The sequence below is a fragment of the Cyanobium sp. LEGE 06113 genome (assembly GCF_015207615.1).
The window spans coordinates 1-112761 of sequence record NZ_JADEWM010000008.1 but is presented as its reverse complement, the minus strand read 5'-3'; the positions used below and the strand labels follow the sequence as shown (position 1 = coordinate 112761).

The 112761-nt window shown below is 69.1% G+C and carries 96 protein-coding genes, 1 tRNA gene and 12 pseudogenes (1 of these 109 only partly in view); 62 read left to right on the top strand and 47 right to left on the bottom strand.

All coding sequences use genetic code 11. The annotated features are described in order from the left end of the window. Positions 1-720: the 3' portion of an anthranilate phosphoribosyltransferase family protein gene (locus IQ220_RS13155; protein ID WP_193915539.1), read on the top strand. The gene continues 399 nt to the left of window position 1, outside the view; only the last 720 of its 1119 coding nucleotides appear in the window; the start codon falls outside the window, past its left edge; it ends in the stop codon at positions 718-720. After that, the gene (locus IQ220_RS13150; protein ID WP_193915536.1) at positions 710-1198 is read left to right on the top strand and encodes a nitrate reductase associated protein; all 489 of its coding nucleotides are present in this window, start codon (positions 710-712) and stop codon (positions 1196-1198) included. The genes IQ220_RS13155 and IQ220_RS13150 overlap by 11 nt, the downstream gene beginning before the upstream one ends. Here IQ220_RS13150 and IQ220_RS13145 read toward each other — a convergent pair. Further along, positions 1141-3347, bottom strand: a pseudogene (locus tag IQ220_RS13145) (molybdopterin oxidoreductase family protein). The gene IQ220_RS13150 and the pseudogene IQ220_RS13145 overlap by 58 nt on opposite strands. Before the next feature lie 79 nt (positions 3348-3426). Continuing rightward, positions 3427-4992, bottom strand: a complete 1566-nt coding sequence (locus IQ220_RS13140) for a NarK family nitrate/nitrite MFS transporter (RefSeq protein ID WP_193915533.1) — start codon at positions 4990-4992, stop codon at positions 3427-3429. Between the two features lie 149 nt (positions 4993-5141). Here IQ220_RS13140 and IQ220_RS13135 point away from each other — a divergent pair, with 149 nt between their 5' ends. Together IQ220_RS13135 and IQ220_RS13130 are read left to right on the top strand one after the other, a co-directional pair. Beyond that, complete coding sequence (locus tag IQ220_RS13135) at positions 5142-5768, top strand: molybdenum cofactor guanylyltransferase (RefSeq protein ID WP_228009213.1); 627 nt, start codon at positions 5142-5144, stop codon at positions 5766-5768. A gap of 89 nt (positions 5769-5857) precedes the next feature. Beyond that, positions 5858-6892 (top strand): GTP 3',8-cyclase MoaA, encoded by a 1035-nt coding sequence (locus IQ220_RS13130; protein WP_370566476.1) that lies wholly within the window; start codon positions 5858-5860, stop codon positions 6890-6892. Here the strand turns inward: IQ220_RS13130 and moaB are convergent. Continuing rightward, entirely contained in the window at positions 6889-7398 is a 510-nt protein-coding gene (gene moaB / locus IQ220_RS13125) for a molybdenum cofactor biosynthesis protein B (protein ID WP_193915531.1), read from the bottom strand. The two genes, IQ220_RS13130 and moaB, sit on opposite strands and share 4 nt — an antisense overlap. A gap of 82 nt (positions 7399-7480) precedes the next feature. Here moaB and IQ220_RS13120 point away from each other — a divergent pair, with 82 nt between their 5' ends. After that, positions 7481-7798 carry a MoaD/ThiS family protein gene (locus IQ220_RS13120; RefSeq protein ID WP_193915528.1) on the top strand — a complete coding sequence of 106 codons (318 nt, stop codon included), beginning with the start codon at positions 7481-7483 and terminating at the stop codon, positions 7796-7798. A 2-nt stretch (positions 7799-7800) separates the two neighbouring features. Next, on the top strand, positions 7801-8253 hold the full coding sequence (locus IQ220_RS13115; RefSeq protein ID WP_193915526.1) for a molybdenum cofactor biosynthesis protein MoaE: 453 nt from the start codon (positions 7801-7803) through the stop codon (positions 8251-8253). Positions 8254-8273: 20 nt separating this feature from the next. On the opposite strand, the pseudogene IQ220_RS13110 reads toward IQ220_RS13115, so the two are convergent. The 4 genes and pseudogenes from IQ220_RS13110 to IQ220_RS13100 form a co-directional block, all read right to left on the bottom strand. Further along, positions 8274-9517 (bottom strand): annotated as a pseudogene (locus IQ220_RS13110) (molybdopterin molybdotransferase MoeA). Between the two features lie 6 nt (positions 9518-9523). Next, positions 9524-10018 (bottom strand): cyclic pyranopterin monophosphate synthase MoaC, encoded by a 495-nt coding sequence (moaC, locus tag IQ220_RS15860; protein ID WP_225875964.1) that lies wholly within the window; start codon positions 10016-10018, stop codon positions 9524-9526. A 36-nt stretch (positions 10019-10054) separates the two neighbouring features. Next, positions 10055-10900: pseudogene (locus tag IQ220_RS13105) on the bottom strand (HAD family hydrolase); the annotation flags it as partial. A gap of 69 nt (positions 10901-10969) precedes the next feature. Beyond that, entirely contained in the window at positions 10970-13150 is a 2181-nt protein-coding gene (locus IQ220_RS13100) for an HAD-IIB family hydrolase (RefSeq protein ID WP_225875703.1), read from the bottom strand. Between the two features lie 139 nt (positions 13151-13289). Between IQ220_RS13100 and IQ220_RS13095 the strand changes: the two genes are divergently transcribed. From IQ220_RS13095 to IQ220_RS13080, 4 genes are all read left to right on the top strand, one after another. Next, entirely contained in the window at positions 13290-14543 is a 1254-nt protein-coding gene (locus tag IQ220_RS13095) for an MFS transporter (RefSeq protein ID WP_370566475.1), read from the top strand. Between the two features lie 38 nt (positions 14544-14581). After that, positions 14582-16738 (top strand): polyphosphate kinase 1, encoded by a 2157-nt coding sequence (ppk1, locus tag IQ220_RS13090; protein ID WP_193915521.1) that lies wholly within the window; start codon positions 14582-14584, stop codon positions 16736-16738. 221 nt (positions 16739-16959) lie between these two features. After that, positions 16960-17949: a sigma-70 family RNA polymerase sigma factor gene (locus IQ220_RS13085; RefSeq protein WP_370566474.1), complete on the top strand. Its 990-nt coding sequence runs from the start codon at positions 16960-16962 to the stop codon at positions 17947-17949. 22 nt (positions 17950-17971) lie between these two features. Beyond that, positions 17972-18649 carry a dolichol kinase gene (locus IQ220_RS13080; protein WP_193915516.1) on the top strand — a complete coding sequence of 226 codons (678 nt, stop codon included), beginning with the start codon at positions 17972-17974 and terminating at the stop codon, positions 18647-18649. A gap of 17 nt (positions 18650-18666) precedes the next feature. Here the strand turns inward: IQ220_RS13080 and IQ220_RS13075 are convergent, their stop codons facing one another. Together IQ220_RS13075 and IQ220_RS13070 are read right to left on the bottom strand one after the other, a co-directional pair. Continuing rightward, the gene (locus IQ220_RS13075; protein ID WP_193814705.1) at positions 18667-18990 is read right to left on the bottom strand and encodes a hypothetical protein; all 324 of its coding nucleotides are present in this window, start codon (positions 18988-18990) and stop codon (positions 18667-18669) included. Positions 18991-19150: 160 nt separating this feature from the next. Beyond that, the gene (locus IQ220_RS13070; RefSeq protein ID WP_193915513.1) at positions 19151-20233 is read right to left on the bottom strand and encodes a 3-deoxy-7-phosphoheptulonate synthase; all 1083 of its coding nucleotides are present in this window, start codon (positions 20231-20233) and stop codon (positions 19151-19153) included. Positions 20234-20359: 126 nt separating this feature from the next. Between IQ220_RS13070 and acnB the strand changes: the two genes are divergently transcribed. From acnB to IQ220_RS13050, 4 genes are all read left to right on the top strand, one after another. Then, positions 20360-22975 (top strand): bifunctional aconitate hydratase 2/2-methylisocitrate dehydratase, encoded by a 2616-nt coding sequence (gene acnB, locus IQ220_RS13065; protein ID WP_193915510.1) that lies wholly within the window; start codon positions 20360-20362, stop codon positions 22973-22975. Between the two features lie 14 nt (positions 22976-22989). Then, the gene (locus IQ220_RS13060) at positions 22990-24489 is read left to right on the top strand and encodes a ClC family H(+)/Cl(-) exchange transporter (protein WP_186697804.1); all 1500 of its coding nucleotides are present in this window, start codon (positions 22990-22992) and stop codon (positions 24487-24489) included. 55 nt (positions 24490-24544) lie between these two features. Next, positions 24545-24967, top strand: a complete 423-nt coding sequence (locus IQ220_RS13055) for a hypothetical protein (protein WP_193915507.1) — start codon at positions 24545-24547, stop codon at positions 24965-24967. A 126-nt stretch (positions 24968-25093) separates the two neighbouring features. Further along, positions 25094-26731 carry a radical SAM protein gene (locus IQ220_RS13050; protein ID WP_193915504.1) on the top strand — a complete coding sequence of 546 codons (1638 nt, stop codon included), beginning with the start codon at positions 25094-25096 and terminating at the stop codon, positions 26729-26731. Here the strand turns inward: IQ220_RS13050 and purU are convergent. Next, positions 26701-27567 carry a formyltetrahydrofolate deformylase gene (gene purU / locus IQ220_RS13045; protein WP_193915501.1) on the bottom strand — a complete coding sequence of 289 codons (867 nt, stop codon included), beginning with the start codon at positions 27565-27567 and terminating at the stop codon, positions 26701-26703. The two genes, IQ220_RS13050 and purU, sit on opposite strands and share 31 nt — an antisense overlap. 128 nt (positions 27568-27695) lie before the next feature. Here purU and psbQ point away from each other — a divergent pair, with 128 nt between their 5' ends. The 3 genes from psbQ (at position 27696) to pstS (ending at position 30434) form a co-directional block, all read left to right on the top strand. Next, positions 27696-28178, top strand: a complete 483-nt coding sequence (psbQ, locus tag IQ220_RS13040) for a photosystem II protein PsbQ (protein ID WP_228009210.1) — start codon at positions 27696-27698, stop codon at positions 28176-28178. Positions 28179-28231: 53 nt separating this feature from the next. Then, positions 28232-29341 (top strand): FAD-dependent oxidoreductase, encoded by a 1110-nt coding sequence (locus IQ220_RS13035; RefSeq protein ID WP_193915498.1) that lies wholly within the window; start codon positions 28232-28234, stop codon positions 29339-29341. A gap of 82 nt (positions 29342-29423) precedes the next feature. After that, positions 29424-30434 carry a phosphate ABC transporter substrate-binding protein PstS gene (gene pstS, locus IQ220_RS13030; RefSeq protein WP_193915495.1) on the top strand — a complete coding sequence of 337 codons (1011 nt, stop codon included), beginning with the start codon at positions 29424-29426 and terminating at the stop codon, positions 30432-30434. Between the two features lie 160 nt (positions 30435-30594). Here pstS and dnaK read toward each other — a convergent pair whose 3' ends face one another. After that, positions 30595-32508: a molecular chaperone DnaK gene (gene dnaK / locus IQ220_RS13025; protein WP_193915492.1), complete on the bottom strand. Its 1914-nt coding sequence runs from the start codon at positions 32506-32508 to the stop codon at positions 30595-30597. Positions 32509-32637: 129 nt separating this feature from the next. Here dnaK and IQ220_RS13020 point away from each other — a divergent pair, with 129 nt between their 5' ends. From IQ220_RS13020 to IQ220_RS13005, 4 genes are all read left to right on the top strand, one after another. Further along, positions 32638-33525, top strand: coding sequence for a shikimate dehydrogenase (locus IQ220_RS13020; RefSeq protein WP_193915470.1), 888 nt, complete (start codon positions 32638-32640; stop codon positions 33523-33525). A gap of 28 nt (positions 33526-33553) precedes the next feature. Beyond that, positions 33554-34021, top strand: coding sequence for a Tic20 family protein (locus tag IQ220_RS13015; protein ID WP_186697821.1), 468 nt, complete (start codon positions 33554-33556; stop codon positions 34019-34021). A gap of 110 nt (positions 34022-34131) precedes the next feature. Beyond that, positions 34132-34491: a 30S ribosomal protein S6 gene (gene rpsF, locus IQ220_RS13010; protein ID WP_186697823.1), complete on the top strand. Its 360-nt coding sequence runs from the start codon at positions 34132-34134 to the stop codon at positions 34489-34491. A 127-nt stretch (positions 34492-34618) separates the two neighbouring features. After that, positions 34619-34918: a hypothetical protein gene (locus IQ220_RS13005; protein WP_193915467.1), complete on the top strand. Its 300-nt coding sequence runs from the start codon at positions 34619-34621 to the stop codon at positions 34916-34918. A 37-nt stretch (positions 34919-34955) separates the two neighbouring features. Here IQ220_RS13005 and IQ220_RS13000 read toward each other — a convergent pair whose 3' ends face one another. Together IQ220_RS13000 and IQ220_RS12995 are read right to left on the bottom strand one after the other, a co-directional pair. Beyond that, a complete protein-coding gene (locus tag IQ220_RS13000) occupies positions 34956-36167 on the bottom strand; it encodes an argininosuccinate synthase (RefSeq protein ID WP_193915464.1) in 1212 nt (403 codons plus the stop codon). 18 nt (positions 36168-36185) lie between these two features. Next, on the bottom strand, positions 36186-36446 hold the full coding sequence (locus tag IQ220_RS12995) for a hypothetical protein (protein ID WP_186697830.1): 261 nt from the start codon (positions 36444-36446) through the stop codon (positions 36186-36188). A 100-nt stretch (positions 36447-36546) separates the two neighbouring features. Here IQ220_RS12995 and IQ220_RS12990 point away from each other — a divergent pair, with 100 nt between their 5' ends. From IQ220_RS12990 to IQ220_RS12980, 3 genes and pseudogenes are all read left to right on the top strand, one after another. Beyond that, a complete protein-coding gene (locus IQ220_RS12990; protein ID WP_186697832.1) occupies positions 36547-36822 on the top strand; it encodes a DUF3134 domain-containing protein in 276 nt (91 codons plus the stop codon). Between the two features lie 43 nt (positions 36823-36865). Then, a pseudogene (gene mraY, locus IQ220_RS12985) lies at positions 36866-37959 on the top strand (phospho-N-acetylmuramoyl-pentapeptide-transferase). A gap of 37 nt (positions 37960-37996) precedes the next feature. Next, positions 37997-38260, top strand: a complete 264-nt coding sequence (locus tag IQ220_RS12980; RefSeq protein WP_193814551.1) for a hypothetical protein — start codon at positions 37997-37999, stop codon at positions 38258-38260. A gap of 11 nt (positions 38261-38271) precedes the next feature. On the opposite strand, the gene IQ220_RS12975 is transcribed toward IQ220_RS12980, so the two are convergent. Then, entirely contained in the window at positions 38272-38433 is a 162-nt protein-coding gene (locus IQ220_RS12975) for a cytochrome B6 (protein ID WP_193915460.1), read from the bottom strand. 89 nt (positions 38434-38522) lie between these two features. Between IQ220_RS12975 and purT the strand changes: the two genes are divergently transcribed. Both purT and IQ220_RS12965 read left to right on the top strand, forming a co-directional pair. Next, positions 38523-39719, top strand: a complete 1197-nt coding sequence (purT, locus tag IQ220_RS12970; protein WP_193915456.1) for a formate-dependent phosphoribosylglycinamide formyltransferase — start codon at positions 38523-38525, stop codon at positions 39717-39719. Positions 39720-39769: 50 nt separating this feature from the next. Continuing rightward, positions 39770-40837 (top strand): LCP family protein, encoded by a 1068-nt coding sequence (locus IQ220_RS12965; protein WP_193915454.1) that lies wholly within the window; start codon positions 39770-39772, stop codon positions 40835-40837. Between the two features lie 30 nt (positions 40838-40867). Here IQ220_RS12965 and IQ220_RS12960 read toward each other — a convergent pair whose 3' ends face one another. The 6 genes from IQ220_RS12960 to recN form a co-directional block, all read right to left on the bottom strand. Next, positions 40868-42340, bottom strand: a complete 1473-nt coding sequence (locus IQ220_RS12960; protein WP_193915451.1) for an alpha/beta fold hydrolase — start codon at positions 42338-42340, stop codon at positions 40868-40870. Positions 42341-42457: 117 nt separating this feature from the next. Then, positions 42458-42817: a hypothetical protein gene (locus IQ220_RS12955; protein WP_186697843.1), complete on the bottom strand. Its 360-nt coding sequence runs from the start codon at positions 42815-42817 to the stop codon at positions 42458-42460. Between the two features lie 121 nt (positions 42818-42938). Beyond that, complete coding sequence (gene uvrA / locus IQ220_RS12950; RefSeq protein WP_225875705.1) at positions 42939-45935, bottom strand: excinuclease ABC subunit UvrA; 2997 nt, start codon at positions 45933-45935, stop codon at positions 42939-42941. A 60-nt stretch (positions 45936-45995) separates the two neighbouring features. Beyond that, positions 45996-46517: a rhodanese-like domain-containing protein gene (locus IQ220_RS12945; RefSeq protein WP_193915448.1), complete on the bottom strand. Its 522-nt coding sequence runs from the start codon at positions 46515-46517 to the stop codon at positions 45996-45998. Between the two features lie 14 nt (positions 46518-46531). Continuing rightward, positions 46532-47476, bottom strand: a complete 945-nt coding sequence (locus IQ220_RS12940) for an oxidoreductase (RefSeq protein ID WP_193915445.1) — start codon at positions 47474-47476, stop codon at positions 46532-46534. A gap of 62 nt (positions 47477-47538) precedes the next feature. Continuing rightward, positions 47539-49251 carry a DNA repair protein RecN gene (gene recN, locus IQ220_RS12935; protein ID WP_193915442.1) on the bottom strand — a complete coding sequence of 571 codons (1713 nt, stop codon included), beginning with the start codon at positions 49249-49251 and terminating at the stop codon, positions 47539-47541. 234 nt (positions 49252-49485) lie between these two features. Between recN and IQ220_RS12930 the strand changes: the two genes are divergently transcribed. The 7 genes from IQ220_RS12930 (at position 49486) to purF (ending at position 59773) form a co-directional block, all read left to right on the top strand. Further along, positions 49486-51447: an AarF/ABC1/UbiB kinase family protein gene (locus IQ220_RS12930; RefSeq protein WP_186700880.1), complete on the top strand. Its 1962-nt coding sequence runs from the start codon at positions 49486-49488 to the stop codon at positions 51445-51447. Between the two features lie 36 nt (positions 51448-51483). Further along, positions 51484-52092, top strand: a complete 609-nt coding sequence (locus tag IQ220_RS12925; RefSeq protein WP_186697850.1) for an alpha/beta hydrolase — start codon at positions 51484-51486, stop codon at positions 52090-52092. Between the two features lie 86 nt (positions 52093-52178). Further along, positions 52179-53237, top strand: coding sequence for a threonine synthase (thrC, locus tag IQ220_RS12920; protein ID WP_193915630.1), 1059 nt, complete (start codon positions 52179-52181; stop codon positions 53235-53237). 470 nt (positions 53238-53707) lie between these two features. Continuing rightward, positions 53708-54835, top strand: a complete 1128-nt coding sequence (gene dnaN, locus IQ220_RS12915) for a DNA polymerase III subunit beta (RefSeq protein ID WP_186697852.1) — start codon at positions 53708-53710, stop codon at positions 54833-54835. A gap of 5 nt (positions 54836-54840) precedes the next feature. Then, complete coding sequence (locus IQ220_RS12910) at positions 54841-55767, top strand: RNA methyltransferase (RefSeq protein ID WP_186697854.1); 927 nt, start codon at positions 54841-54843, stop codon at positions 55765-55767. Between the two features lie 54 nt (positions 55768-55821). Then, the gene (gene purL / locus IQ220_RS12905; protein WP_186697856.1) at positions 55822-58224 is read left to right on the top strand and encodes a phosphoribosylformylglycinamidine synthase subunit PurL; all 2403 of its coding nucleotides are present in this window, start codon (positions 55822-55824) and stop codon (positions 58222-58224) included. Positions 58225-58279: 55 nt separating this feature from the next. Further along, complete coding sequence (purF, locus tag IQ220_RS12900; RefSeq protein ID WP_225875707.1) at positions 58280-59773, top strand: amidophosphoribosyltransferase; 1494 nt, start codon at positions 58280-58282, stop codon at positions 59771-59773. A 10-nt stretch (positions 59774-59783) separates the two neighbouring features. Here purF and IQ220_RS12895 read toward each other — a convergent pair. From IQ220_RS12895 to queG, 3 genes and pseudogenes are all read right to left on the bottom strand, one after another. After that, positions 59784-62290 (bottom strand): annotated as a pseudogene (locus tag IQ220_RS12895) (DNA topoisomerase (ATP-hydrolyzing) subunit A). Positions 62291-62402: 112 nt separating this feature from the next. Then, a complete protein-coding gene (locus IQ220_RS12890; protein ID WP_193915439.1) occupies positions 62403-63290 on the bottom strand; it encodes a tetratricopeptide repeat protein in 888 nt (295 codons plus the stop codon). A gap of 9 nt (positions 63291-63299) precedes the next feature. Then, complete coding sequence (queG, locus tag IQ220_RS12885; RefSeq protein ID WP_193915436.1) at positions 63300-64334, bottom strand: tRNA epoxyqueuosine(34) reductase QueG; 1035 nt, start codon at positions 64332-64334, stop codon at positions 63300-63302. 45 nt (positions 64335-64379) lie between these two features. On the opposite strand from queG, the gene IQ220_RS12880 reads away from it, so the two are divergent. The 7 genes and pseudogenes from IQ220_RS12880 (at position 64380) to IQ220_RS12850 (ending at position 71491) form a co-directional block, all read left to right on the top strand. Further along, positions 64380-65048 (top strand): HpsJ family protein, encoded by a 669-nt coding sequence (locus tag IQ220_RS12880; protein WP_193915433.1) that lies wholly within the window; start codon positions 64380-64382, stop codon positions 65046-65048. A gap of 69 nt (positions 65049-65117) precedes the next feature. Then, positions 65118-65843 (top strand): DUF502 domain-containing protein, encoded by a 726-nt coding sequence (locus tag IQ220_RS12875; RefSeq protein ID WP_186697866.1) that lies wholly within the window; start codon positions 65118-65120, stop codon positions 65841-65843. Beyond that, positions 65843-66501 (top strand): annotated as a pseudogene (nusB, locus tag IQ220_RS12870) (transcription antitermination factor NusB). Before IQ220_RS12875 ends, nusB begins: the two are co-directional and overlap by 1 nt. After that, on the top strand, positions 66501-68060 hold the full coding sequence (ftsY, locus tag IQ220_RS12865) for a signal recognition particle-docking protein FtsY (protein ID WP_193915431.1): 1560 nt from the start codon (positions 66501-66503) through the stop codon (positions 68058-68060). Before nusB ends, ftsY begins: the two are co-directional and overlap by 1 nt. A 35-nt stretch (positions 68061-68095) precedes the next feature. Beyond that, positions 68096-69508: a PP2C family protein-serine/threonine phosphatase gene (locus IQ220_RS12860; protein WP_370566473.1), complete on the top strand. Its 1413-nt coding sequence runs from the start codon at positions 68096-68098 to the stop codon at positions 69506-69508. 35 nt (positions 69509-69543) lie between these two features. Then, the gene (gene argH / locus IQ220_RS12855) at positions 69544-70971 is read left to right on the top strand and encodes an argininosuccinate lyase (RefSeq protein WP_186697872.1); all 1428 of its coding nucleotides are present in this window, start codon (positions 69544-69546) and stop codon (positions 70969-70971) included. Positions 70972-71035: 64 nt separating this feature from the next. Next, complete coding sequence (locus IQ220_RS12850) at positions 71036-71491, top strand: RNA-binding protein (RefSeq protein ID WP_193915428.1); 456 nt, start codon at positions 71036-71038, stop codon at positions 71489-71491. A gap of 31 nt (positions 71492-71522) precedes the next feature. Here the strand turns inward: IQ220_RS12850 and dusA are convergent, their stop codons facing one another. Continuing rightward, entirely contained in the window at positions 71523-72548 is a 1026-nt protein-coding gene (dusA, locus tag IQ220_RS12845; protein WP_186697876.1) for a tRNA dihydrouridine(20/20a) synthase DusA, read from the bottom strand. A 130-nt stretch (positions 72549-72678) separates the two neighbouring features. Between dusA and IQ220_RS12840 the strand changes: the two are divergent. Continuing rightward, a pseudogene (locus IQ220_RS12840) lies at positions 72679-73901 on the top strand (aminoacetone oxidase family FAD-binding enzyme). A gap of 10 nt (positions 73902-73911) precedes the next feature. On the opposite strand, the gene IQ220_RS12835 reads toward IQ220_RS12840, so the two are convergent. The 3 genes from IQ220_RS12835 to IQ220_RS12825 form a co-directional block, all read right to left on the bottom strand. Beyond that, positions 73912-75168: a type II secretion system F family protein gene (locus IQ220_RS12835; protein WP_186697880.1), complete on the bottom strand. Its 1257-nt coding sequence runs from the start codon at positions 75166-75168 to the stop codon at positions 73912-73914. 14 nt (positions 75169-75182) lie between these two features. Beyond that, positions 75183-76262 (bottom strand): type IV pilus twitching motility protein PilT, encoded by a 1080-nt coding sequence (locus IQ220_RS12830; protein ID WP_193915425.1) that lies wholly within the window; start codon positions 76260-76262, stop codon positions 75183-75185. Positions 76263-76338: 76 nt separating this feature from the next. After that, entirely contained in the window at positions 76339-78189 is a 1851-nt protein-coding gene (locus IQ220_RS12825) for a GspE/PulE family protein (protein WP_193915422.1), read from the bottom strand. A gap of 98 nt (positions 78190-78287) precedes the next feature. On the opposite strand from IQ220_RS12825, the gene grpE reads away from it, so the two are divergent. The 4 genes and pseudogenes from grpE to rsgA all read left to right on the top strand — a co-directional run bounded on the left by grpE (position 78288) and on the right by rsgA (position 81493). Beyond that, positions 78288-79058, top strand: coding sequence for a nucleotide exchange factor GrpE (gene grpE / locus IQ220_RS12820; protein WP_228009208.1), 771 nt, complete (start codon positions 78288-78290; stop codon positions 79056-79058). A 2-nt stretch (positions 79059-79060) separates the two neighbouring features. Next, positions 79061-80184, top strand: a pseudogene (dnaJ, locus tag IQ220_RS12815) (molecular chaperone DnaJ). A gap of 3 nt (positions 80185-80187) precedes the next feature. Continuing rightward, a complete protein-coding gene (locus IQ220_RS12810) occupies positions 80188-80442 on the top strand; it encodes a sulfurtransferase TusA family protein (RefSeq protein WP_193915419.1) in 255 nt (84 codons plus the stop codon). Then, entirely contained in the window at positions 80432-81493 is a 1062-nt protein-coding gene (gene rsgA / locus IQ220_RS12805) for a ribosome small subunit-dependent GTPase A (RefSeq protein ID WP_193915415.1), read from the top strand. Before IQ220_RS12810 ends, rsgA begins: the two co-directional genes overlap by 11 nt. Positions 81494-81498: 5 nt before the next feature. Here rsgA and IQ220_RS12800 read toward each other — a convergent pair whose 3' ends face one another. From IQ220_RS12800 to murC, 3 genes and pseudogenes are all read right to left on the bottom strand, one after another. Further along, positions 81499-81840 carry a YbaB/EbfC family nucleoid-associated protein gene (locus IQ220_RS12800; RefSeq protein ID WP_193915412.1) on the bottom strand — a complete coding sequence of 114 codons (342 nt, stop codon included), beginning with the start codon at positions 81838-81840 and terminating at the stop codon, positions 81499-81501. A gap of 45 nt (positions 81841-81885) precedes the next feature. Next, positions 81886-82791 carry a UDP-N-acetylmuramate dehydrogenase gene (murB, locus tag IQ220_RS12795; protein WP_193915409.1) on the bottom strand — a complete coding sequence of 302 codons (906 nt, stop codon included), beginning with the start codon at positions 82789-82791 and terminating at the stop codon, positions 81886-81888. Between the two features lie 4 nt (positions 82792-82795). Beyond that, positions 82796-84171: pseudogene (murC, locus tag IQ220_RS12790) on the bottom strand (UDP-N-acetylmuramate--L-alanine ligase). Positions 84172-84422: 251 nt separating this feature from the next. Here murC and IQ220_RS12785 point away from each other — a divergent pair. Further along, a complete protein-coding gene (locus IQ220_RS12785; RefSeq protein WP_193915406.1) occupies positions 84423-85445 on the top strand; it encodes a type I glyceraldehyde-3-phosphate dehydrogenase in 1023 nt (340 codons plus the stop codon). A 47-nt stretch (positions 85446-85492) separates the two neighbouring features. Here IQ220_RS12785 and IQ220_RS12780 read toward each other — a convergent pair whose 3' ends face one another. Continuing rightward, complete coding sequence (locus tag IQ220_RS12780) at positions 85493-86527, bottom strand: thiamine-phosphate kinase (RefSeq protein WP_193915403.1); 1035 nt, start codon at positions 86525-86527, stop codon at positions 85493-85495. 12 nt (positions 86528-86539) lie between these two features. Further along, positions 86540-87615: pseudogene (locus IQ220_RS12775) on the bottom strand (peptidylprolyl isomerase). Positions 87616-87752: 137 nt separating this feature from the next. On the opposite strand from IQ220_RS12775, the gene efp reads away from it, so the two are divergent. Beyond that, positions 87753-88313: an elongation factor P gene (efp, locus tag IQ220_RS12770; protein ID WP_186697898.1), complete on the top strand. Its 561-nt coding sequence runs from the start codon at positions 87753-87755 to the stop codon at positions 88311-88313. Between the two features lie 5 nt (positions 88314-88318). Then, positions 88319-88807, top strand: coding sequence for an acetyl-CoA carboxylase biotin carboxyl carrier protein (gene accB, locus IQ220_RS12765; protein ID WP_193915400.1), 489 nt, complete (start codon positions 88319-88321; stop codon positions 88805-88807). Positions 88808-88809: 2 nt separating this feature from the next. Here the strand turns inward: accB and pdxA are convergent, their stop codons facing one another. Next, positions 88810-89820, bottom strand: coding sequence for a 4-hydroxythreonine-4-phosphate dehydrogenase PdxA (gene pdxA / locus IQ220_RS12760; RefSeq protein ID WP_370566472.1), 1011 nt, complete (start codon positions 89818-89820; stop codon positions 88810-88812). Between the two features lie 13 nt (positions 89821-89833). Between pdxA and IQ220_RS12755 the strand changes: the two genes are divergently transcribed. Beyond that, positions 89834-90031, top strand: coding sequence for a hypothetical protein (locus IQ220_RS12755; protein ID WP_193915395.1), 198 nt, complete (start codon positions 89834-89836; stop codon positions 90029-90031). On the opposite strand, the gene IQ220_RS12750 is transcribed toward IQ220_RS12755, so the two are convergent. Together IQ220_RS12750 and IQ220_RS12745 are read right to left on the bottom strand one after the other, a co-directional pair. Next, positions 89995-90870: an SDR family oxidoreductase gene (locus IQ220_RS12750; RefSeq protein WP_370566471.1), complete on the bottom strand. Its 876-nt coding sequence runs from the start codon at positions 90868-90870 to the stop codon at positions 89995-89997. The genes IQ220_RS12755 and IQ220_RS12750 overlap by 37 nt on opposite strands. Positions 90871-91236: 366 nt before the next feature. After that, positions 91237-91620: pseudogene (locus IQ220_RS12745) on the bottom strand (HNH endonuclease); the annotation flags it as partial. 74 nt (positions 91621-91694) lie between these two features. Here IQ220_RS12745 and IQ220_RS12740 point away from each other — a divergent pair. Next, positions 91695-93281, top strand: coding sequence for a DEAD/DEAH box helicase (locus tag IQ220_RS12740; protein WP_193915391.1), 1587 nt, complete (start codon positions 91695-91697; stop codon positions 93279-93281). Positions 93282-93283: 2 nt separating this feature from the next. Here the strand turns inward: IQ220_RS12740 and IQ220_RS12735 are convergent, their stop codons facing one another. The 3 genes from IQ220_RS12735 to IQ220_RS12725 all read right to left on the bottom strand — a co-directional run bounded on the left by IQ220_RS12735 (position 93284) and on the right by IQ220_RS12725 (position 94679). Beyond that, complete coding sequence (locus IQ220_RS12735; RefSeq protein WP_193915389.1) at positions 93284-93643, bottom strand: hypothetical protein; 360 nt, start codon at positions 93641-93643, stop codon at positions 93284-93286. 19 nt (positions 93644-93662) lie between these two features. Then, on the bottom strand, positions 93663-94094 hold the full coding sequence (locus IQ220_RS15855; RefSeq protein ID WP_228009207.1) for a DUF6554 family protein: 432 nt from the start codon (positions 94092-94094) through the stop codon (positions 93663-93665). Positions 94095-94163: 69 nt separating this feature from the next. Next, entirely contained in the window at positions 94164-94679 is a 516-nt protein-coding gene (locus tag IQ220_RS12725; RefSeq protein ID WP_186697911.1) for an AbrB family transcriptional regulator, read from the bottom strand. Between the two features lie 66 nt (positions 94680-94745). Between IQ220_RS12725 and IQ220_RS12720 the strand changes: the two genes are divergently transcribed. The 4 genes from IQ220_RS12720 (at position 94746) to IQ220_RS15850 (ending at position 96297) form a co-directional block, all read left to right on the top strand. Beyond that, the gene (locus IQ220_RS12720; protein WP_193915387.1) at positions 94746-95102 is read left to right on the top strand and encodes a hypothetical protein; all 357 of its coding nucleotides are present in this window, start codon (positions 94746-94748) and stop codon (positions 95100-95102) included. A 165-nt stretch (positions 95103-95267) separates the two neighbouring features. After that, positions 95268-95414, top strand: coding sequence for a hypothetical protein (locus tag IQ220_RS12715; RefSeq protein WP_186697915.1), 147 nt, complete (start codon positions 95268-95270; stop codon positions 95412-95414). 350 nt (positions 95415-95764) lie between these two features. After that, entirely contained in the window at positions 95765-95962 is a 198-nt protein-coding gene (locus IQ220_RS12710) for a hypothetical protein (RefSeq protein WP_193915671.1), read from the top strand. A gap of 53 nt (positions 95963-96015) precedes the next feature. Beyond that, positions 96016-96297, top strand: a complete 282-nt coding sequence (locus IQ220_RS15850) for an AbrB/MazE/SpoVT family DNA-binding domain-containing protein (protein ID WP_370566479.1) — start codon at positions 96016-96018, stop codon at positions 96295-96297. 389 nt (positions 96298-96686) lie between these two features. Here IQ220_RS15850 and IQ220_RS12700 read toward each other — a convergent pair. Both IQ220_RS12700 and IQ220_RS12695 read right to left on the bottom strand, forming a co-directional pair. Next, positions 96687-96758: transfer RNA gene (locus tag IQ220_RS12700), tRNA-Gly, on the bottom strand. A 108-nt stretch (positions 96759-96866) separates the two neighbouring features. Continuing rightward, the gene (locus IQ220_RS12695) at positions 96867-98018 is read right to left on the bottom strand and encodes an alanine--glyoxylate aminotransferase family protein (RefSeq protein ID WP_186697936.1); all 1152 of its coding nucleotides are present in this window, start codon (positions 98016-98018) and stop codon (positions 96867-96869) included. A 121-nt stretch (positions 98019-98139) separates the two neighbouring features. On the opposite strand from IQ220_RS12695, the gene cbiD reads away from it, so the two are divergent. From cbiD to mrdA, 5 genes are all read left to right on the top strand, one after another. Then, positions 98140-99303, top strand: coding sequence for a cobalt-precorrin-5B (C(1))-methyltransferase CbiD (gene cbiD / locus IQ220_RS12690; RefSeq protein ID WP_193915385.1), 1164 nt, complete (start codon positions 98140-98142; stop codon positions 99301-99303). 117 nt (positions 99304-99420) lie between these two features. After that, positions 99421-100992: a glutamine-hydrolyzing GMP synthase gene (guaA, locus tag IQ220_RS12685; protein ID WP_186699984.1), complete on the top strand. Its 1572-nt coding sequence runs from the start codon at positions 99421-99423 to the stop codon at positions 100990-100992. An 81-nt stretch (positions 100993-101073) separates the two neighbouring features. Beyond that, positions 101074-101703: a hypothetical protein gene (locus IQ220_RS12680; protein ID WP_186697940.1), complete on the top strand. Its 630-nt coding sequence runs from the start codon at positions 101074-101076 to the stop codon at positions 101701-101703. An 84-nt stretch (positions 101704-101787) separates the two neighbouring features. Continuing rightward, on the top strand, positions 101788-102183 hold the full coding sequence (locus IQ220_RS12675) for a hypothetical protein (RefSeq protein ID WP_186697942.1): 396 nt from the start codon (positions 101788-101790) through the stop codon (positions 102181-102183). 2 nt (positions 102184-102185) lie between these two features. Continuing rightward, positions 102186-103928, top strand: a complete 1743-nt coding sequence (gene mrdA, locus IQ220_RS12670; RefSeq protein WP_193915383.1) for a penicillin-binding protein 2 — start codon at positions 102186-102188, stop codon at positions 103926-103928. Between the two features lie 29 nt (positions 103929-103957). Here the strand turns inward: mrdA and IQ220_RS12665 are convergent, their stop codons facing one another. The 4 genes and pseudogenes from IQ220_RS12665 to IQ220_RS12650 all read right to left on the bottom strand — a co-directional run bounded on the left by IQ220_RS12665 (position 103958) and on the right by IQ220_RS12650 (position 107471). Then, positions 103958-105106 carry a glycosyltransferase family 1 protein gene (locus tag IQ220_RS12665; protein ID WP_193915382.1) on the bottom strand — a complete coding sequence of 383 codons (1149 nt, stop codon included), beginning with the start codon at positions 105104-105106 and terminating at the stop codon, positions 103958-103960. 60 nt (positions 105107-105166) lie between these two features. Then, on the bottom strand, positions 105167-106360 hold the full coding sequence (locus IQ220_RS12660; protein WP_186697947.1) for an NAD-dependent epimerase/dehydratase family protein: 1194 nt from the start codon (positions 106358-106360) through the stop codon (positions 105167-105169). Positions 106361-106447: 87 nt separating this feature from the next. Continuing rightward, complete coding sequence (gene psb34 / locus IQ220_RS12655; RefSeq protein ID WP_186697949.1) at positions 106448-106618, bottom strand: photosystem II assembly protein Psb34; 171 nt, start codon at positions 106616-106618, stop codon at positions 106448-106450. A 107-nt stretch (positions 106619-106725) separates the two neighbouring features. Then, positions 106726-107471: pseudogene (locus tag IQ220_RS12650) on the bottom strand (thiazole synthase). A 173-nt stretch (positions 107472-107644) separates the two neighbouring features. On the opposite strand from IQ220_RS12650, the gene IQ220_RS12645 reads away from it, so the two are divergent. Continuing rightward, positions 107645-108247, top strand: a complete 603-nt coding sequence (locus tag IQ220_RS12645; protein ID WP_225875712.1) for a hypothetical protein — start codon at positions 107645-107647, stop codon at positions 108245-108247. A 12-nt stretch (positions 108248-108259) separates the two neighbouring features. Here IQ220_RS12645 and IQ220_RS12640 read toward each other — a convergent pair whose 3' ends face one another. Genes IQ220_RS12640 through rpmI form a run of 3 tightly spaced genes read right to left on the bottom strand, consistent with a single transcriptional unit; the run spans position 108260 to position 109445 of the window. Continuing rightward, a complete protein-coding gene (locus IQ220_RS12640; protein WP_186697951.1) occupies positions 108260-108808 on the bottom strand; it encodes a tetratricopeptide repeat protein in 549 nt (182 codons plus the stop codon). Between the two features lie 40 nt (positions 108809-108848). Continuing rightward, positions 108849-109196, bottom strand: a complete 348-nt coding sequence (gene rplT, locus IQ220_RS12635; RefSeq protein ID WP_186697953.1) for a 50S ribosomal protein L20 — start codon at positions 109194-109196, stop codon at positions 108849-108851. Positions 109197-109247: 51 nt separating this feature from the next. Further along, entirely contained in the window at positions 109248-109445 is a 198-nt protein-coding gene (gene rpmI, locus IQ220_RS12630; RefSeq protein WP_186697954.1) for a 50S ribosomal protein L35, read from the bottom strand. An 84-nt stretch (positions 109446-109529) separates the two neighbouring features. Here rpmI and IQ220_RS12625 point away from each other — a divergent pair, with 84 nt between their 5' ends. Together IQ220_RS12625 and IQ220_RS12620 are read left to right on the top strand one after the other, a co-directional pair. Next, positions 109530-111080, top strand: coding sequence for a SpoIID/LytB domain-containing protein (locus IQ220_RS12625; RefSeq protein WP_193915380.1), 1551 nt, complete (start codon positions 109530-109532; stop codon positions 111078-111080). A 24-nt stretch (positions 111081-111104) separates the two neighbouring features. Further along, positions 111105-112526 (top strand): glycosyltransferase family 2 protein, encoded by a 1422-nt coding sequence (locus IQ220_RS12620; protein ID WP_193915378.1) that lies wholly within the window; start codon positions 111105-111107, stop codon positions 112524-112526. The last annotated feature ends 235 nt before the right edge of the window (positions 112527-112761 follow it).

The window sequence follows — 112761 nt, the reverse complement described above, 5'->3', positions numbered from 1 at the left end:
AGTGCGGCCGGGCTGCCCGTGGTACTGCAGGGGGGGGGCCGCATGCCGGTGAAATATGGCGTGCCGGCCATCGAGCTGTTCGCCGCCCTGGGGCTGGAGCTGCAGGGGCTGAACCTGACCACGGTGCAGGCAGGGCTGACGCAGCACCGCCTGGCCCTGGTGCACCAACCGGACCACTTCCCGCTGGCGGAGAGCCTCACGCCGATCCGCGACGACCTGGGCAAGCGCCCCCCCGTGGCCAGCCTCGAGTTGCTCTGGACCGCCCATCAGGGCCCCCACCTGCTGGTGAGCGGCTTCGTGCATCCCCCCACCGAAAGCCGGGCCTGGAAGGCCCTGGAACTGGCCGGCGAGGCGATGGCCATCACGGTGAAAGGCCTCGAGGGCAGCACCGACCTGCCGATCAGCCGCGCCTGCATCACGGCCCGGGCCCAGGGTGGTGATGGGGAGCGCCTGATCCTTCACCCGCGCGACCACGGCTGTTACGACAACGATGCCCTCTGGCAGGATCTCGAGAGCTGGCGCGAGCAGGCCCTGGCCGCTCTCGGTGGCCAGGGGCCCCTGGCCACCGCCCTGATCTGGAATGCCGGGGCCTATCTCTGGTATGGCGGTGTCTGCCAGGATCTGGCTGCAGGCGTGGCCCGCGCCACAGATCTGGTCCAGAGCGGAGCGCTGCTGGATCAGCTGCGTGCCCTGATCCAGTGGAGACACGATGCTTCCTGAAGGCTCCCATCCTTGCTCCCACTGCTTCGGCTTCGAGCGCGACTTCGTCGGGAACTGGCGCTGCATTCCCCTCTGCCTGCGCCGCAAGCTCGATCTCTGCGGTGTGAAACTGCGGCTCAACCACTGGCTGGCCCTCACGGAAAGCCAGCGGGATCAGCTCGTGCTCTGGCCTGACGGCCCCGACGACCTGGCGGCCCTGGCGGCCGAGCTGCGCCAGAGCACGGCGGCCATGGCGGACGGCGGGGTCACCTCCCTGCCCATCCCCCGCGAAGCCCCCTGGCAACACCCTGGAGCGCCCCCCGCTGAGGTGAGCAGCTCAGCCGCAGAGCTGGGCTATGGGCTGGGGCCTGACCAGTGGAATGGTCTCTCGGAGCTGGAGCGGTTTGCTCTCTGCAAGCTGGCCCGCCCCGGCCACGACCATCACAACCTGCCAGCGGCGCTGGTGGAGCTGTTTGCCCCGACCGGGGCCACCTCCTGAACCCTGGCGACGGCCACGGCGGCGGCCTTGAGTTCGGGCTGCCTGGAGATCGGGCAGGCCTGCTCGTGCAGCAGGGCGTTGGCCTCACAGGCCTGCTCCTGCATGAAGCCCCAGTGCATCGGCAGAAACACGGTGCCCGGTCGGATGCGCTCGGTCACCGTCGCCCGGGCCGTGATCGTGCCACGCAGGGAGCGGATCTCGGCCATGGCGCCATCCTCCAGGCCGAGGGGGCCGGCATCCTCGGGGTGAATCTCGAGCAAGGGCTCAGGATGCAGGGCGTTGAGGCGAGGCACCTTGGCGGTGCGCGTCATGGTGTGCCACTGGCCCAGGTAACGGCCCACCGTGAGCACCAGGGGATACCCGTCGCTGGGAGCTCCGCCAGGCCCATGGGCTGCTCGGCGATGAAGCGGGCCCGACCACTGGCGGTGGGGAAGTGGTGGTCGGTGTACAGGCGCCGGGACTCTTGGCTGGGAGCTGAGCCGCAGGGGAAGGGCCACTGCTGGGGACCCTCGCTGGCCAGCAGGGCGTGGCTGAGGCCGGAGTGATCGCAGAGACGGCTGGCGGTGAGGGCGGCCAGCTCGGCGTAGACCTCCGCCGCGGAGCCGTAGCTGAAGGCCTCAACGAAGCCCAGCCTGCGGCCCACCTCCGCGAACACCTGCCAATCGGGGCGCGCCTCGCCGGGGGGCGGCCGAAAGGCCGGACACAGGGTGACCCGCCGCTCTGAATTCACCATCACCCCGGGCTTTTCACTCCACTGGGCCGCAGGCAGCAGCAGGTGGGCGTACTGGGCGGTCTCGGTGTCGGCATAGGCATCGCTGAGCACCACCAACGGGCAGCGGCTCACGGCGGCCTTGACCCGCTCCAGGTTCGGCATGCTCACCAGGGGATTGGTGGCCGCCACCCACCAGAGATCAAGGGCACCAGACTCCATTGCCTCCACCTGCCGCCAGGCATCGAGGCCAGGCGCGGGATCGATCGCGCCGGCCCCGAACCGCCAGGCCGCCTCCACCACGGCCCGGTGGGAGGGATCCACCACCGTGCGATAGCCCGGCAGCAGGTGGGCCAGCCCACCGGCTTCGCGGCCGCCCATCGCATTGGGCTGGCCGGTGAGGGAAAAGGGCCCCGCTCCCACCTTGCCGATCTGGCCGGTGAGCAGGTGCAGGTTGATCAGGCCCGCCACCTTGGCGGTGCCCTCCACGCTCTGGTTGAGGCCCATCGACCAGAGGCTGAGCACGCTGGGGGCCTGGCCCCAGAGCCGGGCCAGCTGCCGCAGGGCCGCCTCAGAGATGCCGCACAGCCGGCTGACCCGCTCGGGGGTCCAGGCCTGCAGGAGTTCGGCATAGGCGGCGAAACCTTCGGTGGCCTCCTCGATGAACTCCACGTCGATCGTGAGCGCCTGCACCATCAGATGGGCCAGGCCGTGCATCAGCACCAGGTCGGTGCCGGGGCGAATCGCCAGGTGCAGGTCGGCCGCGTCGCTGGTGGCCGTCTGCCTGGGATCCACCACCACGATGGTGACGCTGCCGGGCTGGCGCCGTTTGCGCTTCAGCAGCCGCTGAAACAGCACCGGATGGCACTCCGCCGTGTTGGTGCCGATCAGGAAGGCCACGGCGCAGTGGTCGAGATCCTCGTAGCAGCAGGGGGGGCCATCGGAGCCGAGGCTGCGGGCATAGCCCGCCACGGCCGAACTCATGCACAGGCGCGAGTTGGCATCGAAGTTGTTGGTGCCGATCGCCCCCTTGAGCAACTTCTGGGCGACGTAGTAGTCCTCGATGTGAAACTGGCCGGAGCCATACATGGCGATCGCACCGGGGCCCTTGCTGGCCAGGGAGCTGCGGATCCTGGCCACGATGCGATCGATGGCCTGATCCCAGCTGATCGGCTGGAAGGGCTCGTCCAGGCTGGCGCGAGCCAGCGGCTGGCTGAGCCGTCCGTGGCGCAGGGTGTCGCACACCGTGGCCCCCTTGATGCACACCTGCCCAAGGCTGGAGGGATGGCGCCGATCCCCCCGGGTGCCCCAGAGGGGAAGGCCGTCGGCGTCGCGCCGGGTGGGCTGATTTTTGGCAGCAGGGGGAAGCAACTCCAGGCCACAGCCCACGCCGCAGTAGGGGCACTGGGAGCGCACCGAGCCTGGTGGGGAAGCAGCCATGGGGCTCAGAGAACAGGCGGATAAAAAAGGGGCCGACCCAGGGCCGGCCCCTCAGCAGCGATGCGGTTGAGGACCCGGATCAGACCAGCGGCGCGGAAGCCACAGCCGTTTCTCCTTCGTGGAGCTCATCGAAGGATCCCTTGGGCTCCTTCAGCACGAAGTAGCAGAGGAAACCAACGATCAGACCAGCCACACCCAGAACCTGGAAGAAGGCACTGTTGGAGGCAGCCACCACGGCGGGGGTGGGTTCGGCATCGGCGGCACCGGACAACCACAGCGGCAGCAGGCTGTAGATGGTGAGGTAGGCCACGGCACCCACGTTGCCGTAGGCGCCCACCATGCCGGCAATCTGGCCTGTGACCCGACGCTTCACCAACGGCACCATGGCGAAGGTGGATCCTTCCCCTGCCTGCACAAAGAAGGAACACAGCATGGTGATCACCAGGGCCAGCAGGATGCCGGCGGAACCGACGAACGTTCCGGGCTTGATCATGCTCATCAGCAGATAGCCGAAACCAAGACCAACCGTGAGGAAGCCCATCGTCGACTTGCGCGACCCGAGCTTGTCCGAGAGCAGGCCGCCGCCGGGACGTGCCACCAGGTTCACAAACGCGAAGGCCGAGGCCAGGATTCCCGCTGTGGCCTTGGGCAGGTCAAAGGTGGTTTCGAAGAAGGTGGGGAGCATGGACACCACGGCCAGCTCCGAGCCGAAGTTCACGATGTAGGTGAGCTCGAGAATGGCCACCTGCTTGAACTCATAGCGATCCTCCTTGGGATACACCTTGGTTCCGGCGATCAACTCCCTGTTGGTGCGGATGATGCCCCAGGTCTGGAACCCGAAGAACAGCAGCACCAGCACGATGGCGATGGCAAAGCCGGTGTCATCGAGAAACTTCACCTTCTGAAGGCGCCAGGCCAGCACGGCCAGGATCACGCCGAAGGGCACGTTCATGCCGATCAGGCCCCAGAAGTCCCGCATGGAGGTCACCTCCAGGCCAGCCGTCCTGGCGGGGCGCTGGTAGGTGCGGCCAGGCGGGGTGTCTTCAACGTTGAGGTAGTAGAAGACGCCGTAGATGGCGGCGATGATGCCGGATAGGGCAATGGCGCCGCGCCAGTTGAGCACCACGCCATCGACCGCGAAACCACCTCCGAAGGAGAGCCAGCCGGCCAGGGTGACCATGGTGAGGGCCGAGAAAGCGGAACCGAAGTTGCCCCAGCCGCCGTAGATGCCTTCAGCCAGGCCGATCTCCTTGGGCGGGAACCATTCAGCCACCATGCGAATGCCGATCACAAAGCCGGCGCCCACGATCGAAAGCAGCAGGCGGGCCACCACCAGCTGGTTGAAATCCTGAGCGAAGGCGAACAACAGGCAGGGAAAAGCCGAAAAAACCAGCAGCGCCGAGTAGGTGAGGCGGGGCCCGTACTTGTCGAGCAGCATTCCAATCAGGATGCGGGCCGGCACAGTGAGGGCCACGTTGCAGATTGCAACGGTGCGAATCTGGGGCACCGTGAGGCCCAGATCAGCCTTGACGGTGGTCGCCAGCGGCGCCAGGTTGAACCAGACAACAAAAGTGAGAAAGAACGCAAACCAGGTGAGATGCAGCGTCTTGTATCTCCCCTGGAGAGACCAGAGTTCACCGAGCATGTCGAGGTGGAATTATGATCGAAGCTTCCGAACGCTGAGCCAGACCTGATGGGCGGCGCTTCATGCAAGCCGCGTGGCAACTACACCAGAGCGTCTGATTCTTTTCTGTGGTTGACGCTACCGGGATCAGCCGATGCTGTTCCACGCCATTGGAACTGATCCCGCCCCAGGCCCCCCTGCGCTGCTGCCTGCTGAGTGGCGGCAGCAGCCGGCGCATGGGCCGGGACAAGGCCCTGCTGGACCATCCCGCCGGGGGGAGCTGGCTCAGCCACACCCTGGGGCTGCTGGCTGAGCTGGGGGCCCCGATCAGCCTCTGCAGCAATCACCCGAGCCATCGCCAGCTGGCAGAGCAGCTGCGCGGGTCCAGCCGGCTGGGCCAGGGCCTGCCCCTGGCTGCCTCCCTGCAGCTGATCGAGGAACCCATCCCCCCCCAGGGCCCCCTGCAGGCCCTGGGCCATCTGATGCACTGCCACCCCGGCGAGCGCCTTTTGCTCTGCCCGGTGGACATGCCCTGGCTGGATCGGCCCAGCCTCGACCAGCTGCAGCGCAGCGCCGAGGAACGGCCCCGGCAACTATGTGTGGCCTGCGATGGAGCGCGCCTGCACCCCCTGCTGGGGATCTACCCCGCCAGTGAGGCCATGCGCCGCGATCTGCACAGCTGGCTGGCCCAGGGGCACCGCAGCATGCACAGCTGGCTGGCCCGCCACACCATCCACCCCGTGCTGCTGCCCGCCAGCGCCCTGCACAACTGCAACCGCCCCGAAGACTGGCCCTAAGACTGGCCGGGGCCCCGGCCCGCCGGGCTCGTCAGTCCGGCGCCCCGGGCGACAGGCTGACGGCATCGTTCTCTGCGCGCTAAGCCGCCGTGGTTGCTGCCGTTCTCGACCAGCTGGGCCGGCGCCCCGGCGTGCTGCGCCTCTCCCTGACGGCCCGGTGCAATCTGGCCTGCCCCTACTGCTGCCCGGATGACCACGACCCACCGGAGCTGCTGAGCCCTGGCGAGCGGCGCACGCTGATCGCCGTGGCCACCGGCCTGGGCTTCTCGAGCCTGCGGCTCACCGGCGGCGAACCGCTGCTGCACCAGGGGCTGGAGGCCCTGATCGAGGCGGTGCAGGACCTGCGTCAACCTGCCGGCCTGCGCGAGGTCGCCCTCACCACCAACGGGGTGCTGCTCACGGCCGCGCGGGCCAGGGCCCTGCGGCAGGCGGGCCTCGATCGGATCACCATCAGCCTCGATGGCGCCGATGGCGCCAGCGTGGCGCTCATGAGCGGCCGGGCCCACCAGGGCGAGCTGTTGCTGGCCCGGGTGCTGGAAGGCGTCCGCCATGCCCGCGAGGCGGGCTTCGATCCCGGGCGCGGGCAACTCAAACTCAACGCGGTGATCGACCGGCGCCGCAACGCTGACCAGCTGTTGCCCCTGGCGCGCCTGGCCAGAGAGCTGGGGGTGGAGCTGCGCCTGATCGAGTTCATGGATGTGGGCAACCGCAACGGCTGGAGCCCAGACCAGGTGCTCACCGCCGCCGAGATGGTTGAGCGGATCGGGAGCCGCTGGCCCCTGCAGCCCCAGGGCCGGGCCCACCACGGCACCGCCAGCCGCTGGCGCTACCTGGATCGCGACGACGACCTGCACCTGGCCGTGGTGGCATCGATCTCGGCACCGTTCTGCGGCGACTGCAACCGGCTGCGGGTGACGGCCGATGGCCAGGCCTACACCTGTCTGTTCGGCACCGCCGGCACCGACCTCAAGCCCTGGCTGCGGCCGCGGCCCGATGCGGCCGGTCTGCGCGCCCGGCTGCAGGCGCTGTGGGGCCAGCGCCACGATCGCTACAGCGAAGAGCGGGCCCACCTGGAGCCGGGAGCCACCCTTCCCCACGCCGAGATGGCCTACCTGGGCGGCTAGTCGCCGCTGGGTTCCCCCAGGCGGGGCAGCAGCTGCACCAGGTTGCAGGGACGGGTCTCGGCGCTGAGCTGGGCCTGGATCAGCCGGTCCCAGGCGGTCTGCACCGCATCGAGCGAGCCTGGCAACACGAACACCACGGTGCCGTTGGCCACCCCCGCCAGGCAGCGGCTCTGCAGGGAGCTGGTGCCGATGGTCTCAAAGGACAGCACCCGGAACAGTTCACCGAAGCCGTCGATCGTCTTGTCCAGCAGCGGCGCCACGGCCTCGGGCGTGCCGTCGCGGCCGGTGAGCCCGGTGCCGCCTGAGCTGATCACCACCTGCACGGCGGGGTCGGCGATCCAGCTGCTCAGAACCGCGCGGATGCGGTAGCGGTTGTCGGGCACCAGCTGCCGATCCGCCAGCCGGTGGCCCGCGGCCTGCAGGCGCTCCAGCAGGGCAGCACCGGAGTGGTCGTTCGCCAGGGTGCGCGTGTCCGACACGGTGAGCAAGGCAACGGCAAGACCCACCCGAATCGGCTCCAAAGCGCCATTGTGGGTCCATTGAACCCGGCTTCAGGCCCCTGCGCTGCAGGGCCCTCAGCCGCCAGCCATGCCGAAGCCAGCCCTGGGTCAGAGCAACGCGGAGCAACCGCTGCGGGTGCTGCTGTTCGCCTCACTGCGGGAGCGGGCCGGCTGGAGCGAACGGCAACTGGCCCTGCCGGCACGGGAGCCGGTCACGGCCCTGGAGATCTGGGAGCAGCTGGGACTCGCTGAGCCGGAACAACCAGCCTCCAGCACCTCCACCCCTCTCCGCCGGGGCTGGCCGGCCGGTCTGCGCGTGGCCATCAACCAGCGCTTCGCCGCGGCGGAGCAGCCCCTGCAGGCGGGCGACGAGCTGGCCTTCCTGCCGCCGATCAGCGGAGGTTGAGCGTGGAGCTGTCCCTCGCGCTCAGGCCCCAGCCATTCGATCCGCTGCATCACCTGGAGGGCTGGCAGCGGGCGCAGGCCGATGGGCCACGCGGAGCCAGCGCCGCTGAAGCCTGGTTCATCGGCCGGGTGCGGGGCCACGACGGCCGGGGGGAGCCCCTGGAGGCCCTGGAGCTGGAGCACTATCCCGGCATGACGGAGCACTGCCTGCGCAGCCAGGCCGAGCAGCTGGGCCGGCACCATGGCGCCAACGCCCTGCTGGTGCAGCACCGGGTGGGGCGGGTGCGGCCGGGCGAGGCGATCGTGCTGGTGGCCGTGGCCGCTGACCGGCGCGGGCCCGCCCAGCGCTGCTGCCAGGCCCTGCTGGAGGCCCTCAAGCACGACGCGCCGTTCTGGAAACGGGAGTGGCTGCGCAGTGGCGAGAGCCGCTGGGTGGAGGGCAACACCGCCTTCTGAGGCCCCAAGGGGCCGCCGCCCTAGAAGATCGGCAGCCGCAGCAGCTGGGCCCAGACGCTGGCCCCCGCCTCGAGGCCAGCGCAGTCGGCGGGGAGTTCCAGCAACAGGTCTGCCCCCTGCAACGAGCCGATCCGGGAGGAGGCCTGGCTGCCTTCCAACCGGGCCAGGAGCTGGCCCGCAGGCCCCACCTCCAGGCGGGCCCGGGCCAGCTCAGGCCGGCCCGGGGAACGCCGCAGGGGCGTGGCCAGCTGCACCTGCAGGCGAGGCAGCAGGGTCACCTCGCGCCCTCCAGCCGCTGCAGAGCCGGCCAGAGCAGCTGCAGCGCCGTGATCGCCGCCGCCACCGGATTGCCCGGCAGCCCGAAGAACGGCCGGCCCAGCACCGCCCCGAAGGCAAAGGGGCGGCCCGGCCTGAGGAACAGCTTCCAGAACGCCACGGCGCCCAGCTCCTCCACCAGGGGACGGATCCAGTCGCTGTCGCCCGCCGACACCCCACCGGTGCTCACCACCACATCGCAGCTGGCCGCGAGCTGCTCAAGGGACCGCCGCAGACTCTGCGGGTCATCGGCCACCACCAGGCGGGCCTGCACGCCGTAGCCCAGCCGCGCCAGCAGAGCCTCCAGCAGGGTGCCGTTGCTCTCCCAGATCGCCCCCGCTGGCCGCGGCTGGCCCACCGGCGTGAGCTCATCGCCGCTGATCAGCAGGCCCAGCCGCGGCTGCGGCCGCAGCGGCAGGCAGGCCACGCCGCAGCTGGCCAGCCGGGCCAGGTCGGCGGGCCCCAGGCGCTGGCCGGCCCCGATCAGCACCTGGCCGGGGGCAGCCTCCTCGTCGGCCGTCCGGATCCAGGGGTTGGCTCCAGCCTCGCGCTGCAACACCAGCTCGGTGCCGGCTGGATCGACCCCCACCAGCTCCTGGGGCAGCACCCGCTGCGAGCCCTCAGGCAGCGGCGCCCCCGTGAGAATGCGCAGGGCCTCGCCGGCCTGGAGCGGGCGCTCGAACGGGGTGCCGGGGGCGGAGCGTCCCACCAGCCGCCAGCGGCTGCCGAGGGGCGGCGGCGGCGCCGAGCCAGCCAGGGCGTAGCCATCCATGATCGAGGCACGGAACCCCGGCACCGCCTGGGCCGCCACCACCGCCGCGGCCGTGACCCGGCCCAGCGCCGCGGCCAGGGGCAGCTCTACCGAGCCGGGGAGGGGGTGGAGAGCCTCCAGCACCTGGCGGCGGGCGACGTCCAGCGGCAGGCCCTCAGCGGGGAACGGTTCTGTCATGGCGGCTCAGACCTCCGCTTCGGGGCGGACCCAGGCCCCATTCCGCCCACCGTCCTTGCGCACCAGCCGCACCGGCCCGATGGTCATGGCGGGATCCCGGGACTTCACCATGTCGTACAGGGTGAGCAGACCCACCTGCACGGCCGTGAGCGCTTCCATCTCCACCCCGGTGGGGCCGGTGGTGCGGGCTGCCACCTCCACCCTGAGACCGGAGCGCTGCTGCGCCGGCTCGATCGTCACGTCCAGACCGGTCAGGGCCAGGGGGTGGCAGAGGGGAATCAGCTCCGAGGTGCGCTTGGCCGCCTGGATCGCCGCCACCCGGGCCACGGCCAGCACATCCCCCTTGGCGGTGCGGCCCTCCAGCACCGCCGCCAGCAGCGCCGGGTCCATGCTGATGAAGCCCTCCGCCACGGCGCTGCGCAGGCTGGGGGGCCGCTCCCCCACCTCCACCATGCGGGCCTCGCCGCGGCTGTTCAGGTGGGTGAGCGCCGGTGCCTCCAACCAGGCCGCGGCGCCGGGGCAGTGGTGCACCACCCCCTCCACCACCCCGGCGGCGTAGTTGCCGTTCATGCCCATGAACTCCCCCTGGGCCAGATAGAGCTGCTGCCGGGCGGCAGCGGGCAGGCCCAGGGCCTGCTTCAACGCGGGATCGGCGTTGGCCACCAGGATCGAGCGCAGCTCGCTCTGGAGCACCGGCAGGTCGTTGCCGCTGTCACCGGCGAACAGGGTGTCGTCGCGGCCGAAGCCCAGCTGGGCCATCAGGAAGCGCACGGCGTGCAGCTTCGTGGCTGAAGCGGGCAGCACATCCAGCAGGCCCACGCCGGCGGACTCATCCAGGCTGTGGATCACGCTGGCCGCCACCCCCTCCTGCGCCAGCCGCGCCTCGATGCGGGCCCGCAGCGGTGCCACCTCCAGGGCCGGGTCCACATAGAAGCTCAGCTTGTGGAGGCTCTGGCGGCTGGGCTCCTGCAGCCGCAGCTCCGGCAGGTGCTCCAGCAGCGGCCACAGCGCCTCGCCGCTGCGGCCGCCCCAGTCGGCGGCGATCGCCCCATCCCAGCCCCGCTGCCGGATCCAGCCGGACGGCCCTACCTCCAGGATGGTGGTGCCCACATCGGCGACCACCCAGGCCGGCCGGGGCAGGGAGTAGCGCTCGATCGCCTCGGCCACCAGGGCCGGATCCCGGCCCGACACATAGGCCAGGGTGACCTGGGGCCGCTGCACCAGGCGGGCGAACAGGTCCCGGGCTGCGCTGGATTCGCTCTGGTGGCCGTTCGGCACCAGGGTGCGGTCGAGATCACTGCAGAGCAGCAGCCGTGAGGGGGGCAGCGGCCGTTGGCCAGCCTGAGCTGGCGGTTGCAAAGCCGAGCGGGGATCGGAGGCCATCAGCCGAGGGGGCCCTCCCCACACGTCTACGCCCGAGAAGTCTGGCGCGGGGGGGCGCTGGTCCAGGGGCTAGAGGCTGAGGAAGTCGTAGTGGTCGATCGCCTCGAGAATGCCCCGGGCATGGGACTGGGAGGCCAGGTAGATGTGTTCCGTCTCGCCCAGGTTGGAGAGTTCCTCGCAATGGCGGTTGGCCACCACCACGCCGAGGGTGTTGCCGCGCAGCATGTCTTCATCGCCCCCGGAACCGCCGGTGACCAGGATTCGCTCCAGGGGGATCCGCCAGCGCTGGGCCGCGAAGCGCAGCGCCTGGCCCTTGGAGGCGCGGGCCGGCACCAGATCCAGATACTGGCCGAAGGACAGGGTGAGATTCACCGACAGCTCGTGCTGCCGCAGCAGAGCCCGCACCTCCTCCACCGCGGGAGCCAGAGCGCCGTCGTAGTGATACGACAACTTGAAGGTGCTCTGTTCGTTGCGCGCCTGGAGGTGCAGCCCAGGCAGTTCCCGCAGCAGCCGCCGGATCACCCACGGGGTCCACAGGTGGTTGATGTGGGAGGCCCAGGCCAGATCGGGCAACCAGTTCGGCGAGTAGTAGATCTCCGTACCCAGGCTGGTGATCAGGATGTCCGGCAGGGGAATGGCGTACTCGCGGATGATTCCCAGCACCGAATCGAGGCGGCGGCCGCTGGCGATGCCGAACAGCCAGTCGTTGCCGCGCTCCCTGAGCACGGCGCTGAGCTGGTCGAGGCCGGCCCGGTCGCCCAGCAGGGTGTTGTCCACCGCCGAGAACAGAGCCTTGCTGTGGCCGCGGGTGCTGCGCACCATCGGTGGTGCCGGCACGTCGAGACTGCCCTCCACCAGATGGCGCAGTTTGCACAGGTAGGTCTCGGCATGGGCGTCCCAGGAGTAGTGGCGGGCCACCAGCCGGGCACCGTTACTGGAGAAGCTCTGCCAGCGGCGGGAGTCGGCCAGGATCGCCAGCAGAGCCTCGGCCATGGCCCCGGTGTTGAGGGGGTCCACCAGCAGGCCATTGCGGCAGTTGGCGATGATGTCCACCGGTCCACCGTTTTCGGTGGCCACCACGGGCAAGCCACTGGCGGCCGCCTCCAGCAGCGTGAGCCCGAACGGCTCGGTGAGGGCCGGATTGATGAACACCCCCCGCGAGGCCGCGGCCAGGCGGTAGATCATCGGCACCTGCTCGGCGCTGTGGTGCTTGGGCAGCGCCACCCGGCCATGCAGCCCATGGCTGTCGATCGCCACCAACAGCTCGATGAACACGGCCTGCGGACCCTCATCGAGATCGCGGATGTCATCGCGGTTGCCGGCCACGATCACCAGGTTGGCCTGTTCCTGCAGGGGCAGGCTGGCGCCGTAGGCCTCCACCAGCGTGATCAGGTTCTTGCGCAGATCGGGCCGTGACAGGGCCAGGATGATCGGCTTCTGCGGCTGCTTCAGAAACCACGCCAGGCTGGCCTTGAACGACTCGGCAGCGGCGATGTCGTGATCAGACGAGCCGTTCGGGGCGGCCTCAGGCAGGTGGAACTGCTCGAGATCGGTGCCCGGCGGTATCACCACCATCTTGGCGGGGATGGAACCGTCATAGAGCCCGTATTGATCTTCGATCTCATTGCGGGTGCTGGTGATCACCAGGGAGGCCTGGGTGATCACCTCTTCCTCGGCATCGATGCGGCGCGAGATGTTGTATCGGCTCTCGATCTGCTCCAACGACAGCCCCATCGAGAGCAGCCGCCGGTACTTGTCCCGCCCCAGGGAGTGGCCGGTGTGCACCAGGGGCAGTCCAGTGCGGTGGGCCAGCCTCACTCCCACATAGCCGGCATCGGCGTAGTGGCTGTGCAGCACATCGGGCCGCTGGGGCTGGGCCTGGATCCAGGCCAGCAGGTTGTCGGTGAAGCTGTCGAGGTGGTCCCAGAGCTCCTCCTTGCGCAGGTACTCCGCCGGACCGGCCTCGATGCGCACGATCCGGGCCCCGGGCCCGAGCGGCTCCAGCGGCACGGCGTAGTCGGCGCTCACAGCCGGATCGGCCACCAGCCGGGTCACCAGATCCACCCCCGCCACCTGGGGGTGGCGAGCCAGCGCCCGGGAGAGCTCCACCACATATTTGCTCTGGCCGCCCGTGTCGGCGTCGCGGCCCAGTTCCAGATCGTGGCCGCGGATGAGGCCATGCAGGCTGATCAGCAGCAGGCGCAGCGGCGCTGCGGAACCGCCGGGCTCAGACTCGGACTGGGCTGGCAACGGGATGGCAACAGGCAGCGGGGAGCCCCTCAAGCCTGATCGAAGACGACCCAGGGAGCAAGAAGGCGTCTGGCCACGGGGGGAGACAGGAGCAGCGGCAGCGGGCCATGGGAGGGTGAGATCACGTTTCTCCGTGCCCGTGGCCCCTCCGCAGCGTTCGCGCACCTCCACCCTGGCCTGCGCCTTCCTCACGCTGCTCAACGACCGCCTCAGCGAGTCGCTGATCTTTCCGCTGCTGCCCTTTCTGCTGGCCGGGTTCAGCAGTGATGGCCGCATTCTCGGACTGCTGGCCGGCAGCTATGCCCTGGCCCAGTTCAGCTTCACGCCGCTGATCGGCGCCCTCAGCGACCATCTCGGCCGCCGCCCCGTGATCGCGGGTTGCGTGGGCGGATCGGTGCTCGGCCTGGGCCTGTTCGCCCTCACCCTCTCGATCGACTGGAGCTCGATTCCCTGGGCGGCCGGCAGTGCCCTGCCCCTGGGCCTGCTCTTCCTGGGACGGCTGGTGGACGGCGTCAGCGGCGGCACCGCCGCCACCGCCAGCGCCGCCCTGGCGGACATCACCCCGCCGGAGAAGCGGGCCAAGGCCTTCGGCCTGATCGGGGTGGCCTTCGGGCTCGGCTTCATCCTGGGGCCTGCCATGGGCGGACTGCTGGGCCGCATCAACGTGATCCTGCCGCTGATGATCGCCGTGGGCATCGCGGTGCTCAATCTGGTGCTGGTGCTGGCGGTGCTGCCGGAGACCCATCCCCCCGAGGCGCGCCTGCCCCTGCCGCGGCGCCGCGACCTGCAACCCTTCAGCCAGCTGGCAAGGGTGTTCAGCAATCCCCAGGTGCGCCGGCTGTGCGCCGCCTTCTTTCTGTTCTTTCTCGGCTTCAGCGGCTTCACCGCCGTGCTGGTGCTCTATTTCAAGCAGGCCTTCGACTGGGGCCCGGGCCTGGCCGGTGCCGCCTTCCTGGTGGTGGGCCTGGTCGCCACCGTGGTGCAGGGGGGGCTGATCGGTCCGCTGGTGAAGCGCTTCGGTGAGTGGCGGCTCAGCCTGGCCGGCCTCGGTTTCGTGATCGCAGGCTGCCTGCTGGTGGCCCTGGCAGACCGCGGCAACGCCACGACGCTGGTGTTCAACGGCGTGGGCCTGCTGGCCCTGGGCACCGGGTTGGTGACCCCCTGCCTGCGCTCCCTGGTGTCGCGCCGGCTCGACGATTCCGGCCAGGGGGCCGCCCTGGGCAGCCTGCAGGGACTGCAGAGTCTGGCGGGCTTCATCGGCCCGCCGCTGGGGGGCCTGGCCTTCGAGACGATCAGCTGGAGGAGCCCGCTGTGGCTCGGCATCGCCCTGATGCTGGGGGTCGTGGCGCTGGTGGCTGGAGGACTGCCGAACCGCTCCGTCAAGTCAGGCTGATACCCGAGCCGGCCCGACCCGATTGCTACCTTTCAGCCATGCCTCCAGCCCAGACAACACCGCTCGTCGTTCCCGAGCTCTACATCAACCGGGAGTTGAGCTGGATCGAGTTCAACTACAGGGTGCTGGCTCAGGCCCTCGATGAACGCACGCCGCTGCTGGAGCAGGCCAAGTTCAGCGCGATCTTCAGCAACAACCTCGACGAGTTCTTCATGGTGCGGGTGGCTTCGCTGAAGTCACAGGTGGATGCCGGACTGACCACCCTCAGCGATGACGGCCTCACGCCCCAGCAGCAGCTCGAAGCGATCCAGGCCAAATTGCGGCCCCTGCTGGAGCTGCAGCAGCAGCACTACCGCCACTCGCTCAAGAGCCATCTGGCGGAGTACGGCCTGCTGATGATCGACTACGCCAATCTCAATGAGGCGCAGCGCCACTGGGTGGACGACTACTTCCGCTCCGCCATCTTCCCGGTGCTCACGCCCCTGGCGGTGGACCCCTCCCACCCCTTTCCGTTCATCAGCAACCTCAGCCTCAACGTGGCGGTGCTGGTGCGTGACCCCGACACCGGTCAGCAGGAGTTCGCCCGGGTGAAGGTGCCCCAGAAGAACCTGCCCCGCTTCGTGCAGATCCCCACCGAGCTGAGTGGGCGCCATCCCGCCCCGGTGTTCAGCGCCGTGCCGCTGGAGCAGGTGGTGGCCTTCAACCTGGAACTCCTCTTCCCGGGCATGAGCGTGGAGGGCCACTACTTCTTCCGCGTCACCCGCGATGCGGATCTGGAGCTGCGCGATCTCGAAGCCGACGACCTGATGGAGGCCCTGGAGGAGGGCCTGCGCAAGCGTCGGCGCGGTGGCGAGGTGGTGCGTCTGGAGGTGGCCGACGAGGTGCCGGAGTCGGTGCTGCAGCTGCTGATGCAGGGCACCGCCGTGGAAGAGGAGGATGTCTACCGGGTCAGCGGCCCCCTCGGGCTCGACGATCTGATGAGCCTCCTGGCCGTGCCGCTGCCCCAGCTCAAGGACCGGCCCCACAAGGGCCGCACCAGCCCGCTGCTGGCCCGCGCCCAGAAGGGCCTGCTGGAGGACGGTTCCCTCAAGGCGGAGGAGTTCGAGAGCATCTTCTCGGTGATTCGCAGGGGTGATGTGCTGCTGCAGCACCCCTACGACCTGTTCTCCACCTCCGTGGAGGAGTTTCTGAATCAGGCGGCCGACGATCCGCTGGTGCTGGCGATCAAGATGACGCTGTACCGCACCTCGAAGGACTCGGCCGTGATCGCCGCCCTGATCCGGGCGGCCGAGAACGGCAAGCAGGTGATGGCCCTGGTGGAACTCAAGGCCCGCTTCGATGAGGACAACAACATTCAGTGGGCCAAGCGCCTGGAGAGCTCCGGCGTGCATGTGGTGTACGGGGTGCTGGGCCTGAAGACCCACACCAAGATCCTGCTGGTGGTGCGCAAGGAGAAGGAGCGGCTCAACAGCTACGTGCACATCGGCACCGGCAACTACAACGCCAGAACCTCAAGCCTCTACACCGACTTCGGACTGCTCACGGCCAGGCCGGAATTCGGTGCCGATCTCGTGGAGCTGTTCAACTACCTCACCGGCTTCTCCAAGCAGCAGAGCTTCCGCCGCTTGTTGGTGGCTCCAGTGACACTGCGCAAGCGCAAGCTGGGGCTGATCCAGCGGGAGATCGACCACGCCAGGGCGGGTCGAGGTGGCCACGTCAGGGCGAAGATGAATTCCCTGGTGGATCCGGGCATCATTGCCCTTCTCTATGAGGCCTCCCAGGCCGGCGTGACGATCGAGCTGGTGATCCGGGGCATGTGCAGCCTGCGGCCGGGTCTGGAAGGAATCAGCGACAACATCCGGGTGGTGAGTGTGATCGGCAGGTTCCTCGAACACTCCCGGGTGTTCTGGTTTGCCAACGCTGGCGAGCCTGAGGTGTACTTAGGCAGTGCCGACTGGATGAGTCGCAACCTCGACCGCCGCGTGGAGGCCGTGGCCCCGATCGAGGATCCGGCCCTGCGCCACCAGCTGGAAGCGGTGCTGGACCTCTACCTCAACGACGCCGGCGGCTGGCACATGCGCGGCGATGGCAGCTTTGAGCAGCTGCCCAGCGATGGCGACGGCCAGCGGGCCCAGGCCACCCTGATGGAACGCTGGCGCGGCGGCCTCAGCCCGGCCCGCAAGGCCGTGGCCTGAAGGCTCCAGGCTTGACCTGAACGGGCCAGGCGGTAACCTCCCACCGAGAACAACACAGGCAGCGAGGCAGGGCGGAGCACCCGGTTGAGACAAAGAAATGCATCGGTAGACACCAAAGCATGCATTGGTGGGTCGCATTTCCGAAAGTCTTCGCAATTTACCCCTTGCCTTCAGGTCAGTAGTGCTACATTCCGCCCACATTCAATTTCGGAGGCATGGGTGTGGGGACGCCTTTGCAATCCGGTTCGGACGTCAACTTGATTGACGTCAATAAGCCGGCCGCATCAGCTTCAAAATCACGCACGCCAAGTGCACGGGCTTCGGGCCGCCTGAGTGCCGATTCCATCGGCTGGTATCTCAGCAACATTGGCCGTGTGCCACTTCTCACGCCGGCCGAAGAAATTGAGCTGGCCCATCACGTTCAGGCCGGCAAGCGTCTGCAGGTTGTTCCTCTCGAGGAGCTCACGCCCAAGCAGAAGCGCCAGATCCGCATGGCCCAGAGGGCGCGGGATCGCATGATGGCGGCCAACCTGCGCCTGGTGGTGAGCGTGGCCAAGAAGTACCAGAATCAGGGCCTGGAGCTGCTGGATCTGGTCCAGGAAGGGGCCATCGGCCTGGAGCGCGCCGTGGACAAGTTCGATCCGGCCATGGGCTACAAGTTCTCCACCTACGCCTACTGGTGGATTCGTCAGGGCATGACCCGGGCGATCGACAACAGCGCCCGCACGATCCGCCTGCCGATCCACATCAGCGAGAAGCTCTCCAAGATGCGCCGCATCACCCGGGAGCTCTCCCATCGGCTCGGGCGGCAACCCAACCGCCTGGAACTGGCCCATGCCATGGACATGCGGCCCCAGGATCTCGAGGAGCTGATGGCCCAGAGCGCCCCCTGCGCCTCCCTCGATGCCCACGCCCGCGGCGAAGAGGATCGCAGCACCCTGGGGGAGCTGATCGCCGATCCGGCCAGCAACGAACACTTCGACTCGATGGATCGCCACATCCAGAAGGAGCACCTCGGCGCCTGGCTCTCCCAGCTCAACGAACGGGAGCAGAAGATCATCCGCTTGCGCTTCGGCCTGGAGGGCTCCGAGCCTCTCACCCTGGCCGAGATCGGGCGTCTGATCAACGTGTCCCGCGAGCGGGTGCGGCAGCTGGAGGCCAAGGCGATCATGAAGCTGCGGCTGATGAGCAACTACCAGCAGGCGGCCTGAACGCGATGGGGCGGCACTGAGCGTGCAGGGCTGGCAGCAGCAGCTGGTGGGGGTGCTGGCCGTGCTCTCCTGGCTGGCTGTGCTGGCCGCCGGGGCCACCCTGCTGCGGCGCCGCTGGGGCCAGGAGGCGGGCGAGGGCCCACGGGAATGGAGCCGCAAGCTGGTGCACATCGGCACGGGCGCGGTCGTGCCGATCGCCTGGGGGCTGGGGATCGCGCGCGAGATCGCTGTGCCAGCAGCGGTCCTGGTGACTCTGCTGGCCGCCCTGAATCACCGCCTGCGCCTGCTGCCGGCGGTGGAGGATGTGGGCCGCCGCAGCTACGGCACGGTGGCCTACGGCGCCTCCATTGCCCTGCTGCTCTGGTGCTGTTGGCCCCAGCAACCGGCCACAGTGGCGGCGGGGGTGCTGGTGATGGCCGTCGGGGACGGCCTGGCCGGATTGATCGGGCCGCTGCGCCCGTCGCCGAGCTGGCAGGTGCTGGGCCAGCGACGCTCCCTGCTGGGCACGGCGGTGATGGCCCTGGCCAGCGCTGTCGTGCTGGTCCTGCTGGCCAGCGTCGCTACGGGTCCCTCTCTTCTCTGGGTGCTGCCGATCGCCCTGGCCGCCACCGCCCTGGAACAGGTGGGGGTGGCAGGGATCGACAACCTCACCGTGCCGCTGGGGGTGGCCTGGCTGTGGCAAGCCCTGGGCCCCAGCTGAGTCGGGCTGGCTGGGCGTCAGGCCCGAAACAGATCCTCGCAGCGCCGCTCCCAGTCGACGGAGGTGCCCAGAGCCGCCACCACCAGCCGGTCGCCTGACTCCTCCTTCAGCCGCAGCTGCCACTGGCGGATCAGGTCGGCCCGCTCCATCCAGGCCTGCATCACGGTGCGGTGAATCAGCGCGGCATCCCAGTGGCGCTGCTGACCGATGCCCTGGGCCCAGCCGAGCAGCTCATCGAGCTGGAACGGCCGGAAGCCGGCCACAGCCGGGCCGCTCGATTGCTCCAGGTAGAACACCTGCAGTGGATCGCTGAGGCCACAGAACTGGAGAAGGTAAGTCATGACGGCTCCAACAAGAGCCAGACAACCCTATGGAGAGCTCAATGGCAAGCTGTCCAGCGCGAACATTTCATTGCAATAGCAACAGTTAGCAGTCTCAAGTGTTGAGTGCTAAATCACTGCAACCTGGATGACTGCAGCCTCAATGGCTAAGCGTGGGAACTCAGGCGATGGCCAGGGGCCGCCGCTCTGAGGCCGCCGCGCGCACGGCGGCGGCCAGCTGATCCAGCACCTGTTCGGTGGTGTTGAGATCAATGCAGGCATCGGTGATGCTCTGGCCGTAGGTGAGCTGGCTCAGGTCGGCGGGGATCTTCTGCTGGCCCGGCACCAGGTGGCTCTCCAGCATCACGCCCATCAGGTGACGGCTGCCGCGCGCCACCTGCTCGGCCAGCTCGGCGGCCACATCGGCCTGGCGGCGGTAGTCCTTGTTGGAGTTGCCATGGCTGCAGTCCACCAGCAGCCGCGACGGCAGGCCGACCGCCTCCAGGGCCCCGGCCGCCGCCTCGATCGCCTCGGGGTGGTAGTTGCTGCCGCCCTTGCCCCCCCGCAGCACCAGGTGACCATCGGGATTGCCCGTGGTGGTGACGATCGAGGCGCACCCCTCCTGATTGATGCCCAGGAAATGGTGCGGGCGGGCGGCGGCCTCCACGGCGTTGATGGCCGTGGCGATGGTGCCGTCCGTGCCGTTCTTGAAGCCGATCGGCATCGACAGCCCCGATGCCATCTCCCGGTGGGTCTGGCTCTCGGTGGTGCGGGCGCCGATGGCGGTCCAGCTGATCAGGTCGGCGATGTACTGGGGCACCACCGGATCCAGCAGCTCCGTGGCGGCCGGAAGGCCCAGCTCGGTGACATGCAGCAGCAGCTCGCGGGCCAGGCGCAGGCCGGTGTTGATGTCGTAACTGCCGTCCAGATGGGGGTCGTTGATCAGACCCTTCCAGCCCACGGTGGTGCGTGGCTTCTCGAAGTACACCCGCATCACCACCTCCAGCTCGGCGGCGTGGCGCTGGCGGGCCTCCGCAATCAACCCTGCGTACTCCTTGGCGGCCGTGATGTCGTGCACGGAGCAGGGGCCCACGATCACCAGCAGGCGGCTGTCACGGCCTTGCAGGATCGCCTGGATCCGCTGCCGGGCCCCCTGCACGGTGGCCGCCGCGGCCTCCCCCATGGGCAGCTCGCGGTGCAGCAGGGCGGGAGCCACCAGGGGGCGGGTCTCCACCACATGGAGATCACTGGTGGTGGCGTGCATGGGACGAAGCTGCAGCGGTGGGCTCTTGACCACCCCACACCCTAGTCAGCGCCCATTTGCAGCAGCGCACACCAACAACTGGCGGCGCCGCGCTGAACAATGGAGGTCTGATCGACCGTTCCGGGCATGGCTGCAGACACCTTCCTCACGCGTTATCGCGCAGCCGCCGCTGAGCGGCAGGCCTTGGGCGTGCCGGCCCTGCCGCTGACGGCGGAACAGGTTCAGGCCCTCACCGAATGGCTGCAGGCCCCTCCCCAGGGGGAGGAGGAGATGCTGCTGCACCTGCTCACGGAACGCATTCCGCCGGGAGTGGATGAGGCGGCCTACGTGAAGGCCAGCTGGCTCACGGCTGTGGCCAAGGGCACGGCCAGCAGCCCCCTGGTGACCCCGGTGCGGGCAGTGGAGCTGCTGGCCACCATGATCGGCGGCTACAACGTGGGTTCCCTGATCGAGCTGCTCAGCAGCAGCGATGGGGCGATCGCCGAGGCCGCGGCCACGGGCCTCAGCCGCACTCTGCTCGTCTACGACTCCTTCCACGACGTGCTGGAGCTCGCCGAGACCAACCCCCAGGCCCGCCGGGTGGTGGAGAGCTGGGCCGCCGGAGAGTGGTTCACCGCCAAGCCCCCCCTGCCGGAGGCGATCACGGTGACGGTGTTCAAGGTGGAGGGTGAGACCAACACCGACGACCTCTCCCCCGCCACCCACGCCACCACCCGTCCCGACATCCCTCTGCACGCCATGGCGATGCTGGAGACGCGCATGCCGGACGGCCTTGCCCTGATCGAACAGCTCAAGGCCAAGGGCCACCCCGTGGCCTACGTGGGCGACGTGGTGGGTACGGGCAGCTCCCGCAAGTCGGCGATCAACTCGGTGCTCTGGCACACGGGCTCCGCCATCCCCCACGTGCCGAACAAGCGCGGCGGCGCCGTGCTGCTGGGCGGCAAGATCGCACCGATCTTCTTCAACACCGCCGAGGATTCCGGCGCCCTGCCGATCGAGTGCGACGTCAGCGCCCTGGCCTCCGGGGACGTGATCACGATCCGTCCCTTCAAAGGCACGATCGAGCGTGCCGCCGGTGAAGCCGACGCCGGCACGATCGTGGCCCGCTTCGAGCTCAAGCCCAGCACGATCACCGACGAAGTGCGCGCCGGCGGCCGCATCCCCCTGATGATCGGCCGCTCACTCACCGACAAGGTGCGCGCCCAGCTGGGGCGGCCCCCCTCCGACCTGTTCATCCGCCCCAGTGCTCCCGCCGATACCGGCAAGGGCTTCACCCTGGCCCAGAAGATGGTGGGCAAGGCCTGCGGCCTCAGCGGCCTGCGACCCGGCACCGCCTGCGAGCCGCTGATGACCACCGTGGGCAGTCAGGACACCACCGGGCCGATGACCCGCGATGAGATGAAGGAGCTGGCCTGCCTGGGCTTCAGCGCCGATCTGGTGATGCAGAGCTTCTGCCACACCGCCGCCTATCCCAAGCCGGTGGACCTCCAGACCCACGCCGAGCTGCCCGACTTCATGGCCTCCCGCGGTGGCGTGGCCCTGCAGCCGGGCGACGGCATCATCCACAGCTGGCTGAACCGCATGCTCCTGCCCGACACCGTGGGCACCGGCGGTGACAGCCACACCCGCTTCCCCCTCGGCATCTCCTTCCCGGCCGGCTCGGGCCTGGTGGCCTTCGCCGCCGCCATCGGCGCCATGCCGCTCGACATGCCTGAATCGGTGCTGGTGCGCTTCTCCGGCTCACTCCAGCCCGGGGTGACCCTGCGCGATGTGGTGAACGCGATCCCCTACGTGGCCATCCAGCAGGGGCTGCTCACCGTGGCCAAGGAGGGCAAGCAGAACGTGTTCAACGGCCGCATCATGGAGATCGAGGGGCTGCCGGATCTGAAGCTGGAGCAGGCCTTCGAGCTCACCGATGCCACCGCGGAGCGCTCCTGCGCCGGCAGCACCATCAAGCTCTCGGTGGACACCGTGAGTGAGTATCTGCGCAGCAACGTGGCGCTGCTCAAGAACATGATCGCCCGGGGCTACGGCGATGCCCGCACCCTGGCGCGGCGGATCAAGGCGATGGAGGCCTGGCTGGCCGATCCGGTGCTGATGGAGGCCGACGCCGACGCCGAGTACGCCGCCGTGATCGAGATCGATCTCGACGCCATCACCGAGCCGATCCTGGCCTGCCCCAACGACCCCGACAACGTCAAACCGCTCTCGGAGGTGGCCGGCGCCGCTGTGGACGAGGTGTTCATCGGCTCCTGCATGACCAACATCGGCCACTACCGCGCCGCCGCCAACGTGCTGGAGGGCCAGGGCCAGAACACCGCCCGCCTCTGGGTCTGCCCCCCCACCCGCATGGACGAGGAGAAGCTCAAGGAGGAGGGCTACTACGCCACCTTCGAGGCGGCCGGCTCGCGCATGGAGATGCCGGGCTGCTCCCTGTGCATGGGCAACCAGGCGCGGGTGGAGGACAACACCACCGTGTTCTCGACCAGCACCCGCAACTTCAACAACCGCCTCGGCAACGGCGCCCAGGTGTATCTGGGCAGCGCCGAGCTGGCGGCGGTGTGTGCCCAGCTGGGCCGCATCCCCAGCAAGCAGGAGTATCTGGCCATCGCCGCCGAGAAGATCGATCCCTACGGCGCCGAGCTCTACCGCTACCTCAACTTCGATCAGATCGAGGGCTTCGGCGACTCCGGCCGGGTGGTGAGCGCCGAGCGGGAGGCCCAGGTGCTGGCAGGGGTGTAGGGGAGGGCGACCCGATGCTGGGTCGCCTCTGGCGCAGGCCGAAGAAGCAGAGAGGTCTGGGCCTGCCGCATCTGCAGCCGGTTCCCAGCTCCTCGATCCTGCGGCTGCTGCAGCACCGCTGGTTCGTGGTGGTGCTGGCCCTGATCATCACGGGCCTGGGGGCCACCACGGCGGCGGTGCTGTTTCGCAGCGGCCTGGAAGGCCTGGGGCGCTGGCGCATCCAGATGCAGGAGCTCGGACCGAACTGGCTGGTGCTGCCCGCCATCGGCGGCGGCGGTGGCCTGCTGGCCGGGCTGCTGGTGCAGACCCTGGCCCCGGCGGCCCAGGGCTCGGGCATCCCCCAGGTGATGCAGTTCCTGCGCCGCCAGTCGGTGCCGATGGGATTCCAGGTGGCGGCGGTGAAGCTGGTGGCCGGGATCGTGGCGATCGGCTGCGGCTTTCCCCTCGGCCCTTCGGGACCCTCGGTGCAGATGGGCAGCTCGGTGGGCTGGGAGATGGCCCGGCTGCTGCGGGCCCCCAACGCCTTCCGGCGCATGATCGTGGCCGCCGGCGGCGGCGCTGGGGTGGCCGCGGTGTTCCGGGCTCCGATCGGGGGCTTTCTCTATGCCATCGAGGAACTGCTGCAGGGCGCCAGACCGGTGGTGATGCTGCTGGTGCTGGTCACCACCTTCTGGGCCGACACCTGGGCCGACCTGCTCGGCCTGGCCCGCCTGGTGAACCTCGATCCGGACTCCACCGCCAGCCCATCCAACGCGATCTTCCAGCTGTCCCGCCAGGTGAACACCTTCGTGGTGGTGCGGCCGATCGACCTGCTGTGGCTGTTCGCCCTGGGGGCCGTGGTGGCCCTGGCGGCGGAGCTCTACTGCCGCTACGTGGTGGGGCTGCAGCGGTTGCGGCTGCGCTGGCAGGTTCCCCTGCCGGCCGCCATGGGCGTCACCGGCTGCCTACTGGGGGTGGCCGATGCCTGGCTGCCAGCCGACTTCATCAACCGCGCCGGGATCCGCCAGGCGATCGCCGAGGGCGACGTGGATCTCACCAAGGCTCTGGCGATCTTCCTGGTGGTGTTTCTCACCACCGGCATCGCCGCCGCCGCCGGCACCCCGGGCGGCCTGTTCGCGCCGATGCTCACCCTGGGCGGAGCGCTGGGGCTGGCGGGGGCGGCGCTGGTGGAACAGCTGGGCCCGGACGCGCCCAGCACCGCCGTGTTCGCCGGCATGGGGGCCTTCATGGCCGCCTGCGCCCGGGCGCCGATCAGCGCCACCTTTCTCACCTTCGCCGTGACCAAGAATCTGCTGATCCTGCGGCCAGTGCTGATCGCCTGCCTGGGCAGCCTGGTGATGGCCCAGATGCTCCATCCCCAGTCGCTGTTCAAGCGGCTGATGGTGCCGGTGCAAACCAGCGGAGGGGAGGGGAGTTCCGGCTCGGAGAGCCTGCGGCTCAACACGGTGCCGCTGCGCCCCCGCCCCGTGCCCAGGACCAAGGGAGATCAAGACGTGCAAACGAAGCCGGAGTGATGTGGCCAGGCCGTTCCATCGCCAATACGTTCATAGAGAACGTTGCGATGCCCCCATGGTCCGCCAGCCAGCCCTGCCGAAACTCGCCGCCGCAGCCCTGGCCGGGGGTTTGCTGCTGAGCGGCTGCCAGCAGGTGAGCCAGACCATGCCGGATGCCGTCAAGGACGCCGCAACCGCCACCGGGCAGGCCGCCCTGACCCCCGCCGTGACCCCGGTGCTGGATCTGCTCGGCAAGGGCAAGACCGAGCTCAACAGCGGCAACCTCCAGTCGGCCCTGGCCACCCTGGGCGGTTTTTCAGCCCTGTGGCAGAAGGCCGCCCCGGTGATCCAGCCCCTGGCCGGGGACAAGTGGCCCATGATTGATCAGGGTGCCCAGCAATTGATCAGCACGGTGGACCAAGGCAACCCGACCGAGGGCGAAACCTCCTCAGCCATCTCCGGGCTGATGGGTCCGCTCTCAGCCCTGATCGGCAAGTGAGGCAGGCGGGGGCAGCGCCCCCCTGCTCAGGGTGAGACGCTAGGGAGACCAAGGTCTCGCTTTCCCCTGCACCAGGAAACCCTGCTGTTTGAGCCGGCCCAGCCCGAGGCTGGCGCCCTGCGGGCCGTGCTGGCCTTCCCCAGCAGCTACAGCGTGGGGATCACCAGCCTCGGCTACCAGGTGGTGTGGGCCAGTCTGGCCCGCCGCATCGACGTGGACGTGCGCCGCCTGTTCACCGACCAGGGCGATCCGCCCCATGGCCGCAGCCGCGGCCGCGGGGCGGCCCTCGACCTGTTCGGCCTGTCGCTCAGCTGGGAGCTGGACGGGCCGGTGTTGCTGGATCTGCTGGAGCAGGAGCGGATTCCGATCTGGGCCAGCGAGCGGGGCGACACCGATCCGATCGTGTTCGGCGGCGGGCCGGTGCTCACAGCCAACCCCGAGCCCCTCGCCCCCTTCTTCGATGCCGTGCTGCTGGGCGACGGCGAACTGCTGCTGCCGGCGTTCATCGAGGCCCTGCAGGCCTGCCGACAGGCTCCCCGAGCCGAACGGCTGGCCCGGCTGGCCCAGGTGCCCGGGATCTATGTGCCGTCGCTCTACCGGCCGGAGTACGCCCCCGACGGCACGTTGCTGGGGGTGAGGCCGCTGGCACCGGGCCTGCCTGAGCGGGTGGCCAAACAGACCTGGCAGGGGAACACCCTGAGCCATTCGATGGTGGTCACCCCCGAGGCGGCCTGGCCCTCGATCCACATGGTGGAAGTGGTGCGCAGCTGCCCGGAGCTGTGCCGCTTCTGCCTGGCGAGCTACCTCACCCTTCCCTTCCGCACCCCCTCCCTGGACGACGGCCTGATCCCGGCGGTGGAGGCCGGCCTGGCCGTGACCCAGCGACTCGGGCTGCTGGGGGCCTCGGTGACCCAGCACCCCCAGTTCGCCGAGCTGCTGCAGTGGCTGGATGGCGATCGCTTCGAGGGCACCCGCGTCAGCGTGAGCTCGGTGCGGGCCGCCACGGTGACGCCGGAACTGGGCCGGATCCTGGCCAAGCGGGGCAGCAAATCGCTCACGATCGCCATCGAGAGCGGCAGCGAGCGCATGCGCGAGCTGGTGAACAAGAAACTCGCCACCGAGGAGATCTTCGCCGCGGCCCGCTATGCCCGCGAGGGAGGTCTCAGCGGCCTGAAGCTCTACGGCATGGCGGGCCTGCCCACGGAAACGGAAGCCGACATCGAGGCCACCGCCGATCTGCTGCTCCAGCTCAAGAAGGCCACCCCAGGCCTGAGGCTCAGCCTGGGCGTGAGCACCTTCGTGCCCAAGGCCCACACCCCCTTCCAGTGGCAGGGGGTGAGGCCTGAGGCCGAACAGCACCTCAAGCGGCTGGCCAAGCGGCTGCGGCCCAAGGGCGTCGAGCTGCGCCCCGAGAGCTACGGCTGGAGTGTGATCCAGGCCCTGCTCTCCCGCAGCGACCGACGCCTGGCACCGGTGATCGCGGCGGCCCGGGGCAGCCACGAGAGCCTCGGGGGTTGGAAACGGGCCTACCGGGCCGTGCTGGCAGACACGGTGCAACGGCCCGCCGGCCTGCCGCTGCCACCCGCCTGGGACGCGGTGGTCCACGCCACCTGGGAGCCAGGGCGGGTGCTGCCCTGGGACCACCTCGATGGCCCCCTGAGCCAGGCGGTGCTGGCGGAGCATGCCCGCCGCAGCCTGCCGCAGCCGGCAGCAGCTGAGCCGCTGAAGCCCGCTCAGTCGAACACCGCCGTCCTGCCGCGGTAGACCATCACCTGGCGGCGCAGATGCAGACGCACAGCCCTGGCCAGGGCGAGGCGCTCCGTATCGCGCCCCTTGCGGATCAGATCCTCCACCTCATCGCGGTGGCTCACGTGCACGGTGGCCTGCTCGATGATCGGACCGCCGTCCAGCTCCTCGGTCACGTAGTGGGCCGTGGCACCGATCAGCTTCACCCCCCGCTGCCAGGCGCGCTGGTAGGGCTGGGCCCCCTGGAAGGCGGGCAGAAAGGAGTGGTGGATGTTGATCACCTGGGCGGGCTCGCGGCCCAGGGCTTCCAGGAAGTCGGAGCTGAGCACCTGCATGTACTTGGCCAGCACCACCAGCTCGATGCCGTGCTGGCGCAGCAGGGCCAGCTGGGCCGCTTCCGCCTCCTCCTTGTCCGCGGCGGCCACCGGCACGTGCACGTAGGTCGCCCCGAAGCCCTCCGCCAGCTCCCGCAGGTCCGGATGGTTGGACACCACCAGGGGAACCTGCATGGGCAGCTCACCAGCGCGCACGCGCCAGAGCAGGTCCACCAGGCAGTGCTCCTGACGGCTCACGAAGATGGCCGCCCTGGGGATGGCATCGGAGAAGTGCAGCAGGCCCTCCCCGTCGAGTCGCCGGGCCAGGGCTGCCACGGCCGGGGCGATGCTCTGCCGCGGCAGGCCGAAGCCCTCCAGGGCCCACTCGATCCGGCTCAGGAACAGTCCGGCGCCGAGATCGGTGTGGTGATCGGCATGACGAATATTGCCGCCATTGGCGGCCACCCAGCCGGAGAGTTCGCTCACCAGCCCCGGCCGGTCGGGGCAGATCAGCTGCAGGATCGCGCTCGGCACGCTCATCGGCCCTGGGCCCGGCACAGGGGGCATTGTGACGCCAGACCCCGCCGGTTCCGCCGCGGCCCCGGGTCTGCGTGGGGGGACCGACGTACAGTCAGCCCTGCCCAAGCTGCTCGCCCATGGCCGCCCAGATGGTCTCCTCGCTTCGTGCCCTGCTGAAGCGTCTTGCCCTGGTGGCCCTGGTGGGAGTGCTCACCTTCGGTCTCAGCGCCTGCAGCGGCAGCCAGGCCAAGCCCCCCAGCCTCAGCGCCGAGGACATCGCCGTGATCGAGCGCCAGGCCGAGGGCTTCCTGGCCGCCAGGGATCGCCTGCCCGAACTGGCCACGTTGGTGGGGGATCGCGACTGGACCTTCACCCGCAATCTGCTGCGCGGACCCATGCAGGAGGTGGGGCGGCAGATGAGCTACATCAACCAGCGTCTGCTGCCGGCCGATCGTCCTGAGGCCGAGAAGCTGGCCGCCCAGCTCAAGCAGTCCATGGCCCAGCTCGATGAGGCCGCCCGGCTCCAGGACGGCGAACAGCTGCGCAAGTCCTACATCAAGGTGGCCAGTGGCTTCGGCCGCTACGCCCAGATCCTCCCCGAGCAGGTGCAGGCCGACCTCAAGCAGACCTGACGGCCCCCCTGGCTGACGCCGCCTCGCCAGCTTCCAGCAGGCCCACGCCGTCCGTGGCGGTGGTGGGGGCAGGCGTGGTGGGCCTGTGCTGCGCCTGGCTGCTGCAGCGCAAGGGCCACCGGGTGCTGCTGATCGACCCGTCGCTTGCTGCCCCCGGCCTCACCCAGAAGCACGCCTTGGCCGGCGGCAGCCAGCGCAGTGGCAGCGGCGCGGCCCTCGGGGTGCTGATGGCGCAGGTGTTCCACCGCAGCCGCGGCCGCGCCTGGAATCTGCGTCAGCAGAGCCTGGCCCTCTGGCACAGCTGGCTGCAGGAGCTGGCGGAGCGCGGTCAGCCGGTGCCCCGGCGCCAGGGGCTGCTGTGGCTGGCCGCCGAGCCTGAGGAATGGCAGCGGCAACAGGCGCTGGTGGCCGAGCGGCAGCAGCTGGGCCTGGCGCTGGAGCTGTGGGATCGCGAGCGGCTGTCCACGCTGCAGCCGGCCCTGCCCGCGGGGGCGATCGGGGCACTCCATTCGCCCTTGGATGGCCAGATCGATCCCCCTGCCGCCATGGCCGCCCTGCTGGCCGACGGCCGTGACAGCGGCTTGACCACGGCGGGTCAGAGGGTGGGCGCCATTGAGCGCGACGGTCCGGGGCGCTGGCGGCTGCTGCTGGAGGGCGGCGAGGTGGTGGCTGGGCTGGCCCACGTGGTGCTGGCCGCCGGTCTGGCCAGCCCTGCTCTGCTGCAGTCGCTGGGATCCAGCCCCGCGATGGAGCCGGTGCTCGGCCAGGCCCTCGCCCTGCGGCGCTCCGCCCCAGGCCCCTGGACCTGGCCCGGGGTGGCCGTGTGGCGCGGCCTCAACCTGGTGCCCCGGCCCGACCTGGGGGCTGAAGCGACCTTCTGGCTGGGCGCCACCCTGGACGCAGGCAGCCGGGCCGATCCCGACCAGCAGGCGCGGCTGCGCCACTGGGGCGACGCCGGCCTCGACTGGTTGGAGCAGGCCAGCGTGGTGGAGGCATGGCAGGGCTGCCGGGCCAGGCCCGTGGGCCGGCCAGCCCCGCTGCACGAGCAGCTGCAACCGGGCCTGTGGCTGGTGAGCGGCCACTACCGCAACGGGGTGCTGCTGGCCCCGGCCTCGGCCGCCTGGGTGCTGGAGCAGATCGAGCAGACGACGCCTCGCCCTTAAGAAGGCGTTAATCCCAGCGGGGCCAGACTTGCGTACGGTCAAAACGGTGACGTCGTTCCCTCTCTTCACCGCCACCGCAGTCATGACCATGCTTCCCGGCCTGTTGCGCCGCTCCACCGCCGCTCTTGCCCTCTCGGGCCTCACCCTCTCGGTCGCTGCCTGCGGCGGCACCGGCGGAGGCGGGGGCGACATCACCGGTACCCTCAACGGAGCCGGGGCCTCCTTCCCCTCGGCCATCTACCAGCGCTGGTTCAAGGACATGAGCGCCGATGGCGTCAACGTCAACTACCAGTCCGTGGGTTCCGGGGCCGGGGTGCGTCAGTTCCTGGCTGAAACCGTGGATTTCGGCGCCTCCGATGCGCCGATGGATGAGGAAGAGATCGCCAAGATGCCCCGCGGCGTGCTCCAGATCCCGATGACCGCCGGAGCCATTGCCGTGGCCTACAACAACCCCGGCTGCGAGCTCAAGCTCACCCAGAAACAGCTCGGCGACATCTTCCTCGGCAAGATCACCAACTTCAACGAGCTGGGCTGCGACGACAAGAAGATCACCATCGTGCACCGCTCCGACGGCTCGGGCACCACGTTCAACTTCACCAACCACCTGGCTGCCGTGAGCCCGGAATGGAAGGCCGGCCCCGGCGCCGACAAGGCCGTGAACTGGCCCACCGGCGTGGGTGCCAAGGGCAATGAGGGCGTGTCCGCCCAGCTCACCCAGCTCGACGGGGGCATCGGCTACGTGGAAGTGGCCTTCGTCAAGGATCCCCTCCAGGCGGCGGCGCTGGAAAACGGCTCCGGCGAGATTGTGATGCCCACCAATGCCACCGAGAGCGAAGCCCTCGCCTCGATCGACCTGGGTGAGGATCTCACCGGCAGCAACCCCAATCCTGCCAAGGGTTACCCGATCGTCACCTTCACCTGGATCCTGGCCTACAAGAGCGGCAACGGCGACAAGACCCCCCTGCTGCAGAAGGTGTTCAACACCACGCTCTCCGAGCCGTTCCAGTCCCTGGCACCGGAGCTGGGCTATGTGACCCTGCCCCCCTCGGTTGTGGAGAAAGCCAAGGCGGCGGTGGCCATGATCTCGGAGTGAGCCCCTCGACCAGGTGAACCGGCGGGTGAGCCTGGTCCTCTCGCTCACCCCTGGTCTTCTCTCTCATAGGTGCATCCACAAAAAACTCCCCCATCTGGGGGAGTTTTTTCATGGGGCGTTGGGAGAGGAGTCTCGGGGAGGGAGCACCTCCCCGGCCAGCTCACTTGCTCTCGGTGAATTCGGCGTCGATCACGTCGTCGCTGGAGGCAGCGGCAGCGGCATCGGCGGACGTGCCATTGCCATTGGCGCCAGCCGCAGCCGCCTCAGCTCCTGCGGCCTGCTGATACACAGCGGCACCGGCCGCATAGAGCGCCTGCTGCAGCACCTCAAGTTCAGACTTGATGGTGTCGAAGTCTTCCTTCTCCAGGGCCTCCTTGAGCTTGGCGGAGGAGGTCTCCACCTTGCTCTTGTCCTCGGCGCCCACCTTGTCGCCGAGTTCGCCGAGCTGCTTCTCGGCCTGATACACCAGGGTTTCGGCCTGGTTCTTGAGGTCGATGCGCTCGCGCTTCTCCTTGTCGGCGGCGGCATTGGATTCGGCATCCTTCACCATCTTCTCCACCTCGTTGTCACTGAGGGTGGAGGCACCGGTGATCGAGATGCTCTGCTCCTTGCCGCTGCCCTTGTCCTTGGCGGTCACGCTGAGGATGCCGTTGGCGTCGATGTCGAAGGTCACTTCGATCTGGGGCACGCCGCGGGGGGCGGGGGGGATGCCGTCGAGACGGAAGGTGCCGAGCGACTTGTTGTCGCTGGCCATCTCGCGCTCACCCTGCAGCACGTGGATCTCCACGTTGGTCTGGCCGTCCACCGCGGTGGAGTACACCTCCGACTTCTTGGTGGGAACGGTGGTGTTGCGGGTGATCATCTTGGTCATCACCCCGCCGAGGGTCTCCACCCCGAGGGAGAGCGGGGTGACATCCAGCAGCAGGATGTCCTTCACCTCACCGGCGAGCACACCGCCCTGGATCGCAGCACCCACGGCCACCACCTCATCCGGGTTCACCGTCTGGTTGGGGGCCTTGCCGGTAACGCGCTTGACCAGCTCAAGCACGGCGGGGATGCGGGTGGACCCTCCCACCATCACCACCTCGTCGAGCTCGCTGCTGGAGAGCTTGGCGTCCTTGAGGGCCTGCTCCACCGGCACGCGGCAACGGTCGATCAGCTTGGAGGCCAGCTCCTCGAACTTGGCCCGGGTGAGGGTGAGATCGAGGTGCTTGGGGCCCTCCGGCGTGGCCGTGATGAAGGGCAGGTTGATCTCGCTCTGGGTGGCGCTGGAGAGCTCGATCTTGGCCTTCTCTGCCGCTTCGGTGAGACGCTGCAGCGCCTGTTTGTCCTGGCGCAGGTCGATGCCTTCGTTGCTCTTGAAGCTGGAAGCCAGGTAATCGACGATCACCTTGTCGAAGTCATCGCCGCCCAGGTGGGTGTCACCGCTGGTGGAGAGCACCTCAAACACGCCATCACCCACCTCCAGCACCGACACGTCGAAGGTGCCGCCACCGAGGTCGAACACCAGGATGCGCTCATTGCTCTTCTTGTCGAGGCCGTAGGCCAGCGCCGCCGCCGTGGGCTCGTTGATGATCCGCAGCACTTCCAGGCCGGCGATCTTGCCGGCGTCCTTGGTGGCCTGGCGCTGGGAATCGTTGAAGTAGGCGGGCACGGTGATCACCGCCTGGGTGACCGTTTCACCGAGGTACTTGCCGGCGTCTTCTGCCAGCTTGCGCAGCACCTGGGCGCTCACCTCCTCCGGGGCGAACTGCTTGTTGAGCACCGGGCACTTCACCTTCACGTTGGAGCCGGCCTTCTCCACGCCATAGCTCACTTCCTTCGACTCTTCATTCACCTCATCCACCCGGCGGCCGATGAAGCGCTTCACCGAATAGAAGGTGTTTTCAGGGTTCATCACCGCCTGGCGCTTGGCGATCTGCCCCACCAGCTGGTCCTGGTTCTTGGTGTACGCCACCACCGAAGGGGTGGTGCGGAAGCCCTCCGCATTGGCGATCACCGTGGGCTTGCCGCCCTCCATCACGGCGACGCAGCTGTTTGTGGTGCCGAGGTCAATACCAACAACCTTTCCCATGAATGTCCACCTCCTCAGTGGTTCGTTGTGCGTTCATCCATCCTCATCAGAGGGGACGGTGACAGGCGAGGTGTGGTTCCCGAACAGGCGCTTACGGTTTTGGGGCCGCCCCTGCCGCCCAAGCCCGTGATGGCCCCGCCGATCTCCGCGTCCACGGCCCTGGTGGGGGTGCTGGGCGATCCGGTGCGGCACTCGCTCTCGCCGGCGATGCACAACGCCGCCCTGGCCGCCCTGGGGCTCGACTGGATCTACCTGGCCCTGCCCACGCCGGCCGAGAGCCTGGCCGCCGTGGTCGGCGCCCTGGAGGCCCTCGACTGCCGCGGCCTCAACGTGACCCTGCCCCACAAGCAGGCCGTGGCGCCGCTCTGCGCCGAACTCAGCCCCCTGGCCGCCAGGGTGGGGGCCGTGAACACCCTGGTGCGCCGCAGCCAGGGGGGCTGGCTGGGCACCAACACCGATGTGGAGGGCTTCCTGGCGCCGCTGCGGCCGGCCGGCAGCTGGCAGGGCAGCGGGGCGCTGGTGCTGGGCTGCGGCGGCAGCGCCCGGGCCGTGGTGGCGGGCCTGGTGGAGCTCGGCTGCGCCTCGATCCAGGTGGTGGGCCGCCGTGCCGCGGGGCGGCAGGCCTTGCTGGAGGCCTGCCGCAGCTGGGCACCCCAGCTCGGAGGGAGCAGCTGGGAGGAGCTGCCGGCCCTGCTGCCGGCCAGCCAGCTGGTGGTGAACACCACGCCGGTGGGCATGGCCTCGCCCGGCCAGCCAGCCGCCGCCCTGGCCTGCCCGCTGGAGGCCGCAGCCCTCGCTGGCCTGGGCAGCGGCTGTTGGGTCTACGACCTGATCTACACGCCCCGCCCCAGCGCCCTGCTGCGGGCCGCCGCCGAACGCGGCTGCCATGGCATCGATGGGCTGGAGATGCTGGTGCAGCAGGGGGCGGCGGCGCTGCGGCTGTGGAGCGGCCGCGAGGCGGTGCCGGTGGAGGCGATGCGCGCCGCGGCGGAACGCGCCCTGGCCGGCACTCCCTAGCCTGCGCTGATCCGTTGTGCGTTCCACCATGCAAGGCGCCCCGCTGTGGCAGCGACTGCTGGCCGCCCTGGCCTATCTCCTGCCCTGGGCAGATGCCTTGCCATTCGGGCGCAGCCTGTTCGCCATGTTTCCGCTGCTGCAGTGGCTCGCTGCGCCGGCCCTGCCGGTGGCCCTGCTGCAGCAGGCGGTGCCCTTCGGCGGCTTCCTGGTGTTCCTGGTGCTGTTCCTCGCGGTGGTGCGCAACCAGCGCGTGCCCTACCTGATCCGCTTCAGCGTGCTGCAGGCCATTCTGATCGACATCGTGCTGGTGCTGGTGTCGCTGGTGTTCAGCATCCTGCTGGCACCCCTGGGGGCTGGCTTCGCCCTGCGCACCCTCAGCAACACGGTGTTCCTGGGGGCCCTGGTGCTGGTGGCCTTCGGGATCGTGCAGAGCCTGCGGGGCGAGGAGGCCGACCTGCCCGCCGTCTCCGCCGCCGTGCGCATGCAGCTCTACTGAGTGGGCCCTGCGGCTGCGCTGATAGGTTGGGCAGTCCGTCGCTGATGGCCTCTCGCCATCGGCCACCGCCCTCCTTCTGCCCCGCGCGGCTTTCCCGACACGGCGACCCCATGACGCAGCCTTATTACGAAACGATGTACATCCTTCGTCCGGACATCCCGGAGGAAGAGGTGGAGAGCCACATCACCAAATACCGTGATCTGGTCGTGGAGGCCGGCGCTGAGGTGCTCGACTGCCAGATGCGTGGCAAGCGCCGCCTGGCCTACACGATCAACAAGCACCGCGAAGGGGTCTACGTCCAGCTGAACCACAACGGTGACGGCCAGCAGGTCGCCCTGCTGGAGCGGGCCATGCGCCTCTCAGAAGATGTGATCCGCTACCTCACCGTCAAGCAGGACGGCCCCATGCCGGCTCCCCGGGTCGCGCCCGGTGCCGCCAGCGAGGGCTCCCCTCAGCCGGTCTCGGCCTGAGCCAGTTCCCACCGTCTCCTCAGCCCGGGTGCGCTGAACAGTGCACCCACGGATCGCGACAATGGGTCAAGGAAAATCCCCCCAGCCTCACAACAAAGCTGCCCAGGCTGACCATCTCAACCAGAGGTTGAGCACTTTGCAGCAGCAGCTCGATGCCATCCGGGAGCAGCTGGACGCCCATCGAGGCCTGCTTGAGAGCCTGCCGGAAATCTTCGAGCAGCGCTTTGAACAGCGGCTGAAGCCGATGCTGGGTCACCGCGAACGGCTGCTGGCTGAGAACAGGCTGCTGCGGCAGCAGCTGCTGCAGGCACCTGCCCCCGATGCCGAAGCCCCGGCTCTGGCCCCGGTGGAGGCCGCTCCGCCGTCCCGAGAGGGTCTCGGCGGGGCTCTGCGCCACGCCCTCGGGCTGGGCCCTGCCCCCCCCTGAGCCTGGGGCCGCTGACCTGCAGCCAGGTCGGCGGTCGTCAGGGGCTCGTCCTGTGACGGGCGGCCCAGAGCCTGGTGGGCAGACCCCACACGTAGATGAACCCCTCGGCAGCCCGGTGATCGAACAGGTCTTCGGCGCCATAGGTGGCCATGTCCGGCACGTAGAGGCTGTCGTTGGCGCTGCTGCGCCCCACGACGATCGCATTGCCCTTGTGCAGCCTCACCCGCACGGAGCCGTTCACCCCCCGCTGCGTGCGCTCGAAGAAGCCATCGAGGGCGTCCTTGAGCGGGCCGAACCAGAGGCCCTGATACACCAGATCGGCCCACTGCTGCTCCAGCTGACGCTTGGTGCGCAGCACGTCGGCCGCCAGAGTGAGGCTCTCGAGCTCCTGGTGGGCGCGGATCAGCAGCAGCAATCCAGGGGTTTCGTAGATCTCGCGGCTCTTGATGCCCACCACCCGGTTCTCCATGATGTCCAGCCGCCCGAAGCCATGCAGGCCGGCCAGGGCATTGGCGCGGCGGATCAGGCTCACCGGGTCGAGCCGTTCGCCGTCGATCGCCACGGCGTCACCGTGCTCGAAGTCCACCGTGATCGTCTGGGGCTCCGCCGGGGCGTCCTGCACCGAGCGAGTCATGGCGAACACCTCCTCGGGGGGCTCCACGGCCGGATCCTCGAGGGGGCCCGCCTCGATCGAGCGACCCAGCAGGTTGAGGTCGATCGAGTAGGGGGAGCCCTTGCTCACCGGCGAGGGGATGCCACAGCGCTCGCCGTAGGCAATGGTCTGCTCGCGGCTCATGCCCCACTCCCGCGCCGGGGTGAGCACCTTGAGGTCGGGGGCCAGGGCACCGATGGCCACATCGAAGCGCACCTGATCGTTGCCCTTGCCGGTGCAGCCGTGGGCCACCGCGTCAGCGCCCAGCTCCCGGGCGATCTCCACCAGCCGGCGGGCGATCAGCGGCCGTGCCAACGCCGTGGACAGCGGGTAGCGGCCTTCGTAGAGGGCATTGGCCCGAATCGCTGGAAAGGCGAACTCACGGATGAAGGGCTCAATCAGATCGCCCACCAGCGACTGGGCCGCGCCGGCAGCGAGGGCCTTGCGGCGGATCGGCTCCAGCTCGTCACCCTGGCCCAGGTCGGCAGCGAAGGTGATCACCTCCTCCACGCCCCACTCCTTGATCAGGTAGGGGATGCAGACGCTGGTGTCCACCCCGCCGGAATACGCCAGTACAGCCTTCTTGGCCCGGCCCATCAACAGCGCTCCATGTGCTCAGTCGCCCGATTCTCCACCGTGGTCTGCCTGGGTGCCCAGTGCAGGCTCAGCGGGGAGTCGCCAGCGCAGCAGCAGCCAGAGCCCCACCAGCAGGGGCAGACCCAGCAGCAGCAGGGTGACCAGGGCGGGATCCACCGGCAGGGGACGGGGCCAGCGCTCGCCGGCAGCACTCAGGCCCGCGCTCACGGCCAGGGCGAGGGCCCACAGGCGCAGCACCGAGCGGAACGGGCCGGGGGCAACAGGGGCCGGGACTGGCATGGAGTGTTGCTGGCAAGCCCAACGGCTAAGGTAATGGATTGGCCTACTGCAGGCCTGCGGCAGCTCCAGGGCCGCCGCCATCCTCCGGACGCCTGATTGCATGAGCACGCTCTCCCCTTCCAGCCTCAGCCGTCTCGACAGCATCAACCCCTCGCTCACCCGCTACGGCCGCCAGGAGCTGGCGCCGGTGCTGCCCCTGCGCGATGAGCCCGATCTGCTGAGCTGGCTGGAATCCAGTGGCCGCCTGGTGGCGGACGAGGAAACCGCCTCCACCGATGTGAGCACCGTGGAGGAAGAGGAGCTCTCGGCGCTGATGGGCGAGAAGGAGGAGTACAACCAGGCCGACGAGCAGCAGGACGAAGCCTGGGAAGACTGACGTCAGGTCGTCAGGGACACTGGGGCGACCATTGCCGGTGACAGTGACCCCTACCGCTCCTCCCCGCTCCGGCAGCAGCCAGCGGGCGGCTGTGCTGCTCGGCCTGCTGTTGCTGGCTGCCTGCCTGGCGAGCGATCGCTTCATCGCCAACTCGATGCTCACGGCTCCGCTGCTGCTGGCGGCCCTGGTCGCGGCGCTCGTCACGGCATGGGGGGTGCCCAGGCTGAAGCGCCTCAAGATGGGGCAGGTGATCCGGGAGGACGGCCCCCAGGCCCACCTGACCAAGGCCGGCACCCCCACCATGGGGGGCCTGCTGGTGGTGCCGGTGGGGGTGATCGTGGGGGGGCTGATCAGCCCTGCCGATCCGCGCCTGCTGGCCGTGGCGGCGATCACCCTGGCCTACATGGCGATCGGCGCGGTCGACGACTGGCGCAGCCTCACCCGCCGCACCAACACCGGGCTCAAGCCCCGGGGGAAGCTGCTGCTCCAGGCGGGGGCGGCCGTGCTGTTCCTGCTCTGGACCTGGCAGGGCCAGTGGCTGGGTGGCCCTGAGCCGATCAGCGTGGCCCTGCCCCTGGGCTGGCTTTTGCCCCTGGGGCTGCTGATCTGGCCCTGGGCCTGTTCGTGTTCCTGGCCGAGAGCAACGCCACGAACCTCACCGATGGCCTCGACGGCCTGGCGGCCGGCTGCGGTGCGGTGGTGTTCACCGGCCTGGGGCTGCAGCTGATGCTGCGCGGCCACGAGGGGGATCCAGCGCTGGCGGCCTTCTGCGTGGCCATGGCCGGCTGCTGGCTCGGCTTCCTCGCCCACAACCGCCACCCGGCCAGGCTGTTCATGGGCGACACCGGCTCCCTGGCGATGGGGGCGGCCCTCAGCGCCGTCGCCCTGCTCAGCAACAGTCTCTGGCCCCTGCTGCTGATGGGAGGCGTGTTTCTGGCGGAATCGCTCTCGGTGATCGCCCAGGTGTGGGTGTTCAAGGCCACCAAGGGTGCCGATGGCCAGGGTCGACGCCTGTTACGCATGGCTCCCCTGCACCACCACTTCGAGCTGGGCGGGCTGGGGGAAGAGCAGGTGGTGATCCGTTTCTGGGGCGCGAGCCTGCTACTGGTGGTCTTGGGCCTGGTGCTGCTGCCCTGAGCCCTCTGAATGCCGCTGTTTCCCGGGCGTCCGTCGCATGGCCTATTTCATCTGGAACGAGAGTGGTCTGACCGCGGACTGCGCCAGCCTCGAAGCGATGGCCGCCCGCTTCGAGGAGGCCGCCCTGCTGATGCGACGCATGGCCCGCGAAGGCTTCTGCCTCCAGCTCGGGCCGGAAGGCCAGAGGATCACCCACAGCGATCCGGCCGTGTTTGAGGCCTACGGCTTCGTGAGCGAGGAGCCGGCCGTGCGCCAGCTTGCCCTCTGGAGCGGCGAGGAGGCGGCTGGCGACGACACCTGAGCCACAGCCGTTCAGCGGCTGCGCAGGTAGCCCAGCACCCACACCACCACGAAGGCCAGGGAGGACAGGCCCAGATAGAGCAGGGCACCGTTCTGGAAGGTGCTGATGTCCCAGCCGAACACCAGTCCATCAGCTGTGTCGGCCGCCGTGCTGAATCCGATCAGGCTGCCCATGGCTCCCTGCCGCTGATGGTGCTCTCTCTAGCAGGGTGTGGGCGGCAGCCGGGTAAGGGAGGATCGGCACCAGCCCACACCGCAGGATCATGACCAGCTCTTTCCCCCGCACGGTGCTGCTGCTCGGCAGTGGTGAACTGGGCAAGGAGGTGGCGATCGCGGCCCAGCGCCTGGGCTGCCGCGTGGTGGCGGTGGACCGCTATCCCGGCGCCCCGGCGATGCAGGTGGCCGACCACGCCGAAGTGGTGGCGATGACAGACGCCGATGCCCTGCGCCGGGTGGTGCGCGCCCACCGGCCGGATCTGGTGATCCCGGAAATCGAAGCCCTGGCGGTGGACGCCCTGGCGGAGCTGGAGGCCGAGGGCATCACCGTGATTCCCACGGCCAGGGCCACGGCCATGACCATGAACCGCGACCGGATTCGCGATCTGGCCGCCACGCAGCTGGGGCTGCGCACGGCCCGCTTCGCCTACGCCGAGAGCGCCGAGGAGCTGGCCGCCGCCGCCGAGCCGCTCGGCTGGCCCGTGGTGGTGAAGCCGGTGATGAGCTCCTCCGGCAAGGGGCAGAGCGTGGTGCGAGAGCCAGAGCAGATCGCGGCGGCCTGGGACGCCGCCCAGGCCGGCGCACGCGGCACGGGCACCAGGGTGATCGTGGAGGAGTTTCTCCACTTCGCGCTGGAGATCACCCTGCTCACCGTGAAGCAGTGGCAGGGTCCCACCCTGTTCTGCCCTCCGATCGGTCACATCCAGGAACGGGGCGACTATCAGTGCAGCTGGCAGCCCGCGGCCATCGGCGCAGGCGCCCTGGCCCAGGCGACTGCCATGGCCCAGCGGGTCACCGACAACCTGGGGGGAGCGGGGCTGTTCGGGGTGGAGTTCTTTCTCTGCCGCCGGGCGGACGGGAACGGCAACGCAGAGCTGGAGGTGGTGTTCTCCGAGCTGTCCCCCCGCCCCCACGACACCGGCCTGGTGACCCTGATCGGGCAGAACCTGAGTGAATTCGAGCTGCACCTGCGGGCCGTGCTGGGGCTGCCGATCCCGGCGATCGAGAGCCTGGGGCCCGCAGCCAGCCGGGTGATCCTGGCGGATCGCGACCTGGAGGCCGTGGCTTACACGGGAGTGGCGCAAGCCCTGGTGGAGCCAGGCACCCAGGTGCTGCTGTTCGGCAAGCCCACGGCGCGCCCCCATCGCCGCATGGGGGTGGCCCTGGCCCGCGGCAGCAGTGTGGAGGCGGCCCGCCAAGGCGCGGACCGGGCCGCCAGCCAGGTGAACGTTGTGGCCGGCTGACCCTGGTGCAACGGGCTTGGGCCCCTTATGGTGCGCGCGACAGGAGCATCATGAGCCAGGCCCAACAGGTTCCCCCACACCACGAAGCCAGGGAACCAGGCCGCCTCACGGTGCTTGGCCAGCGGCGCCGCGGCGTTGGGACGCCAAAGGAGGGCACGCCTGGCCGTCGCCGCAGGCTGCCGCTGATTCCCTTCAGCGTGGGCCTCGCCTGCGGTGTGGCGATGGCTGGACCTCTGCCAGGGCTGCTGAGCCAGGCCCTGGGCCCCTGGCTGAACGCTCCGAAGGAGCAGCTGGCCACGATCGTGAACCCGTTTGCCAATGGCAACCGCCAGGTGTTGGTGCTCGGCACCGACCGGGTGGCCGACAATACCGATGTGATGTTCATCCTGCAGGTGAAGGATGGCAGCACCCAGCTGACCCAGGTGCCTCGCGACACCTTCGTGGAATCCGAGGACCTGGGGGTGATCAAGGCCAACGCCCTCTACGCCTTCGGTGGCATCGACACCACCAAGCGGGAGCTGGGGCGGCTGCTCGATCGCCCGGTGGAGCGCTACCTGCGGGTGAACCTGAGGGCCGTGGAACGCCTGGCCGAGGCGCTCGGTGGCATCGAGGTGGATGTGCCCAAGCGGATGTACTACATCGACAACGCCCAGGGCCTCTACATCGACCTCTATCCCGGACCCCAGTTGCTCAGGGGCGAGAGCCTGGAGGGCTTCCTGCGCTACCGGAACGATGAACTGGGCGACCTGGGCCGGATGCAGCGGCAGAAACTGGTGCTCTCCGAGGTGTTTCGCAAGCTGATTCAACCCAGTGGCTTTTCCCGGGTGCCGGAACTGGCGGAGATCGCCGGCGATGACATCCAGACCGACCTGTCGCTGATCGAGATGGGTCAGCTCGTGTCTGCCATGGCTGCCACCCCAAGCCTGACCTCAGCCCAGGTGCCGGGTCGCCTGTTCTGGCACAACGACCTGAGCTACTGGATGCCCGACAGCAATGTGAATTACCCGGCCCCGGTTGACGACTTGCCAAGCCACAGCCTGGACGACTTCCCCAGCCACACCCTCTCAGAGCGCAGCAGCGCCAGCGGGCAGGGCGCCTACGACAACCCTGCATTTTAGGTTCCGCGGCCTGGGCCCAGCAGGCTCCCCTCAGGGGGTGGGGCTCGGCATCAGGATCAGCGGGATGTCGGTGTTGCCCCAGCCTCCAGGCCCCAGCAGGGGGGGCGCCTGGAGTGCTGGCTTCGCCGCTGCACCGGCCGCAAAGGCAGCATCGCTCCAGGCCAGCACCAGGCCGCGCAGCGGACCACCGTTGCCGCCAGCCTCAGCCCGCAGATTGAAGTGATCGCCGCCGTCGGCCGCCACGAGCTGATGGCCGAACCGCAGCACCGGGGGAACCAGATCCAGTGCTTCCGGATCCGGGGGCACCACCCAGTCACGGCTGCCGGTCACCACCAGGGCCCTGGCCTGCATCCCTGCCCCGGCGCCGTAGTCGAAGAGCAGGCTGGCGGGGGCGCTCACCGCCATCACCGCGATCACCCGCGGATCCGCGAGACTCGCCTGATCGGCGGAGCTGAGAAAGCTGCACTGCAGCACCCAGCTGATGTTGCGCTCCGGATCGCCGAGGTCGTCGCAGCGCTCCAGCAGCAACCTGGAACTGGGTTGCGTGCCGGCCAGCTGCAGGGCCGTGGTGGCCCCCCAGGAATGGCCCAGCACCACCACCCTGGAGGCTTCCATGCCATCGATCACCGCCGAGACATCCAGAGGCCGCAGCCGCAGCTCTTCGGGCCCCGGAGGGGGCGTCTGACCCGAGAGCATCGCCTTCTGCTGCGTGGCGTCGCTGCCGGGGTGGTTCGGCAGGGCCACGCTGTAGCCATGGCTGGCGAGATGGGAGGCCCAGCCCTCGAAGGCCTCCGGACTGTCCCAGAGGCCATGGGAGATCACCACCACGCGGCCATTGGCCCCCGAGCTGGGCTCCACGAGCACCACCTCCAGCGGCGTGTCGCGGTGGGGTGCGGCCATGGTGCGCACACTGCGCCGCACCGGTCGGGATCCAGGGGCGCTGCGTGCCGGCGCCACGCTGGCCGCTGGAACGCTCTCCACCAGGGCCCGGGCCTGGCTCTGCTGCCGGGTCAGCCGCTGCAGACTGGCCACGGCGCCCGGGAGATCCACGGTGACCGACTCGCCGGGGATGGCCCGCAGCAGCGTGTAGAGGGTGATCTGGCCGTCGGTGCTGGCCCGGTTCAGCACCTCGGTGAGCTCCTGCCCAGAGGCGTCGAGCGGCAGTCCATCCACCTGGCCGAGGGCCGAGGCTGCCAGCAACACCTGCTGAAGCAGGGGCGATCCGGCGGCCTGGCTCACCACGTCGCGGGTCTGCACCGGCAACGGCGTGTCGAAGATGGCCCGCATCTGCCGGTCCACGGCCCCATTGGTGGCACGGTTCAGTTCAGCCAGGTCGCTGGTGCCGGCCCAGAAACGTTCAGGATTCTCGAATTCGCTGAGCCGCACGGTGAAACCGAAGTCGATCAAAGGCAGCTGCAGCACCACCTCGTCGATGGCCCGGGCGGGGGCTGCCCCGAGCAGCAGGGGGAGGGAGGCCAGGGCTGGCAGAAAACGGCGCAACATCGTGGAGTGGGGGGAGCCGTCAGACGATTCCTGAGGGTGGGCTGGATGGAGTCCTGATGCTGGTCAGGAGGCAGCATCCTGGCCGATCCTCTGCTGGGGAGCCGTTACCGCAGCCCCTCAGCAACAACCGAACAGGGTCGCTTCCACCTGCTGGAAACTCGCATAGGTGTCGTCGCGGCTGACGCCGCTGAGGGCGAGGGACACGGTCTCACGCAGGGGATGGCAGGTCACCGCGAGACTGATCGCCTGCTGGGCATGGTCCACGTGGTAGCTGGCACTGCAGCCATCGTCGGCGTAGAGGGTTTCCGGATCCCGGGTGAAGCCGAGCTCACGGGCCAGGCAGGCGATACCAGTGAGGGAGGCCACCAGATCGGCAGAGGAGCGGATCGCTGCGGTGTAGACCCAGGGGGCCGGTTGCAGCTCAGCCTGGGCATCGAGAATCAGGCTGTCGGCCAGTGATCTGACCAGAGCACGCATGGCTGATCGACTCGACTTGTGATCCTCTCCAGCCTAGGGGAAACCACTACCCGTGGGGAAGGCAGCCTGACCTTGCCACAGATCTGGTGGTGGCAGCGGGGCTGACTGAGCGGGGGCTGGCTCAGGCAGCCCCGGCACACGCCGCCCGGGCCTCGGCTGGATGCTGGGCCAGCACATGGCGCAGGTAGTGCCCCGTGTGACTGGTGGGGTGCTCCGCCACCTGCTCCGGGGTGCCGCACACCACGATGGAGCCACCGCGGTCGCCGCCTTCGGGACCGAGGTCAATCACCCAGTCGGCGCAGCGGATCACATCGAGGTTGTGCTCGATCACCAGGATCGAGTTGCCCTTGTCCACCAGCCGCTGCATCACCTCCATCAGCTTGTGCACGTCGTAGAAGCTGAGACCCGTGGTGGGCTCATCGATCAGATAGAGGGTCTTGCCGGTGGCCCGCCGCGAGAGCTCGGTGGCCAGCTTCACCCGCTGGGCCTCGCCCCCTGAAAGGGTGGGGGCCGGCTGCCCCAGCTTCACGTAGCCCAGGCCCACATCCACCAGGGTGCGCAGGCGATCGGCCGCCTGGGGGATGGCGCTGAACACCTCGGCGGCCTGCTCCACCGTCATCTGCAGCACCTCGGCGATGGTGTGGCCCTTGTACGTCACCTGCAGGGTCTCGCGGTTGTAGCGGGCGCCCTTGCACACGTCGCACTGCACATAGACATCAGGCAGGAAATTCATCTCGATCACGTTCACCCCCTGGCCGCTGCAGGCCTCGCAGCGGCCACCCTTGACGTTGAAGCTGAACTGACCCACCTGATAGCCGCGGGCCTTGGCCTCCACGGTGGCGGCGAACACCTGGCGGATCGGATCGAAGGCACCCGTGTACGTGGCCGGGTTGGAGCGGGGCGTGCGGCCGATCGGGCTCTGGTCGATCACGATCACCTTGTCGATCGCCTTGATGCCCCGCAACTCGGCCAGGCCGGCGGGGAACGGCACCTTGAGGCCGAGCTTGTGCTCCAGGGCGGGGTGCAGCAGCTCGTTCACCAGGGTGCTCTTGCCGCTGCCACTCACGCCGGTGACGCACACCAGCCGGCCCAGGGGCACATCCACGCAAAAACCATCGAGGTTGTTGCGCTCGCAGCCCACCAGAGCGATGCGGCGGGAGCCCCCCTGGCGGCGCTCGGCGGGTGTGGGAATCGCACGGCGCCCACTGAGGTAGGCCCCGGTGAGGGAATCGGGGGCCTCCAGCAGGTCCTGGAGCTGGCCTTCCGCCACGATCCTGCCGCCGTGGACACCGGCGCCGGGGCCGATGTCCACGAGGTGGTCAGCGGCACGGATCGTGTCCTCGTCGTGCTCCACCACGATCAGGGTGTTGCCGAGGTCACGCAGCTTCAGCAGGGTGGCCAGCAGGCGGTCGTTGTCCCGTTGGTGCAGGCCGATGCTGGGCTCATCCAGCACATAGAGCACCCCGGTGAGACCGGCACCGATCTGGGTGGCCAGACGGATCCGCTGGGCCTCGCCCCCGGAGAGGGTCATAGCCGGGCGATCGAGGCTGAGGTAGTCGAGCCCCACATCGAGCAGGAACTTCAGCCGCATGCGGATCTCCCGCAGCACCAGATCGCCGATCTGGATCTGCCGCGGACTGAGCAGCGGCTCCGCCCCCTCGCTCTCACCAACGCCCATCAGCTGCTCGATGCGGCGCAGGCTCTCCCCCACGCTGCTGCTGGTGAGCTCATGGATCCGGAACGGCCCCACCCTCACCGCCAGGGCCTCGGGCTTCAGGCGCAGACCATGGCAACTGGCGCAGGGCACGAGTTCCAGGTACTTCTCCAGCTTCTGGCGCACCGCCTCACCGCTGGCGTCACGCAGCTGGCGCTCCAGGATCGGCAGGATCCCCTCGAACGGCCGCTCATAGGCCTGGGCCTTGCGGTAGCGGCTGTCCGCCTGGATGGCAATCGGCTCCTTTGAGCCGTGCAGCAGCACCGTCTGCTGCTCCTCGCTGAGCTGGTTCCAGGGGGTCTTGATCTCGAAGCCGAAGGCCTCCCCCACGGAGTAGAGCAGGGAGAAGTAATAGGCGTTGTCCTTCTCGGCCCAGGGGGCCACGGCGGCATACACCGGCAGGGAGGGATCGGGAATCACCCGCTGGGCCGTGAACGTGCGCAGATGGCCGATGCCGTGGCAGTCGGGGCAGGCGCCATAGGGGCTGTTGAAGGAGAACAGCCGCGGTGAGAGCTCCTCCATCACGGCGCCGTGCACCGGGCAGGCGAAGTTCTCCGAGTAGAGCCGTTCCCTCTCCACCCCATCCGGCAGCTCTTCGCCGGTCTTGGGCACCACCTCCACCAGGGCCAGACCATCGCCGCGCTTGAGGGCCGTGCGCAGGGAGTCGTTGAGCCGCTCCTCGATGCCCTCGCGGGCCACCAGGCGATCCACCACCACCTCGATGTGATGGGCGTGGTTCTTGTCGAGCTCGATGTTGTCGGCCAGCTCGCGCACTTCGCCGTTGATGCGCACCCGGGCAAAGCCCTCGGCCACCAGGCCCCCCAGCAACTTCACGTGGGTGCCCTTCTTGCCCCGCACCACCGGCGCCAGCAGCTGGTAGCGGGTGCCTTCAGGCAGGGCCAGGATCTGGTCCACCATCTCGTCGATCGACTGGGGCCGGATCGAGCGGTCGCACTCCGGGCAGTGGGGTTCGCCGGCGCGGCCGTAGAGCAGACGCAGGTAGTCCTGGATCTCCGTGACCGTGCCCACCGTGGAGCGGGGGTTGTGGCTGGTGGATTTCTGGTCGATCGAGATCGCCGGTGACAGGCCCTCGATGGCATCCACATCGGGCTTGTCCACCTGGCCCAGGAACTGGCGGGCATAGGCGGAGAGGCTCTCCACGTAGCGGCGCTGGCCCTCGGCGAAGATCGTGTCGAAGGCCAGGGAGCTCTTGCCGCTGCCGCTCACGCCGGTGAACACCACCAGGCGGTTGCGCGGGATGGTGAGATCGACGTTGCGGAGGTTGTGCTGGCGGGCGCCCCGCACCCGGATCACATCCTCCAGAGTGCCGCCGCCCTGAAGCGCCTGGAGTGCGGCCTTCTCGTTCAGCTTGGTGGCCGTAGCGGCACTCTTGGCACGGGGCATGCGGCAGCCTGGAGAACGTCGGATTCTAGAAGCGACGCCCTCGCCGCAACGCCGGCGGCCTCAGCGGTCAGCCACCGCTTCGTAGCCCCGGGGCAGCATGTTCCAGTCGGGGCTGTAGACGTGCAGGCGCCGGGTCGGCTGGCCCTGATGCTCGAACAGCAGCTCGGCGTGGGCCCAGGCCATGGCACTGCCGGCCAGATTGCGCACCTGGAAGCCCTGCTGCTGCAGCTGCTGACCGTACAGACCGCTGCGCAGCCCGATCGTGCAGTAGGGCACCACCAGGCTGGAGCGGTGGCGTTGGGGGTTGGCCTCGAACTCCTCCTGGCTGATGGCGCCGGGCAGGGTGGACACCTGGCGCTCCTTCGGTTCGCGTACATCCACCAGCACCAGGGGGCGTCCTGCAGCGCGCCACTCCTGCACCTGGGCGGGGGTGATGTCAGGCACGGCGGCAAACTGCATCAGGCGCAGGCTCTGGTAGCGACCTTCAAGGCTGAGGGCCTGGCGGGCATCGTGGCCGCAGCCGGCCAGCACCAGCACGCTCAACGCCGCCAGGGCCGGGGCCAGCAGGTCGAGGCGTGCCATGGGGGAGCTCCGGTTCAGGTGGCGGCCACGACGGGACGGCGCTGCATCACCTCCGCCACCAGCTCCTCGCTGCGCTGCCACAGCCGCTGCCGCTGGCTGGCGTCGAGGGCGGCCGGGGCCACCCGCACCGCCGTGGGCCAGCCCCGCATGCCGCCCCACTGGTCGGGGCCGTAGTGGCCGCCAGGGCTGGCATCGGCCGCGGTGGCGGCATAGAGCTGGGGGAGGGCGCCCATGGCCGCACTCTGGAACAGGGGGCCCATCAGCCGGTAGGCCAGCGGCTCGATCCGCGAGCCACTGGCCGCCACCGAGGCGGGCTGCAGATTGGTGCGGGCCACGCCGGGGTGGGCCGCCAGGGAGATCACCTCCGAGCCCTCCGCCTCAAGCCGCTGCTGCAGTTCGAGGGCAAACATCACGTTGGCGAGCTTGCTCTGGCCGTAGGCCTGCCAGCGGTCGTAGTGCTGCTCGCCCTGCAGGTCGTCGAAGGCGATGCGACCGAAGTACTGGGCACCGGAGGTGACCGTGACCACCCGGGCATCCCGCTGGGCCCGCATCAGCGGCAGCAGCCTCTGGGTGAGGGCGAAGTGGCCGAGGTGATTGGTGCCGAACTGGAGCTCGAGGCCATCGTGGCTGAGGCTGCGGGGCAGGCCCATCACGCCAGCGTTGTTGATCAGCAGATCCAGGCGCCCGTAGCGCTCGCCCAGCTGCTCAGCCGCCGCGGCCACGGCGTGCAGATCGGCAAGGTCAAGGCAGAGCACGTCCACGGCCCCGCCCTCGGCCACCGCGGGCAGCAACTCCTGCCGGGCGCGCTCGGCCCGGGCACTGGAACGGCAACCGAGCACCACCAGAGCCCCCCGGGCCAGCAGGGCCCGGGCCGTCTCCAGGCCCAGGCCACTGCTGGCACCCGTCACCAGGGCAACGCGACCCGACTGGTCCGGGATGTCAGTGGCGGTCCAGGGCATGGGGGCCGGCGGGCAAAGCACAAATGTAAAGAATTTCCAGAGGCGGGCGCCGACTCGGGCCCTCAGCCTTCGCTGCCGCGCTGCGCGGCACTGCCTTGCTGCAGCAGGCTCGCCGCGTAACTGCGGGCCTCACCGCCCTCCCCGCCGGCCAGTTCCGCCAGTTCCGCCTGGCGGGCCTGAGTGTCCCGCAGAAGGGACACCCGGGTGTGGGTCATGCCGGCCACCACCTCCTTGGACACCTGGAAGTGGTGGTCTGCAGCCGCTGCCACCAGGGGTTGGTGGGTGACGCAGAACACCTGCCGCTGGCGGGCCAGGCGCCGCAGCAGGGAGGCCATGGCACCGCTGACCCGGCCGCTGACGCCGCTGTCGATCTCATCGAACAGCAGGGTGACGTGGGCATCGGCCGCCGCCAGGCAGGTTTTGAGCGCCAGCAGAAAACGACTCATCTCCCCCCCGGAGGCCACCTCCGCCAGGGGTGCCAGGGGCTGGCCCGGGTTGGCGGAGAACAGAAACTGCACGCGGTCGGCACCGGCCTCACCGGGTTCGGCGGCCTCAATCGCCGCGCTGAAGCGCACGTTGGCCAGCCCCATCGGCCGCAGGGCCTCGAGCATCTCGCCATCGAGGCTGGCCGCAGCCCGGCGCCGCTCCTCGCTCAGCGCCCGGTGGGCGGCATCGCGGCGGCGGCGCGCCTCCAGCTCCCGGGCCTCCAACGCCTCCAGGGAGCTGCCCCGGCCCGAGGGGGAGAGCAGTTCGCCCAGGCGATCGCGCAGGGCGATCAATCCTTCCAGGTCCTGCCCATGGCGGCGTTCGAGACTCTTGAGCGCGTGGATGCGGCTCTGGAGGGTGGCCAGGCTGGCCGGATCGCTCTCCAGCAAACCGCCATAGCGATCGAGGTCACGCACCAGCTCCTGGGTGAGCAGCAGCAGCTCCGCCGCCCGGCCGCGCAGCTCGGCGAGAGAGCCATCGCACTGCTCCATCGCCTGCCACTCCGGCTCACAGGACGCCAGGTGATCCAGCACGGAAGGGGCGCCCTCAGCGCCCTCGAGCAGCCGGCCCAGCAGGGTCATCACGCCCTCCTGCAGCCGCACTCCATGGGCCAGTCGGTCCTGTTCCCTCTCGAGGCGCTGGCGCTCGGTTGGATCCTCGAGGCCAGCCGCCTCCAGCTCGGCCAGGCACGCCTGCTGGCCCGCTCGCTGTTGCTGCTGCTGCTCGGCGGCCTGCCGCGCCAGCTCCAGGGCCGTGAGGGCCTGCTTCCAGTCACGCCAGGCCGTGGCTGCGGCCGCCAGGGTCTGCTGCAGGCTCGGGCCGCCGAAACGGTCGAGCCAGCGCCGTTGCTGACCAGGACGGGCCAGCTGCTGGGTCTGGCCCTGCACGGTGAGGTCGAGCAGCAGGGGGCGCAGCTCCTGCAACTGGGAGCGGTTGATGGCCACACCGTTGAGCCGGTGGCGGCTGCTGAGCCTCCCCTCGCTCCAGCGCCACTCTCTGGCCAGCACGATCTCGTCCTCGTCGGCCTCCTCCAGCTCCTGGGCCGCCAGCCAGAGCTCGAGGGGAGGGGAGAGTGAAAAGCAGGCCTCGATGCGGGCCCGGGTCGAGCCGGAGCGCAGCAGCCGCGTGGCCGAGCCGCCAGGGGAACCCCCCAGCAGGGCATCGAGGGCATCGAGCAGAATCGACTTTCCGGCACCGGTTTCACCGGTGAGCACGGTGAGGCCGGAGCTGAAGCCAAGCTCGAGCTGCTCAATCAGGGCGATGTTCTCCAGGCGCAGGGCCGTGAGCACGCAGCCTCCGTGGATGGCACCGAAGAGCCGGCACCCAGTGAAGGCCCCGACCGTAGCGGCTGGTTCAGTGCTTTAGAAGGGGAACAGATTTCGCGGCAGTCGGCGGCCATGGTGAGCAGTCGCCCGGACACGGTGCAAGGGCCTCCCGAACCGGTGGGCATGCGGTCGGATCCAGCGGGCCCTGCCCCGGAGATCACGCCACCCCCCACCGCCATCGAACAGGCGGCAGCGGCCATGCGCCAGGCGGTGCAGGCCGACCCGGAACCGGGCCCGGAGGGGCTGGCGGCATCCACGGGCGAGCTCAGCGATTTCATCGAGGCCGCCGGGCTGCTCACCTACGACCCGGCCACGATCAGCCGCATCTACGCCGGCCATCCCCAGCGGCTGATCCGACGCCTGCTGCAGACGCTTGTGCCCATCGGCCTGTTTCTGGCCGGGGTGGGGATCGACTGGCTGCTGGGACGGCTGAGGAATCTTGAGGTGGCCCGCTCCCGAGCCAGTGAAGCCGCCGACCTGATCGCCTCCCTGGGGCCAGCCTTCATCAAGGCCGGCCAGGCCCTCTCCACCCGGCCCGACATCGTGCCGCCGCTGTTGCTCGAGGAGCTGGCCCAGCTCCAGGATCAGCTGCCCGGCTTTGACTCGGCCCTGGCCATGGCCTGCATCGAGGACGACCTCGGCGCTCCTGTGCACACCATCTACGCCCAGCTGGAACGGGAGCCGATCTCGGCGGCGTCCCTGGGCCAGGTGCACCGCGGCACCCTGCACAGCGGTGAGCGCGTGGCCGTGAAAGTGCAGCGTCCTGGGCTGCGGGAGCAGATCACGCTCGATCTCTACATCGTGCGCAATATTGCCGCCTGGATCAACCGCAATGTGGGTCTGATCCGCAGCGATCTGGTGGCCTTGATCGACGAGCTCGGCCAGCGGGTGTTCGAGGAAATGGATTACTGCAATGAAGCCAGCAATGCCGAGCGCTTCGCCAAGCTCCATCGTCACAATCCGCGTATCGCGGTACCCCGCATCTACCACCAGGCCACCAGCCGCAGGGTGCTCACGATGGAGTGGATCGACGGCGTGAAGCTCACCAACCTGGAGGCGGTGCGCAGCATCGGCATGGACCCCGATGACATGGTGGAGGTGGGTGTGAACTGCAGCTTGCAGCAGTTGCTGGAGCATGGTTTCTTCCACGCTGATCCCCATCCCGGCAACCTGTTGGCCCTGGCGGATGGGCGCCTCGCCTACCTGGATTTCGGCATGATGAGTTCGGTGAGTCGGGAAGCTCGAACCGGCCTGATTCAGGCCGTGGTGCATCTTGTGAATCGAAACTTCGGCAAGCTCTCCCAGGATTTTGTCAGCCTTGGCTTTCTGGCTGAGGATGTCAATCTCGAGCCAATTGTGCCCGCCTTTGAGGGCGTGTTCGGCCAGGCGATTGAGATGGGAGTCAGCCGTATGGATTTCAAGGCTGTCACCGACGATCTCTCCGGTGTGATGTACAAGTTCCCGTTTCGGGTTCCTCCCTACTACGCCCTGATCATCCGCTCACTGGTGACCCTTGAAGGCATCGCTCTGAGCGTGGATCCCGACTTCAAAATTCTCGGTGCCGCCTACCCCTACTTCGCCCGGCGACTGATGGAGGATCCCGATCCCCAGCTGCGCAGCAGCCTCAAGGAGATGCTCTTCGATGGTGAGATCTTCCGTTGGCAACGGCTCGACAATCTCATCGCCAGCGCCTCGCGGGGAGCCAGCCTCGATCTCGACGGCCTGATCGATCAGGTGCTCGACTTTCTGTTCTCCCCCCATGGCGGCCTGCTGCGCCAGCAACTGGTGGATGCCGTCGTGCAGCGCATCGATGGCCTGGCCTGGCAGGCCACCCTGCGGCTGGGCCAGCGGCTGCCCCCCCGGTTTCAACCGCCCGGGGTGCGAGAGCGGCCCAGCCCCACGGCGGAGGAACCCCTGCTCGACCTTGAGCCGGTGCGTCAGTTGGCGGCGATCCTGCAATCCGTTCCCGGCTTCGAACCCCAGCTGCTGCTGAAGCGCCTTCCCAGAGTGCTGGGCGAGCCTGAGCTGAGGCGCATGGGCCTGGATGTGGCCCGAGGGCTGGCGGAGCGGGGCGTGGTGAGGCTGGTGCGCGACGTGATGGTGCCTCCCGGCCTACCAGGCCGCACCAGGCCCCAGGCCGCTCCGCTGAAAATGGCCTGAGCTGACCGCAGTTGCCCTGACTCCTACGCTGGGGCCATGCCATCAAGAGCACTTCGCCAAAGGCTTCTGGGTGCCCTGCTGGGCCTGGGTCTGAGCCTGTCGTCCCCAGCCCTGCTGGCGGCTGAGAACATCGTCTTTGTGAGCGGCGCCTTCCGTCGCTCCCTGCCGGTGGCTGATCTGCAGCACCTGGCCAGCACCGGAGAGGCCAGAGGCCTGCTGGCCGACGTGCTGCGCTTCAGCAACCAGAACCCCGAACAGGTCGCGACCCTGCTGAACCAGTCGCTGCCGCTGCCGATCACCCTGGTGAGCCGGCTGCTCAACACCCGCATCGGCGAGGCTCTGCTGGAGCGCCTGGCCCAGGTGGTGTTTCCGCTGCGCGCCGCCAACCAGGGGATTCCCGCCCTGCGCTCCGCCCTGATCCTGGGGTTGGCCAATGGTGATGGCTCCATCTCCGCCATCTCCTTCCTGGAGGCCTATCCCACCCAGGAGCTGCAGGTGAACATTCCTGCCCTGCTGGCCGTGATGGAGAAGGCCAGCTCGATCACCGAGCTGGTGCGCTTCTTCTCCGAATCCCCCCTGGACGGCCTGCGCAACAACGCCCCTGCAGCGGAAGGCAGCGCTCCGGCACCCACATCTGAGCCGTAGATTCAGCCCAGCCACCCCCTGCCCCCTTGCCCCTGCTCCAATCGCTGCGTCGCCTGGGCTGGGGGCCTGGCTCCGGCCGCCGGTCGATGCAGGACTGGCCAGGGCTGATCGAGGCCTACCGCTCCTGGTTGCCGGTGAGCGAGGCCACACCGGTGATCACCCTGCGGGAGGGAGCCACCCCCCTGATTCCAAGCCAGGCCCTGGCCAGCCGCATCGGACGGGGCGTGCGCGTGTTTCTCAAATACGACGGCCTCAACCCCACCGGCTCCTTCAAGGACCGGGGCATGACGATGGCCATTTCGAAGGCCAAGGAGGCCGGCTCTGAGGCCGTGATCTGTGCCAGCACCGGCAACACCTCGGCGGCCGCCGCGGCCTATGCGCGCCGTGGCGGCATGCGCGCCTTCGTGCTGATCCCCGATGGCTACGTGGCCCAGGGAAAGCTGGCCCAGGCCCTGCTCTACGGGGCCCAGGTGATCGCCATCCAGGGCAATTTCGACCGGGCCCTGGCGATCGTGCAGGACGTGGCCAACCAGTACCCGGTGACCCTGGTCAATTCGGTCAACCCCTACCGGTTACAGGGCCAGAAGACAGCCGCCTTTGAGGTGGTGGATGCCCTGGGCGAAGCCCCCGACTGGCTGTGCATCCCCGTGGGCAATGCGGGCAACATCACCGCCTACTGGATGGGCTTCCAGGAGTACCGGCAGGCCGGCCTGAGCAGCAAGTTGCCGCGCATGCTCGGCTTCCAGGCGGCCGGATCGGCGCCCTTGGTGCTTGGCCACACAGTGGAGCAGCCCGACACCATCGCCACGGCGATCCGGATCGGCAATCCGGTGAACCGCGACAACGCCCTGCGGGTGGAGGCCGAAAGCGGTGGTGGCTTCATGGCCGTCACCGACGCCGAGATCATCGACGCGTACAAACTTCTTGGCAGCGAAGAAGGCGTGTTCTGTGAACCCGCCAGCGCTGCCTCGGTGGCCGGTCTGCTCAAGCGCCGGGCCGAAGTGCCGGCGGGCGCCACCGTGGTGTGTGTGCTCACGGGCAACGGCCTCAAGGATCCCGCCACAGCGATCGAGAACAACGATGCCCCGTTCCACACCGGCCTGGAGGCCGATACGGCAAAGGTGGCCGAAGTGATGGGGTTCTGAGAGGCCGTGGTCCAAAGGCGCCCTGCGGGCGTCGGTTCGCCCCTGCTCTGCGGGGGCTTTGTCATGGCCTGCCAACAGCAGATCTTGCGCAGCCATTCCAAAAAGTGCCTGCGGAAAGGCAGCGGAAAGGCCGCTGTTGCCGGGGGAGGGGCTGGGGGCTGGGCGCAGCAGGTCGTGAGCGTCGATTTCCCCAGACCCGGGAAAGTGTGGAAAAGGCAATCTGTTCCGCAGACCCGCTGCGGTTCTCCTCCCTGTTCAGATCGCGACTCTGCTGTTGCTGCAGGCTGATCGGCAGGATTTCCGCCGTTTCCACAGGCTCTACGACGACGGGTTGCTCTTGCTTCTAATGATCTGATCTGTTCAGAGAAGTCGGCAGACCAGCGCCGGATCCCCGCCGTTGCGCAATCAGCCGCGCTGTGGAACCGTGGAGCCTCCCGTCAGACCGTCCTCCGGCACGGCACCGCATCGCCATGAAGCTGGTCTGCTCCCAGACAGAACTCAGCGGCAGCCTTCAGCTGGTCAGTCGTGCCGTCGCCACGCGGCCGACCCATCCCGTGCTGGCCAACGTGCTGCTCACCGCAGACGCCGGCACCGGCCGCCTCAGCCTCACCGGCTACGACCTCAGCCTTGGCATCCAGACCAGCATGGCGGCCGAGGTGGAAACGAGCGGCGCCATCACTCTGCCGGCCAGGCTGTTCGCCGAGATCGTCTCGCGCCTGTCGGCCGATGGCCCGATCACGATCACCTGCCCGGACCAGGCCGATCTCGTGGATCTGATCAGCCTCTCGGGCACCTATCAGATGCGCGGCATGCCCGCTGATGACTTCCCCGATCTGCCACTGGTGCAGAGCGGCGAGCCGCTGCGCCTGGAGGCCGAGGCCCTGGCTCAGGGGCTCAGGGCCACCCTGTTCGCCAGCAGTGGCGATGAGGCCAAGCAGATGCTCACCGGCGTGCACCTGCGGCTCGATGGACAGGGCCTTGAGTGCGCCGCCACCGATGGTCACCGGCTGTCGGTGCTGCGCCTGGCCCACGCCGCCATCGGTGAGCCCTTCGCGGTCACCGTGCCCTCCCGCTCCCTGCGCGAGCTGGAGCGCCTGCTCTCCAGCCGCCACTCCCAGGATCCGCTCAGCCTGTTCTGTGAGCACGGCCAGGTGGTGTTTCTCTGGGCAGACCAGGTGCTCACCAGCCGCAGCCTCGACGGCACGTACCCCAACTACCCCCAGTTGATCCCCGAGGCGTTCACGCGACGCATCGGCATTGATCGTCGCGCCCTGATCGCCGCCCTGGAGCGGGTGGCCGTGCTGGCCGACCCGCACAACAACGTGGTGAAGATCACGGCCGATCCCACCAGCGGCACGCTGCAGGTGCAGGCCGACGCCCAGGACGTGGGCCGGGGTTCGGAGTCCTTGCCGGCCACGATCGAGGGCGAGGGGCTGCAGATTGCCTTCAACGTGCGCTATCTGCTGGAAGGTCTCAAGGCGATTGGCTCCGATCAGGTGGACCTGCACTGCAACGCCCCCACCACCCCGGCGGTGCTACGGCCCCGCGAGGCTTCGGACTTCACCTACCTGGTGATGCCGGTGCAGATCCGCAGCTGAGCAGCGTGGGGCTCCCCGATCAGCTTCTGCTCAGTGATCTGCTGCGGCGCCGGGTGCGCTGCCAGGAGGGTTTGGAGCGGGGCGCCGGCGTGATGGTGTGGATGCACCCGCCGGTGCACCGGGTGCTGGGTTGGGTCAGCCGTCCGTCCGCCTTCGGCTCGCGTCGCCTGGTCTGGCGTCTCGACCAGTTGAGGGGGCTGCTCGAGTTGGAGGTGCTGGTGAAGGGGGAACCCGCCGAGACCGACCAGGAGACCCTGGAGCGGCTGCCCACGCTGATCGATGCCTCCCTGCTCGATAGCAGGCGCGAGCCGATCGGCACCCTGGCCGATGCCGCCATCGAGCTGGCCAGCGGCCGGATCCTTCACTACCTGGTGAGCCGCAGTGATCCGCGCTTGCCGGGCAGCAGCCGCTGGCGCCTGAGCCCGGAGCGGATCGTGGACCAGCAGCCCGGCCAGGTGTTCACGGCCCTGCAGGGTCTCGATGACCTGCCCCTGGCCCGGGCCAGCGTGCGGCAGCAGTTCCTGCGGCGCTCCAGGCGCTGGCGGGATCAGATGCAGGAGGAAACCACTCGCTTGCGCGACCAGTTCCAGCAGGTGGGCGATCGCGTCGAACAGCGGGTGGAGGGCTGGCTGGAGGAGCCCCCCTGGGGTGAAGGCCCGCAAGCGCCGGATCTGCGCCGCGCCGCGGATTGGGATCCTGGCTGGGACGAGGACTGGGACCCGGGCCTGGAGCCGACCCGGCGGCAGCCGGTCGACTTCCAGGACCAGCCCGCCGAAGCGCCCCTGGAGCCCTGGGAAGAGCCCTGGCAGGAGGAGCCCAGCGAGGCCATGGAGGAGGAGCAGGACGGACCGCCGCTGCCCCGGTCTTCAAGGCGCCGCCGGCCTGCGTCCAGGCATGCGGAGCAGGAGCAGCAAGAGGATCCCTGGGGCTGATCAGGGGGAGCTCGGCCGCTCAGCCACACTGGCAGTTCCTGATCCGCTCCGGCTGTGGTTGCTGCCCTCCACGATCCGGCTCCCGACTTCCCCCTCGCCGAGGCCCTGCGCAAGGAGAACCTCAGCCAGGCCGACTACGAGGAGATCTGCCGCCGCCTCGGCCGCGCCCCCAACCGCGCCGAGCTGGGCATGTTCGGCGTGATGTGGTCGGAGCACTGCTGCTACCGCAACTCGCGGCCGCTGCTGCAGGGCTTCCCCACCAGCGGCCCGCGCATCCTGGTGGGCCCGGGTGAGAACGCCGGCGTGGTGGATCTGGGCGAGGGTCAGCGCCTGGCCTTCAAGATCGAGAGCCACAACCACCCCTCGGCCGTGGAGCCGTTCCAGGGGGCCGCCACCGGCGTGGGCGGCATCCTGCGCGACATCTTCACCATGGGCGCCCGGCCGATCGCCCTGCTCAACGCCCTGCGCTTCGGGCCCCTCGAGGACGAGCGCAACGTGGGCCTGATGGAGGGCGTGGTGGCCGGCATCGCCCACTACGGCAACTGCGTGGGCGTGCCCACGGTGGGCGGCGAGGTGGCCTTCGACCCCAGCTACTCCGGCAATCCGCTGGTGAACGCCATGGCCCTGGGGCTGATGGAAACCGACGAGATCGTCTGCTCCGGCGCTGAGGGGGTGGGCTACCCGGTGGTCTACGTGGGCAGCACCACCGGCCGCGACGGCATGGGAGGCGCCAGCTTCGCCTCAGCCGAGCTCACCGAGGCCTCCCTCGACGACCGCCCCGCCGTGCAGGTGGGCGATCCCTTCCTGGAGAAGGGGTTGATCGAGGCCTGCCTGGAGGCCTTTCAGAGTGGTGATGTGGTGGCCGCCCAGGACATGGGCGCCGCCGGCCTCACCTGCAGCTGCTCGGAGATGGCGGCCAAGGGGGGCCTGGGCATCGAGCTCGATCTCGATCGCGTGCCGGCCCGCGAGAGCGGCATGAGCGCCTACGAGTTTCTGCTCAGCGAATCCCAGGAGCGCATGCTCTTCGTGGTGAAGCCCGAGCGCGAGCAGGCGCTGATGGCCCGCTTCACCCGCTGGGGGCTGCAGGCGGCGGTGGTGGGCCGGGTGCTGCAGGAGAACGTGGTGCGGGTGCTGCAGCACGGCCGGGTGGCCGCCGAGGTGCCCGCCAGCGCCCTGGCCGAGGACACGCCGATCAACCAGCACGACCTGCTGGCCGAACCCCCTGAGCCGATCCAGGCTCACTGGCGCTGGAGCGAGGACCAGCTGCCCGAGGCCAGCGCCGCCGGCATCACGCCTGCCGCCGGCCCCAACGCTGCCGCCCGCCTGAGCTGGAACGCGGTGCTGCTGGCCCTGCTCGATGACCCCAGCATCGCTTCCAAGCGCTGGGTGTACCGCCAGTACGACCAGCAGGTGCAGGCCAACACGGTGGTGACGCCCGGAGCCGCCGACGCGGCGGTGCTGCGTCTGCGGCCCCAACAGGGGGAGGGGGCCATGCAGCGGGCCAGCCGCGGCGTGGCGGCCGTGGTGGATTGCCCCAACCGCTGGGTGGCCCTCGACCCCGAGCGCGGTGCCATGGCGGCGGTGGCCGAAGCCGCCCGCAACCTCAGCTGCGTGGGTGCCGAGCCCCTGGCCATCACCGACAACCTCAACTTCCCCTCCCCCGACACCGCCACGGGCTACTGGCAGCTGGCCATGGCCTGCCGCGGCCTCTCGGAGGCCTGCCGCGCCCTCGACACGCCCGTCACCGGGGGCAACGTGTCGCTCTACAACGAGACCAGGCTCCCCGACGGCCGCATGCAGCCGATCCACCCCACGCCCGTGGTGGGCATGGTGGGCCTGGTGCATGACCTCAGCCGGATCTGTGGCCTGGGCTGGCGCCAGCCTGGCGATGCCATCTGGCTGCTGGGCCTGCCGATCGGGCAGCAGGAGCATGGCGGGAAGGCAGACGAGCGCTTCGGGCTGGCGGGCAGCAGCTACCTGGCCACGATCCACGGCCAGATCACCGGTCGCCCGCCCCTGGTGGATCTGCCCCTGGAGCAGCGCGTCCAGTCCTTCCTGCGCCAGGCGATTGCAGCCCAGCTGGTGACGGCCGCCCACGACCTCAGCGATGGCGGCCTGGCGGTGGCGCTGGCCGAGAGCTGCATCGCCTCCGGCCTTGGTGCTGGCCTGGACCTGCCCGCCAGCAGCCACAGGATTGATCGCCTCCTGTTTGCCGAGGGCGGCGCCAGGGTGCTGGTGGGGGTGCCGGCCTGCCACGCTGGAGCCTGGCAGCAGGCCCTGGTCCAGGCGGGGGATGACCTGCCGGCCCAACGGCTGGGGAGCGTCGAGGCCACGCCCCAGCTGCAGATCAGCCTGGCTGGCCACTCCCTGCTGGACGTGCCGGTCAGCGCCCTGGCGCAGCAGTTCGAGCAGGCCATTCCCCGCCGCATGGGTGTGGATCTGCCCCCCACCAGTTGAGCGGTGTGGTCGTGCAGAATGCGACGACGACCTCTGTGACAGTGGGCTTGTGGCGGTGAAGCATCCGGAGCCCGCCCCGTCCATCGCGTCCCCCGACGAGCGCTCTGACAAGCCCGAAGAGGCCTGCGGTGTGTACGCCGTGCTGGCTCCGGGTCAGCAGGTGGCCAACCTCACCTACTTCGGTCTCTATGCCCTGCAGCACAGGGGGCAGGAGTCGGCGGGGATTGCCGTGTTCGATGACGACCAGCAGGTGCGTCTGCACAAGGACATGGGCCTGGTGAGCCAGGTGTTTGATCAGGACGTGCTGGAGCGCATGCCCGGCCACCTGGCGATCGGCCATAACCGCTACTCCACCACCGGCAGCAGCAAGGTGTGCAATGCCCAGCCCGTGGTGCTCAACACCCGGCTGGGTCCCTTTGCTCTCGCCCACAACGGCAACCTCGTGAATGCCTCCCAGCTGCGCGAAGACCTGCGTGAGATTGCCAGCGAACTCACCTCCACCACCGATTCGGAGCTGATCGCCTTTGCCGTGCAGCGGGCCGTGAACCGTGGGCTCGACTGGGATCCCGCCATCCGCGAAGCGGCGGGTCTCTGCCGTGGGGCCTTCAGCCTGGTGATCGGCACCGCCGGCTCCCTGTTTGCCCTGCGCGATGGCCATGGCATCCGCCCGCTGGTGTTCGGCCACCTCGGTGAACCCGGCGACGGCCAGTGGGTGGTGAGCAGCGAGAGCTGCGGGCTGGACATCATCGGCGCCAGCTTCGAAGACGACGTGCAGCCAGGCGAGATCATCCACTACCTGCAGGGGGAGGCCGAGCCGCGGCGCAGCCTCTGGTGTGACGAACCCGCCAAATTGTGCGTGTTCGAGATGATCTATTTCGCCCGCCCCGACAGCCGCTTCTTCGGTGAATCGCTCTACAGCTACCGGGTGCGCATCGGCAAAGTGCTGGCCCGCGAAACCCCCGTGGCGGCCGACATCGTGATCGGCGTGCCCGACTCGGGCATTCCGGCGGCGATCGGCTACTCCCAGATCACCGGGATCCCCTATGCCGATGGCCTGATCAAGAACCGCTATGTGGGGCGCACCTTCATCCAGCCCACCCAGGCGATGCGCGAGGCCGGCATCCGTGTGAAGCTCAATCCCCTGCCCGATGTGCTGGCAGGCCAGCGGGTGGTGGTGATCGACGACTCGATCGTGCGTGGCACCACCAGCCGCAAGCTGGTGGCCGCCCTGCGCGATGCCGGTGCCAGCGAAGTGCACATGCGGATCAGCTCACCGGCCGTCACCCACCCCTGCTTCTACGGCATCGACACCGACAGCCAGGACCACTTGATCGCCGCCCGGCTCACCCTCGAGGAGATCACGGCCCACCTGGGCGTGGACTCGCTCGCCTACCTGAGCCAGGAGGGCATGGTGGAGGCCGCCCAGGCCAACTCCTCCCACTTCTGCACCGCCTGCTTCGATGGCAACTATCCGATTGCCATGGACGACGACGTGCGCTCCAGCAAGCTGATGCTCGAGCCCGCCGGCATCGCCGCAAGCCTGCGCTGAGCCCCCTTGCTCAGCCCAGCAGGGGCACGAGGGCCTGCAAGGTTTCGGTTGGACGCATCGGCAGGGGTTCCCCAGGGGCACTGCTGGCGTCTTCCAGCCTGAGGTTCCCAGGGATGAAGCGGCTGCTGCGGCCCTCGCCCACCAGCACGGCCACCACCTTGCTGCGGTCGTCGCAGACGGCCACCAGGGCATCGCCCCGCTGGCTGAAGCGCAGGCCGATCTGGCCCAGATCGCCCCGCTGACAGCGCCTCAGGCTCTGCACCGCCAGCCGCTTGATCAGGCCACAGCGGCTGGCCAGCAGCACGGATCCGTCTCCGGCCAGGCAGCTGGCCCCCACCACCTGCTCGTCCGGCAGCAGCCGCAGCAGCACCGGCCCCTGGGCGGCCCGGCCCATCAGCGGCACATCCGCTTCCTGCACCAGCAGCCGCAGCATCCGGCCCGTGCTGCTCGCCACCACCAGATCCTCCCCTTCCCGGCAGAGCACCGCCTGCTGCAGGTGCACGCCGTCCTTGAGTTTGAGCACCGTGGCGGCGCGGCCGGAGAGTTCCTGGAAGGCGTCGAGGGGGAGTCGCTTGAAGCGGCCGTCGCTGCTCAGCAGTCCGATGCTCAGGGGCTGCTCCGGGTTGTCCTGCGGCAGCGGCAGCAACTGCAACACCGTGGCGCCATCGAGGCTGTCGGGCAGGAACCGCTCCAGCGGGCCGGGCTGCTGGCCGGCGAACTCCCAGCGCAGCAGGGCCACCCGTCCGTCGGTGGTGAAGGCGAGTACCGGCGGCTGGCCGGTCACGGCCAGCACCAGCTGTCCGGGGGCGGGATGGTCGCCCAGCGCGATCGCCTCATCGAGGTGAAGCCGCCCCAGCACCTGGGGCGTCACGATTTTCACCGCCCCATCGGCCTGCACCACCAGCCGGCTGTCCGGCGGCAGGGCCTCAAGGGCCTGCTGGCGCTGCAGCTCCGCATTGGGTCTGGCCGCGGCGGCCCGCTGGGCCACCAGGTCGTCGCCGCCCTCCACCAGACGGGTGCGGCGGGGTGTGGCGAAGCGCGCCTTGAGGGCCTTGAACTCCGTCACCATCGCCTTGAGCAGGCTGGTGCGGTCGTCGAGCAGGTGGCGCAGCCGGGTGCGCTCCTCCAGCAGATCCTGGGCTTCCTTGTGCAGGCTCTCCTGCTCCAGGCCGGTGAGGCGGCGCAGGGGCATGGCCAGCACGGCGTCGGCCTGGCGCTCGCTCAGGTCGAGCCGCACCTGCAGGCTGGCGCGGGCGCTGGCGGCATCGGGCGCCGCCGTGATCATGGCGATCACCTCCTGCAGGGCAGCCAGGGCCTTGCGCAGACCCTCCACCACCTCCAGGCGGTCTTCGCAGCGGCGCAGGGCGTGGCGGGTGCGGCGCAGCAGGGTGAGTTCCCGGTAGTCCAGGAACTCCTGCAGCATCCGCCGCAGGCTCAGCTGCACCGGCTGGCCGTTCACCAGGGCCAGCAGGATGGCGCCGAAGTTGCTCTGCAGGGCCGTGCGCCGCTGCAGTTCTCCCAGCACGTTGTCGGCGCTGGCGTCGCGGCGCAGCTCCACCACCACCCGCATGCCGTCCCGGTCGCTCTCGTCGCGGATGTCGGCGATGCCGCCGATCTTGCCGTCGTTCACCTGCTCGGCCAGCTTCTCGATCCAGCCGGCCTTGCTCAGCTGGTAGGGCAGCTCGGTGATCACCACGGCACTGCGCCGGTGCCGTCCCTTGCCGGGCTGCACCTCTTCGATGTGGGCCACCCCTCGCATCGGAATGCTGCCCCGACCGACCCGGTAGGTGTCCCGCACGCCGCTGCTCATCAGCACCTCCCCTCCCGTGGGGAAGTCGGGCCCGGGCACCAGGGCCAGCAGCTCCTCCTCGCTCAGATCGGGTTTGCGGATCATGGCCACCAGGGCATCCACCACCTCGCCGAGGTTGTGGGGAGGGATGTTGGTGGCCATGCCCACGGCGATGCCGGTGCAGCCGTTCAGCAACAGGAACGGCAGCTGGGCCGGCAGCACGGTGGGCTCCTGCTGGGAGCCGTCGAAGTTGGAGGCGAAATCGACGGTGTCGTTGCCGATCTCATCCAGCAGGCCCTCGTTGGCGATCGGGGCCAGCCGCGTTTCGGTGTAGCGCATGGCGGCCGGCGGATCGTCGTCCACCGAGCCGAAGTTGCCGTGGCCATCGAGCAGCGGATGGCGGCTGGCAAAGGTCTGCACCAGGCGCACCAGGCGTCGTAGACCGCCTGGTCGCCGTGGGGGTGGTACTTGCCGAGCACGTCGCCCACGACGCGGGCGCACTTGCGGTAGGGGCGGTCGGGCGTGAGCCCGAGCTCATGCATCGCGAACAGAATGCGCCGCTGCACGGGCTTGAGGCCATCGCGGACGTCGGGCAGGGCCCGCCCCACGATCACGCTCATGGCGTATTCCAGATACGAGCGCTGCATCTCCTGATGCAGGGCGATCGGCTGGATGCGGCCCGCCCAGCCGGATCCGCCGTTGCCTTCGTTGCCGCGCTCCTCGGCCATCCGCTGCTGAAGTCTGGGGGCGAGAGGTGGGGCTCAGCCTACCGATCAGCTGCCATGGGGGATTGCGGTGCTCAAGACGGCCGCCACCCCTGCCGACGGCTGATCCGATGGCTCAGAGGTCGAGGCCATCCTCCGGGCTGGCATTGGCCATGGCGCGGTCAACCTGGGCCTTGAGCTCCTGCTGCTCGAACAGCTGCTGGGTGGTGGTGCGCAGCTTCGGTCCCCACAGCTGCTCCTTCTGATAGCTGTCCAGCACGTAGTTGGGTTCGAGGTCCAGGGCCTTGCCGGCCCGCTCCAGGGCTTCGCTGCGGGCTTCACCGCCCCGCCGGAACAGGCTGGCGGCCAGGGCCAGGTTGGGTTCAGCGGCGTCGGGTTTGATCCGCAGCACCCGCCGCCAGCGGCTGATCGCCTCCTCCACGTTGCCCTGCTCGTAGAGCACCAGGGCCTGGTTGTTGATGGCTTCCCAGAAGTCCTTGCGCAGGCCACTGGCCCGCTCGAAGGCCTTCAGCGCCTGGGAGGGCTGGTTCAGCAGAATGTGGGCGTTGCCGAGGTCGAAATAGGCGCTGGCGTTGCGGCTGTCCAGCCGCAGGCCCTGCTCCAGCAGGCCGATCGCCTGCTCAGGACGGCTATCGCGCAGGGCCAGGGAGCCCTCAGCGAACCAGATGCCAGCGTTGTTCGGGTCGAGATCCTTGGCCCTGGCCAGGGAGACAGCCGCCTCCTGGCGCTGGTTGCTGCGCAGCTGGGCTTCCGCCAGCAGCATCCAGCCGCGCGGATCGGCCGGTAGCAGCTGCACCGTCAGGGCGGCCAGTCGGGCGGCGTCTTCGGCCTGGCCCAGCCGCAGCAGCCTGGCGGCCGCCTGGGCAATGCCCAGGCCCGCGCCCTGAAGCTCCGTGGGATTGGGAACGTAGGTGTAGGGAACCAGGGCCTGGGCCGGGAGCGTCTGGCTGAGGGTCAGTCCCAGGGCAACGCGTGCAAGGGCGCGCAGCCAGCGCGAACTCATTGACGTGGATCAAGGCTCTTCCACCCTAGGCAGTGGCTTCCGAACCGGTTCAGGCTCCGGCCGCCCCAGGGCCGCCCGCAGGTTGCGCCGCCACATCCAGGGCTTGATCCGCCGCAGTGCCGAAGCACGCAGATGTTCATCCCATGCCGCGTCGCTCCATTCCAAGGCATCGGCCGAGAGGCTGAGCCACCAGGGCCGCGGCGCCAGATCGGGATCGCTTGAGCTCTCGAGGGGCTGCTGGTTCCAGGGGCAGGCCTCCTGACAGATGTCGCAGCCGGCCACCCAGCCCTGCAGTTGCCCGGCAATCCCGGCGGGCAACTGGGGCTCACGGCTCTCGATCGTGTGGAAGGCGATGCAGCGCCGGCTGTCCACCACGAAGGGTTCCCGGATCGCGCCGGTGGGGCAGGCCGGCAGACAGCGGCTGCAACTGCCGCAGAGGGGCACGGCCGGCCGGTCCGGCGGCAACGCCACAGTGGTGAGCAGGTGACCGAGCAGCAGCCAGGAGCCCTTACGGCGGTGGATCAGGTTGCCGTGCTTGCCGATCCAGCCCAGGCCGGCTTCCTCCGCCCAGGCCTTGTCCATCAGCGGCGCGCTGTCCACACAGGCGTGCCAGCGGCAGCCGGGAACTTCGGCCTCCAGCCAACGGCCCAGCTGCCGCAGGCGGCCATCGATCACCCGGTGGTAGTCCCGACCCCAGCCGTAGCGGGCCACCTTCAAGGCGCCGCGGGGCCGCTCCGCGGCGACGTGATAGTTCAGCCCCACCGCCAGCAGGCTGCGCACACCAGGAAGCAGCGCCTCCGCAGCACGGCGGCGCGGATCGGCCATCCAGGCCATCGACGCCTGGTCTCCCTGCTGCAACCAACGCACCAGGGCGGCGCTGCGCAATTCCATTCGCGGCCCTCCCGGTACGGCGGCCACCCCCACGGGATCGAATCCCAGAGCCAGGGCCCGCTGCTTCAGCGCCTCCACCAGATTGGCCGGATCGACCGTCGGCTCTGGATTGCGGCCACGGCCGAAGCGGGCGCTCTGGGTGCCGCTCGGCATCGCCCGTACAGTTGCCACGCAATCTCATTCTGCAACGCAACGCCAGTGAGTACAGCTCCCCACGGCCGCCTGGCCTTCCTCCTGCGCTGGATCGGCCTCACCCTGGTGCTGCTCATGGCGCTGCAGATCGCAGCTCTCGTTGCCGCCTGGAACTGGTCGCTGGAGCCGTTCCGCCAGGTGTTCGTCGATCGACTCGTGGCCGAGTCGCCCATGGCACTGGTGGGCCTGCTGCTGATGCTGTTCGGCAGCCGCCTCGAGGGGAACCCCTCCCGTACGGCCCTGCGCTGGACCACGGGAGTGCTGGCCATCCTCTTGGCCGTGGCGATGGTGGTGACGGTGCCCGTTGCCGTGGAGGCTGAGCGCTCCCTCATGACCCAGATGCAGGAGTCGGAAGCCCAGATCGCCCAGCAGACCTCCCAGCTGGAGCAGCAGCAACAGCAGCTGCAGGATCCGGCCTTTGTGGACCAGCTGATCGCCGAGGCCGAGCGGGAAGGTCGGATTCCGGCCGATGCCAGTGACGAACTCAAGAAGCAGCGGGCCCAGGAGTTCATCGACACCCAGCTCAAACCCCAGCTGGCCCAGGCGCAGCAGCAGATCGACCAGGCGCGCCTCGGCCGCGATCTCTCCGTGCAGCAGCGCCGCTTCGGCGGAACGGGGCGCGCCATGGTGCTGGCGGTCGCCTTTGTGCTGGTGGCCCTGGTCGCCCTCGTCTGAGACGGGGCGGCGGCCCGGCTGGCTAAGTTGTGCCTGTGGCAGCTGTCGACCGGATCCCCGGGTTTTGCCTTGGTTCAATCCAGTCCCAAACCAGATCAGCCGCTGAGCAACCGACTCCAGCAGGACCTGAAGAACGACCTGATCGCCGGGTTGCTGGTGGTGATCCCCCTGGCGACCACGATCTGGCTGGCCACCACGGTGAGCCGCTTCGTGCTGGCGTTCCTCACCTCGATCCCGAAGCAGTTCAACCCGTTCAACACCCTCAGCCCGCTGCTGCAGGAGCTGATCAACCTGGGGGTGGGGCTGGTGGTGCCGCTGCTGGCCATCCTGCTGATCGGACTGATGGCCCGCAACATCGTGGGCCGCTGGCTGCTCGAGTTCGGCGAGGGCACCCTGCTGCGCATCCCGTTGGCGGGCTCCGTCTACAAGACCCTCAAGCAGCTGCTGGAAACCTTCCTGCAGGGCAATGCCACCCGCTTCCGCCGCGTGGTGCTGGTGGAATATCCGCGTGAGGGTCAGTTTGCTCTGGGTTTTGTCACGGGGGTGCTGGGCAGCGCCCTGCAGGCCGGTTTCACTGAGCCGATGCTGAGCGTGTTCATCCCCACCGCTCCCAATCCCACCACCGGCTGGTATGCGGTGGTGCCCGAGGCCTCCGTGCGCGACCTCAATCTCTCCGTGGAGGACGCCTTCCGCACGATCATCTCGGCAGGCATCGTCAACCCCGATGAGCGCGAAACCCCCAACCGCAGCTTCTCCAGCCTGCTGGCCCAGCTGCGCGCCCCCCAGATGTCCTGATGCAGAGCCGCACCCTCTCCCGCGAACTGGCCCTGCTGATGCTCGGCCAGATCAGTGACCGTGGCGATGGCGCTGCAGCCAAGGCGGCCGCTGCCAGCCAGGCTCCCGCCGATCTGGCCCTCGATCAGCTGCTGCAGCAGGCCCTGGCCAGCCTCAGCCAGCACGTGCGCGAAGCCCTCGATCGCTCCGCCGCCGATCTGCAGCTGTCGCAGCAGCACCTGCTCGACAGCGAGCTGCAGGATCAGGCTCAAGCCAGCTGCCCCGGGTGCGCCAGCATCTCAACGATGGCCTGGCCGCCGCGGAGCAGGCGCTCAACCGCCTCTCGGCCAGCCTGGAACTGCCGCGCCTGCTGATGCTGGCTGACCAGGAGGAGGTGCGCCGCGGTGCTCTGGACCGTGCTGCTGCCGTGCTGCGTCAGCGCGACGACATCGATCGCCGCCTCGATGCCGTGATGGAGGGTTGGCGCCTCACCAGGCTGCCCCGCATCGACCGCGATATCCTGCGCCTGGCCGCCGTGGATCTCGCCGATTTCGGCACCCCTGCCGCCGTGGCCTGCAACGAGGCTGTGGATCTGGCCAACCGCTACAGCGATGAACAGGGCCGGCGCATGATCAACGGCGTGCTGCGCCGCTTCACCAACGCAGTGACGGCCTCCTGATGGTGTTCGACTGGTTCAGGCGCAGGCCTGCTTCCCCGGCCCCGGCTGCTGGCGACACGCCCCCCACCGCTTCCCCCGAAGCAGGGCCAACGCCAGAGCCGGCCCCGTCCGAGTCAGTGCCTGAGCCGGCGTTCGTCGAGCCTGCCCCTGCTGGGGCCACACCAGCCACCGACCAGGACGCCCTCGCCTGGGCCCGGGAGGCCTATGCCCGCCTCAAGGCCCAGCAGCTGGCGGCCGAGCAGCCAGCCCAGGCCCCTGAGCCTGAGCCAGCGGTTGCCGCTCCGGCTCCGCCACCAGCAGGCGCCGCCACAGAAGATTCAGCGAGCCCGGCCCCGGCCCCTCCCCCCGGCCCCGATCCCTCCACCACGCTGGTAGCTCCGGTCTCGCTGCTCGAGCAGGCCGCGGCCAAGCGGGCCGAGCGCCAGCAGGCGATCACCGACGCTGCCGCTGCGATCACAGCTGATGCCGCCACCACGCCAGCGGCCCCTGCCCAGAAGCCGCCTGAGCCCTCCGCCCCAGTCCCATCCCGGGCAGCGGAACCCCAGCTGGGGGCGTTCGACGACACCTTCACCTGGTCGGCCGAGGTGCTGGCGGCCCAGGGACGACGGGTCGAGGACGTGTCGCTTGAGGAGATCGACTGGCTGGGGAGGCTGCGCCAGGGGCTGGAAAAAACCCGCCAGGGTTTTGTCAGCCAGCTGCTGGAACGGCTTGGCGATGACCCTCTCAGCCCCGAGACCCTCGACGACCTCGAAACCACCCTGCTGCGGGCCGATGTGGGCGTGAGCGCCACTGATCACGTGCTGGACGCCCTGCGCCAGCGCCTCAACCGCGAGGTGGTGGATCCCGCCGAGGGCATCCGCTTTCTCAAGGAACAGCTGCGCCAGATCCTCGATGACCCCAGCCAGGGCAGCGCCAGCCCCCTGCTGGCCCCCGAGCGCGGCCGCCTCAATGTGTGGTTGCTGGTGGGAGTCAATGGAGTGGGCAAGACCACCACCCTGGGCAAGCTCGCCAACCTGGCGGTGCGCAGCGGCTACAGCTGCCTGATCGCCGCTGCCGACACGTTCCGGGCCGCTGCCGTGCAGCAGGTGCAGGTGTGGGGTGAGCGCAGTGGCGTGGCGGTGATCTCCAACCCCAGCGCCAACGCTGATCCCGCCGCTGTGGTCTACGACGCCCTCGGGGCGGCCCGGGCCCAGGGCACGGAACTGGTGCTGGTGGACACGGCCGGCCGGCTGCAGACCAAGCACAACCTGATGGAGGAGCTGGCCAAGGTGCGGCGCATCGTCGACAAGCTGGCGCCCGAGGCCGTGGTGGAGTCGTTGCTGGTGCTCGATGCCAGCCAGGGCCAGAACGGGCTGAGGCAGGCGATGGCCTTCGCCAGCTCCGCCGGGCTCACCGGCGTGGTGCTCACCAAGCTGGATGGCAGTGCCCGCGGTGGCGTCGCCCTGGCGGTGGCGTCGGAGGCGCGGCTGCCGATCCGGTTCGTGGGGGCTGGCGAGGGCATCCGCGACCTGCGGCCGTTCAACAGCTTTGAGTTTGTCGAAGCCCTGATGGCGGGCTGATCGCCGCTACCCTTCGGATCCTCCGCGGCCGCTCCTTGAGCCAGAAGCCGCCCACACCCCTTGAGGCCCACCAGGCCCCTGCGGCTGCAGCACCTGACCCTGCGGCGGCGGCCTCGATGCGGCAACTGCTCGACAGCCTGAACCGGGAGCAGCGCCGCAACCTGGATCTGCTGGCCTCCCTGGCCTTCGCGCTGCGCAGCGTGACCAACCTCAGCCGCCTGCTGGAGCTGGTGCCGGCGGTGGCGGCGCGCCTGGTGGAGGCGGACGGGGCCGTGCTGGTGGTGTTCCATGAGGACGGCCGCCTCTGGAAGGAGCAGCTTCAGGCCACGCCCTACGAGCGCTGCGCCGAGCTGCTGCGGCAGCTGGGGGCTCTGGCCAGCAGCGAGAGGCCGCTGCTGCACGATGACCCCACCGACCTCAGTGGCCTCGATCAGCGCATGGCGCGGCTGATCGGCGGCGCTCAGGTCTTCGCCACCTCCGTGGTCTGCCGCAGCCGCCAGCGCGGCCGCCTCTACGTGTTCAGTCAGCGGCAGGGATACAGCTGGAGCGAGGTGCATCGTCGCCACGTGCAGCTGGTGGCCGATCTGGCCGGCGTGGCCCTCGAAAACGACACCCTGCTCCAGGACATGCGGCGCCATGAGCGGGTGGATCGCCAGCTCAGCATCGGCGCTGAGGTGCAGGGCCAGCTGCTGCCGGATCGTTGCCCCGTGATCGAGGGGATCGAGCTGGCGGCCCGCTGCCGGCCGGCCTTCCAGGTGGGAGGCGACTACTACGACTTCATTCCCACCCGGCCGGCCCGGCCCGGCCACCCGCCCGAGAGAGAGCGCTGGGCCGTGGTGATGGGCGACGTGATGGGCAAGGGTGTGCCGGCCGGGCTGCTGATGAGCCTGCTGCGCGGCATGTTGCGGGCCGAGGTGCTGAGCGGCCACCCACCGGATCGGATCCTCCACGACCTCAACCAGCTGGCCCAGGAGGACCTCTCCCATTCCCACCGCTTTGTGACCCTCTTCTATTCCGATTTCGACCCTCGTACCAGGCGACTGCGCTACGGCAATGCCGCCCACAATCCACCCCTGCTGTGGCGGCGCCAGGCGGACCATCTGGAACGGCTGGATGCGGCGGGCCCGCTGATCGGGCTGCAGAGCGACGCCGATTACGGCGTGGACGGCACCGTGCTCGACTCCGGTGACGTGGTGCTGTACTACACCGATGGCCTCACGGAGGCCATCGGTCTCGGCGGCGAGCGCTACGAGGAACTGCGGCTCGTGCAGAGCTTTCAGGCCGCCTGCCGGGCCGGTCTCGGCGCCCAGGAGATTCTCGATCAGCTGTTTGCCCGCCTCGATCGCTTCGTGGGCGCCAACCGCCAGCTCGACGATGACGCCTCGATCGTGGTGCTGAAAGTGCGCGACCAGCCCGTGCTGCCCAGCCTGCCCGCCCTTGGAAGCTGAGTGGCAAGCTGACGGATCTGACTGCCCCAGTCCCGATGGCCGCCCCTTCCTCCCCCGCGCCGCAGGCCGGTGTCACCGGCGCTGAGGCCGGCGGCTGGAGCAACCGCTTTGAGCAGGGGCTGCATCCGGCCATCGAGCGCTTCAATGCCTCGATCGGCTTTGACATCCAGCTGCTGCAGCAGGATCTGGATGGCTCGATCGCCCATGCCCGCATGCTGGGTCGCTGCGGAGTGATCAGCGAAACGGAGGCCACTCGGCTGATCGAGGGGCTGGAGACGGTGCGGCGCGAGGCGGCCGCCGGCGCCTTCAACCCCGGCCTGGAGGCCGAGGATGTGCACTTCGCCGTGGAGCGGCGGCTGATTGAGCTGCTCGGACCGCTGGGCAAGAAGCTGCACACCGGCCGCTCCCGCAATGACCAGGTGGGAACGGACCTGCGGCTGTGGTTGCGCCAGCGGATCGATGCCATCGATGTGGCCCTGGTGCGCTTCGAGCGGGCCCTGCTGCAGCAGGCCGAACGGCACATCGACACCATGATTCCCGGCTACACCCACCTGCAGCGGGCCCAGCCGCTCTGCCTGGCCCACCACCTGCTGGCCTACGTCGCCATGGCGGAGCGGGATCGCCAACGGCTCGGCGATGTGCGCCGCCGCGTCAACCTCTGTCCCCTCGGCGCCGCGGCCCTGGCCGGCACCCCGGTGCCGATCGATCGGCGCCAGACCGCGGCGGAGCTGGGCTTTGACGCCATCTACGACAACAGCCTCGATGCGGTGAGCGACAGGGATTTCAGCGTGGAGTTCATGGCGGCCGCCTCCCTGGTGCTGGCCCACCTCAGCCGGCTCAGCGAGGAGGTGATCCTCTGGGCCAGCGAGGAGTTCGGCTTCGTGGCCCTCAGCGACCGCTGCGCCACCGGCAGCAGCCTGATGCCTCAGAAGAAGAACCCGGATGTGCCCGAACTGGTGCGCGGCAAGAGCGGCCGCGTGTTCGGCCACCTGATGGGGCTGCTCACCATGATCAAGGGGTTGCCCCTCGCCTACAACAAGGACTTCCAAGAAGACAAGGAGGCCCTGTTCGACGGGGTGGCCACCGTGCTCGACTGCCTCGAGGCCATGGCCATTCTCTTCGAGGAGGGCCTGGAGTTCCGGCCCCGGCGGCTGGAGGCGGCCGTGGCAGCCGATTTCTCCAATGCCACCGATGTGGCCGACTACCTCGTGGCCCGCGGCGTGCCCTTCCGGGAGGCCTACCAGCTTGTGGGAGGGCTGGTGAAGGGCTGTCTCCAGGAGGGTGTGCTGCTGCGGGATCTGCCCCTGGAGCGCTGGCAGGCCCTGCACCCGGCCTTCCGCGATGACATCTATGCGGCCATCGATCCTCGCCAGGTGGTGGCCGCCCGGCGCAGTGAGGGAGGCACCTCCTTTGAGCGGGTGAGGGAGCAGCTGGACCTGGCACGCCGTCGCCTGGAGGGCTGAGGGTGCGGCCCTTTGGCGGGCCTAGGCTGATGCCGTTCGAGGCCCGAGTGCCTACCCCTGGTTCGTGAGCATCTTTGTCGGCAATCTGCCCTTCCGCGCGGAGCAGGAGGATGTGACTGAGCTGTTTGCACCCTTCGGTGACGTGGTGAGTTGTGCCCTGCCGCTGGAGCGCGACAGTGGTCGCAAGCGGGGCTTCGCCTTCGTGGAGATGGCGGATCCGGAGATGGAATCCCGTGCCATCGAGGCCCTGCAGGGAGCCGAGCTGATGGGCCGGCCCCTGCGCATCAACAAGGCTGAACCCCGCAGTGGCGGCGGCGGTGGCTCCCGTCGCGGTGGTGGCGGCTACGGCGGTGGTGGCTACGGCGGCGGGGGAGGCGGCTATGGCGGCGGCGGCGATCGCGGCTCAGGATCCCAGGGCTGGGAAGATCGCAGCTACGGCGGCGGCGCCGCCGATTCCTTCGGTGCGGGTCGCACCCGTCGCCGGCGCAGCAGTGGTGGTGACGGGGCCCAGCAGGCCTGACGCGGCAGCCATGGAACGGCCAGAAGCAGGATCACAGCCCCTGGTTGCTCAGCCATTGGGCCGCCTGTCGCAGCACCTCCGGGCCCGCCTCCCGCCCGCTCGCGGCGGTGCTGATCTGCTGCCGCCACCGCCGCGCCCCGCTCACCCCCTGCACCAGGTGCACCAGGTGGCGGGCCAGGGGCCAGAGCCGCTCACCCCGCTCCAGCCACTGCTCGGCATAGGGGATCAGTCCGTGCACCACCTCTGAGGCCCTGGCCGGAGGACGGCTGGCATCGCCGTGGATCTGGCTGTCGACCCCCACCCAGTGCATCGGATGGGCATAGGCGGCCCGGCCCACCATGGCCCCATCCACCAGCTGCAGCTGCAGCTGGCAGGCCTCCAGGGTCTCCAGGCCGCCATTGATCTCCAGGTTCAGCTGGGGCCGGTCGCGCTTGAGCTGGTGCACCAGGTCGTAGCGCAGCGGCGGCACCGTGCGGTTGGCCTTGGGGTCGAGGCCGTTGAGCCAGGCCTTGCGGGCGTGAACGGCGAAGCCGCTGGCGCCGGCGGCGGCCACGCTGTCCACGAAGGCCAGCAGCTCGGCGTAGGAGTCCTGGTCGTCGATGCCGATCCGATGCTTCACCGTCACTGGCAGGGGCGAGGCGGCGGCCATGGCGGCCACGCACGCCGCCACGCGCGCTGGATCAGCCATCAGGCAGGCGCCGAAGCGCCCCTTGCGCACCTTCTCGCTGGGGCAGCCCACATTCAGATTCACCTCGTCGTAGCCCCAGTCGGCCGCCAGCTGCGTGGCCGCCGCCAGCAGGGCGGGATCGTCGCCCCCGATCTGCAGGGCCAGGGGTTTCTCCGCCGGGTGGAATCCCAGCAGCCGCTCCAATCGCCCCCCAGACCTGGCCGCATCCGGCGCCTGCCTGGCATGGTGCAGGGCATTGGCCACCACCATCTCGCTGTAGAGCAGGCTGTGCTGCGTGATCTGGCGCATCAGCATCCGAAAATGCCGATCCGTGTAGTCCATCATCGGAGCCACGCTGAAGCGGTGGCTGCTCTGGCCGTGCTGCCTCATCGCCCCATGCTGCCGATCCATGGGTCCTGAACCGCCGCTGGGGTCATCGGATCGCCAGCCGCGTTCCGAGCCGGGGGCACTGCCGGATCGGGCGGCGGTGGTGGTGGTGGGCGGCGGTGCGGCCGGGTTCATGGCGGCGATCATCGCCGCCGAAGCCGGCGTGCGTGACATCCACGTGCTGGAGGCCACGGCGGAGCCGCTGCAGAAGGTGCGCATCAGTGGTGGCGGCCGCTGCAATGTCACCCACGCCTGCTGGGATCCGCGCAGCCTCGTGGGCCATTACCCGCGCGGCCAGAAAGCCCTGCGCGGGCCGTTCGCGCGCTTTGCCTGCGGCGATGCCGTGGCCTGGTTCGCTGAGCATGGTCTGGATCTGGTCGAAGAGGCCGATGGCCGTCTCTTCCCCCGCTCGAACCGCTCCAGCTCGGTGGTCTCGGCCCTGCGCCAGGCGGCCCGCCGGGCCGGGGTGACCGTGCACCTCGGCACCAGCGCCCAGCAGGTGGCGCGACGGGAAGGGGGCTTTACGCTTCAGGTGCGAGTCAGTGGGGCGTCCACCCTGCCGCTGCTGGCCGAACGGCTGGTGCTGGCCACTGGCGGCCACCCCAGTGGCCGCCGCCTGGCGGTGAGCCTCGGCCACACCCAGGTGCCTCCCGTGCCCTCCCTGTTCACCCTGACGCTGGAGGCGCAGGCGCTCACCTCCCTGGCGGGGGTGGTGATGGACCCTGTGCAGCTCACCCTGGAGCTTCCTGACGGCAGCAGAGTGCAGCAGGACGGCCCCGTGTTGATCACCCACTGGGGGCTGAGTGGGCCCGCCACCCTGCGGCTCACGGCCTTCGCGGCCCGTGCGCTGCATGCCGCACGCTATCGGGCTCAGCTCCTGGTGGACTGGACCGGGGGCCGCTCGGAGCAGCAGCTCACGGCGCTACTGGCCGCGGCCCGCTCAGACCAGGCGAAACGGCAGCTGGCCAATGCCCGGCCCTGGCCTGAGCTCAGTCGACGCCTCTGGCTGCACCTGCTGCAGAGCCAGGGGGTGGATCCCGCCCAGCGCTGGGCGGACCTCACCAGGCGCAACCAGCAGGCCCTGGTCCAGGCCTTGCGCCGCTCCCGCTACAGCGTGCGGGGCCGCGGACCTTCGGGGAAGAGTTCGTGAGCGCCGGCGGCGTGCCCCTCGATGAGCTCAGCACGGCGCACATGGAGAGCCGCTCCGTGCCGGGCCTGTACATGGCCGGGGAACTTCTCGATGTGGATGGCGTCACCGGTGGGTTCAACTTTCAGCACTGCTGGACCTCCGGCTGGCTGGCCGGCCGGGCGATCGCGGCGGCCAGCCAGTCAGCGATCTGTCAGACGGGGATCTGAAGGTAGGTGATTACTTGATCTGATCAAAGATCGAGAACATCGGCAGATACATGGCGATCAGAATCGCACCCACGATCATCCCCACCAGCACAATCATCATCGGCTCCAGCAGGGAGGTGAGTGCCTTCACGGCTGTTTCCACTTCGTCTTCATAAAAATCTGCCGCCTTGGAGAGCATGGTGTCCATTTCCCCAGTCTCCTCACCGATCGACAGCATGCTCAGGGCCATCTCCGGCAGGACCTGACGGCGACTGAGGGCGACGCTCAAGGGGATGCCCTCCATCAGCGACTGACGACTTCCCTGGATCGTGTCTGATACCACGGAATTGGAGGTGATGTCCCGAACCACACCCAGGGCTTGGAGGATTGGCACGCCAGCCTGGGTGAGTGACCCGAAGGTGCGGCAGAACTGGGCTGTAGCGGTTTTCTGAATCAGATCACCAAACACCGGGAGTTTCAGAGAAAGCCCATCCATCCAGCGTCTGCCGAAGGGGGTCTGATAGAACTTGAGGGCACCAATGGTTGCGATGGCAATCACTCCAATCAGAAAAAATGAGAATGGTGATCGCAGTAGTTGGCTGAAGTCCACCATGAACTGAGTGAACCAAGGAAGCTCGGCGTTGAGATCTTCGAAGATCTTGGCAAAGGTGGGAATCACAAAGATCGTCATGCCGAGGAACACAGCAATGGCGATGCATAACACTGCGATTGGATAGGCCATCGCACCCCGGATCTGATTCTGCAGCCGCGCATTGGCTTCCAGCAGCTTGGCCAGTCTGCGCAGCGCCTCATCCAGCACACCACCTGCTTCGCCGGCCCCCACCATCGCCAGGGTGAGGCGGTCAAACACCTTCGGCCAACGCCGCATGGCTTCCGCCAGGCTCAGGCCCTGGTTCAGTTCCAGGCTCACGGATTCCAGGGCTCGTTTGAACAGCGGCATCTTCTGCTGCGAGGCCATCAGGTCGATGCTGCGCACGATCGGCACCCCTGCCGTCACCAGTGCCGCCAGCTTGTTGGCGAAGACAGCCTTGGCCCGGGTGCCAGGCCTGCTTTCAAAGGCACTGATCAGGCTGGTGGTTCTGAGCTTCTGCTTCAGCTGTCGAACTGCCTTCTGACTGATCGCAGAGGTGTTGGATGAGGCCTTGATCTCCGTGACCCGAATCCCCCGCAAACGCAAGCTGCGCTTCGCCTGCAGGGCGTCAGCAGCTTCCACCCTGATGGAGGTCTGCTTGCCCCGTTTCTCGTAGCTGGCAATGAAGGTCGGCATGGTGGTGGCTGGACTCAGCCGAGTTGGTTCAGCAGTCGCTTGAGCTCTTCGGGTCGACTGGTTTTGGTGATGGCTTCATCGATCAGAATGTTGTTGCTGAGCACCAGATCAGCCAGGGACTTCTCCAGAGTCTGCATGGCCAGTTCACCACCCATCTGAATCTGGGAGTAGAGCTGAGCTGTTTTCCCTTCGCGGATCAGGTTGGCGATGGCCGGAGTGCTGATCATGATCTCCTGGGCCATGACCCTACCCAGCTGATTGGGCATTGGCTTGTGGCGTTTACACAGGGTCTGAGCAAACACCGCTACGAGGCTGCCGCTGAGCTGAACCCTGACCTGGCTCTGCTGGGCAGCGGGGAACACATCCACCATGCGGTCCACGGTCTGAGAGGCCGAACTCGTGTGCAGCGAAGCGAGCACCAAATGCCCTGTTTCAGCGGCAGTGATGGCCAGCTGAATGGTCTCAAGGTCACGCATTTCTCCAACGAGAATCACATCGGGATCTTCCCGTAGTGCTGACCTCAGCGCATTGGAGAAGCTGCGGGTGTCGTCATTCAGCTGACGCTGATGGATCATGCTCTTGTCTGAAGAATAGGTGAATTCAATCGGGTCTTCAATGGTGAGAATATGTTCAGTGCGAGTTTGATTGATGTGATTCAGGATGGCTGCCAGGGTGGTGGTCTTGCCTGATCCCGTGGGCCCGGTGACGAGTACAAGACCCTTAGGGGAATGACTCATCTCCTCGACGATGGATGGCATGTTCAGACTCTCCAGCGAGGGTATGGTGCTACCCAGGGCCCTCAGAGAGGCGGCATAGGTGCCGCGCTGCCGGTAGACATTGATCCTGAACCTGGCCACACCCCTGAGGCCGTAGGAACAGTCAAGTTCCCAGTCTTGCTCAAGACGCTTGCGCTGGGAATTATTGAGAATCGAGAAAATCAGCTTGTTGCAGTCCTCCTCATCGAGTCGTTCCTCAACGATGGGTCTCAACTGCCCGTTGAAGCGCCCATAGGGCGGTAGCCCGGAACTGATGTGGAGGTCACTGCCACCAGCAGCGACCAGCTCAGTCATCAGATCTTCGATCATCACGGCCATGGGTCTCAGAGCAAGAGATCGGCGACGGAATCCAGGGATCGGGGCCTGGGCTGCCCGGGAGGCTGGCTGGGAAGTCTCACCGGGGCGTGAGGCAGTAGGGACACTCCAGCCAAGCATCACTGAGACCGGCTCCGCAGTCCTTGCAGGTCAGGGTGCTTAAGGCACGGGAGCGACGCTCACTCTCGAGCCCTGTATCCGTGAGCAGAATCCGCTGCACTTCAGCCAGGGTGGTGTGGCCTTCCCGCACCAGCTCAAGGCCATAGCCCAGCAGTGTCTTCATACCGCTTTCCAGGGCCAGGCGCCGGATCACATCGGTGGTTTGGCGCTGGGCGATGGCGGTGGAGATCGCATCGTTGATGCGCAGCACTTCAAACGCCGCCACCCTCCCCTTGTAGCCATTGCCATTGCAGTTGGGGCAGGCACGTTTCTGGCGCCCATGGCCCGTGTCGGCCCGATAGAAGGTCACATCGGAAACTTCGCTTACCAACAGTCCGAATCGACTCAGTTCTTCCGGGTCGGGGTGGTAGCTGATGCGGCACTGGCTGCAGACCCGACGCACCAGCCGCTGCGACACGATGCCCAGCAGAGAGGCGCTCACCATGAAGGGTTCGACCCCCATCTCATCCAGCCGTGTAATGGCACTGGCCGCATCGTTGCAGTGCAGGGTGGTGAGCACCAGGTGCCCTGTGAGGGCGGCCTCAATGGCTGTTTTGGCCGTTTCCAGATCGCGGGTTTCCCCCACCAGCAGCACATCGGGGTCCTGCCGCATGAAGGCCCGCAGGGTGGTGGGGAAGTCCAGCCCCTTGTCTCGGTTCACCTGGGTCTGGGTGATGCCCTGCAAGGTGTATTCAATGGGATCCTCCACCGTGGAGATGTTGATGTCTGGATTGTTGCGCTCTGATAGCAGCGCATACAGCGTGGTGGATTTGCCGGAGCCCGTGGGGCCCGTGACCAGGACCATGCCGTAAGGGTTACTACCGAGTTCCCGCAGGGTCGAGCGGGCGTCGGGATTGGTGATCAGCGTGTCCAGGCCGAGCTCGGTCGAGCTGCTGTCCAGCAGCCGCAGCACCACCTTTTCGCCGTTGCGGGTCGGCAGGGTGCTGACGCGGAAGTCCATCTTGCGTCCCCGGAACAGGCGTCGGATCCGACCGTCCTGAGGTAGCCGTCGTTCGGCGATGTCCAGTTCCGCCATGATCTTCAGCCTGGAGGTGACGGCAGGCACCAGACTGCGGGGCAGATCCTCAAACAGCTTCTGCAGCACGCCGTCGATCCGGAATCGGATCTCAAGGGTCTGGTCGTGGGGCTCGACGTGGATGTCGCTGGCGCCGATGCTGAGGGCTTCGATCAGGATCCGGTCCACCAGGCTCACGATCGGTGAGGCATTGGCGCTGGAGTTGGTTTCGGCTTCGCTGACCTCCAGGTCTTCCAGTTCCAGCACCTCCTGCAGCTGACCGCTGGCGCTGGGAAGCTCAAGATCCTTCGTGAGCGAGCGTGGCTCCATCAGGTCGCTGGCCTCGTCCTTCCCAGCCGTTTCACGAGACGACTCCTCCTGTTCCAGGGAGGTCAGCAGGGCCATTTGCTCGAGGGCATCGGTGATATCCCTGCTCCTGGCCTGCAGCAATTCCGCCTCCAGGCCCAGCGCGCTCAAGGCAAGCTGCACGGCCCTCCGGGGTTCGCGGCCCCAGTCGCTCGGTACGGCCACCACCAGCACTCCGGGGCGTTCGGCGATGGGACAGGCGCCAAACTCGCCCCAGCGCTCGAAGCTCAGGCCGGGATTGCGTACCTCCTCCGGCGTGAGGTCTCCCCGATCGAGCAGAGGATGTTGCAGCAGCCCTGCGGCGGCCTGATCACCTCCAGCAGCGCTGTGGTCTCTAGGCAGGGGCCTTGGAGGCAGCGGGGGGAAGGGGGGAAACGGTCTGAGCGGCATGCGCTTGGCGCCAGGATGGGGAGGTGCGGGCTTCCGCCGTTGTGAGCCGTCCGCCAGGGCCCCAACATGTCTAGATCTGAACGTGCTTGTTGTCACGCATGAGCGGTGAACCTGTGGTACCTCCCGAAACCAACCCCACCCAGGATCTTCAGGCTCCGATGGAGGCTGCGGTGGACTCCACTGCGGCCGAGTTGATCGACCCTTCCGCCGCGGCAGGCGCTGGGGAAGCCCCCCCGGATGCCGGATCCGGCGACCACAGCGCCGCTGCGGCCCAGGAGGCGTCAGCGCCGGCTGATCCCGCCGGCGCGGCCAGGCTCGTGGTGGAACTGGAGCGGGAGCTGGCCAGCCTCAGGAGCCAGCACGAGAGCCTCAACGGTCAGCACATGCGGCTCGCGGCGGATTTCGATAACTTCCGCAAACGCCAGAGCCGTGACAGTGAGGATCAGCGGCTGCAGATCACCTGTGCCACCCTCGGTGAGATCCTGCCGGTTCTCGACAACTTCGATCGGGCCCGTCAGCAGCTCAATCCCCAGCATGAGGAGGCCCAGTCACTGCACCGCAGCTACCAGGGCCTCTACCGCCAGCTGGTGGATGTGTTCAAGCAGCTGGGCGTCTCGCCGATGCGGGTGGAGGGTGAGCCCTTTGACCCGATGCTGCACGAAGCCGTGCTGAGGGAACCCAGTGACCAGCACCCCGAGGACGTTGTGATCGAGGAACTGCAGCGGGGCTATCACCTCAATGGCCGCGTGCTGCGCCATGCCCTCGTGAAGGTGTCCATGGGACCGGGACCCAGCGATGCCGCCTCTCCTGCAGGAGAGGCCCCGGGAGGGCCTGAGCAGGAGTCCAGTGCGCCTCCCCACGAGGGTTGACCATGGCGGACTACTACGACCTGCTGGCTGTGAGCCGCGACGCCGATGCGGACAGCCTCAAGCGGGCCTACAGGCGGCTGGCCCGCCAGTACCACCCCGACATCAACAAGGATCCCGGCGCGAGGAGCGGTTCAAGGAAATCGGCCGGGCCTATGAGGTGCTGAGTGATCCCCAGAGCCGCGCCCGCTACGACCAGTTCGGCGAGGCCGGCCTCGGTGGCGGCGACGGCATGCCCGACATGGGCGACATGGGCGGCTTTGCCGATCTGTTCGAGACCTTCTTCAGCGGCTTCGGTGGCGCCCAGGCGGGTGGTCCCCGCCGCCGCGGGCCCCGGCAGGGCGACGACCTGCGCCTCGATCTCACGATCAGCTTTGCGGAGGCCATCTTCGGGATCGAGCGGGAGGTGCAGATCCGCCACCTCGAAACCTGCTCCAGCTGCAAGGGCAGCGGGGCCAAGGAGGGTGCCGGCCCCACCACCTGCACCACCTGCTCGGGTGCCGGCCAGGTGCGTCGCGCCACCCGCACCCCCTTCGGCAGCTTCACCCAGGTGGCCCCCTGCCCCACCTGTGAGGGCAGCGGCCAGATGATCGACGACCCCTGCACCGCCTGTGGCGGCCAGGGCCTCCAGCAGGTGCGCAAGAAACTGCGCATCAACATTCCCGCCGGCGTGGATTCCGGCACCCGGCTGCGGGTGGCCCAGGAGGGCAACGCCGGCCAGCGGGGTGGCCCGCCCGGGGATCTCTACGTGTTCCTGAGCGTCCAGCCCCATCCCCAGCTGCGCCGTGACGGCATCAACATCCAGTCGGAGGTGGCCCTCAACTACCTGCAGGCGATCCTCGGCGACACCATCGAGGTGGAGACGGTCGATGGACCGGAGCCGCTCACGATTCCACCGGGCACCCAGCCGGGCGCCGTGCTCACCATGCAGGCCAAGGGAGTGCCGAAGCTGGGCAACCCGGTGGCCCGCGGCAATCATCTGTTCAGCGTCAAGGTGCAGCTGCCCACCAAGGTCAGCGGCGAGGAGCGGGAGCTGCTGGAGCAGTTGGCGGGTCACCACACCAATCGGGGCCAGAAGCATCCGCATAAGAGCGGTCTGTTCGGTGGCCTGTTCGGCCACCGCGACTGAGCCGTGTCCTCAGCCCCACGCCCCTCTCTCCTGCTCGATCTCCGCGGTACCCCCTGCCCCCTCAACTTCATCAGGGCGCGACTGGCCCTCGAAGGCCTGGAGGCGGGCTCCTGGCTCCAGCTCGACGTGGACCGCGGCGAAGCGGAAGAGCAGGTGAGCTCCGGCCTGCGGCAGCAGGGCCACGCGGTGCAGGAGGCTCCCCATCCCGAGGCGGAGCAGGGGGCGATCCGGCTGCTGGTGTGCCGCCATGAGGCCTGAGCCTGCAGGCGGCGTCAGCGAGGGGCTCAACGGCCTGGTGACGGCCCTGCAGGCCAACTACTGCAGCGTGGCGCTGGAGGGGCCAGGCCCCGGTGGCGCCGGCCAGCTGCTCTGCACCCGCCGCACGCGCCTGGCCAAGAGTGGGCAGAGCATCTGTGTGGGCGACCGCGTGCGGGTTGAGGGCATCGACTGGCCGGCCGGGCGCGCTGCGGTGGCGGCCGTGCATCCCCGCAGCAGCCTTCTGGAGCGTCCCGCCGTGGCCAATGTGAGCCGCATCGTGGTGGTGGTGGCGCTGGCGGAGCCCGTGGCCGATCCGCTGCAGCTCAGCCGTTTTCTGATCACGGCCGAGGCCAGCGGCACCCCCGTGCTGCCGGTGCTCTCCAAGGCCGACCTGCTGCCCGCCACGGCGGTGGCCGACTGGTGCCGGCGCCTGCAGGGGTGGGGCTACGCGCCGCTGGCCGTGGCAGCCACCACGGGGCAGGGTCTCGAGGCCCTGCGGCAGGAGCTCCAGCAGCCTGGCATCACCGTGATCTGTGGGCCCTCCGGGGTGGGTAAGAGCAGCCTGCTCAACGCCCTGCTGCCGGCCCTAGACCTGCGGGTGGCGGCGGTTTCGGGCCGGCTCCAGCGAGGCCGCCACACCACCCGCCACGTGGAGTTGTTCGGTCTGGCCCCCGGTGCCCTGGTGGCCGACACTCCGGGCTTCAATCGCCCAAGGCTGCCGCGGGATCCTGCCGCCCTCGGGGCCCTCTTCCCGGAAGTGCTTGCCGCGCTGGCCCGTCAGGGCCCCTGCCGCTTCAGCGACTGCCTGCACCAGGGCGAGCCTGACTGCTCCGTGGGCACGGCCTGGGAGCGCTGGCCCCTCTACCGCCAGTGCCTCGACGATCTGCAGCAGGACCTGGAGCGCGCCCCGGCCCCCAGCTCGGATCCAGCCGGTCTGCGCCGCCGCGGCGGCCGGCTGGAACCCCTGCTCGCGGCCCGGTACCGGCGCAGCTCCCGCCGCAGTCAGCGTCAGCAGGAGGAACGGGAGGACCGGGGCCCTGGCCAGAGCTGAGCGCCCTAGCCCCCCAGGCCCGGCAGGTTGAGATTGAGGCCGCCGGTGAGTTCCTCCATGCGGCCCTTCATGGTGCCGGTGGAGTTGGCGTAAGCGGCTTGCAGGGCTTCCAGCACGGCGGTTTCGCAGGTCTCGACGCCGTCGGCCAGCAGCTCCGGAGCCAGACGCACCTTCAGGGGCTGTTGGTTGCCGGAGAGCCACACGCTGGCGCGGCCATCGGCGCTGCTGCCTTCCAGCTCCATGGCGTCGAGCTCTTCCTGGAGCTTCTGGGCGTTCTGCTGGAGTTCCTGGGCCTTTTTGAAGGCCTCAGTGAGCTGACCGAAATTGGGAAGTCCGAAGCCGGCCATGCCGTTTCAAAAGCAGTGACCAGGCTAAGGGTGGCACCCCTCGGCCTACCGCTGGAAACCCAGCCGCTTCACCTCGGGATGGAGGGCGATGCCATGCCGCTCCAGCACCCGGCGCTGCACGTCCGCGATCAGGGCGTCGATGTCGGCGGCCCGGGCCTCGCCGGCATTGACGATGAAATTGGCGTGGATTCTGGACACTTCCGCATCGCCGATACGCAGCCCCTTGAGGCCCAGCTCCTCGATCAGCCGACCCGCCTTGTGGGGCTCGGGGTTGCGGAACACACTGCCGCAGCTCGGCTGCTGATACGGCTGGGTGCTGGTGCGGCTGTGCAGGTTGGAGCTGGTGCGCTCGCGCACCAGCTCCGGGTCATGGCCCGGCTGCAGTTCAAAGCGGGCCGACAGCACGATCCAGGGCTCCTCTTGGAGCCGGCTGTGCCGGTAGGCCAGGTCCAGGTCTCTGGCTTCCAGCTCCACCACCTGGTCGGGGCGGGCCGGGTCGAGCAGCCGCACGGAGTGCAGCCAATCGGCCGTGCAGCCCCCCTGGGCGCCGGCATTCATCACGGCGGCGCCTCCCACGGTGCCGGGGATGCCCACGGCCCACTCGAGGCCGCTCAGGCCGGCCCTGGCCGCCTTGCGCGCCAGGGTGGGGATCGGTTCGCCGGCGGCGGCCTCCACCCAGCCGCTGCCGCCATCCAGGCTGGCGCCCTGCAGCCGCCGGTTGCAGAGCGTCAGGCCGGCCAGGCCCGCATCGGCGATCAGCAGGTTCGACCCCGCGCCGATGCAACGCAGCGCCAGCCCCTCCCGCCAGGCCCAGGCCGCCAGGGCCGCCAGCTCCGCATCAGAGCCGGGCTCCGCAAACCATTCCGCCGGACCCCCCACTTTCCAGGTGGTGAAGGCTCGCAGGTCCGTGCCCTGACGCAGACCGGGCAACTGGCTCAGGCTGGGGGTCATCCGCTCAGGCCGCCAGCTCCAGGGCCGGGCGCTGGAGACGGTTGAGCCTGTCCCAGAGTCCGTTCACATCGCCGGCGCCCATGGCCAGCACCAGATCCCCAGCCTGGCTGCAGGCCTCCACCTGCTGGGCCAGGCCATCGAGGCTGTCGGCCACCAGCACCGGCAGCTGGGGGGCGAGCTGCTGCAACGCCGCGGCCAGCGCCCCACTGCTCACACCGGGGATCGGGGCCTCTCCCGCGGCGTAGAGCGGTGCGATCACCGCGGTATCGGCATCGCGCAGGGCTGCGGCGAAACCATCCAGGAACTGGGCCGTGCGCGAGTAGCGGTGCGGCTGGAACACGGCGATCACCCGCCGGGGGGGCTCGGGCAGGGGGCTGCGGCCGCTGTCCACCATCAGCCGCGCCATCGCCAGGGTGGCGGCCACTTCGCTGGGGTGGTGGGCGTAGTCATCCACCACCAGGCGGCCGTTCCAGATGCCGCGGAAGTCGAAACGGCGGCCCGGGGGCTTGAGCTCGGCCACCGCCTGCTGCAGCTCGGCGAAGCGACCCCCTCCAGGCGGCAGGCGGCCAGGGCGGCCACGGCGTTGCTGAGGTTGTGGCGGCCTGGCAGGGGCAGCTGCAGGGTGCCCACCCGCTGGCCCCGCTCATAGAACTCGGCCGTGGTGCCGTCGCCACGTTCGTCGATGGCCAGGGCGGCGAACTCCACCCCCTCGGCACTCGTGGTGGACCACCAGTGGTCGGCCTCGAAATGCTCCCGCAGGATGGCGCAGTCGCGATTGGCCAGCAGCCGGCGGGAGCCTTCGGCGAACCGGCGCAGGGTGCTGATCAGGGCGTCGAGATCGGGGTAGTGGTCGGTGTGGTCGAGTTCGAGGTTGGTCAGCACCCCCAGGGATGGGGTGAACTTCACCAGGGAACCATCCGATTCATCGGCCTCCGCCACCAGCAGTCGGCCCAGGCCGTGGCGGCCGTTGCTGCCGAAGGCGGGCACGATGCCGCCGATCACGGCGGTGGGGTCGTGGCCCGTGGCGGCCAGCAGGGTGGCGATCAGGCTGCTGGTGGTGGTTTTGCCGTGGCTGCCGGCCACCGCGATCGTCTCTTGGTCGCGGATCAGGGCGGCGAGCACATCGGAGCGATGGCAGATCGCCAGCCCGGCCCGGCGGGCCTCCATGAGTTCGGGATTGGTCTCCGGAACCGCCGAGCTGATCACCACCTGGGGGGGCGCGGCGGCGGCGGCACAGATGGCCGCCACCGTGGCCCCGGTCTGCTCCTGGAACACCCGCACCCCGTGGCGCCTGAGGCAGGTGAGCACGGCGTTGTCGCGGGGGTCGGAGCCGCTCACCGCGTACCCCCGCTCGGCCAGAATGCCTGCCAGGGCTGACATGCCGATGCCTCCGACCCCGATGAAGTGCAGAGGTTGGTCGCGCTCAAGCTGGGGGATCAAGGTGGGTTCCGGACCGGGACGCTGCTGCAGCAGAAGTTAGTCCGGCCGGGGTCTCTCGCGCCATTACGAGATGCTGCATCTGGGCTCATCGTGCCGCCTGGGCCCCTGCAAGCGGGAAGGGGGGCGGAGGGGATTTCTGTATGATCGGCAGCCAAATCCCCCTTGCCAAGCGGTTTCTTCCGCTTTTTGCCATGACACTGAAAGTTGCGATCAATGGATTCGGCCGGATTGGTCGCAACTTCATGCGTTGCTGGCTCAGCCGTGGTGCTGACACCGGCATCGAAGTGGTGGGTCTCAACGACACTTCAGATCCGAGGACCAATTCCCACCTGCTCCAGTACGACTCGATGCTGGGTCACATCCGCGATGCGGAGGTGAGCTACACCGACGACGCCATCATCGTCAACGGCAAGACGATCAAGTGCTTCTCCGATCGCAACCCCCTCAACCTTCCCTGGAAAGAGTGGGGTGTGGATCTGGTGATTGAATCCACCGGGGTGTTCATCGACAAGGACGGTGCCGGCAAGCACCTGCAGGCGGGGGCCAGCAAGGTGTTGATCACAGCTCCTGGCAAGGGCGACGGCGTGGGCACCTTCGTGATGGGGGTGAACGACGCCGAGTACCGCCACGAAGACTGGGACATCGTGTCCAACGCCAGCTGCACCACCAACTGCCTGGCCCCGATCGTCAAAACCCTCGACCAGGCCTTTGGCATCGTCAAGGGCACGATGACCACCACCCACAGCTACACGGGTGACCAGCGCATTCTCGACGCCTCCCACCGCGACCTGCGCCGTGCCCGGGCCGCCGCCATCAACATCGTGCCCACCAGCACCGGGGCCGCCAAGGCCGTGGCTCTGGTGTACCCGCCGATGAAGGGCAAGCTCAACGGCATCGCCCTGCGGGTCCCGACCCCCAACGTGTCGGTGGTGGACCTGGTGCTGGAAGTGAGCCGCGGCACCAGCCGCGAGGAGGTGAACGCCACCCTCAAGGCCGCCTCCGAGAACGGCATGAAGGGGATCATCAAGTATTCGGATCTGCCGCTGGTGTCCAGCGACCATGCCGGCACGAATGAGTCCACGATCGTGGACTCCGACCTCACCCTGGTGATGGGCGACAACATGGTGAAGGTGATCTGCTGGTACGACAACGAGTGGGGCTACAGCCAGCGGGTCGTCGACCTGGCCGAACTGGTGGCGCGCCACTGGACGTGAGCCCAGCCGGTCTAAGCCCGCACCTGGCCCTCGCCATCCCGATACGCCTAGGCCTGGAAGTGTCGGTAGGCTGTTTCGCCTGCGCTCACTGCGATGCCGTCCTGCCAGATCAGCCTGGCCTCGCTTCCTAAACTGCTGCGCAGCACCCCCAGGGGCACTGCCCCTGGCAGCGCCGCCATAAGGGCGGCCGCCCAGGGCGGTGCCAGGGCCAGCACCAGTTCAAAGTCCTCGCCGCCACTGAGGCACCAGGCCTCCGCCTGATCCAGTGCTGCCATGGCCGGATCGAGGGGCAGGGCGCTGCGCTGCAGCACGGCCTGGCAGCCACCCGCTGCGGCCAGGGCCTCCACGGCCACGGCCAGGCCGTCACTGCTGTCGGTGCCGCCCACCCGCCAGGGGCAGGCCGCCGGCCTGGAGGCCCGTAGAGCTCGCACGGCATCGAAACGGGCACGGGGTCTGCGGTGGGCGGCCCGGGCCCGGTCCACGAGATCGGGGTCAAGACCATCCCGCACCCCCGGCGCCAGAGTGTCCTGCAGCAGAGCCAGCCCGAGGCGACTCAGCCCATGGGGGCCGCTGGCGATCAGCACATCGCCGGGCTGGCCATCGCCGCGTCGAATCGCGTCGCCGCCAGCTTCTGCCCCGGCAGCTGTGGCCAGCTCACCCACCGCACTGAGCGCCAGAATCCGCTGTTCGCCGCCGCTGCAATCGCCGCCCAGGATGGCTCCAGCTCCGTGGGCGTTCAGACAGGCCTGCAGCCCCTCGTACACCCCCTGCACCCACGACCAGCGCGTCTGGGCCGGGGCCACCAGCCCCACGGTGATCCCGAGGGCATCAGTGCAGCCCATGGCGGCCAGATCGGAGAGGTTGGCGGCGGCGGCGCGCCAGCCTGCGTCGAAGGGCTCGGTGGTGGCGTCACTGAAGTGTCTGCCCTCCACCAGCACGTCGGTGTTGAGCACCAGCGGGCCGCGGGCCGCCAGGATGGCCCCATCGTCCTGGAACTGGCCCGGCGGCGCGAAGGCCCCCAGGCGGCGGATCAGCTCCTCCTCTCCCAGCTCGGCCAGGGCGGGATCGTGGCCGCGGCCCATGGCGTGCGCTCCTCAGGCGTGGGGCTGCAGGTTCTCGGCCCCGTCAACCACCTGCACCCGCTCGATCACGTCATCCACTCCCAGTTCCTCCAGCACGTCGAAGCCCTCCACCACATAGCCAAAGGCGGCATAGCGGCCATCCACCAGGTTCAGGCCGGCCGGGGTGAGCTCCGCTTCGTAGAGAAAGAAGAAGAACTGGGAGGAGCCATCGTCGAGGCTCTGGTCGGAATGGGCCCAGCCCAGGGTGCCCAGGGTGGCGAAGGGCAGCACCGCCTCGGCCTTGTAGCGGCCCAGATCCTCGAAGGTCTGGCCGTAGAAGGGCACGGGCTCGCCGGGGATCTTGATCTCCAGGGGGACTCGCCGCAGCTCTTTGGTGGTGGGATCGACGTAACCGTCCAGCGGTCCTTTGGGATCGCCGGTCTGGAGCACGTAGAAGTCCTCGGCGCGGGTGAAGGGCAGGCCGTCGTAGAAGCCCTTCAGGGCCAGATCCACGAAGGCCCCGGCCGTGAGGGGGGCGTTGTAGCCGTCGACCACGGCCACGAGGGGCCCGCGGCTGGTGCTGATCTGCACGGTGGCCCGCCCCAGCAGGCGCGGCAGGGCGTCGAACTCAGCGGGAATGGCGAACGGGAAGGGACCCACCAGCAGGGCCTCGGCCGTGCCGATCGTGGCGAGGGCCTGGCGGCGGGCGGCCAGGAAGCGTCCCGGTCCTGGACCTCGGCCGCGCTGGCCAGCGCCTGAAGATCGCCCTCCAGTTCAGCCATCAGCGCTGAGGCCTGCTCCGCCTGGCCAGCCCCGAAGCACTCCTCAATCTCCTTGCGGCGACTGCTCAGCTGCGACTGGCTGCGGCGGGCGGTGGCCTTGAGGGCCGACCAGCGCTTGGCCCGCAGGTCGGTGCTGGTGTCCTCGAGCCGGTGCTGCAGGTTCTGCAGGGCGGGAGCCTCCACCGGCAGGGCATTGCGCAGAATCGCCGCCGGATCCTTCACCGCGTTCCCCTCGGGCAGGGCCGCGGCTGCGGGCAGGGCCTGCAGGGGGAGGGCGAGCAACAGGGCCAGGGCCCATGCCATGGCGCGAGCCACGGCCCGGTGCATCCACGGTGCGGCCATCACAGCGTCTTCCTTCTGGTCGGACTTTGGCACAGCCTTCCCGGGCCAGCCCCGCCTGCAGAGAAGGTTTGGGGGCGGGGCCGGTGGCCAGCCGTACAATCCGCCAGATCCGATCCGCCGGAATGATCTCCAGCAACGACTTTCGTACCGGGACATCGATCGAGCTGGATGGCCAGGTCTGGCGGGTCGTTGAGTTCCTGCATGTGAAGCCGGGCAAGGGCTCGGCTTTCGTGCGCACCAAGCTCAAGGCCGTGCAGAGCGGCAACGTGGTGGAGAAGACCTTCCGCGCCGGCGAGATGGTGCCCCAGGCCGTGCTGGAGAAGAGCACTCTGCAGCACACCTACATGGAGGGGGACGACTTCGTGTTCATGGACATGGCCAGCTACGAGGAGACACGCCTCACGGCCAAGCAGATCGGTGACAGCCGCAAGTACCTCAAGGAGGGCATGGAGGTGAACGTGGTGTCGTGGAACGGCAAGCCCCTGGAGGTGGAGCTGCCCAACTCGGTGGTGCTGGAGATCACCCAGACCGATCCCGGCGTCAAGGGCGACACGGCCACCGGCGGCACCAAGCCCGCCATCGTCGAAACCGGCGCCCAAGTGATGGTGCCGCTGTTCCTCTCGATCGGCGAGAAGATCAAGATCGACACCCGCAGCGACAGCTATCTCGGTCGGGAGAACTGATCCCCATGCAGCTCGATCACGACCAGCTCCAGCAGCTCCTGGCCCTGCTGGGTGACAGTGACATCCAGGAGTTCAAGCTGGAGGGCGATGACTTCCGGCTGGAGGTGCGCCGCAACCTGCCCAGCCTCGCCCCGGTGCCGCTGCCGGCCCCAGTGCCGCCGCCGGCCCCGGTCGCTGCCCCGGTGGCCGCCGCCCAGCCAGGGCCGCCTGGCCCCTCCACGCCCCCACCCGCCGCGGCGGCCAGCCGCAGCGACCTGGTGGAGATCACGGCGCCGATGGTGGCCACCTTCTACAGCGCCCCTGCGCCGGGAGAGCCGAACTTCGTGGCCCTGGGAGCCCGTATCAAGGTGGGTCAGACCATCTGCATCCTCGAGGCCATGAAGCTCATGAACGAGCTGGAGGCTGAGCTGAGCGGTGAGGTGGTGGAGATCCTGGTGGAGAACGGCACGCCGGTGGAGTTCGGCCAGGTGCTGATGCGCGTCAAGCCCGCCTGAGTTCAACCTAGCTCCAGGGCTGTGCTGATCGCAGCCGCCATGCTGGCGGCCCGGGCCACCCCCTGGCCGGCGATGGCGAAACCGGTGCCGTGGTCTGGTGAGGTGCGCAGAAACGGCAGGCCCAGGGTGGTGTTCACCGCCGCGTCGAAGGCCAGCAGCTTCACCGGAATCAGGCCCTGATCGTGGTAGAGGGCCAGGTAGCCATCAGGCCCTGGGCTGCCCTGCTGCCAGGCCTGCGCCGCACTCAACCAGCAGGTGTCCGGCGGCAACGGGCCGAGCAGCTCCGCCTCGGGATGGCTGGCCTGCCACTGGGTGAGGGTGTCGTTGAGCCAGGCCACCTCCTCCTGCCCCAGCTGACCGGCCTCGCCGGCGTGGGGATTCAGGCCGGCCACCACCAGTTGCGGCCGGGGCGAAAAGCGCTGGCAGAAGGTCAGCAGCTGGTCGAGCTTGCGCTGCACCCGGTCCGGATCGAGGCTGGCCGGCACGGCGGCCAGGGGGATGTGGGTGGTGGCCAGCAGCGTGTTGAGCCGCCAGTGGCCCTGGGGGGCGCGGGCGGTGAACAGCATCGAGGCCTCCGCCACCCCGGCCAGCTCCGCCAGCCGCTCCGTCTGGCCTGGGTAGGCATGGCCGGCGGCGTGCCAGCTGGCCTTGGCGATCGGTGCGGTCACCAGGGCCTTGCAGTCGCCCCGCTGCACCAGTTCCGCCGCCGCCGTGAGCCAGCGGAAGCCCGCGTCCCCGCAGGCTGGGCCGCTGCGGCCCGGGGCCACGGGCTCCTCCAGGGGCAGGTCCACCATGGCGAGCTCGGCCGGATCGCGCAGGGGGTCACGGCTGAGGGGCCTCAGGGCTTCGTACTGGCCCTCCAGCCAGCGGCGGCAGCCCACCAGCACAGGCTCCAGGCCGCGCGCCTCGGGCTGAGCCAGGGCCTTGAGCGTGACCTCGGCACTGATGCCCGCCGGATCCCCCAGGGCGATGGCCAGATGGCTCTCAGCGGAGTTGGATGGGATGGAAGGCAAGGAGGAGAGGCCCATGGTGCGCTGGCTGCTGCTCGGACTGCTGCTGTATGGCCTGGGAACGGGATTCAACCGGGGTTGGCTGCAGCTGCGCTGGGGACTGCTGATGCGGGAAATGGGCTTCCCGTTCGTTTGTGATCCCGAGGATCGCACCCGCTGCTATCCCAAGGGCTCGCCCTACGCCGACAAGCTCGCTCCAAATCCCTCCCGGTAACTGGGATAGCGCAGCTGGTAGCCCAGCTCCTGGCACAGCCGGCGGTTGCTGACGCGGCGGTTCTCCTGCCAGAAGCTGCGGGCCATCGGGCTCAGACTGGCTTCGATCTGCTCGTAGCGCTCCAAGGGCGGCAGGGGCAGGCCCAGCAGATGGGCGGCGTGGCTGAGGGTTTCGGTGGAGGAGCAGGGGCAGTCATCCGCCACGTTCAGCAGGGCGGGCCGTTCGCTGGCGGGCAGGGCCAGACAGTGCAGCACCGCGCCGACGATGTCATCGACGTGGACGCGGGAAAACACCTGCCTGGGCTTGTGGATCAGCCGGCTCTCGCCGGCCTGCAGGGCGCGGAAGGGGGTGCGGCCCGGACCGTAGATCGCCGGCAGCCGGAAGATCTGCACCGGCAGGCCGCTGCTGCGCCAGGCCCGCTCGGCCTCGAGGCGGGCCTGGCTGCGGCCCGGCCGGGCCGGGGTGGGCGCCTGCTCATCCACCCAGGCGCCGCGGCTGTCGCCGTAGACCCCGGTGGTGGAGAGATAGCCCACCCACTGGAGCGGCAGCTGGCGCAGCACGGGTCCCAGCAGCCTCAGCACCGGATCGCCGGGTTGGCCGTCCGGGGGAATGGACACGAACAGATGGGTCACCCCAGCCAGGGCATCGGGCTCGGGCACCAGGCCCTCCCTGCTGTCGAAGGCCAACCAGTGGCCGGGCCCTGGGTTCTGCGGGGCCTGGCGGCTGGTGGTCGTCACCGCCCAGCCCCGCTGAGCGGCGGCGGCCGCCAGACGGCTGCCGGTGAAGCCTGCTCCGAGCACCAGCAGATTCGCGGCGGGCTTGACAACCCCAGAAGACACCAGTACACCTGTATCACTTACGATGTTTCCCATGGTGGTGTCCTCTCCTGTTCAGGCCAGCTGGTGCTGGGCTCCGCCGCTGCAGCGCCCTGCAGCGCGCTCCATACAGTTTCGGGCACGCTCCTGGCCCCTCCCCGCTCTGCTGGCGGCAGGGCTGCTGCTGCTGGCTGCGGTGCTGGCCCCGGAGGCCCCCCAGGATCAGGCCGCCATCTGCCAGCGCCACAACGGGCCGGCGGCCTGCCGCGTCTGGTGAGGGGCCTCGGCCTCAGCTCCTTCGCTGGCCTGAGGGAGCGCCACCAGGTCGTGGTCGCCCGGGCGTTCGCCGGCCTTGGGGCCTTCAGGCGCCAGGGAGGCCGCAGCGGCTGGTGAACTGGCGGGTGGGGCGGTCCAGGCCAGCAGGCGCGTGGCCAGGGCCATCTCGCCCTGGGTCCAGGCCCGGATCGCCATGGCACGGCGCGGATCGTAGAAGGGCTGCTGGCGGTACCAGCTGAACACCTCGCTGTCGCCCTTGCGGCCATTGCAGCCGAGGCAGGCCGGCACGCAGTTTTCGTTGACGCTCGGCCCGCCCCGGCTCTTGGGCAGCACGTGGTCGATCGATTCAGAGCGGCAGCCGCAGTAGATGCAGCGCCGGTTGGTGTGCTGATGCAGGGACTGACGCCAGCGCCGGGCGCGCAGTTTGGGACAGAGCTCTTCGAGAAACACGGCATTGCTGCCGCCTGCGTTCCCTGCCGCCCAGTCCCTGGCCTGCATGCGCTTGGCTCGGTTGCGGGGAGTTTGCAGCCAGTGTCCAGGGTGGCAATGTGTCGAGGACTGCCATTCCGCGCATGCGCTGCCTGTTGCGGCTGGGTGCCACCGGACTGATCGAGGTGGTCAGCCCCTTTGATGCGGTCACCAGCGCCCAGCTGCGGGCCATCCGGCCCCGGGGGGAGTGGCTGGCGCGGCGGGGCTGCTGGGAATTTCCGCAGGAGGCCGCCGCAGCGCTGCAGCAGGCCCTGGCCGGTCGCTTTCCGGTGGAGCCCCAGCTGGCCACCTGGCTGGCCTGGCTGGAGCAGCCCCTGCCGCCGCTGCCGCCCCACCGCCAGCTGGTGCGGGCCGCCGATCTGGACCAGCCCCTCGAGGATGGCCGCCGCCTGCTGGCCCACCAGCGCGCCGCCGGCCGCTGGTTGCTGGCGCGGCGCGGGGCGGTGCTGGCGGATGCGATGGGCCTCGGCAAGACCCTCTCGGCCCTGGCGGCGGCCCGGGCCATGGTGCGCCTGGCGGACTGCCGCATCCTGGTGGTGGCCCCGGTGGGCCTGCACGACCACTGGCGCGCCGAAGCCCTGGCTCTGGGCCTGCGGCTGGAGCTGCACAGCTGGGCGCGGCTGCCGCCGGAGCTGCCTGCGGCCGGCACGGTGCTGATCGCCGACGAGGCCCACTTCGCCCAGAACGCCCACACGGCCCGCTGCAAGGCCCTGTTGCGGCTGGCCCGGCACCCCCGGCTGCGGGCGATCTGGCTGCTCACCGGCACGCCGATGAAGAACGGTCGACCGGCCCAGCTGTTTCCCCTGCTGGCGGCGATCGGCCACCCCCTGGCCCGGCATCAGCGGGCCTACGAGGAGCTGTTCTGCCAGGGGCACTGGCGCGACCAGGGCGGGCGGCGGGTGTGGCAGGCCACGGGCGCCACCAACCTCGCCGAGCTGCAGCGCCTCACCAGGCCCCTGGTGCTGCACCGTCGCAAGCAGGACTGCCTCGATCTGCCGCCCAAGCAGCGCGCTCTGATCCCCGTGCAGCTGGAGCCGGACCAGGCCCTGGGCTTCGAGCAACGGCTGCAGCGCAAGGTGGACGCCTACCGCCGCCGCGCCGCCCGCGGGGAGGTGCGCCGCGACGCCGAGGTGCTCGCCGTGTTCACGGCCCTGCGCCAGATCGCCTCCCACTCCAAGCTGGTGGCGGCCAGGGAGCTGGTGCAGCGCCAGCTGGCCGCGGGCGAGGCCGTGGTGGTGTTCACGGCCTTCCGCACCACCGCCAGCCTGCTGCAGGCGGAGCTGGGCGGAGCCCTGCTCACCGGAGCCCTCGAGCCGCGCCGGCGCCAGCAGCTGGTGGACCACTTCCAGGAGGGCCGCAGCCCGCTGCTGATCGCCACCTACGGCACCGGCGGGCTGGGCTTCACGCTGCACAGGGCCCGCCATGTGGTGCTGATCGAGCGCCCCTGGACACCCGGGGATGCGGAGCAGGCCGAAGACCGCTGCCACCGCATCGGCATGGCGGGTTCCCTGATCTGCCACTGGCTGCAGCTGGGCGTGGCCGACCAGCTGGTGGATGGCTTGATCGCCAGCAAGGCGGAGCGCATCGCCGTGCTGCTGGGCCGCGGTCAGCAGGAGCTGCGCCGCCGCGATCTGGTTGCCATGGTGCGGGACCTGATGCAGAACTGGTGAGCTCAGGGCGCAGGGCTGGCGACCTGGCTGCAGAGCTGCTGCCGCACCTTGAGATCACTGCGCAGCTGGGGATCGAGGTCCTCGGCTGGCTGCCGTTCCGCGAGCTTCACCGCCTCCCGCAGGTCATCACAGGCCGCGGCGTCCTGGCCCGCCAGGCTGCGCAGCAGGTAGCGGTCGTTGCGGGGCCCGGGATCGTCCGGAAAGGCGGCCACCACCGCATCACAGCGGCTGATCTGCTGCTCGAGCCGCTCCAGGCGCACGTTGCGCAGGCAGTCGTCGCGGCGGATGGCCTGCTGGGGCAGGGGCTGTTCGGCGCAGCCGGCGGTGGCCAGCAGCAGCAGCGCCAGCAGCGGCAGTGACAACCGGCCCCGGGGCGCCGTGTCAGTAGCCGAAGCGCTCGCTGCGGGTGGCACCGGACACCGGGATGCGGGTTGGCGCGGCCTCCACGGTTTCGGGCTTGCTGAACAGATCACCGAGGTAGCGGCCGCAGTCTGGGAAGGAGCCGGAATACTGCACCACGGCCTCCGTGATCATCACCGCCGCGTGCTCTGGGGAGGTCTTGAACAGCTGATCGCTCTGGCGCTTGATCACCGCATAGGCCGCATCCCAGCTCACCTGGTGGCTGTTACCGCTGCCGCGCATGAAGCAGTAGATCTGGGCGCCCCTGGGCCCGGCCCCCTCCAGCACGACACCGGTTTCAGTCGCCTGGGAGAAGGCGGGCAGCCCGTGCCCCAGGCCCAGCGTCAGGGCCAGGGCTGCCAGCAACCGGGGCCGCTGCCGCGAGAACAGGGCGAACGTCTGGCGCAGGGCCATGGGAGCAGATCCGGCAAGCAGGGCTCAAGGTATCGATCGAGACGGCCGGCGTCGAGGGTGGTGGGCTGCTCAGGGCGAACCCGTGCCCTGGGGCAGCACCAGCTTCAGCACCAGGGGCAGCACCAGCAGCACCGTGATCAGCCGCACGGCATGCAGGGCCGCCACGGCAGCCCCCACGCCGAACTCGGCCCCCAGCAGGCTCATGCCGCTGATGCCGCCCGGGGCGGCGCCCAGCAGGGCGATGGTGGGGTCCACCCCGAACAGCCGGCTGCAGGCCAGGGCCACTGCCAAGCCGGCGAGCACGAGGCTGAGGGTGATCACCAGGGCCGGCCGCCACAGCTGCTGCAGTTGCTGCAGCACGGCGCTGTTCAGGGCGGTGCCGATCACCGTGCCGATCCCGATCTCCAGCAGGGTGCGCGTCCCGCCCGGCCATTGGGCCGGTTCGAGCTGCCCGACGATGCTCACCAGCGCCGCCGCCAGCAGCGCGCCGGCCAGGGGGGCTGCGGGAATCCCGGTGCGCAGCGCCAGCAGGCCGCCCGCCAGCCCGGCGCAGGCATACACGACCAGGTTCCAGGGGTGGCTCATTGCCCCAGTCTGACCTTGGCTGCGCCAGCAAAGTGTGCTGTCATCGGCTCCACCGCGCCTGATGCCATGGCCCCCGAGTCGGTTTCCTTTCGGATCACCCGCAACGCTGAAGACCTGGCCCAGACGATTCACGCGCTGTCCAGGCGCCTGATCACCCTGGAGCAGCATGTTCAGGCCATGGCCCTGCAGCTCGAGAGCCACCAGAAGCAGGAGGCTGAACCCGATCTGCAGGAAATGTCGAGCCTCGACAACGTCGAACGGCTGCTGCATGACTGCCGCTGCCTGCTGGATCTCGAGGCCGCCCCAGCCGACGAGGGCCATCCCGTGCAGGACACGACTCTCCAGACCTCCTTCAGCCCCATCGAGGATCAAGCCCCAGCTGATCCCTACGACACGGCTGAGCCCTACGACCAGGCGGCCTGAGGGCAGAAGAAGCACTGACTGGTCAGCGGTGGCAGAATGGAAAGAAAGTGAAACATGGCTTACCCCACGTTCTCTCACTCCACCCCCTCTCACCCCCAGTCCGCTCACCCCACCAGCCAGGCTGCACCCAGTAGTTCAGCCCGCTGCGGCGCAGGGTTCCCGAGGGTGTTGATCAGCGAGGCGGATCACCAGCGCGAAAAGCTCGAATTTGCCCTCGCCGTTGCCGTGAGCCGCGGCGACGCCGAGCGTTGCGCGAGCCTGCGGCGGCAGATCTCGGCCCTTGGAGCCGGCGGGGTGGAGCCAGGAACCTGAGGGTTTCGGGTTTGTTCCAAACCCACAAATCGATGTTCTGGCAATAGCCATTGATGGTAGGCTTGCGCCAACTCTTATGGGCGTCTGGATCTTGCAATGTCCAGGCGCCTGAGTTTGTTGATGCAGTCATGGGGTGCCGGCGCTCTAGCGACCACCCGTCTTTTTCCGCCGGCTCATCGATCAGCTCCAGCTGGGATCTGCGGCCTGGCTACTGACGCTGACCCACGCCGTCTCTTAGCGCCCACCCAGCCCGTTTCGGTCCTTTCTTCCGTCCTTGCATGACAGTCGCCCTTTCCCCCGATCTCCACGTCCGGCCACGGTCTGCCCTCTCCCCAGGGCGTCCCCAGTCCATGCGGGTTCCCACCAAGCCCCAGCCCGTTGCCAACATTCAGGTGCAGATCAGCCAGCTCGACACAGCGGCACGGCAGGCTGCCGCCGAGGGCCAGGTGGCCGAATCGGCGCGCCTGATCCTCGAACTGCTGAAATCAGAGCGGCGCCTGGCCAATACCGGGCCCCAGGTGCTGCAGCTGATCAAGCCTCGGGGTTGAGGGGCTTTCAGCAAGCTCGCTCAGCTGATGCCTGCCAGCACTTCCCGTAGGCGATCTGTCGCTGGGGGAACAGCCTGGCGGTCAGACTCCCGACCGCTTGCCTGCGTCTGGCGGGGCTGCAGGAAGGCGATCAGATCGACATCGTTGTTGGACCGGATAGCCGCCTGAGCCTGGAGCCTCTGCGCAAGCTGGATCACGGCCTCCGTTCTGAGGCACGCCTGGCCGCTGGGGAGCAGTGCGAGCGCCTGCTGCAGGGTGGAGTTGAACTGCGCTCGCTCGATCGCGACCGCTTTCACGAGGCGGCCGCCCTCGGGATGAGGCCAGCATTGGAATAAGCCCACAATCTGTGGCAGGGCCTGCAGAGAAAAGCCGAACTCAGCGGGCATCAAGGCTGACCCGCACCGGCTCCAGCCGCTGCGGCCCAATGATGCGAGCTACGGCGAAATCAGGATCAACGCCCTTCTGAAATGCATCAAACCCATAGACAACTGAATCCCGCATTTCATCGACTTGATCGCATGACCATGGAATTGGTAGCAAGACCTGGGGTTCCCCCGATGATTCAGAACGGTCCAGCCTCTGCGGCAGCCCCGCTGAGACAGGGCGTGAAACACCAGGGTTCGGATCGTCCCCTACCACTCATGGGTAGGCGCCACGTGAGATGTTTGGCCCTACAGCCAGTGTCAGGCTGGCTTTTCTGTGGATTTATCAGGCCTGGACTGAAAGCGGGTGACCGGACTCGAACCGGCGACGTTCAGCTTGGGAAGCTGACATTCTACCACTGAATTACACCCGCAAGGTGTAGTCAACTCAGGCGTCCTGATGTTGTCTGCGTTGTTGGCTTGTTGAGACTAGCAAGGGTCAAGGTGCCCCCCTTGCCAGCCTCTGCCGCCGTTGCGGCGGCTCAGCCGGCCAGGGCCGCCGCGCAGGCGGCCACGCCGGCCCCCGCCGTTCCCCGCAGCAGGCCCAGGCCCTGCAGGGTGGCCTCGATCGCCGCGACGGCGGTGAGCACGTCGCGATCGGCCACGAAGCCGAGGTGGCCGATGCGGAACACCTGGCCCTTGAGGTGGTCCTGGCCGCCGGCCAGCAGGATGTCGAAGCGCTCCTTCACGGCCTTGCGCAGCACCTCGGCGTCGACCCCCTCGGGAGCCACGGCCGTGATCGCCGGGCTGCCATGGCCCTCGGCGGCATAGAGCCGCAGCCCCATCCCCTTCATGCCGGCCTGGGCCGCGCTGCGGTGGCGTGCATGGCGGGCGAAGATCGCCTCCAGGCCCTCCTGCTGCATCATCCCCAGGGCGGCCTCCAGGGCGAAGTACAGATTCACCGGCGGGGTGAAGGGATTGCTGTCGGCGGCGGCCGATTTGCGGTATTTGCCGAGGTCCAGATAGAACTTCGGCAGGTCGGAGCGCTCGTAGGCCGTCCAGGCCCGCTCGCTCATGGCCACGAAGCCCAGGCCCGGCGGCATCATGTAGCCCTTCTGGGAGCCGGAGCCCACCACATCGAGGCCCCAGCGGTCCATGGGCACGTCGCAGGCGCCGAGGCTGGTCACGCAATCGGCAATGGTGAGCGCGGTGCCGTGGGCGCGCACGTGGCCGGCGATGGTCTCCAGGTCGTTGATCACCCCGGTGGAGGTTTCCGAGTGGGTGAGGATCACCGCGCGGATGCGCTTGTCGGTGTCGGCCTCCAGGGCGGCGCGGAAGGCCTCGGGATCCAGCGGTTGGCCCCACTCGGCCCTCACCACCTCCACCTCGAGCCCGTAGGCCTTCGCCACCTTCACCCAGCGCTCGCCGAACTTGCCGTTGTCCCCGCAGAGCACGGTGTCGCCCTTGCTGAGCACGTTGATGATCCCCGCCTCCATCGCGGCCGTGCCGCTGCCCGCCAGGGCCAGCACGCTGCCGCTGGTCTGGTGCAGCCACTGCAGCTGCTCGGTGGTGCGCTTGACGATCTTCTGAAAGTCGGCGCTGCGGTGGCCGATCGGATGGCGGCTCATGGCCAGCAGCACGGTCTCCGGCACCGGCGTGGGGCCGGGGATCATCAGGCTGAGCTTGTCCTGCATGGGTGCTGCGGAGCAGAGGAGGGGCGCGGCCGCGGGGCGGCGCAATCCACCAATGTAAAAAACCGACCACAGGGGCCCAACCCCGAGCCACCGCGCCCTCCTCCCATCGGCTGCCCGTTGCATGGAATCCTTCCCCACACCTGAACGCGGCACGGCTGAGCCCGCCACCCCTGAGCCCGGCCTGATCCTGCCGGTGTGGCTCGCCGCCGCGGCCCGCGCCGCCGTGCAGGGGCTGCTGGGGGAGCCCTTCTGCCCTGAGCAGCCCCTGGAGCTGGAGCCTGGCGCTCCCCCGCGGCCTGTGCTGGTGGAGGCCGCGGCGCCCCTGGCCGCAGGCTGGGTGCTGGCGGTGGCCAGGGCTGACCCGGGCCCTGAGGTGCTGGATCTCACCCGCGGTCAGCCGGTGTGGGCCCAGGCCCGTTGGCTGGAGGGCCCTGGGCACTGGCTGGAACTGGTGGCTGGCGAGGGGGTGGGGGTGATTGCCAGCTCCGGCGCTCCCTGCCTCTCGGCCTATGCCCGCGAGCTGCTGCAGCGCACCCTGCAGCCGCTGCTGCCGCCAGGACGGCGCCTGGAGCTCCACCTGGTGATCCCGGCGGGTCGGCGTCTTGCCGAGCGCACCAGCAATGCCGCCTTCGGGGTGGTGGATGGGCTGGCCCTGATCGGCACCCAGGCCCTGGTGCAGCGCAGCGCGGCCCCCGACCAGCTGCAGCAGGCCCTGGAGCAGCTGCGCCGCCTGGTGGCCTCCCCTGGCTTCGCCGGGGCCCTGGTGCTGGTGATCGGCGAGAACGGCCTCGATCTGGCCCCCCGCCTCGGCCTCCCTCCCCAGCTGCTGCTCAAGGCCGGCAACTGGCTGGGGCCCCTGCTGGTGGCGGCGGCCGAGGCGGGTGTGAGCCAGCTGCTGCTGTTCGGCTACCAGGGCAAGTTGATCAAGCTGGCCGGCGGCATCTTTCACACCCATCACCACCTGGCCGATGGCCGCAGCGAGGTGCTCACCGCCCTGGCGGCCCTGGAGGGTCTGGCGGGCCCGGAGCTGGCCTGCCTGCATCAGGCCGCCACGGTGGAAGCCGCCCTCGCAGACCTGCAGGCCACCCAGCCCGCCCTGGCGGCGAGGCTGCGGGCCCGCATCGCAGCGGCGATCGAGCAGCGCAGCCGCGCCTACCTGGCCCGCTACGGCCACGAGGCCTTGGCGGTGGGCGCGGTGCTGTTCGACCGCAGCCGTCAGCTCTGTGCCCGGGGCCCCCTGGGTGCCCCCCTGCTGGCCGAACTGCGGGGAGGGGGCGCCGCCTAGGCTGGGTCAAATCTCCGGGGTTCCGTGCTGCCGATGTCCGCCGCTCCCCAGATGACCCCACGGGACGCGACGTCCAGCCTTGAGGGCACGGCCCAGCCCGCATCTCCCATCGACGAGATGTCCCAGTCCAGCCGGGCCCCGGCCATCGTGATTCTCGATTTCGGCTCCCAGTATTCGGAGCTGATCGCCCGGCGCGTGCGCGAAACCGAGGTGTTCTCGCTGGTGTTGAGCTACACCACCAGCGTGGAGGAGCTGCGGGCCATCGCCCCCAGGGGCATCATTCTCAGCGGTGGGCCCAGCTCGGTGTACGAGAGCGGCGCGCCGGTGTGTGATCCGGAGCTCTGGAACCTCGGCATCCCGGTGCTGGGGGTGTGTTACGGCATGCAGCTGATGGTGCAGCAGCTGGGCGGGGCGGTGGTGGCGGCGGGGCGGGCCGAATACGGCAAGGCGCCGCTGCACGTGGATGACGCGGTGGATCTGCTCGCCAGCGTGGAGCAGCACTCCACGATGTGGATGAGCCACGGCGACTCGGTGGAGCGCCTGCCTGAGGGCTTCGTGCGCCTGGCCCACACCGACAACACCCCCGAGGCGGCGATCGCCCACCACGGCCGCCACCTCTATGGCGTGCAGTTCCATCCCGAGGTGGTGCACTCCCAGGGCGGCATGGCGCTGATCCGCAACTTCGTGTATCAGATCTGCGGTTGCGAGCCCGACTGGACCACGGCGGCCTTCATCGAGGAGGCCGTGGCCGACGTGCGCCGCCAGGTGGGCCAGAAGCGGGTGCTGCTGGCCCTCTCCGGTGGCGTGGACTCCTCCACCCTGGCCTTCCTGCTGCACCGGGCGATCGGTGATCAGCTCACCTGCATGTTCATCGACCAGGGCTTCATGCGCAAAGGGGAGCCCGAATTCCTGGTGGAGTTCTTCGACAAGCGCTTCCACATCAATGTGGAGTACATCAATGCCCGCCAGCGCTTCATCAGCAAGCTGGCTGGTGTGACCGACCCGGAGGAGAAGCGCAAGCTGATCGGCACGGAGTTCATCAGGGTGTTCGAGGAGGAGAGCAAGCGCCTCGGTCCCTTCGACTACCTGGCCCAGGGGACCCTCTACCCCGATGTGATCGAGAGCGCCGGCACCAACGTGGATCCCAAGACCGGTGAGCGGGTGGCGGTGAAGATCAAGAGCCACCACAACGTGGGCGGCCTGCCCAAGGATCTGCAGTTCAAGCTGGTGGAGCCGCTGCGCAAGCTGTTCAAGGATGAGGTGCGCAAGGTGGGGCGCTCCCTGGGGCTGCCGGAGGAGATTGTCGGCCGCCATCCCTTCCCCGGCCCGGGCCTGGCCATCCGCATCCTCGGCGAGGTGACCGATGACAAGCTCAACATTCTCCGCGACGCCGACCTGATCGTGCGCGAGGAAATCACCGATGCCGGGCTCTACCACAGCATCTGGCAGGCGTTCGCGGTGCTGCTGCCGGTGCGCAGCGTGGGCGTGATGGGTGACAAGCGCACCTATGCCTTCCCGGTGGTGCTGCGCTGTGTGTCCTCGGAAGACGGCATGACGGCCGACTGGTCGCGTCTGCCCTACGACCTGCTCGAAACGATCTCCAACCGGATCGTCAATGAGGTGAAGGGCGTGAACCGGGTGGTGCTCGACATCACCAGCAAGCCCCCCGGCACGATCGAGTGGGAGTGATCGCCCGGCTTCGCTGACTGAGCCCCCGCTGGCCTGGTCGGGAGGCCTCCGTTACCTTCGGGGCCCCAAGCCTGCTCCGCCGTGACGGCCGCTCCTGCGACATCCAGCGATCCCGACCTGCAGCGCAAGCTGCAGCAGGACAGCATCCTGCTGGCTGGCAGGACGATCTACCTCAACCCCTTCCTCTACTGGCGTCGCTTCGACGCCAACACCGACCGCTGGCTGCGGGAGCCCGGCCAGCTGCCGGAGGAGCAGATCACCGCCAACCGCGGCCGTTTCTACCCGGAACTCAACTGGGAGCAACTCGATCCCCAGGAGCGGCTGGCCAAGGAGGGCTCCGTGGAGATGTTCCTCAAGACCCTGGAACTGATCAGCACCTTCAACCCCGATCTCACCGCCGGCCAGCTGCTCGAAGTGGAGCGCAAGATGGCCGTGACCAAGAAGCGCGCCTTCGAGCGCTGGGTGGCCCGGGCCCTGCGGCGCCGCCAGCAGGAGGAGCTCAGGGAACGGCGCCGCTTCGACCGTGACCGCACCCTGCGGGCCTGGAACGAGTGGATCGGCCTGGAGGTGACCCGGCAGGCCCTGGTGCCGGCGGCCATGGCGGTGGTGCTGAGTGTGGGGGCCGGCTGGTGGTGGGGCAGTCAGCAGGCCTGCCGCCAGGTGATCGTGGCTCCCGGCGTGCCGGCTCTGCAGGCCAACCCCATGCCCTAGGCCCTGGTTCAAGGCGCTGGCCGCGGCCCTCCGTCAGGGGCAGTGGGCGCGGCAGACTGGTGGGAGCGCGTTTGCTTCCTGTCCATGGCCGCCGATCCCCTCGACAGCCTGCGGCTCAGCCTGATGCAGGACATGTTGCCCATGGGCCTGGCCGCCGTGGACCGGGTGCGCAAGGGCGGCCCCCAGGAGCTGATCGCCGCCTTCGATGGCTCCAGCGCCGATCCCCTGGCCCAGTTGCGCCAGGAGGGCGAACAGGCCGCCAGTCAGGTGCGCGAGCAGCTCGATCGGGTCAGCCCCGGACTCGGCAATCCGGTGATGAAGGTGAGCGTGCGGGATGTGGATCCCGGCTCTGATGGGGCCGATCCACCTCTCTCCCAGGAAGCCAGCGATCCTGCCGAACTGCAGCGGCGTCTGGCCTCGGTGGCCGAGAGCCTGCGGCTGCTGGAGCTGCGGCTCACCCCGGATGGGGAGACCCCCTAGCCATGGCCTACGGCCAGGCAGGCCGCCACAGCGGCATGGGCCAGCAGCCGTTGCTGCTGCTGCTGGTGGTGCTGCTGTGCAGCGGCGCCATGGTGTCGCGGCTGGCCTGGCTGCAGCTGGTGCACGGCGTTGAGAACCGCGAGCGGGCCGATCAGAACCGCATCCGGCTGATGCCGCGCAACCCGATCCGCGGCCGTCTGCTCGATCGTCAGGGCGAGGTGCTCGCCACCAGTCGGCTCACCTACAACCTCTACATCCAGCCCCGCGAGGTGTCTGACGACCAATGGCCGCCCCTGCGGGACGCCTTGGCCGCGCTGCTGAAGCTGAATCCCACCAGCCTCGACCAGAAACGCAGCAGCGGCAGCAATGCCGAGGGCTTCCGGATCACCCTGGCGGAGGGCCTGGCGGCTGAGCAGGTGCTGCGCTTTCGCGAACAGGCCAGTGAGCTGCGCGGCGCTGAAGTGGATGTGGACGTGCTGCGCAGCTATCCCCATGGCCGCCTGGCGGCCCACGTGCTCGGCTACACCAGCGGCATCACCGAAGAGGAATACGAGCGCAAGCGCGACAAGGGCTACCGCATCCGCGACCGGGTGGGCCGCACGGGGTTGGAGAGCGCCTTCGAATCCCATCTGCGCGGCCAGTGGGGCGGCCAGCAGGTGGAGGTGAACGCCGCGGGCCAGGTGCAGCGGGTGCTCGGCGACAAGCCGGCCGAGGCGGGCAAAGACCTGCGGCTCACCCTGGATCTGCCCCTGCAGCAGGCGGCGGAGCGGGCGCTCGACTCGGTGCGCAAGGGCGCCATCGTGGCGATGGATCCCGAGACGGGGGCGATCCGGGCGCTGGCCAGCCGGCCGGCCTTTGATCCCAACGTGTTCTCGCCGGCTCCGTCGAGCCAGGAGTGGGCCGCCCTCAACGGCCCCGAGGCGCCCTTGCTGAACCGTGCCTTCCAGGGGTTCCCCCCCGCCAGCACCTTCAAGGTGGTCACCACCGCGGCGGCGCTGGAGTCGGGGGTCTACGGCCCCAACGACAAGGTGCTCACCACCAGCTCCTTCTGCTACGCCGGCCTCTGCTACCGCGACCACGGCGCCCATGGGCTTGTGGGTTTCCCCTTCGCCCTGGCGGTGAGCAGCAACACCTTCTACTACCGGGCCGGCCTGAAGATCGGCCCTGATGCCCTGTTCGCCACGGCGCGGCGGCTGGGTTTCGGCAGCCCCACCGGCATCGAGCTCAGCGATGAGGAAACGGGGGGGCTGCTGGGGGATCAGGCCTGGAAGCGCAAGGCGCTCGATGAGCCCTGGACCCCCGTGGACACGATCACCTCCTCGATCGGCCAGGGGGCCCTGCTGGTGACGCCGCTGCAGATGGCGCGTCTCTACGCGGCCGTGGCCAATGGCGGCTGGCTTGTCACGCCCCACCTGGTGGAGAAGCCGCCCACCCGCACCCGGATCGGCCTCAAGCCCTCCACCGTGGCCGTGCTGCAGAAGGGCCTGCGCATGGTGGTCACCGAGGGCACGGCGCGGCTGCTCAACGATCCGAGCCTGCCGCCGGTGGCCGGCAAGACCGGCACCGGTGAGGATCCCCCCCGCCCCGACCACGCCTGGTTCGGTGGCTATGCGCCAGCCGACAAGCCCAGCCTGGTGATCGTGGCCTTCGGCGAGAACTCCGGGGGCTACGGCGGCACGGTGGCGGCACCGATGGTCAAGGCCCTGATGACCACCTGGTTCAGCGGCGGCGCCCGGCCCGACTGAGCCCGTGCCGGCTCAGGTTGCGCAACTGTTCAGGCCACCAGCTGCAGCTGGGGCCGCTCCAGCAGGCGGCAGTAGAAGCCGCGCAGCTGCTGGGTGGCGGAGGCCCAGCCCCAGCGCTCGGCCTCGCTGCGGGCGGCCTGACGCAGCAGCTGGCGCTCGCCTGGATCCCCCAGCAGCCGCCCCACCGCCGCCGCCAGACTCGCGGCGCCGCCGTCGGCGCCATCGGGCTCATACAGGCAGCCGTTGGCGCCATCGCTGACGATGTCCGGAATGCCGCCGCGGTTGGCCCCCACCACCGGGCAACCGGCCGCCATGGCCTCCAGCAACACCAGGCCCAGGGTTTCGGTGCTGCTCGGGAACACGAAGGCATCGCCGCTGGCATAGGCGCTGGCCAGGGGCGCGCCTGTCAGGTAGCCCACGAAGGTGGTGGCGGTGCCGGCGAACACCTTCTCCAGGGCCTGGCGGTGGGGACCATCCCCCACCAGGGCCAGGCGGGCCTCAGGCATGGCCTCAAGCACCGGCCGGATGCGCTCGATCTGTTTTTCGGCGGAGAGGCGGCCGATGTAGAGCAGCAGCTTGCCGGTGTCGCTGTGGCCGCCCAGCAACTGCTCCCGCGTGGCCTGGTTGCGCAGTTCAGGGCGGAACAGTTCGGTGTCCACGCCGCGCTGCCAGAGGTCGGTGTGCTGGATGCCCTTCTCGCTCAGCTCCTGCACCATGGCGCTGGAGGTGCAGAGGTTGAGGCTGGCCTGGTTGTGGGCGGCCTTGAGCAGTTCCCACAGCAGCGGCTCCAGCATGCCCATGCCGTAGTGCTCCAGATACTTGGGCAGGTGGGTGTGGTAGCTGGCGATCAGGGGATAGCCCTTGGTCTTCGCCAGCCAGATGCCGCCCAGGCCAAGCACGGCCGGGTTCACCACATGCACCAGATCGGGCTGGAACTCCTCGAGGGCCTCCGCCACGGCGGGGCGGGGCAGGGCCAGCTTCAGCTCCGGATAGAGGGGCAGCGGCATGGCCGGCACCCCCACCACCCGCGCACCCATGTACTCGGCCGGAGCGCCCTCCGGGCAGAAGATCAGCACCTCATCTCCCAGGTCCACCAGGTGCTGCACCGTCTTGGTGAGGCGGGTCACAATCCCGTCGACCTTGGGCAGGAAGGTCTCGGTGAAGAAGGCGATCTTCAAGGCTCGGGTGCCGCAGGGGGGGAGAGCTGGATGCAGGCGGGTTCGATCAGGTCGCCCGGATCAAGCCGTCTTGATGGCCTGGGCCTGGGTGGTGGTCCAGGCCGACACGCAGGGGATCCGACTGCGGTCGCAGCGGTCAGCCCAGCGGCGGGCCACATCCACCACTTCGGCCATCAGGCCGTCGTCGAGGGTGGTGGGGTTGAGGCCCAGCTCGATGAAGCAGCGGTTGTCCACGATCAGGTCGTTCTCCACGGCCTCATTGCGAGGGTTGGGCAGGTAGGTGATCTCGGCGTTGGTGAGGGACGACACCTTGCGGGCCAGTTCGCCCACCTGGTGGCTCTCGGTCATCTGGTTGAAGATCTTCACCTTCTCGCCATGGGCGGGCGGGTGCTCCAGGGCCAGCTGCACACAGCGCACGGAGTCGCGGATGTGGATGAAGGCGCGGGTCTGGCCGCCGGTGCCATGCACCGTGAGTGGGTAGCCGATGGCGGCCTGCATCAGGAAGCGGTTCAGCACCGTGCCGTAGTCGCCGTCGTAGTCGAAACGATTGGTGAGGCGGGGATCCCTTTCGGTGAGCTCCGTGTTGGTGCCCCAGACGATGCCCTGGTGCAGATCAGTGATGCGGATCTGGTCGTTTTTGTTGTAGTAGAGGAACAACAACTGATCCAGAGTCTTGGTCATGTGATACACACTGCCGGGGCTGGCAGGGTGCAGGATCTTCTCGGTGAAGCGGCTGCCATCCGGCTGGGGCACCTCCACCGTGAGGTAGCCCTCGGGAATCGTGGCGCCGCGGTGGGAGCCGTAGCCGTACACCCCCATCGTGCCCAGGTGCACGATGTGAATGTCGAGGCCGCTCTCCACGATCGCGGCCAGCAGGTTGTGGGTGCCGTTGACGTTGTTGTCCACGGTGTAGCGCTTGGTGGCGCTGGACTTCATCGAGTAGGGGGCCGCCCTCTGCTCGGCGAAGTGCACCACGGCCGTGGGCCGCTCGTCGCGCAGCAGATCCAGCAGGCGGGTGTACTCCTGGGCGATGTCCATCCGCACGAAGCGGATCGCCCGGCCCCCCACCTGCTCCCAGGCCCGCAGGCGCTCGCTGATGGTGGCGATCGGCGTCAGCGACTCGACCTCCAGGTCGACGTCGATCTTGCGCCGGCTCAGGTTGTCGACGATCACCACATCGTGGCCGGCATCCGCCAGGTTGACCGCACAGGGCCAGCCGCAGAAGCCATCGCCGCCGAGAACGAACACCTTCATTCCGAAACCTTCATTCCGAAAACCCCAGACCCCTGCAGGACGAGCTGTCGCTCATCGGGGCAAGCTACTACAGGCGTTCCGGCGCTCTCAGCCGCTGATCCCCACGGCCACCACCACCAGGGCCAGCACCAGAACGGCCCCGCCGATCAGCAGCAACCGCGACTGGCTGCTGCTGCGCTCGCCCTCCTCCATCACCACCATGCGGGGCTCCCGGGCGAAGGCGTTGAGCTTGCCGCCGTCTTCTTCGGTGACCTGCATGGACCAGGGCTCTAGGAGGGCTCACCTTATGGAGAGATGTCCGGGCTGTCAGGCCGCCGCGGCCAGAACGTCAACGGAAGTTCATGCGGCGCCCGGCGGAAGGGCGATCAGCTGCCCACGCGCCCCTGGCCGGGGGAGCTGGGGCTGGCCTGGGGGCGTCGCGGCAGCCGTCCGGCCTGGAAGGCCAGGCGGCCGGCCTGGCAGGCCTGGGCCATGGCCTGGGCCATCAGGGGCGGGTTGCCGGCCAGGGCGATGGCGCTGTTGATCAGCAGGGCATCGGCCCCCATCTCCATGGCCTCGGCCGCCTCGCTGGGCACACCGATGCCCGCGTCCACCACCACCGGCACGCTGGCGTTCTCGATGATCAGGGCGATGTTGGCGCCATTGCGGATGCCCTGGCCGGAGCCGATCGGTGAGGCCAGCGGCATCACCGTGGCGCAGCCACCTCCTCCAGCCGCTTGGCCAGCAGCGGGTCGGCATTGATGTAGGGCAGCACCGTGAAGCCCTCCTTCACCAGTTGCTCGGCCGCCTCCAGAGTGCCGAACGGATCGGGCAGCAGGTGGCGGCTGTCGGGGATCACCTCCAGCTTCACGAAGCTGTTGTCCTCCTGCCCCGCCAGCTTGGCCAGCTCCCGCCCCAGCCTGGCCACCCGCACCGCTTCCTCGGCGGTGGCGCAGCCGGCGGTGTTCGGCAGCATCCAGATGCGCTGCCAGTCGATCGCCTGCATCAGGCCGCCGTGGCCCGGTGCGCCGCTCTGCACCCGGCGCACCGCCACGGTGACGATGGCGCAGTCGCTGCGCTCCAGGCTGGCCTGCATGGTGGCGAGATCGGCGTACTTGCCCGTGCCGGTCATCAGCCGGCTGCGGAAACGGCGTCCGCCGATCAGCAGGTCGTCGCTGCCGGCGGCAGGGGCCTCGCCGGCGGCGGCGCTGCTGGAGAGGGGGATCCCGGTTGGGTTGGGCACCACGATGGCTTCCGGCGCATGGCTCACAATGGCTCTAGCCTCCCATCAACTCCGGCCCTGCCGTGCTTCGAACGCTCCTGCTCACGGCTCTGCCCCTCGCTGCGCTGCCGCTGGCCGCTCTGCCCCTCACACCCGCGCCAGCGGCGGCGCAGTTCCTGGGCGCTGACAGCTTTCTTCCCTTCAGCCTCCCAGCCGAATTCGGCGTCCCTGCCGCCGACCAGCGCGACTCCAGCGTCGAGACCTTCGATCCCGTCGGTCGCGCCGAGCTGCTGGTGCGCGAGATCCCGCGGTCCTGGGTGGGCTCCTACCAGGCCTTCGGCGGCAGTGAGGTCGTGCCTGCCAGCCTCAGCCTCTCCGAGCTGAGAGCGGTGGGTCAGATCGTCGATCTGCGCGGCACCATGACCATCAACGGCGCCTCGACGGCGGTGCAGGGCAACCTCAATGCCGAGTCCGACCAGCTCGATCTGATCCTGCTCTGCCGCTGCAATGTGGGCGGCCTGGAGATGGGCGGCATGTTCTCGGGTCAGCAGGGGCTGGCCCTTGTCGGCTGGAATGCCCCGCGGCTCACCAATTCCGGCGGACGCCTGGAGCTGCAGCCCCAGTCTCAGCCCGTCAGCGCCCCAGGGGGGCCGGCGCCGATCGCGCCCGTGCGCGGGCTCTGGTGAGGCTGGCGGCCTTCAGGCCGCCTTCCCCTGGGTGCGCTCCAGCCTGTTCAGGCGCTTGAGGGCCGTGCGGTTGCCGCTGTCGAGTTCAAGCACCTTCTGATAGGTGGCACGGGCCTGCTCGGGGTCCTGCTCCTTCTCCAGGGCGTAGGCGAGGTTGTTGAGGGCCACCGGATAGTCAGGCTTGGCCTTGAGGGCAGCCCGGTAGTGCTTGAGGGCCGTCTTGTAATTCTTCTGGGCCGCCAGCGCGAAGCCCAGGGCGTTCTCGATCAGGGCCAGGGCCTCCGCCGGAGCCTCTTCCGCCGTGGCCAGCTGGCGGGCCTCGCTGAGGCTCTCCACCGCCTGGCCGAACAGGCGCTTGCGCAGTTGCACGGAGCCCAGCTCATAGAGGCTGGCGGCATCCCTGGCCTCCGTCTGGGCGCCTTGACCACCCTGGCGCTCGAGGCGCGCCAGGGTGACCTCGTCCTGGCGCACCTTCCAGATCTGGCGCGCCACCACCACGGCAGCACCGCCGAGCAAGACGACCAGGCCGATCAGATAGGCCTGGGGAAGCAGGTTTTCCAAGGGGCGCCGGGGCTGGGAGGAGGGATCGGGTGGTCGGCGATCAGGCCTTGGCGGAGCCGACGACGCTGCTGAAGCTGGTGGGGTCGACCACGGCCAGCTGGGCCAGCATCTTGCGGTTCAGGCGCACATCCGCCTTCTTGAGGCCGCCCATCAGACGGCTGTAGCTGACGCCGTTGATCCTCGCCGCGGCGTTGATGCGAGCGATCCAGAGCCGACGGAAATCGCGCTTGCGGCGGCGACGGTCGCGGTAGGCATTGCAGAGGGCCTTCATCACCCGCTGGTTGGCGGTGCGGAAGAGGGAACCATTGCCGCCGCGGAAGCCGCGGGCCAATCTCAGAACTTTATTGCGGCGTTTACGGGCAACGTTGCCCCTCTTGACGCGGGCCATGGCAGGGAATCAGGTGGAGATGAAGGGAAGGCGTAGCGGTGGCCGCTGCCCTCAGGCGTAGGGCAGCATGCCCTTGACGTTGTCGGCGTCGCGCTCGTCGACGACGGCCATCGTGCCCAGGTAGCGCTTGCGCTTGGGGCTCTTGTGATCGAGCAGGTGGTTGTGGAAGGCCCGGCGACGCATGAACTTGCCGGTGCCGGTGGCCTTGAACCGCTTGGCGGCTGCTCTGCGGGTCTTGAGCTTGGGCATGTCTCCCCGGCGCTGGCACAAACAATCACCTTACGACCTGGCCCCGCCATCCTCCAAGCTCTTGGTGCCGTCCGCCCCCAGCTGATGTCCCCCACCGCCTCCCTGCGCCATCTGGCCCTCACCAGCCTCTGGGCCGGTGCCCTGCTGGTGGGCACGGGTTGCTCGGCCCAGCCTCTCGCCCCGCCCCCGCTCCAGAGCACGCTGCGCTGGCCGGTGCCGGCGCCGCCCCGGATCGACCCCGCCAACCCGGTGCTCTGGGTGGGCCTGGCCCCCCGGCTGAGCGCGGCGATGCCCCTGGAGCTGCGCAGTGGCGGTGGCCTGATGACCCTGGTCACGGCCTCCGGTGGCCGCTACAGCTCGCCGCGCCTGGTGCTGCATTGGCGCACGGTGCCGGTGCAGCCGGCGCTGGAGATCCGTCGCCAGGTGCTGGGCCCCTTCGCCAGCTTCGAGAGTGCCGAGGAGGCCGCCGGCCGCTGGCGCCCCGCCGGCGTGGCCCCGCTGATCGCCAATCCGCGCGAATGGGAGGTGTGGGCGCCCCTGAATGCGCCCCTGCCCGAGGGCCTCGGGCCGGCCCGGCGCGTTGAACAGACCCTCAGCCAGCGGCTGGTGCTGGAGCTGCGCCGTGATGACGGCCCCGTGCTGATGGAGGGGCCCGTGCGGCTGGAGACCCCAGGCGGGCTGCTCTGGCAGGGCGGTCTGTTCCAGGGACCATTCCGGCTCCAACCCGATGCCTATGGCACCTGGGCGCTGGTGGAGGAGGTTCCCGTGGAGCGCTATCTCCAGGGGGTGGTGCCCCACGAGATCGGTGCCGGCTCCCCGCCGGCCGCCCTCGCCGCCCAGGCGGTGCTGGCCCGCACCTGGGCCCTGCGCAACCAGATCCGCTTCCATGTGGACGGCTACCACCTCTGTGCCGATACCCAGTGCCAGGTCTATGCCGATCCACGCCAGGCCGGCGCGGCCGTGCGCCAGGCCATCGCAGCCACCCGCTCCCAGGTGCTGAGCTGGCAGGGGGAGCCCATCCACGCGGTGTATCACGCCACCAATGGCGGCGTGGCGGCCGGCTTTGAGGAGGTCTGGAGCGGGCCTCCCCTCCCCTACCTGAAGCCCTTTCTGGATGGCCCGCAGGCCCTCCAGACCCGTTTCCCGCTGCCCCTGGCGGCTGCCCAGGTGGCTCCTCTGCTCTCGGGGGGCTCGGCCCTCTACGGCGCCGACCATCCCCGCTTCCGCTGGAGCCGCACCATCACGGCGGGGCAGCTCGGCCAGGCCCTGCGCGCCACCGCCCCCCAGCTCGGCACCCCCCAGACCGTGTCGGTGCTGGAGCGGGGGGTGAGCGGCCGGGTGCTCGCCCTGGGCATCCAGGGCAGCGGTGGTTCCACCGTGCTGCGGCTGGATGCGATCCGCCGCACCCTGCGCCAGCTGCCGAGCACCCTGTTCGTGGTGGCGCCCAGCGGCGCCGGCAGCTGGCGCTTCGATGGCGGCGGCTTCGGGCACGGCGCCGGCCTCTCCCAGGCTGGAGCCATCGACCTGGCTCGGCGGGGCTGGACCCTGCAGCGCATCCTCAGCCGCTATTACCCCGGCACCACGCTGCAGCCCCTGTCTGCCCTGGACACCAAAGCACCTGGGAGTGCCCCTTAGAGTCCGCACACTTCCGGGAACGCCATGGCTGCGGACGGCAGTACCACCAACGTCCTGCGCCCGACCGCGGCCGCTGCTGATCGCCGCCGTGGCAAATCGGCGCTGTTCGTGATCGCCTGCGGCTGGGCCGGCATGGTGCCCCACTGGCTCGATCCGGCCATTCGGCTCTGGCCCTCCACCGGCATGGCCCTGCTGCTGGGGGGCTACAGCGTCTACGCGGTGCTGTTGCCGGCGCTGGGGCGGGGCCGTGCCGGTGCGGCCCGGCAGGCAGCCGCCCCCAACCCTTCCCCAGCCGGGATCCCCAGCCCAGGCACCAGTGCGGTGGATGTGGTGGTGGCCGCCCGCGATGAGCAGGCCGTGATCGGCCGGCTGGTGGAGCGCATCGCGGCGTTGCGCTACCCGGCCGGTCAGCTGCAGCTGTGGGTGGTGGATGACGGCAGTTCCGATGCCACCCCCCAGCTGCTGGCTGAGTTGCGCCAGCGCTTTGCCTTCCTGCGGGTGCTGCGGCGCGAGGCCGATGCCGGCGGGGGCAAGTCGGGAGCCCTGAACCTGGCCCTGCAGCAGCTCCAGGCTCCCTGGATGCTGGTGCTGGATGCCGATGCCGATCTGCAGAGCGACAGCCTCGAACGGCTGATCCCCTGGGCTGAGGCGGGCGAGTGGGCGGCGGTGCAGCTGCGCAAGGCGGTGGTGAACCCTCTGGGCAACTGGCTCACCCGGGCCCAGTCGATGGAGATGGCCCTCGACGCCGTGGTCCAGGAGGGGCGCCAGAGCCGCGGCGGTGTGGTGGAGCTGCGGGGCAACGGCCAGCTGCTGCGCCGTGAGGCCCTGCTGGCCGCCGGCGGCTTCAACGAGGCCACGGTCACCGACGATCTCGACCTCAGTTTCCGCCTGCTGCTGCAGGGGGCCTCGATCGGCATCCTCTGGGATCCCCCGGTGCGGGAGGAGGCGGTGCTCAGCCTGGCGGCCCTCTGGCGCCAGCGCCAGCGCTGGGCTGAGGGCGGCCTGCAGCGCTTCTTTGATTACGGGCCCGGGCTGTTGTCCCGGCAGCTGAGCCGCCGCCGCCGGCTCGATCTCTGCAGTTTCTTCCTGTTGCAGTACGCCATGCCCGTGGTGGCGATGGCCGATCTGCTCGGCGCCCTGCTCACCAGCACGCCGCCGCTGATCTGGCCCCTGTCGTTCGTGGCGTTCGGGCTGTCGGGCTGCTCCATCCTGCTGGGCTGCCGCCGGCCCTCGGAGGGCCCGGTGTTCCCGCCCATGGCTCCCTGGAACCTGGCCCTCGGCATTGCCTATCTCGGCCACTGGTTCGTGGTGATTCCCTGGACCAGCCTGCGCATGGCCCTGCTGCCCAAGCGCCTGGTCTGGGCCAAGACGCTGCACCTGGGCGAGTCCGGCTCTGCGGACCCCTCAGCCGAGGACGCCTCGGTGGAAGACCCGGCGGTGGCCTGAGCGCAGCCCCCGCTGCTCAGGCCACATCCTGGCCGGCGTCGTCGAGGGGCCCGTCCAGTTCCACCACTTCGCCGTTGAAGAAGTCCGCCAGACGGCGGGCCTTGTCATCCAGGGGGGAGGAGTGGCCAGGGCCTGGCTCGCCGGCGGCCCTGGTCGGGCCTGCGGAGCTGCTGCTGGGGGCCGTGGCCGTGGGGGATCCGGTGCTTCTCAGCTGAGGGAGGCGTCAGCGGCAGCC

Bases quoted from the DNA above. Each gene is read 5' to 3' on its own strand.
- IQ220_RS12960 (WP_193915451.1), bottom strand. From the start codon at position 42,340: ATGTTGCGCCGTTTTCTGCCAGCCCTGGCCTCCCTCCCCCTGCTGCTC.
- IQ220_RS13000 (WP_193915464.1), bottom strand. From the start codon at position 36,167: ATGGGCCGGGCCAAGAAGGCTGTACTGGCGTATTCCGGCGGGGTGGAC.
- thrC (WP_193915630.1), top strand. From the start codon at position 52,179: ATGCAGGACTGGCCAGGGCTGATCGAGGCCTACCGCTCCTGGTTGCCG.
- IQ220_RS12925 (WP_186697850.1), top strand. From the start codon at position 51,484: ATGCCATCAAGAGCACTTCGCCAAAGGCTTCTGGGTGCCCTGCTGGGC.
- IQ220_RS15855 (WP_228009207.1), bottom strand. From the start codon at position 94,094: ATGGCCCTGCGCCAGACGTTCGCCCTGTTCTCGCGGCAGCGGCCCCGG.
- IQ220_RS12930 (WP_186700880.1), top strand. From the start codon at position 49,486: ATGCGCCAGGCGGTGCAGGCCGACCCGGAACCGGGCCCGGAGGGGCTG.
- IQ220_RS13070 (WP_193915513.1), bottom strand. From the start codon at position 20,233: ATGCACGCCACCACCAGTGATCTCCATGTGGTGGAGACCCGCCCCCTG.
- IQ220_RS13060 (WP_186697804.1), top strand. From the start codon at position 22,990: ATGCTGGGTCGCCTCTGGCGCAGGCCGAAGAAGCAGAGAGGTCTGGGC.
- IQ220_RS12780 (WP_193915403.1), bottom strand. From the start codon at position 86,527: ATGGGCCGCGGCCACGATCCCGCCCTGGCCGAGCTGGGAGAGGAGGAG.
- pstS (WP_193915495.1), top strand. From the start codon at position 29,424: ATGACCATGCTTCCCGGCCTGTTGCGCCGCTCCACCGCCGCTCTTGCC.
- IQ220_RS13015 (WP_186697821.1), top strand. From the start codon at position 33,554: ATGCAAGGCGCCCCGCTGTGGCAGCGACTGCTGGCCGCCCTGGCCTAT.
- IQ220_RS13120 (WP_193915528.1), top strand. From the start codon at position 7,481: ATGCCGAAGCCAGCCCTGGGTCAGAGCAACGCGGAGCAACCGCTGCGG.
- ftsY (WP_193915431.1), top strand. From the start codon at position 66,501: ATGGTGTTCGACTGGTTCAGGCGCAGGCCTGCTTCCCCGGCCCCGGCT.
- IQ220_RS13150 (WP_193915536.1), top strand. From the start codon at position 710: ATGCTTCCTGAAGGCTCCCATCCTTGCTCCCACTGCTTCGGCTTCGAG.
- IQ220_RS12830 (WP_193915425.1), bottom strand. From the start codon at position 76,262: ATGGCCGTGATGATCGAAGATCTGATGACTGAGCTGGTCGCTGCTGGT.
- efp (WP_186697898.1), top strand. From the start codon at position 87,753: ATGATCTCCAGCAACGACTTTCGTACCGGGACATCGATCGAGCTGGAT.
- argH (WP_186697872.1), top strand. From the start codon at position 69,544: ATGGCCGCCCCTTCCTCCCCCGCGCCGCAGGCCGGTGTCACCGGCGCT.
- dusA (WP_186697876.1), bottom strand. From the start codon at position 72,548: ATGAGGCAGCACGGCCAGAGCAGCCACCGCTTCAGCGTGGCTCCGATG.
- IQ220_RS12890 (WP_193915439.1), bottom strand. From the start codon at position 63,290: ATGAGTTCGCGCTGGCTGCGCGCCCTTGCACGCGTTGCCCTGGGACTG.
- guaA (WP_186699984.1), top strand. From the start codon at position 99,421: ATGTCCCAGTCCAGCCGGGCCCCGGCCATCGTGATTCTCGATTTCGGC.
- acnB (WP_193915510.1), top strand. From the start codon at position 20,360: ATGGCTGCAGACACCTTCCTCACGCGTTATCGCGCAGCCGCCGCTGAG.
- IQ220_RS12940 (WP_193915445.1), bottom strand. From the start codon at position 47,476: ATGCCCTGGACCGCCACTGACATCCCGGACCAGTCGGGTCGCGTTGCC.
- IQ220_RS12620 (WP_193915378.1), top strand. From the start codon at position 111,105: ATGGCTGCGGACGGCAGTACCACCAACGTCCTGCGCCCGACCGCGGCC.
- IQ220_RS12720 (WP_193915387.1), top strand. From the start codon at position 94,746: ATGGCCCCCGAGTCGGTTTCCTTTCGGATCACCCGCAACGCTGAAGAC.
- dnaK (WP_193915492.1), bottom strand. From the start codon at position 32,508: ATGGGAAAGGTTGTTGGTATTGACCTCGGCACCACAAACAGCTGCGTC.
- IQ220_RS12800 (WP_193915412.1), bottom strand. From the start codon at position 81,840: ATGGCCGGCTTCGGACTTCCCAATTTCGGTCAGCTCACTGAGGCCTTC.
- IQ220_RS12710 (WP_193915671.1), top strand. From the start codon at position 95,765: ATGCGGGTTCCCACCAAGCCCCAGCCCGTTGCCAACATTCAGGTGCAG.
- murB (WP_193915409.1), bottom strand. From the start codon at position 82,791: ATGACCCCCAGCCTGAGCCAGTTGCCCGGTCTGCGTCAGGGCACGGAC.
- IQ220_RS12955 (WP_186697843.1), bottom strand. From the start codon at position 42,817: ATGCGTGCTCTGGTCAGATCACTGGCCGACAGCCTGATTCTCGATGCC.
- IQ220_RS12835 (WP_186697880.1), bottom strand. From the start codon at position 75,168: ATGCCGACCTTCATTGCCAGCTACGAGAAACGGGGCAAGCAGACCTCC.
- psbQ (WP_228009210.1), top strand. From the start codon at position 27,696: ATGGTCTCCTCGCTTCGTGCCCTGCTGAAGCGTCTTGCCCTGGTGGCC.
- purU (WP_193915501.1), bottom strand. From the start codon at position 27,567: ATGAGCGTGCCGAGCGCGATCCTGCAGCTGATCTGCCCCGACCGGCCG.
- IQ220_RS13020 (WP_193915470.1), top strand. From the start codon at position 32,638: ATGGCCCCGCCGATCTCCGCGTCCACGGCCCTGGTGGGGGTGCTGGGC.
- IQ220_RS12965 (WP_193915454.1), top strand. From the start codon at position 39,770: ATGAGCCAGGCCCAACAGGTTCCCCCACACCACGAAGCCAGGGAACCA.
- rpsF (WP_186697823.1), top strand. From the start codon at position 34,132: ATGACGCAGCCTTATTACGAAACGATGTACATCCTTCGTCCGGACATC.
- IQ220_RS12725 (WP_186697911.1), bottom strand. From the start codon at position 94,679: ATGAGCCACCCCTGGAACCTGGTCGTGTATGCCTGCGCCGGGCTGGCG.
- IQ220_RS12695 (WP_186697936.1), bottom strand. From the start codon at position 98,018: ATGCAGGACAAGCTCAGCCTGATGATCCCCGGCCCCACGCCGGTGCCG.
- accB (WP_193915400.1), top strand. From the start codon at position 88,319: ATGCAGCTCGATCACGACCAGCTCCAGCAGCTCCTGGCCCTGCTGGGT.
- IQ220_RS12995 (WP_186697830.1), bottom strand. From the start codon at position 36,446: ATGCCAGTCCCGGCCCCTGTTGCCCCCGGCCCGTTCCGCTCGGTGCTG.
- IQ220_RS12675 (WP_186697942.1), top strand. From the start codon at position 101,788: ATGGCCGCCGATCCCCTCGACAGCCTGCGGCTCAGCCTGATGCAGGAC.
- IQ220_RS13140 (WP_193915533.1), bottom strand. From the start codon at position 4,992: ATGCTCGGTGAACTCTGGTCTCTCCAGGGGAGATACAAGACGCTGCAT.
- queG (WP_193915436.1), bottom strand. From the start codon at position 64,334: ATGCCGAGCGGCACCCAGAGCGCCCGCTTCGGCCGTGGCCGCAATCCA.
- IQ220_RS12740 (WP_193915391.1), top strand. From the start codon at position 91,695: ATGCGCTGCCTGTTGCGGCTGGGTGCCACCGGACTGATCGAGGTGGTC.
- psb34 (WP_186697949.1), bottom strand. From the start codon at position 106,618: ATGCAGGTCACCGAAGAAGACGGCGGCAAGCTCAACGCCTTCGCCCGG.
- mrdA (WP_193915383.1), top strand. From the start codon at position 102,186: ATGGCCTACGGCCAGGCAGGCCGCCACAGCGGCATGGGCCAGCAGCCG.
- IQ220_RS12755 (WP_193915395.1), top strand. From the start codon at position 89,834: ATGGTGCGCTGGCTGCTGCTCGGACTGCTGCTGTATGGCCTGGGAACG.
- uvrA (WP_225875705.1), bottom strand. From the start codon at position 45,935: ATGCCCCGTGCCAAGAGTGCCGCTACGGCCACCAAGCTGAACGAGAAG.
- IQ220_RS12825 (WP_193915422.1), bottom strand. From the start codon at position 78,189: ATGCCGCTCAGACCGTTTCCCCCCTTCCCCCCGCTGCCTCCAAGGCCC.
- dnaN (WP_186697852.1), top strand. From the start codon at position 53,708: ATGAAGCTGGTCTGCTCCCAGACAGAACTCAGCGGCAGCCTTCAGCTG.
- rpmI (WP_186697954.1), bottom strand. From the start codon at position 109,445: ATGCCCAAGCTCAAGACCCGCAGAGCAGCCGCCAAGCGGTTCAAGGCC.
- ppk1 (WP_193915521.1), top strand. From the start codon at position 14,582: ATGCCTCCAGCCCAGACAACACCGCTCGTCGTTCCCGAGCTCTACATC.
- rplT (WP_186697953.1), bottom strand. From the start codon at position 109,196: ATGGCCCGCGTCAAGAGGGGCAACGTTGCCCGTAAACGCCGCAATAAA.
- IQ220_RS12945 (WP_193915448.1), bottom strand. From the start codon at position 46,517: ATGGCACGCCTCGACCTGCTGGCCCCGGCCCTGGCGGCGTTGAGCGTG.
- IQ220_RS12660 (WP_186697947.1), bottom strand. From the start codon at position 106,360: ATGAAGGTGTTCGTTCTCGGCGGCGATGGCTTCTGCGGCTGGCCCTGT.
- IQ220_RS12785 (WP_193915406.1), top strand. From the start codon at position 84,423: ATGACACTGAAAGTTGCGATCAATGGATTCGGCCGGATTGGTCGCAAC.
- IQ220_RS12980 (WP_193814551.1), top strand. From the start codon at position 37,997: ATGGCCTATTTCATCTGGAACGAGAGTGGTCTGACCGCGGACTGCGCC.
- rsgA (WP_193915415.1), top strand. From the start codon at position 80,432: ATGAGGCCTGAGCCTGCAGGCGGCGTCAGCGAGGGGCTCAACGGCCTG.
- cbiD (WP_193915385.1), top strand. From the start codon at position 98,140: ATGGAATCCTTCCCCACACCTGAACGCGGCACGGCTGAGCCCGCCACC.
- purT (WP_193915456.1), top strand. From the start codon at position 38,523: ATGACCAGCTCTTTCCCCCGCACGGTGCTGCTGCTCGGCAGTGGTGAA.
- IQ220_RS13055 (WP_193915507.1), top strand. From the start codon at position 24,545: ATGGTCCGCCAGCCAGCCCTGCCGAAACTCGCCGCCGCAGCCCTGGCC.
- IQ220_RS12990 (WP_186697832.1), top strand. From the start codon at position 36,547: ATGAGCACGCTCTCCCCTTCCAGCCTCAGCCGTCTCGACAGCATCAAC.
- IQ220_RS12625 (WP_193915380.1), top strand. From the start codon at position 109,530: ATGTCCCCCACCGCCTCCCTGCGCCATCTGGCCCTCACCAGCCTCTGG.
- IQ220_RS12975 (WP_193915460.1), bottom strand. From the start codon at position 38,433: ATGGGCAGCCTGATCGGATTCAGCACGGCGGCCGACACAGCTGATGGA.
- IQ220_RS13075 (WP_193814705.1), bottom strand. From the start codon at position 18,990: ATGACTTACCTTCTCCAGTTCTGTGGCCTCAGCGATCCACTGCAGGTG.
- grpE (WP_228009208.1), top strand. From the start codon at position 78,288: ATGAGCGGTGAACCTGTGGTACCTCCCGAAACCAACCCCACCCAGGAT.